Consider the following 115,343-nt stretch of genomic DNA (forward strand, 5'->3'; position numbering starts at 1 on the left):
GTCTTGGGCAGACCGGATTTTCTATATATCTCATCATTTTAAAGCAATTATCAAGGATGGCCTAGTTTAGTTTGTTTTTCAAAATCTCTGATGTATAAATTATATCCTTCAATTAATTGAAAATGAGAAACTAAAGACTGCTTTAAGAAAATACGTTTAATATTATCTGCTGTAAAAGACTCTCTATTAATTAAGAAACTATTATATATAGCCCAAATAGGTCCAACAAACTCTTCTTGTAATCTAAGGTTTTTTTGTTCAAAAAGAGGGTCTTCATCAGATACTTTTCCATAAGATGCAATCCAATGATTGTAGTTCACCTCAATATGAGTTGAGCCTAAATTAGCTCTTTTCCCATTAACTGTTACTCGACAATAAAGAGAACACATTCCTGCTTGTTTTTGTACTGGAGTTTGTCTCCTCCAAAAAAGGATTTCCATACGTTTTTTTTCATTGAATTATTAATTTGGTTAAACAGAAACCAAATCAACAATTATTTCTAAATAAAAAAATTCAATTTTATTGATTAAGCGGTACCATCTATTTGAGTTATATCAAATAAATGAGACCTTAAGTGAAAGTTACGTGCGACCGAATATGAAATGGAAAACTTAAAAGATTGATAAGTAGATACCTAGAAAATGGAAAACCCCACCTGATTGGGTGGGGTTTTAGTTCAAAACAAGCATATTTTAGCTTTCGTGACCGCGTTAGGATTCAAACCTAAAACCTTCTGATCCGTAGTCAGATGCTCTATTCAGTTGAGCTACGCAGCCATATTCCCGATTTGGGACTGCAAAGGTAGCAACTCGTTTTATATTTGTCAAATACTTTTTTACTTTTTTAATTCATTAACCGATTCAAGGTCAATATTCTTGAAATAATCATATACTTTCAAGATTATAGCCAATGCTATTGTTATTTCTGCGGCGGCTACAACCATTACAAATAACGCAAACATTTGCCCTTGTAAACGGTCAGGGTCATATTGGCTAAAAGCTATAAGGTTCAGATTAACCGCATTCAACATCAATTCTACCCCCATAAGGGTCATAATTGCATTTCGTTTAGTTACTGCTACTGCCAGACCAATCGAAAACAATATGGCAGCAATAATAAGGTAATTCTGAATGTATATCATTTTAGCTTAAATTATATCTTTTCTTTCTTTGCAATGTATGCTGCACCAATTAACGCCGCTAGCAGTAACAAGCCTATTATTTCAAAAGCAAAAACATAGTTGGTCATCAGTTCAACGCCTATTTTTTTTACTGTTGTGCCTTCATGCATATTTTTACCAATAATATGGAAATTGGCTTCAAAAATGACTTTTAAAAATCCAAGAAATAACGCTCCAGCCACCAAAACTACCCAAAACCTGTTATGGTGGCTCACAAGAATTTTATTTAACTGGTCGCTCTTTTGTTGTTCTTTCTTCTTGTTAGTCAGCATTATGCCAAAAATCATTAAGATGAGAATCCCCCCAACGTAAATCATTATCTGACTTACTGCTAGGAAATCGGCCCCAGCAAAAACATATAAGCCTGCTACTCCTAATAATGTTACCAATAAACTATACGCCGCATAAAGTACGTTTCTTGTAAATAATAGGTATAAAGCTCCACCAACGGTAATAAACGCAAATACAAAAAAGGCAATTTGCGTAACAAGTTGGCGGTCAATATTTTTTAATAAATCTTCGATAGACACTATTCTGGTTTTTTAGGTTGAACTTTCATTGTTGGCTTAAATACAGGCTTGGCTTTTGGAGCATCTCCTAAAGGCTTTTCTTCTTCTCCTACTTGTTTCGTTTTTTCTTCAACAGGCTTACTAACAGGCTTAAATACTGGTTTGAATGGGGTCTTAGGCTTTTCCGCCGCTTCTACCTCTGGCTCTTTGGGTTCTTCTGACGCTATATTTTCAACAGGCTTGCTGGCAGGCTTAAATACTGGCTTGAATGAGGTCTTAGGCTTTTCCGCCGCTTCTACCTCTGGCTCTTTGGCTTCTTCTGATGCTGTATTTTCAACAGGTTTGCTGGCAGGCTTAAATACTGGCTTGAATGAGGTCTTAGGCTTTTCCGCCGCTTCTGCCTCTGGCTCTTTGGCTTCTTCTGACGCTATATTTTCAACAGGCTTGCTAACAGACTTAAATACTGGCTTGAATGAGGTCTTAGGTTTTTCCGCCGCTTCTGCCTCTGGCTCTTTGGCTTCTTCTGACGCTGTATTTTCAACAGGCTTGCTGGAAGGCTTCATTACAGGTTTAAAAACCGGCTTCACTCTCTGTGCTTCTTCTGCTGCTTTTTCCTGCTTTGTGTCTTCTTCAATTACAGATGGTTTTACTACTGGCTTGAAGTTAGGTTTAAAGGCAGGTTTAGGCGTTTCAGCTTCTGCTGGCAGCTTGGTTGTAACAGGTTTAGGGGCTGCTTTCAAGGCCTCTTTTTCTGCTACAAATTGTTCGTATAGTTTTCTTTTTTCTTCGGCTTGTGCTGGTGACAAGTTTGAAAAATGGAAATTCATATCTGTAATATCTACCACACTAAAATCATATTCATTGGTCATGGTAAGGCATTCGGTGGGGCAAACGGTCGTACAAAGTCCACAGAAACAGCACTTAGCCATGTCGATGTCAAAGGTAGCAGCATATAAACGAATAGGCGAGCCGTCGGAGGCATAACTTATTATCTCTGATGACTTGATTGGCTCTATATCAATACAATCAACCGGACAAATTTTAGCACATTTATCACATACAATGCAATCATCTATTTCGCAATCCAGTTGATACCGCCCATTATCAGGCACCAGCATCGATTCGTGTGGAAATTGTAAGGTAACAATACCGGTATCTTGCAAAAAATAGTCTGGGTCTTGTACGGAAATAGGTGTTCTACTCTGACGGGCATTCCATAAATGCCGTAATGTCAGACTCATACCTTTCACAGTAGTTTTTATACCTTTTCCGATGTCTTTAAAATATCCCATTTCAATCTTCACTATTAGTGTAAATCCGTATGCAAATATAAACCCAAATTTGCCATTTAATCTTTAAAACCCTAAATTTGAAAAAAAGATTTACTTGGCAAGGCATTATTAAGTAACAAATAAAATCAGTTTGTTTATGTAGCTTGCCATTCAAAGTACTAATATTGTTTAATTAAAGGATAAACACCTTTCTGACATGCGCCGATTATTTACGCTTACACTAGACCCTGAACTTGCTCTTGATGACACCTCCTTACGCCAGTATTTATTACAACAAGTCTCTCTGCCAGCTACTACCGAAAATGTTTTTATCCAGAAACTTCGACAATCTATCGATGCACGTAACAGACAGGTAAAGGTAAATCTTGAAGTAGAATTGTATGTCGGAGAAAAACCGACCCAAGTAATGGAGTTTCAGAAAAACTATCAGGATGTAAGTAAAAAACCACAAGCCATTGTTATTGGGGCTGGTCCGGCAGGCTTATTTGCTGCTTTACGCCTGATAGAACTAGGCATTAAACCCATCGTATTGGAAAGAGGTAAAGATGTTAAAACCCGAAGAAGAGATTTAGCAGCTATCAATAAAGACCATATTGTAAATCCAGACTCAAACTATTGCTTTGGAGAAGGTGGCGCAGGCACCTATTCAGATGGTAAGTTGTATACGCGCTCTAAAAAAAGGGGCGATGTGAGACGAATATTAGAAATACTGGTGGCGCATGGAGCTACGTCTCAGATACTTGTTGATGCACACCCTCATATTGGCACAAACAAATTGCCGAATGTAGTAGCCGACCTCCGCGAGAGCATTTTAAAAGCAGGTGGTGAAGTGCATTTTGAAACAAAAGTAGTTGACTTGACGCTCGTTAAGGAGTCAATAAAAGAAGTAATAACTGCCGATGGACGTTCTTTTTCTGGTATAGGCGTTATTTTAGCAACAGGACATTCGGCCAGAGATATTTTTGAATTGTTACATAAAAAACAGATTTTACTTGAAGCCAAACCTTTTGCAATGGGTGTTAGAGTTGAGCATCCTCAGGCGTTAATTGACCAGCATCAATACCATAGGCAGGAAAGGGGCTTACTTCCGGCTGCTTCATATAGCTTAGTAGCGCAAACTTATTATAAAAATGTACAAAGAGGCGTATTTAGCTTTTGTATGTGCCCAGGAGGTTTTATTGTTCCGGCCGCCACAGATGAAGGCGAATTAGTTGTAAACGGGATGTCGCCTAGCAGACGCGACTCTAAATATGCCAATTCAGGAATTGTTGTAGCTATTAACGAAACAGACTGGCAGAAATACAAGCATCTGGGGCCGCTGGCAGGCTTACAGTTACAAAAAGAAGTAGAACAAAAAGCATTTCAGTATGCTGCCAGAAGCCAGCAATTTGCTAAATTGAAGCAACAAAGACATGAACCAACCAAAGAACCCGACAACGCCTTACCTGATTGCCAGCTAGCGCCATCACAAAAATTACTCGATTTTCTGAATAACAAAATATCTACCTCTCTCAATTCTACGTCCTATCAGCCCGGGCTGGTTTCGTCAGACATGACCGAGGTGCTGCCTGCTATTATTGCACGCCCTTTACAAGATGGCTTTAAGCAGTTCGGAAAAATGATAAAAGGTTACGTAAGCAATGAGGCACAACTGATTGGTATCGAAAGCCGTACGTCTTCGCCTGTGCGTATTCCGAGAGACAAGCAAACACTCGAACATCCGCAGATACACGGGCTTTTTCCTTGCGGCGAAGGAGCTGGTTTTGCTGGTGGAATTGTTTCTGCAGCGATGGACGGAGAAAGATGTGCCGAACAACTTGCCAGCCTTTACGGTGCTTAAATAAAGTTTTTTGCTTATATTGCCAAAAACTATCAATTAACCTACCTTGATTTTCTCAACACCGTGAATTTCGCTGAATTTATCAGTAAGCTAAATCTTCGATTGAATAACGAGCCTTTACCGGGTCACGAAGAAATCGTAAGAAGTATGTCGCCCAATCGAATGCGGCTAAAGGGAGCACCCAATGAAAGTACTCGCCGCAGTGGAGTATTGATTTTATTTTATGCGAAAGGTGAAGAAATTTATCTGCCACTTATTCTACGTCCGCAATATGACGGTGTACATGGCGGACAAATGGCTTTTCCGGGGGGAAGGGCAGAGTTAAAAGACAAAAACATTCAGGCAACTGCGCTCAGAGAAGCACAAGAAGAAATAGGGATAAAGGCATCGGATGCAAAAGTTATAGGAAATCTCACAGAATTATACATTGCTCCGTCTAATTTACTTTGCCAGCCAGTGGTAGGGTATATTAATTATCCGCCTGATTTTTACCCCGACGAACGTGAAGTAGCAGCTATTCTGGAAGTTCCGTTGTCGGATTTTCTGAACCCCGACACCATACAAACCCGCTTGGTAGAAGCGCGAGGCTATAAATTTGAAACTCCCGGCTTTATTATTCAGGAACAGATTGTGTGGGGTGCAACTGCCATTATGATTGCAGAATTGATCGAAATTATCAAGAAAATATCGTAGCTATATAAAAAACGAGAGGTATTAATCCTCCCGTTTTTCTTTTCTGTTTGCATCGGCCATTCGTACGATTTTTGGCGTAAATCTGGCTAAAACATCAATTAAATCGGTTTGTGCGGCAATAACAGTTCCAATGTTTTTGTAAACCATTGGTGCTTCGTCGAGGTCACCCCCTATCAGATGCACATCTTTTTCCTGAAGTACTTTTTTTAAGGAACTCTGGGTAATCGAATTCAAGGCTTTTGTTCGAGACATTACCCGCCCTGCTCCATGTGAAGCTGAATTCAGCGCAGCAGTAGCTCCTCTTCCACGAACAATAAAACCAGGGTCAGCCATTGAACCCGGAATAATACCCAAGTCATTAGGCCCAGCGGGTGTGGCTCCTTTTCGATGAACAATTACTTCAGTTCCATCAGTAAGGGTATCTTTCCATGCAAAATTATGATGGTTTTCTACTCGTTTTATTGGTTGTTCTCCCAGAGCTTTGGCTATCTTATTATGAATTTCATGGTGGTTTGCCGACGCATAATCTCCGGCCAGATTCATGGCAATCCAATACTCCTGCCCTTCTTGCGTATTCATATCTAACCATGCCAGATGCGCCGCTTCTTTGGGCAAACGGGTTATTTGCATGGCCAACTTAGAATAATACTCGGCAACACCCCCACCAAACCCACGTGAACCTGAATGCGATAATAAAGCCAGATATTCACCTTTTGGAATAGCCAGTAAATCGTCGTCGGCCAGCACTTCAATAATACCCCACTCTACAAAATGGTTTCCTGTGCCAGAGCTTCCTAGTTGTCGATAGGCTTTGTCTTTCAAATTACGGATTACTTTTGTGGCTGTCCATTCAACCTTATCCATCACGCTTTCATCAAACTTATGAGCAATTTCACCTCCCATTCCAAACTTTGTATTATCAGTTAACGTTCGTTGCAACAGGTGTGGCTGGCGTTTGAAGAAATCACTTCGGATATCGAAAACAGACAAGCACATCCGGCAGGCAATATCTACCCCCACGGCATAAGGAATAACCGTATTGCTGGTAGTAGCCAATACCCCACCAATAGGCAAACCATAGCCCTGATGGGCGTCAGGCATTAAAGCTCCCGCTACGGAAATAGGCAAACTCAAAGCGGTTTTCATTTGCTTTAAGGCTCCTTCTTCAATGTGTTCCAAGCCATAAATCTGATAAGGTAAATCATTATCTGTAAGTTCAAATACTGCTTTAGTCTGGCTAGCCTTTTGGTCTAATACATAGGCTGGTGGTTCGGGTGGTAAAAAGACCTTACCTGCCTCTGTCAGCATTACTTTTTTGTTTTGTTTTTCTAGCTCAAAAAGGTCTTTGGCCAGATTGTTTACTTTGTTTTTTGAATAGGCATACTTCTTAGGGTTAAGTAGCATCTGAGCAAATAAGCCTAATGCTTTCTCTTGAGAGTACCCGGCTTTTTGAATTAAACCGTTAGCTATTCGGAGGAAATTCCCTTGAAGGTTCTCAGGAATATCGCCTAATATCAATATTTCTTCTAATGAAATTGTAGTTTCCATCTGATTATACTTTGTGGCAGGGGTAATTAGTTTCTCCCCTGCCCTATTTTAGTTTTTTATAAAAATTTGCTTCAACTGGTCGAGAATCTGACCATTACCCGAAACCGTAATGTTATTGATTTTATCTGCGATTTTTTCCACATACTCCATTTCTTTCAATTTCCATAAGGTTTCGTTTTCTTCCATCAGTCTGGCAGTGTTTAGTAAGCTACGCATTGAGGCAGTTTCTTCTCTACGCATAATTATATTGGCTTGTGCTTTTTTCTCGGCTATCAGCACCTGATTCATGATGTCTTTCATGTCACCAGGTAAGATTACATCCCGAATACCACACGTTTTAATTTCGATACCTAAATTTGCCAGCTTGTCGGCAATATTTTTCAGTATCAAGTTGGCAATACTATCTTTTTTATCTAATAGCTCGTCTAGCGTTAAGCCACCAATATATTCTCTTAAAGCCAATTGCAACAAAACATAGAGTTGTTTTTCATAATCTTTGTTTTCAAAGATGGCTTTTACAATGTCTATAATATTGTATTGAACAAAAGCATTGAGACGCAAAGTTGCTTTATCTTTAGTCAGAATTTCTTGTCCTGATATCTCCATTTGTAATTGTCTCATATCGGCTTTAAGCACATCAATACGAATACTATTTTTCCACCAGTAGTAAGTACCCCCTTCAAGTACACCTACCATTTTTCCGTCTACAACCAATACTCCTTTTTCATACGCTTCAACGGTATAGCTTCTGACATAAGGCAATAATATTGAGGCAATTAACTGAGTACTAAGATTCTCTGTGATTTCAATTTTATTTAAATCAACACGTGTGTAGGTATAATTTCTCATTCCTTTCCAGAATGCGTGTTTACCAGCACTCAGTATAGTGTTGAAACGATTGTCGTCAAACTGAATCATCAATTCATTGTCTTTTACCTCTATTACATCCAGTGCCTCGGCTATTTCGGCGTGTTGCAAAAGAATGTTGAGGTCAATCGGAGGATAAAAAGCTACTCCTTTATCATAGCCAAATACTTTTTCATTTCCCCAAAACCAGTAAGACCCTTCTCCTAATAATTGCTCGAAAGCATCATTTTTTATGACCAATGCTATTCTATTAGCATTTACTTTTATATGTTGCATAGTTTTAAAAATTACATTTTAAAAATCAGTCTTACGTTATCCGATTCTTTGAAACGGAAATCAGATTAAGATAAACTTTAATTATTGGTTCAATAACAGTTGGTTATTGAGTTAAAGTATGATAACCCGTAGGTACAGACTTTATACTTTATAACTATATGCTGAGAAGCAATTATTTTTGTTTATCGGTATCCTCTTCTTTACAAGTCTGGACAGAACTGTGTTCTCGTTTTTACGAAACACCCGCATAGTTTCAGACTGATTTGATTTAAAAATTCAGAATAATTGGATTGAAAGTCCATTTTCCAACTTAGAGCTGTCAGCGAAGTGTTAGCCAAGCTACAGCGGTGTATAAAAATATGATTGTCAGCATATTGGCAGCTACTGCTCCAATACTATGGGGCTATACCGAAACCCTCATCAGGTACAATTGATATTTTTATAGTAGAATATACAGGAATCGAACCTGTAACTACTGCCAATCGGGCAGCATGATACCATTTCACTAATATTCCTCTGAAAATTCCGAGGTCTGAAAACCAGACCCGGAAAGTAATTCTAACCCTAAATCTCAATTTTAAAAATCCAGTCGCTATCTGATTTAACAATAGCCACCCTACACCCACCTTAACAGGTATATATGCATGCAAATTGTGTATAAATAGTATATCGGATAAGGGTTTGAACCTTAATCGCCAGATTCTGGCATCTTACCAATTAGAACACCCGACTACGTAATCACAGCATTGACGAAATAAAACATTTAACCTGCTCAAATGAATACTGAGGCCAACAATTGCCAAGTAACTTTTTTAAGTATCCCCACTTTCCGATACAGGTGTTAGTCACAGCCTTACTACCTGTACGGACAATTACTTAAAGCAATGAACAAACCTCTACAAGCCTACCAGTCAATTCTGGTTAATCTTCAGCAGGATTATCGCTTGTATGTTTACATTTTACTGGTATTTGCTCCTGACAATGCCAATTTCGGTTGCGATATGAGATTCGAACTCATCTTAATGACTCCACAAATCATGGTGTAAACCACTACACTAATCGCAACATATTGAAAATAAGCCAAATACAAGCATTTTCAAAAGGGCTGCACCAACTGCTTTCGGGTTAACAGCCCACGTCTCATAAACTCAGGTTCGTTACCTTCATGCTATGCTTGTCTATTTTAATTTATATGCCAGTATGCTTGGCAGGTATCTTGTTTTTTCTGGTATTCACTAGTCATTTATTGTAATCAGATAACGTATTATTAATTTGATAGTGCAAAGTTTTTCATTCAGTACGCAGTCTTTTTGCGTAGTGAATAATATTTCTGTCAGATATTTGCAAAAATCTGATAATCAATCATTTGCAAACAAAAATAATTTTAAACCCCTTAAGACTTTGTTAATACCAATTCATTTTTGCTGAAGCTATCCCGTTTTTTCAAACAGGAATCTTGGCAGGCAATGCTTCATACTGTTTTTTTATTTGCATGGGGCAGGAATATCAAGCAAATCCTGCCAGTTCCATGCGCATTTGTGTCGATTCAATATGATTGTTATATAAAAAATGGAGTAAAACCTCCTTGTGTACAACCCGGCACAGGTATCAGGTTATCGCCTTTCACATCGCAGCCCTCAAGCTGACTAAGCGACTGATGCCATGTTTTGTTATATTGCTTGTCGATTTTTGCCAGTTCAACCAATAAATGAAAACCTCCTCGTGTTTTTAACATGGTCAGGCAATCTTCATTAATATGTTGCTTAATTCTGGCTAAAGTGCCAGTCAGGTCTACTTTATCAAAATCGAGGTCAAAGTATATTTTCCGGCTACACGCTTTCTGTATCTCAGACAGTACCTCCTGATGTGGGTTGTATCCGTTATATTCTCTGGTAATAAGCTCGGCAAATCGTATGAGCGCATTTTTACTAGCCCGCTCCATATCACGCGGATTCAGGCTGATATACAAAGCCAGTGCTTCTTGCGGAATACCTACACCTTTGTATTTATACGTACCCAACTCACATTCCAGTTGTTTAACTTTATCATAAATAAACTCTTTACTCGAAGTAAAACGTTTTACCTGTGCTTTGTCGCTCCCGACAGCCTCATGATATTTACTTCGTGCCAGTAATGAAACATAGTAGGTTTCGTTTGGTTTAAGGGCTGGCAGCCACTCAATAAAATTACGAAAAAGAGTTTCGTCTCTGATAATCTGATAATTCATTACAGTATAATTTTACTCATTATATTTTAACAAAAACTCAGGGTTAATAACCTTGAATGAGACACGACCATGCCCGCCCAAATCCTTAAGAAGATACTTATCCAACTTATCTTCTAATAGCCTGATAACGATACCCTCAGCCCAGATTTCAGGCCGGATGCTTGATTTAATTTTTGACATCTCTACCAGTTCAGTAATGCTTTCGGTCAAAATAAAATTATCGTTCAAAATAGGTACTATTGGTAAATCTAATTGCTTCATTAGCTTTACAAAGTCGGCGTAAGGAACATATTCACGGGTATCTATCTTAAATATATTAAAAAAGAATACAGTATTGCCTTTCAACCTCATTTTATTGTATTGCACTCCCTCTCCTACTAATTCCCCCTGAAAAGCATAATTACCATTTAGTGACCTTAGTTTTTCTTCAATATTTAATTTTTTTGCTACCTGCCAGAAAGTATTTTCTTCACTCTCATCAAGTTCAAAATTACGTGAACATACTCCAAAAATCCCATCTTTTATGTAATAAGTGGCCGAACTTCCATCGAGTTTTTCGGCAATGTAACAAGGCTGCCCTTTATATTTCGACAAAACGTTTTGCAGAATCTGCACCCTTGTTTCGTCAGTTTTTGGTATAAATGAAGGACCCCCCCCTTTCAAATCACCACCTAGTCTGGCCGAACCAGGGCCAAAAGGCGGTTCATATTTGGTAATACCTAGTGCTTCTGTACAGTCGGCTCCTTCTTCAATTTCAAAGTTTGCGGGAAGAAAACTGAGTGGAAAACAAATTCCTTGTGAAATCTGCCCACGAAGCCGGATAGTTTTAATACGAAAACCTTTTGATTTCAAAAATTCAAATTCTGGTTTATCTGGCAGCAAACTATCTACTTCACAATAGATACAGTAATCGCCTACTTCAAATTCGCCTTTTTTAATTACTAGTTCCCAGCCTAGTACTTTAGCTTTCAAGATATTATCGGCACCCTCAATGGCTTCTAATCCGGTAATTTTCTGAATGCTTGCTAATTTTCTCATTGTTTTATTTTGTTTAGCAGTTTATAAATAGTCACAAATAGTAAATTCATGTATTTTGGCCCATTGGGTCAAGAGTTCTGTGGCTTTTGAATTTATAGGCCCGTTAAAACGTGCCTTCGCCTGCACAATACTTTTGCTGCTAAGCTCAATATCTATTGTTGCCATGCGTTCTACCTCAGAACCAAATTGATATTTTCTTAAAGAAACAATGCTTGACTTACCTTTTACACAATGGCGCGTATAGGTAGCCACACAATTATTCATTTTCATACCTTCTGCTACCAGTTCTTTGTCTGATAGCAACTCAATCATTTTATAGTGTACTTCGTTTTCTTCGGCAATTTCGAAAGGTTGAAAAAAAGCTGGCTTCCAAACAGATTCTTCTTTTGAAAGCTGTGATTTTTTAATGGCCTCATGCCAACGCATACTTTCACGGTTCAATGAAGTAAACGTACGCCCCTTCAAAGAATAGGCAGGGTTTTGCGTTAGTTCAAAGCGTACATAGTCTATCAATTCATGAATAACTTTAGACGCTGTTATTTTTCCGGCAATCAGAATCCTGATAAACTTTTCCCAGAAAATCTCATCACGTGTAGCTTTTTTACCTAACCACGAGTAAGCTAAATGATAAGCCAGAGGTTCATCACCGCCTAAACTTATGACCTGTGCGTATCTGAAAGCCTCAAAAACCCTGAAACCCACAAGGCTTTGCATAAATTCAACTTTCATTTTATGGCTCAGTGGTATTTCTGAACGAATAGCCCTGATACTGCCTCCTTGTGCTAAAGCGATAAAATCACCGACAAAGAAATAATCTTCCTTATTAAAAAATATGTAATTCAGAAATGGAGGAAAACTGTATTTGGCAAATAAGTAGGTCACCAGTTCATTAAATTTCTGATGCTCACTTTTTAGTTTAGGTTTCCATTCTTCAATTGGCCTGAGCCAGTAACGTTTATACCTGATTATTTCGAGCAACGCCCTTACGAAATATTTTTCTCTGAACCACTTCGGGCATTTTTTCTCAAGTATTTTTACTGTTATTACTAATTCGACCATCCAGCTATTAAAACCTTTTTCAGATGGTCGGCTTATGTCATTTTGAACAAAATCGCTAAAAAAAATAAATCTGGCGTTTTTATGATACCCACTTACTATTTTTTTTTCGAGTACATGGCCAATTACTTTTAAAAAACTTTTGTTTAGTTTGTTATGTTGCAATAAAACCTCTTGTAACAGTTTGTCGGTTTCTTGTTTTTGTTGTAATAGTTTCTGGCGTATAAATTTTGATAGATGCTTGCCCATAATTGTTTCTGTTAAAAATCCTGAAATCAATCGGGCAAAAACAAAAGCCCGACCTCGTTTGTGGCTGAGGTCGGGCTTTATGCTAATTATTCTGATACGAATAAGTTATGTGCATAAATACTTGTACCTCAGCCTTTCTCCACCTTTTTCCCCCGTAGTCCGGTTTATAAATGCTCTACCGACTGCGTTATCAATCGTGCATAATGAAGCCACATCGAATCTTTCTGGATTCAGGTGTATGTTTTGATGGCGATATGTGATTTTGATAAGCATTGAAAATTTATATTCTAAAAATTTTGTTCTAAATATGACAACTAGTTCTGGTATGGCATAAAAAAGCCCGACTTTCGATGAATGCCGGGCTTTGTATATTTCTGTGTATTGCTTCTACCTGAAAATACTAAAAACCCAACAAGAACCAACATAAGCCCCAATCGCTGTTATGTGTGTTGGCAGTAATATGTCTCTTCTAAATGCTTGCATATTTGTTCTTGTTTTTTGCGATGCAAAGATAGCGCATTTTGTTTTCTTATTTCCAAATATTTTTTAATATTTTTTTAAAAAAATTTTCAACCCATTGATTATAAGCACTTTGCATACATAAAAAACTTAAAATATTCTTAAAAAATGGTTTAAGTATATTTTGCAGTCAAAAAATAGCATCCGGCTTATACATACCAGATAGCCTTTAAATTGCCTCTTTATAAAAATTATCTTGTCTTTAAATTAGTGACTTTTATAATATTTTTTCACCATTATTTTAGCGTTTTTAAATCACAAGACCACTATCCATAAATTGTACTTTTCAAAGAAACTCTTTTTCCTGAAAATCAATTTGTATAAACATAAAAAAGGGCTTCTATATACTTTTTACAGTATACAGAAGCCCCTTGTTTTATGGCACTTTAATCAATTATTTTTCACGTTGCAAAACTTCGTCAATCAAGCCATATTGCTTTGCTTCCTCGGCTTTCATCCAATAGTCACGGTCCGAATCTGCCTCAATTTGCTCTAAAGTTTTACCGGTATGGTTAGCAAGAATTTCATATAACTCTTTACGAAGTTTGATGATTTCTTTCACTGTGATTTCCATATCGCGTGACTGCCCCTGCGCACCGCCACTTGGCTGGTGAATCATGATACGGGCATGAGGTAAAGCAGAACGTTTACCCGCTGCACCACCCGCCAACAATACTGCTCCCATAGAAGCCGCCAGCGAAGTACAGATAGTGGCTACGTCGGGGCGTACGTGCTGCATGGTATCGTACATACCTAAACCAGCATATACCGACCCACCCGGGCTATTAATATACATTAATACATCTTTTTTGGCATCAACCGACTCCAAGAAAAGTAACTGTGCCACTACAACGTTTGCCACGTAGTCGTCAACACCAGTACCTAAAAAGATAATTCTGTCCATAATCAGACGTGAGAACACATCAATAGCTGCAAAACGCATAGGGCGTTCTTCAATGATGTTCGGGGTCATGTTCTGGACATTGTATTTCATATAATCATCGAGTGCTAAACCACTCATACCGTGATGATGCACGGCATACTTACGGAATTCTTCTCCAAAATGCATAGTTACAATCTGCTATTAATTATCTAACATATTTAATACTTCAACAAGAAAAAACTCTTTGAAGTTCGATATACAAAACCTGTATCAGAACTTTCTATAATTTCGTTTTGTTCGATACAAAGATGTCATTTCTTTCAGTAAATTGTAGTCGGAATTTCAGATTTTTTCTCAGAAAAACTGATTTTATCCTTTAAACGCTTTACTAAACACTGGTGACACCGATTGGCTCGTTAATGAATGAGTACCTGATTTTAAACAGATTAGCCCTGAAAAGTTTATATAAAGGCTAAGATACTATTATATTTTTCCAAGATACACCTATTTAAATAATTTAAATTTTGCCGGAGGTTTAAGCTATGAATACTGGAGAAAAAATTCGTCAATTGCGTCTGCAAAAAGGCTATTCGCAAGAAAACATGGCCGATATGCTTGGTATCTCAACCACTGCCTATGGTGATATTGAGCGGAACAAAACCGAACTTACGCTTACACGTGCTACCGAAATAGCCAATGTATTGGAAGCAAATATGCTTGATTTGCTCGGAATAGCATTGCCTCCGCAGGATTTTACGCTTGAAAAACTTCAGCTTGAAAATGAAAAACTTAAAGCCGACGTTGAAAAATGGCAACTGGCAGCCCATTACTGGCGTGAAAAATTTGACCAGCAACGTTTGTTGGGCGAAATACTCCGGCTTAATCCACAAACACAGCCTCAACCGCAGGAAGACAGAAAAAAAATAGGCTTCTGAATTCGTCACATTTTCGGGCAGTTTCGTAACATTCTCCAATCAGGCATCGGATACAACCATAGCTTTGTCGAAAAATCACGCAAAAGCTATGTATTCATTTCAAAAGTTCAGACGCTACGAATTCTGGTTTATTACGCTGTCGGTAGCCATTTATATCACAAGAAGATTATTTCAGATAGCTACTGAGTTCGATACGGATGTCGAACTAGCCGAAAATGCCATAAAATATGCTCCGGCCGATGTTACACGTGTAAGCATTCATACACTCTGGAAAGGGCTAGCTTCTTACAATCATGAATTAAACACCATATTTCCTATTATTGGCGGGGGTATACTTCTATTAATGGCTTGGTATACTTTCCATTATATGGCCATACCCAGATGGAAAGCCAAAGGCAAAGAACAGCAACTTTTTATTTTGTATCTGTTTCTGACTGTGCTGTTTGCCTTTAGCGGCGTTTTTATTTACGAGTATTTTAAACTCTACTGGCGTTTTAAACATGATAGCCATGACCAGATTATTGGCTTTAAGGTTTATTCGCTCTTTCGTAAATCACATCTGCTAAGTAATACCATGTCTGTCCTCACCTTTTTAGGGCTGTACGAAGTAGTTACACAGGGTTATTACTACATTAAAGGTAAATTATACGAAGAAACCGAAAAAAACTATCAGTATCTTGATTACGTTCTGGTAACTTTTATAGCTATATCAATACTTATTTTTGCTTTACTTGGAGAGTTACCTGTCAGTTTATGGAATGGCTCGTTAAGAGATATTGTATTGATTGTTCTTTCTGTTGGTACTGTTTATATCGGTCAGAAGGTTTTTACAGAACGTGTAATGCCTTATATGTCCGACTTCCGTTCTAAGGATTTCTCGGTAGGTATTACTATTTTTCTGGCTGTTTGTGGTATTGGAGGTTTTGGTTTTTATGTTGTAAGAATGATTTTCTGGGCTTCGTATGCCCGCCTCCGTCTCGACTTCCGTATAGAAGAATTCCTTTTAATTTTTATGCTTCTGGCTTTTGCTTCGGCTATTGTAGGTTTTTTAAAGAACACCTTCTTCAAGGAAAAAACACAGCTACGCAAACTCTTTAACCAGAAAACCGCCGAGTTATCGATGCTCAGGTCACAGATAAACCCCCATTTTCTGTTCAATGCACTTAATACACTTTATGCGGTGTCGCTGAAAGAAAATGCAGAAAAAACGGCCGATGGTATTCAGAAACTAGGCGACATGATGCGCTTTATGCTTAACGAAAACAATCAGGACCGTATTCCTTTAAGTAAAGAGATTGAATACTTACAGAATTATATTGAAATACAACAGATGCGCATTGCGGAGTCGGACAACATAGAAATAAAAGTAAACATACAACCCACCGACCGACAAATATTTATTGCCCCTATGCTACTGAATCCATTCATCGAAAATGCTTTTAAGCATGGTATTAGTTTCAGGCATCCTTCATGGATATATATTACCCTGACTTCCGACGATACCCGCTTGTATTTCAAAGTTCATAACTCTTTTTACAGCAAGTCAGAAACAGACCCCGAAAAAGATAACAATGGTATCGGTCTTGAAAACGTCAAAAAAAGGCTAGACCTGATTTATAAAAATCGATATACGCTCGATATTCAACAAAGTGAACAAGATTTCTTTGTCTCGCTTACGGTTACTTATTGGTAAAACATCTCTTAATATACAATTATGAAAAAGCTATTTATTATAACAATTATCATTGCTGGTGCTATTAGCCAATTAATAGCACAGAATACACCTTCCCAAAAACTTGACTCAATGTATACAGCAATCAGTAAAAACGGTGATTTTAATGGAGGAATATTGGTTGCCGAAAAAGGAAAAATTATTTATCAGAACGGCTTAGGTTATGCCAATTTTGCTACGCAAATACCGAACACCAATCATTCAAGGTTTAATTTGGCTTCAATTTCAAAAACATTTACCTCAGTAGCGGTGCTACAACTGAAAGAGAAGAGAAAACTCAAACTAGACGACACGTTCATAAAATATTTTCCTGAGTTTCCGTTTCCGGCCATTACTATCAGGCATTTGCTCTCGCATACGTCTGGCTTACCTGATTTGGAACTATACGAGGCCATTGTAAAGGCTAGCCCTGACAGCGTTATCGGTAATGCGGCCATTATTTCTATCCTTAAAAACTGGAATCAGCCTTTATATTTCCAACCCGGCGAAAAATGGAAATACACCAATACTAATTATGCCCTGCTGGCATTATTGGTTGAAAAACTGAGCAAAATGCCATTTGCTACATACCTGAAAAAATACATTTTCGAGCCAGCCAATATGCCTGATACGTATCTGCGTATGTCAAGGCCAGAGAAAGACCCTGATGCAGTAGTGAATCATAGAATGGTTACGTGGTATGATTCTCAGTTTAAAAGCGTCGATTCTATTCGGGTTGGAGGTATCAGGTATTGCAACTACAACTGTGGTGGCACATACGGAGACAGTAACATCATGACTACCACCGCAGATATGTTTAACTATGACCAAGCACTTTATAATGGCAAATTATTATCTCAGAACAGTCTGGACGAAGCCTTTACCCCTACCCGCCTTAACAATGGCAGTATTTATTATGACCCATTTGGCCCTGAGATGTCTCAATTAGGCAGAAGTTCTTATGGCTTAGGGTGGGAAATTTACGAAGATGCCGAACTAGGCAAGGCCGTTAGTCATGGTGGGCATTTATTTGGTCTGGCAACCTGTTTTTATCGAAATCTAAGCAAAAACCAAACGGTAATTATCTACGAAAACATAGAGTTGGAAGGCCACGCCTTCTATTACAAAATACGTGCGGCTTTAGAAATTCTGAATGGCAAAACACCAAAAAAAATACATTATAAAAAATCATTAGCCCGTACGTACGGAGCTACCCTGATGCAAAAAGGCATTGACAAGGCCGTTACGACCTTTAATATCCTGAAAACAGACACTACTCACTATTATGTTTCTGAACACGAAATGAACTGGCTTGGATACGACCTGCTTTTCGGTGCCAATCAAAAACAATACTCGCTGGAAACCTTCAAAATAAACACACTTCTGTTTCCGAACAGTTTTAATGTATATGATAGCTATGCCGAAACATTATATGCGAATGGCAAACGTGAAGAAGCTATTCTGATGTACCAGAAATCGATTGCCATGAATCCCGACAACGAGGGTGGTAAAGCTATGCTCTCAAAAATTCTAGCAGAAAAACAATAAAGCCATACTATTATGAAAAAGCTATATAACAAATTTTTTACTTACATTCAGTAAAAAAACGAAAATGAGTTAAATCAGTGTTAAAACGAAGTCGTCAAAAGCCAAGTGTAACTACACTCAAACGAAAGAGTAGTTACACTTTTATCATGACCAACATGTATTAATTGATACTTTTGTATTTTTATTGATGAACTAAAAATTAATAGAATTTCAGACAAAAGCCTTTGCATCAACCATAAACCCATGAGTAACCTAAGTGCCATTGCCATAGATGATGAGCCACGTGCTTTAGAAGTAATACAAATGCACGCCGCGAAAGTACCCTTTCTGGAACTGAAAGCAACCTTTACAGATGCTTTTGAGGCAATACCTTATTTGCAGAAAAATAAGATAGACCTGCTTTTTCTGGACATAAAAATGCCCGATATCTCAGGCATTGAGTTCATCAATATTTTACAAAAAGTACCTATGGTGGTGTTTACAACGGCATATTCGGAGTACGCCGTAAAAGGTTTTGAACTCGATGCCGTTGATTACCTGCTTAAACCTTTTTCGCTGGCACGTTTCACTAAAGCCTGTAACAAGGTTTTGGAACTAAGCCAGATAAACAAAGAAAACACTCCTGATTTTATATTTCTGAAAACAGGTTATGAAGAAGAAAAAGTATTTTTTGATGATATTCTCTACATTGAAGCCGAAGGCAATTATATGTCGTTTGTATTAAAAAACAAGAAATTGTTAACCCGCCAGAATATCAGCGAAACGCTCAATATTTTGCCGCCTCAGCAGTTTGTTCGCATTCATAGGTCTTATATTGTGGCAGTAAGTAAAATACAGAAAATGACACGGCAATCGGTCTGGATAAATAATTATGAAATCTCTGTCGGAGCCTCTTATGAAGACAAACTACTTGAAATCCGTGAGAAACTCAGGGTTTAAAACCAATTGATTTCACAAGCAAAAAAATATTTTAATTTTGCAAGTAAGCAGTACTCACCACAAAAGCTAAAAAAATGCAGCAAATCAACAATACAGGTTTTGCCCTGATACGTATCATTACAGGTTTATTAATGGGTTATCATGGGTTAGAAATATTTGAAAGTGCCAAAATGCAGGAATATGCCTCATGGGATTCCATCAAAGATATGCCCTTCCCTTTGCTACTGGCTTATCTTGGCAAAGGTAGCGAACTCGTCGGAGGCCTCTTACTGGCATTTGGTTGGCAAACACGCATAGCAGGTGTCCTGATTGGTGTCACTATGTTTTTTATTTGTTTTAAAATAGGTAGCGGAAAATTCTGGTATGAAGACCAACACCCATTTTTGTTTGCCTTACTCGGAATGATTTATTTTTTTGCGGGGCCGGGCAAATGGAGCATTGATGGCATTAAACGCCAGAAAACTTTTTAAGGCAGTTTTTCATGCCTTTTTCAATAACGGCATAATCTTCTATTATTTTGCCTACATAAATAAAAGCAACCTCGTACGATTGTGTGAGTAAGTTTTTGTTTAACCGATAGGCTTCTTTCATGCGCCTGCGAATCAGGTTTCTATCTACCGCATGTTTAAATTGTTTTTTAGGAACCGAAAAAAGCACCTGTGCCACTGGCCCGTCTGAATTTTTAAAAACTGCCCTTACTGGATAAGCAAAAGCACCTCCGTTGGCAGAATTTTTTCTGTCAAAAAGGCTATTTATGGCCTTCAAACTACAAAGTCTTTCGTTTTTTCCGAAAGTTTTTTTCATAGCCTATGGGTGTTTCAGGTACTAAAGCTAATAAAAAAGCCACCTTGAGGTGGCTATAATATCTTGATTATGTCGCATTTACAAACCGTAAATTTTGAACTATCAAACTGTTAAAACGAGATTATTTGTGTTTTTTCTCGTCAGAAACAGTTAATTTCCATCTGCCACGTGCACGACGTGCAGCCAATACGCGTCTGCCATTAGCAGTTTCCATACGCTCACGGAATCCGTGTTTGTTACGACGCTTTCTGTTTGATGGTTGGAATGTACGTTTCATTATATTTATTTATTTTTGTTCTTTTAATACAAATAGCCCGTGCCTCTTGTAAGGGACTGCAAAAGTACAAATTAATTTTTACATAGCAAAAAGAGCAGCAAAAAATTGTTTCATGCACTACAAAATTTATTCTAAAAACCGAAGTTCACATTTTATTGACATAGAATGTACCGTTACAAACTTGCTAGCCGACAACGTTGAGCTACAATTACCCTCATGGCGCCCCGGACGATACGAATTACAACATTTCGCCAAGAATATTCAGTATTTCGAGGTATTTAATCAACACGGGCAAAAACTACCCGCTACCAAAATAACCAAAGACCGGTGGCTGGTGCAACTTAACGGAGCCACAAGCCTGACAGCCCGCTATAATTATTATGCTCAGGTTATTAATGCAGGCAGCAGCTATGTTGATGACCATATTTTATACGTAAACCCCGTTAACCTGTGTATTTATGCCGAAGGTAGGCTCAACGAAAAATGCAGTATTGATTTATACTTAAACCCTAATGAGCAGGTTGCCGGAGCAACAGCTAGTGTTTCCAGAAAAGACAAATCGTTACATCAATTGCATTTTGATGATTTTTACCATTTGGCCGATACTCCTTTTATAGTAAGTGCTTCGCTTAAACATGATTATTATAAAATCGGGAAAGTAAAGTTCCATTTGTGGTTTGAAGGGAATCTGGTGCCTGATTTTAAACGTATTAAAGCCGACTTTAAAAAATTTACGCAAGCACAGATTGAAGTTTTTGGAGATTTTCCAGAAAAAGAATATCATTTTATTACATGGATACTACCTATACCTTATTATCATGGCGTAGAACATCGAAGCTCAACCATGCAGGTATTAGGGCCTGACAGCCAGAATTTTGAAGAATTATACATTGATTTGCTTGGTCTGGCTTCGCACGAACTTTTTCATACTTGGAATATCTGTAAAATCCGACCTGTTGAACTACTACCTTATGACTACACGCGTGAAAATTATTTTCCGACCTGCTTTGTAGCCGAAGGCGTAACCACTTATTACGGTGACCTGATGCTGAGCCGCTCGAAAGTATTTAATAAAAACCAGTATTTCACAGAACTTGAAGCGCGCTTTAAACGCCATTTCGACCATGCCGACCACGCCTCTCAGTCGTTGGTTGAGTCTTCGTGGGATTTGTGGCTCGATGGCTACACCGCTAGCATACCTGACAGAAAAGTATCGGTTTATCACAAAGGAGCCATAGCGGCACAAATACTTGACCTCCATATTCAGCAGGTTTCGCGCAATGAGCGTTCGCTTGATAATGTCATGAAACTCATGTGGGAGCGTTTCGGAAAGCCATTCAAAGGCTATTCCATTCAGGATTATCAGTCAATTTGTGAGGAAGTAGCCGGAGAAAAGCTCGACTGGTACTTTGATTTGTGTATCTATGGCAATAGCTCTTTGCTAAACCTGCTCAACCAGTATTTACAAATACTAAAGTTGAAAGTAATACCAAACGAAGATGGCATTTTTAGTTTAGCTAACTTAACAAAATAGTCTTATTGTTTGATAAATAGAAAGGCATTTGTATAATTTGCACAACAAACTAAAACCTGTTGTATGAATTTTTCTTTCAGAACTTTTTCGATTAGCGCATTTATTTGTTTTTCTGCCGCTTCCTTACCCTTGCTGGCACAAAAGCAACAAGCCGACCTAATTGTGCATAATGCGCTTATATATACCGTAAATAACCAGTTTAGCACTGCAGAAGCATTTGCCGTAAAAAACGGAAAGTTTATTGGCATAGGTACTTCAAAAGATATATTGGCAAAGTATAATGCCAAACAAAAAATTGATGCAGGCAAAAAGCCGGTATACCCTGGCTTTTATGACCCTCATAGCCATTTTCTGGGGCTTGGGCAAATGCTGAGCCAATGCGATTTGGTCGAGACAAAATCTTATGAAGAAATTATTGAAAGATTAACAAAATTTGCCGCAGAGCATCCTGAAAATCCGTGGATTATTGGTCGAGGCTGGGACCAGAACGACTGGGATGTAAAAGTGTTTCCAACCAAAGAACTGCTTGACAAGGCTTTTCCGAATAAGCCTGTTTTCCTGACACGTATCGACGGACACGCTGCTTTAATCAATTCAAAAGCTATTCAGTTAGCTAAAATATCGCCCGCCAGCAAAGTAAACGGTGGCGAGGTAGAAGTAATAGACGGGCAACTGACAGGGATTCTGGTCGATAACGCCATGGGCCTGATAAAAAGAGTAATTCCGGTACCCTCTCTTAAAGAAAAACAGAATATGCTGCTGGCAGCCCAGAAAGAAGCCTTTAAATATGGCCTTACAACCGTTTCTGACGCCGGCTTGAATCAGGATGACATTGAACTGATAGATAAAATGCAGAAAGCCGGAACACTCAAAATCCGTGATTATGTAATGGTGTCGCTAGGTATCAGAAATCTGGAATATTTTATCAAGAAAGGAATTTATAAAACAGACCGGCTTAATGTTCGCTCATTTAAACTCTATGCCGATGGCGCATTAGGCTCAAGAGGTGCCTGTTTACTACAACCATATAGCGACGAACCTACCAAAACAGGTTTTTTATTATTAAGCCCTGCCGAATTGGAAAGAAGCCTGACAGCCATTTATCAGTCTGATTTTCAGGCAAATACTCATTGTATTGGCGACTCTGCCAATCGCCTGATTCTTAATCTTTATGGCAAGTTACTCAAGGGCAAAAACAACCGACGCTGGCGCATAGAGCATTGTCAGGTGGTAGCACATGAAGATGTGCCGAAATTCGGCAAATACTCAGTTATTCCCTCTATTCAGGCTACCCATGCTACTTCAGATATGTATTGGGCAGGCGACCGCCTCGGTAAAGAACGTGTAAAAACAGCCTACGCATTTCAGGATTTATTAAAACAGAATGGTATAATTGCTAACGGAAGCGACTTTCCGGTTGAGTACGTAAACCCATTGTTTGGGTTTCATTCGGCCGTAGCAAGGCAAGACGCACGCAATTTCCCTGAAGGTGGATTTCAGATGGAGAATGCCTTGAGCCGTGAACAAGCCCTGAAAGCCATGACTATCTGGAGCGCCTACGCTAATTTTGAAGAAAAAGAAAGAGGCAGCATTGAAACCGGAAAAATGGCTGATTTTGTAATACTTGAAGCTGATATTATGAAAGAAGCGAAAGAAAAACTCCGTAATGTGAAAGTCTCGCACACCTTTGTTGCCGGAGAAAAAGTATATTAAATATCAATTAAAATAGTGTTTTACGCAAAATCGCGTAAAAGTATCTTTTAAATTTACACAATTATATAAGATAGAACTATGGTTAAAGTGTTATTTGTTTGCTTAGGCAATATTTGCCGTTCACCTATTGCAGAAGGCGTATTTAAGGATTTGATACAAAAGAACGGCTTGGAAGATAAAATATCGTGTGATTCTGCCGGAACTGCCGGATGGCACGAAGGACAATTACCCGACCGCCGCGCCATTAAAATTGCTCTTGACCACGGCATTGCTCTGGCCCATAAAGGCCGCGAAATTACTGCCGCCGACCTCGATACATTTGACCACATTGTGGTAATGGACGAAAGCAATTTTAAAGACGTGTACGAATTGTATTACAAAACCAAACATAGCAATCCGGCTGCCGAAAAACTTTTTTTACTACGCGATTACGACCCCAACGTAAGAGGGATAAAAGAAGTACCAGACCCCTATTATGGTTCTGAACTGGATTTTGAAGAGGTATTTCATATTGTACAGCGAAGCAACGAGGCACTTCTGAACAGCCTTATTGAAAAACATGGCTGGCAACATCAAGCCCAGTAGGTTTTATGAAGTAAAGCAGCTATTTTAAGGTCTAGATAATACAGACAACGGCACATAAAGTGCAATAATAGCTTTTTTGCAGCATCATGGATATTTTAAACGAAATAAATAAAGAAATTTCGAAGGAGCGGGTTTCTCAGATAGCAGCCTACATTGAAGCTGACCAACAGCAATTTGCTACTTTAATGAATATTTTTTTAAAGGGCTTATATGTTACTACGCAACGGGCCGGATGGGTTTTGAGCGAGTGTGCCATTAAAAATCCGAATCTGGTAATACCCTATTTCAGGAATTTTATTCAGAAACTACAAGAGCCATTTGCACCTGATTCTGTTAAGAGAAACATCGTTCGGATTTGGCAGTTTATTGATATTCCAGAAGAATACGAAGGTGATATTTACAACATCTGTTTCGGATACCTGCATAGCAATGAAGCCATTGCCGTGCAGGTTTTTTCTATGACTGTTTGCCACCATATTACCAGAAACATACCAGATCTAAAGACCGAACTAAGGCTGGCTATTGAAGATATTGTCATGAAAAATCAGGATGGCTCGGCAGCGATTAAAAGCAGAGCCAAGAAGATTTTAGCAGACTTGAAGAAAAATAAGTAAATTTGTAGAGTCATACTAATAAAGCATTCCATGAAACTTTCATGTGTTAATCATACCCCAAAACATGAAAAGTTTCTAATAAAACTACCTTAATAAATAGGTGCAGGGGTAATTTACTATGAATAAGAAAGTAATTTTAATAATCCTAGATGGCTGGGGAATTCCCAAACAAGGTGAAGAATGGCGTTCAGCAATTGATGCCGCAAATGTACCCTATTTCAGAAAATTAATGAATGAGTACCCACACAGCACTTTAGAGGCTTGCGGCCGTGCCGTAGGCTTACCTAACGGCCAAATGGGAAACTCAGAAGTAGGACACATGAACTTGGGTGCAGGTCGTGTTGTGTATCAGGAATTAGAAAAAATAAGCATTGCCGTTGAAGAAGGCAAACTGGCACAGGAGCCAGCACTGGTAAAAGCATTCGAATATGCTAAAACCAACAAACGTAAAGTGCATTTCATTGGCTTAGCTTCTGACGGGGGTGTACACTCTCATATAGAACACCTGAAAGGACTTTGCAGTGCAGCAGCAGGTTATGGGCTATCAGATGTATTCGTACACGCGTTTACTGACGGGCGTGACTGTGACCCTAAAAGTGGTAAAGGTTTTCTGACCGACCTTCAGGCACATCTTGTGGCTTCGACAGGTAAAATTGCTACCGTAGTAGGCCGTTATTATGCCATGGACCGAGACAAACGCTGGGAGCGTGTAAAACTTGCTTACGATGCTATGGTAAAAGGCGTAGGCGACAGCACTATTACGATAGACCAGTTACCAGATACTATTCAGCACTCTTATGACGAAAACGTTACTGACGAGTTTCTGAAACCAATCATTATTACCGAAAACGGCTCTCCGGTTGGCTGCATTGAAGAAGGAGATGTAGTGATGTGTTTTAATTTCCGTACTGACCGTGGCAGAGAAATTACCGAAGTACTAACCCAACAGGATTTCCCTGAGTACGAAATGAAAGCCTTGAAGTTATATTATCTTACGATGACTAACTACGACGAATCTTTCCGTGATGTACACGTTATCTATGAAAAAGATAACCTTACTAATACATTGGGCGAAGTGCTGGAAAGAGCAGGCAAAAAACAAATTCGTATTGCTGAAACCGAAAAGTATCCGCACGTGACGTTTTTCTTTTCAGGAGGCCGCGAAGAACCATTCGCAGGCGAAAACCGTTTGTTATGCCCATCACCAAAAGATGTGCCTACCTATGACCTGAAACCGCAAATGGCTGCTTTTGATATTGACAACACCATTCTACCGGAATTACAAAAGCAGGAAGCTGATTTTATTTGCTTAAACTTTGCGAACCCCGACATGGTTGGGCATACAGGTGTATTCGAGGCAGTAGTAAAAGCCGTTGAAGCAGTCGATAAATGTTTGCAACAAGTAGTTGACACCGCCTTGGCAAATGGCTATACTTCAATCGTAATAGCCGACCACGGTAACGCCGATTATATGATAAACGACGATAAATCACCTAATACGCAGCACTCGCTTAACTTAGTGCCTTGTATTATTGTTGATAAAACAGACCATTTCAAGGTTCAGGATGGCAAACTGGGCGATATTGCCCCAACTATTCTGACACTAATGGGCATTACAATACCTGCCGAAATGACTGGCAACGTCTTAATCTCATAAGTATTGATACACCTAATAAAAAAACCACTTAGAGGCTCTAAGTGGTTTTTTTATGATAGTATTATTGCAAAACTTAGGCGTAAACCTCTTCTGCAATTTTATTAAATTCGTCTACCTGAACCGATTTTTTCTCAATTGTAAGAGCTGTTTTCAGGAATTCACGTACTTTTTTACCAAAAGCGCGGTCGGTATAACGGCGTACGGCGTTATCCTTATTTTCCTGTAACGTTTTACGGGCCATATTATCAATTACCTCGTCGAGTCCTTCATAAGAATAAGCACCGAAATAATTACGCATTTCTGCTTTTACTTCCTCAAGTATATCTTCATACTCAAGTTTAATACCATTGTTTGAAGCAATTTCATTACGGATTAAATCCATACGTAAACCACGGGCAAAGGCATCGTAATCCTTGTTTATGTCTTCTTCTGTAAACTTACCCTCATTAATGTTAAGTAACCATTTTTTCAGGAAAGTATCAGGCAATTCGATATGAATGTTATCAAGAAGTGCTTTTTCCATAGCAAAATCAAGCATATAGTTGCTTTCGCGGTCATAGTTTTCTTTCACAATCTTCTTGATTTCGGCTCTGAACTCCTCTTCATTGGTAGCTTTATCTGGCCCAAGAGCTTTATCAAATAATTCTTGGTCAATATCAGCCGGAGCTACTTTAGTAATTTTCTCAACGGTAAATTCAAACTCACCTGCCAACGCTGCGGCTTCTTCTTCACTTTTACCAGTAGCAAAACCTAAATCTTTAGGATTTTCAAAAATTGATTGAATATCAAATTTTACGCTGCTTCCTTTTTCAAGACCTTTAAAGATATGGAACGCATCTTCACGAACACGGCCTGTTGAAATAGTAGCATCTTTTACTTCTGTCTCAGTCGACTCTTGTTTCAATGTTCCGAAAACAAGGTCTTCTTTTTCTACTTCTTCTACTTCGATGCTTTTACCAAAACGACGACGAATATCTTCAATGGCTTCTGTTACTTTATCGTCAGAAGGTTCAATTTCGTAATCCGTTACGGCAGGAAGGCTCGTTAAATCAACACCGAAATCAGACGCCATTCCTAACTCATATTCAAATGCAAATTCTTTGCCGTTATCCCAATCAACTTTCGAAGCTAGTTCGTTGTCTGGCATAGGGTCACCTACAACACGAAGTTTATTATCGGCAATATATTGATTAACGTTTTTTGAAACCAGATTTATTACTTCATCAACAAGGATGCTTTTGCCATATAATCTTTGAATATATTCTCTTGGAACCATTCCGGGGCGGAAACCCTTTACCTGAGCGGTTTTAGTATATTGTTTAATTTTTTTATCTACTTCCGGCTTATAGTCGTTTTGCGTGACACTTACTTTAAGTCTGCCGGTAGTTGCAGAAGTTTTGTCGAATATAGTTTCCATTATTCAGGAATAAGAGGTTTATTAATTGAAAAGAGCATTCGGTACTGCCATAGCCTGAACGCTAAAATATAGTATTAACTGAACTAAAAAGCTTATTATTAAAAAAACCCCCTGACCAGGTTCAGAGGGTTTTTGTACGGGCGGAGGGACTCGAACCCCCACGCCTTGCGGCACCAGATCCTAAGTCTGGCACGTCTACCAATTTCGCCACGCCCGCATTTCTCATTTCAGTTGATAATTACTAACTGAATCGGGCTGCAAAGGTAAACACATATTTGATACTTGTCAATAGTTTGTCAAAAAAAAATTAAAAAAATTTTATCTTTTTTTTTTAGCCATCGAAAAATGAAAATTTATGAGTTGCTTTATGAAATTACTTGCGCTTCAGGTAACGATTAATTATCTTAGTATAGGAATACAATAAAACGATATAGAATGTTAGGAGAAATTGCTGAAAAAGTAGAAACTAGTCGTCAGTCAGAACTAATGATAGATCTTGAGAAAGAAAGAGCTGAGATATTATCGCGGTATCGGAGATTGCTTCGGGCGGCTAAGCCAACCCTGAAAGGAGACGATGCCAAACAAATAAAGAAAGCGTTTACTATTGCGAGCGATGCCCATAAAGATATGCGGCGGAAATCGGGCGAGCCTTATATATACCACCCGCTTGAAGTAGCCCAGATATGTGTCGATGAAATCGGCTTGGGAGCTACTTCAATTATTTGCGCCCTACTGCACGATGTTGTAGAGGATACAGACATGACCCTGAAAGAAATTGAAACAGAGTTTGGCAGTAAAGTAGCACGTATTATCGACGGCCTTACAAAAATATCTGGCAATTTTGAACAGGGAACTTCAGCGCAAGCCGAAAACTTCAGAAAGATGCTCATTACGCTTTCGGAAGATGTCCGCGTAATTTTAATCAAACTCGCCGACCGCCTGCATAATATGCGTACGCTGGGAAGTATGGCGCGTAACTCGCAACTAAAAATTGCCCACGAAACTATCTTTATTTATGCGCCTCTGGCTCATAGGCTGGGTTTATATAAAATTAAATCCGAACTGGAAGACCTCTACCTGAAATACACCGAACCTGAAATTTTTAAGGATATTGCCCAAAAACTTAAAAGTACTAAGGCCACGCGTGACAGGTTTATTGATAATTTCATAAAACCACTCAAGAAAAAACTGGCCGATACAGGTCTTGAATTTGTTATTAAGGGGCGCCCAAAACATATTTATTCTATCTGGAATAAAATCAAGAAACAGAATACCCCTTTTGAAGAGATATTCGATTTATTTGCCATCAGAATTATTCTGACGAACACCCCGCCTGAAAAAGAGAAATCGGCTTGCTGGCAGGTTTATTCAATTGTCACTGACGAATATAAACCCAACCCTGACCGATTGAAAGACTGGATTTCGATTCCGAAAGCCAATGGATATGAATCGTTACACACAACCGTAATGAGCCAGACAGGCCAATGGGTAGAAGTGCAGATTCGTACCGAACGTATGGACGAAATCTCTGAAAGAGGTTATGCCGCCCACTTTAAATATAAAGGCAACGACACCTCCATGAATGCGCCGCTCGACCGCTGGATTAATCAGGTACGCGAAACTTTACAATCGGGCGATAAATCGGCTATTGAATTTCTGGAAGATTTCAGAGGGAATTTCTATAATGAAGAGGTTTTCGTGTTTACTCCGAAAGGCGACTTAAAAGTTTTAAGAAAAGGAGCTACCGTGCTTGACTTTGCTTTTGAGATTCATACCGAAATAGGGCGCAAATGTACTGCCGGTAAGGTTAATAACCAATTAGTGCCTATCAGCTATGTATTACAGAACGGCGACCAACTCGAAATTCTGACTACCAAAAGCCAGAAACCCTCAGAAGACTGGTTGCGCTTTGTAACCACAACTAAGGCTAAAGCCCGTATCAAGGATTTATTAAAAGAAGAAAACAGGGTTTATTACAGCGACGGGAAAGAGATTATCACCAAGAAACTCAAAACATTAGGTATCGAGAATAATCTTGAAACGCTTAATCAGTTGCGGGCTTATTTCAATAAAAAAGATTATAACGACCTCTACTATGCTTTTGGTAAGGCATATATTCTTCCAGAGGAAATCAAGAAGTTCAAAGCTGAAAGAGATGCCAGACTTAACAAACAAGCCAAAATTGAAATAGATAATAAGGCTTTTCTGGATGCCAAAAGTTTTGAGAAAGAGATAAAGAAGGTAAAAGGAGACGATACTCTTTTTATTGGCGACGACTTGCAGGAAATTGATTTTACTCTTGCCCGTTGTTGTAATCCAATTCCGGGAGATGATGTATTTGGATTTCTGACAGTAAATGAAGGCATAAAAATACACCGTAATTCTTGCCCAAATGCACAGCAACTTTTGTCACAGTATGGCAATAGGGTAATTAAAGCAAGGTGGTCGTCACAGGTAGCAAAGGCATTCGTAGCTACTATTCATCTGGACGGCATTGACCGCATGGGAATGATTCAGGATATATCTAAGGTTATATCGAGCGAGTTACATATTAATATGCGTTCTTTGGCAGTTGATACAAATGATGGTATATTTACGGGTGATATAAAGCTATATGTACAAGACACCCGCCACCTTGAGACCCTGATGAATCAGTTGAATGAAATAGAAGGAGTGTATCAGGTAACGCGTGTTGAGGCCGAAAACTAATCTAACGACCCTCTTATCTTACATAACTCAATGAAATCACTTTTAATTCTACTGATTATTGTAGTCTCCAGCCTGAACACCTATGCCCAATCGCTCGATACCCTCACGACCAAACGCGTGGTTATTACTACAAAAATCTATAGAAATGGCTTTAAGCTTTCGAACAGTAAAATATTAGATTTATATAAAGATACTTGGCAACCAAAAGTCAAATATACATGGGGATATTTTATGAATCCCGTAGGGCCGGTCATGACAGTTGCAGGCGTTGGGCTGACGGCCGTCGGCTTAAAAGGAACAAATGCCACTGCCATTATTAAAGGAAAAGAAGTTAGCTATAAAGTGCGTAGCTTGCCTAAAGTACTAATAGGCTTAGGCTTAACAATAGGTGGTTTATGTATTATTGAAGCCTCAAACGAGTTTGTGCAACATTCAGTCGATATTTATAATGCCCGAATCAATAAACTGAAGGGCAAACTTGGTTATGTACAAAAAATAGATTTCGGCTTAACCGATAACGGCAATCTCGGCCTAAGTCTTCATTTTTAAAATTATTTACGGGTATCTTATTAAGCTGTATAACTGAAAGACGCTAAATTCTATATATTTGCACCTGAATTGAAACATTCATAAAATCTCCAGCAAAAGGTACATGACAATTTTAGAAATTTCTGCAAAAAAGACCCGCAAATACTTGGTAAAATATTATTGCACATTGTCAGCACATAAGCATTGACTCAAACCAATGCTTTTATATTTATTTTCTAAGAACACATAATAAATCGGCTGATTTCGGTCAAATAGTAATTTTTATCTATTTTCTTTGTAACTTCACACCGAAATAACAGTCAAACATAGCGAACAACATGGTTCCAAATCCATCAAATTTTGACTCTGCCAAGCGTATTTTTACTGCTTATCTGGAATCCAAACAGTTGCGTAAAACCCCCGAAAGGTATGCAATACTGGAAGAAATATACTCTCGCGATGACCACTTCGAGGTTGAAGACCTGTATATTTCAATGAAAAACAAAAAATATCAGGTTAGCCGCGCTACTGTTTATAATACGCTTGATTTGCTGGTAGAGTGTGATTTAGTAACAAAACATCAGTTTGGTAAAAATCTGGCCCAATACGAAAAGGCATACGGGTACAGGCAGCACGACCACCTGATTTGTGTTGATTGCCATAAAGTAATGGAATTCTGTGACCCCCGTGTGCAAAACATTCAAAGCATGGTAGGCGATATGCTCCAGTTTAAAGTAATGCACCACTCATTGATTTTCTATGGCAATTGCCAGCGCGAAAAATGCGAAAATAAGATTTAAGCACATTTAAAATTCATGAATTCCAAAGGCATAATAATGCCATCAGTAGTTTTCTCAAATTTAATATATAATGGTTGATATACTTTTAGGTTTACAATGGGGCGACGAAGGCAAAGGAAAAATTGTTGATGTACTTGCTCCAGATTATCAGGTTGTTGCTCGTTTTCAGGGAGGCCCCAATGCAGGCCATACACTCGAATTCGACGGCATTAAACACGTTCTTCACCAGATTCCGTCAGGTATTTTCCGTTCTGACTGCCTGAATATCATAGGTAATGGGGTTGTGTTAGACCCAATTGTTTTTAAAAGAGAAATTGAAGGTTTGGCAAAATACAACCTCGATTTACGTAAAAACCTGATTATCTCTAAAAAAACATCTATTATTATTCCTACTCACAGGTTATTAGATGCCGCTTATGAAAAAGCCAAAGGCGATTCAAAAATAGGGTCTACCCTACGTGGCATTGGGCCGGCATATTCTGATAAAGTAGGCCGCCAGGGGTTAAGGCTTGGTGATATTCTTTCTGCTGATTTTGATAAAAAATACAATAGTTTGGTCGATAAACATAAGCAGATTCTGGATTTTTATTCGTTTCCTTATGACCTGTCTGAATCAGAAAAAGAGTTTTTTGCAGCCATCGACTTCCTGAAAGAATTCACTATTCTTGATAGCGAATATATTGTTAACGATTCCCTGAAAAAAGGGCAGAAAATTCTGGCCGAAGGTGCGCAGGGTTCTTTATTAGATATTGACTTCGGCTCATATCCGTTTGTTACTAGCTCGAACACCACCGCTGCCGGCGTTTGTTCGGGTTTGGGTGTAGCTCCGCGCCAGGTTGGCGAAGTTTATGGTATTTTTAAAGCCTATTGCACCAGAGTTGGTAGTGGGCCTTTCCCTACCGAACTGAACGACGACTTAGGTGAGCAGATTCGTCAGGAAGGGCGCGAATTTGGCGCAACAACAGGCCGCCCACGCCGCACAGGCTGGCTCGATTTACCGGCACTGAAATACAGCATTATGCTCAACGGAGTTACCCAGTTGATTATGATGAAAGTTGATGTGCTTAATTTCCTTGACGAAATAAACATCTGCACGCACTATCGCCTGCCCGACGGTACAGTTACCGAGCAGATGCCTTTCGATTTAACTGATATTCAGGTGGAGCCAATTTATAAAACCTTTAAGGGCTGGAAATGCTCTTTAGAGAAATACCATACTTATAATGAGCTTCCGGCTGAACTTTCGGCGTATATCTCTTATCTGGAAAACGAACTTGAGATACCTATCAGTTTTATCTCAACTGGCCCTGACCGTGAGGCCATCATTCTGAAAGAAGCAGTAGCCTCATAAAACAATATTTAAGCCTTACAACTGGAAACAGTTTATGCCTATCGGGTTTAATAATATAAGTTCAATAATTGATTTACTTATATTATTAAACCTGATAATTTTTAAAGAACTACTCTTATTACTATACCTGAATGAATAATATTCTTGCTCAATATCTGTTTAATAAAGAAATTATTTACAAAAATCCGCCTGTGCAGGTCAGGCCAGAGAAAGAATACCCAACCGAGAAAAAAGAAGAAATACCACACAAAAAAGCCATTCCTGATATTGTTACCCCTCCTCCTGCCCCAATTCCGGTTCCGGCAGTTGAAATACCAAAACCTCAGGCTGTTGAACCTATTGCCCTTAAACTCAAGCACAGAGTACTGATAATTACCGATGTTATTTCAGAGGATGAAAAAACATTCCTGAGCAAAGTGCTGGCGGCTGTGGGGTTATCACTCGACCACATAGACCTTATCGAGATTCAGAAAACTCAGCAAATAGATTATCAGACATTTATTGCCCAAAAAACTACTGACAAATTTATCAGTTTTGGCATTGGCCTTAGCAGATTAAAATGGGACCTGATGCTTGTGCCCTATCAGATCAGACATGTTTCGGGGGTTGATTTTTTACTGGCCAATGATTTACGTAGTATTTCTGTCGATACCGACATGAAAAAAAGTTTGTGGGCAGCCCTGCAAAAAATGTTTGCCAAATAATTGTTATTGCCCAACTGGGCGATTTTCCTCTGGCTGTCACCCAATCTAACAATTTTGTCAGTAAATACTGAAAATTTGTCAGAAAACTGTACCTTTGCGGCTCGTTGGCAAAAATGTTGTTGCTTAGTCAGCAGCCCAACATCAGGCGCATTTTGTCTGATTTTAATTTGTACAATTATTAAAACCATAAAAACACAAAAATAACTATGTCAGTAAACGTTAAGCCACTAGCAGACAGAGTATTAGTTGAAGCTGCTCCGGCGGAGGAAAAAACGGCATTCGGTATCATTATTCCCGACACTGCTAAAGAAAAACCACAAAAAGGTATTGTAGTGGCAGTTGGTCCAGGTAAAAAAGATGAGCCTTTATCAGTAAAAGTAGGTGACAGCGTGCTTTATGGCAAATATGCAGGAACTGAAATTACCGTTGATGGTAAAGAGTACCTCATCATGCGTGAATCAGACATCTACGCAATTGTTTAATTCTGTCGAACCCTGAGTTCGCTCATATAGTGTGGATTGTAGAATTATCTCTTTCTACCTTTACCATTTCCATATCTATTCAATCATTCACTCATTTATTCACTAATTAGTAATTAGTAAAACAACATGGCAAAGCAAATTATTTTTGATACAGAAGCAAGAGAAAAACTGAAACGTGGCGTTGATACCCTTGCTAACGCTGTTAAAGTAACCTTAGGACCAAAAGGTCGTAACGTAATTATTGATAAAAAATTCGGTTCACCTGCTATCACAAAAGACGGTGTGACAGTAGCTAAAGAAATCGAACTAAAAGATTCGATTGAAAACATGGGAGCACAACTTGTGAAAGAAGTTGCTTCTAAAACTGCTGACCAAGCGGGTGACGGTACCACTACTGCAACTGTATTAGCGCAAGCTATTTACACAATTGGTGCTAAAAACGTAGCTGCTGGTGCAAATCCGATGGATTTGAAACGCGGTATCGACAAAGCGGTTACTACTATTGTTGACGCTTTGAAAAACCAGTCAAAAGCTATCTCTACTTCAAAAGAAATCGAACAAGTAGCTACTATCTCAGCTAATAACGACTACGAAATTGGCCAGATGATTGCTAACGCAATGGAGAAAGTAGGTAAAGAAGGTGTTATTACAGTAGAAGAAGCTCGTGGTACTGAAACAGAAGTTAAAACTGTTGAAGGTATGCAGTTTGACCGTGGTTACTTATCGGCTTACTTCGTAACTAACCCAGAGAAAATGGAAGTTGAGTTGGAAAAACCATTCATCTTAATCTCTGAGAAAAAAATCTCTTCAATGAAAGAGTTACTTCCAGTATTGGAAGGTGTAGCACAAACTGGCCGTCCGTTGTTAATTATTGCAGAAGATGTTGACGGAGAAGCACTTGCTACATTAGTAGTAAACAAAATCCGTGGTGCATTGAAAATCTGTGCAGTGAAAGCTCCTGGCTTCGGCGACCGTCGTAAAGCTATGTTGGAAGACATCGCTATCCTGACTGGTGGTACTGTAATTGCAGAAGAACGCGGATTCAAACTAGAAAACGCTGACCTTTCTTACTTAGGCCATTGTGATAAAATCATCGTTGACAAAGACAATACTACTATTGTTAACGGTGCTGGCGACCAAGACCAAATTTCTGCTCGCATAAACCAAATCAAAGCTCAAATCGAATCAACTACTTCTGACTACGACCGTGAGAAACTACAAGAACGTCTGGCTAAATTATCAGGTGGTGTAGCTATCATTTATATCGGTGCTGCTACTGAAGTAGAAATGAAAGAGAAAAAAGACCGCGTTGATGATGCCCTTCATGCCACACGCGCTGCCGTTGAAGAAGGTATCGTAGCAGGTGGTGGGGTAGCTTTAATTCGTGCGCAAGCAACTATCGATTCATTGAAAGGTGCTAACTCTGACGAAACAACTGGTATCGCTATCATTAAATCGGCTATCGAAGCTCCATTACGTACTATCGTTGCTAACGCAGGTGGCGAAGGTTCAGTAATTGTACAAGCTGTAAAAGCTGGTGAAGGTTCGTTCGGTTACAACGCTCGCGAAGATAAATATGAAGATATGCTTGCAGCGGGTATCATCGACCCAACTAAAGTAACTCGCTTAGCTCTTGAAAACGCAGCTTCAATTGCTGGTTTATTATTAACTACTGAAGCCGTAGTTTCTGATATTCCAGAAGAAAAAGCTCCAGATATGGGCCACGCACATGGCGGCGGAATGGGCGGCATGATGTAATAGTAAGAGGCAGAATTCCCGTATTATTATATATACAAAAGCCCTCGGAGCAATTCGGGGGCTTTTATTTTCAGTATCAGAAAAATATTTTCATACAGTAACGCTTTATGTTTGCCCGAGCTTACCAGATTGCCAGTAACTATACCCAACCTGTTTTAATTTCTACGCTACGCTTTGATGGCACAGTTGAATGTAGCGTGGGTACTTTTGTTATTATTAATCCTGAGGGATGGATTGTAACGGCCGCTCATATTTTTGATACCATGATTGCGCATCAGAACGATGCCGCCGAGATCGACAATTATAACAGCCTCAAGAATAATACACGCTCATTATTAGGCATCAAAGGAAAACCAGTTGACCTTAAATATAATCCGAAATGGGTTAAAACTTATTCTTACTGGTGGGGAGCCGATTACCACGGCATTGAAAATATTCAGATACTTAAAGAGAACGACCTAGCCATTGGGCGGCTCACAAACTATAAACCACAGTTCTGCCAGCAATATCCGGTATTTAAAAAGCCTGTTAACCTGTTTATGGGTACAAGCCTTTGCAAATTAGGTTACCCCTTTCATGAAGTAAATGTTTCGTTTAACGAAACCAACAACTCGTTTCAGATAGCACCTAATGCACTGCCTATTCCTCGGTTTCCGATGGATGGCATTCTTACCCGTGAGGTTATTTTGGCCTCAACAGTACCTAATAAATACGAATTGAAGTTTATTGAAACTTCAACTCCCGGATTAAGAGGGCAAAGTGGTGGCCCAATTTTCGATACAGCGGGTAATATATGGGGAATACAGAGCCGAACTGCCCATTTATCGCTTGGTTTTTCACCCAAAATAATGATTGATGATAAAGCCTTTACCGAACATCAGTTTATTAACGTTGGTATGGGCGTACATGTAGAAGTTATCCTGAAATTTCTGAATGATAATCGTGTAAAATATACCCTCAGTGCTTCATAAGGTTAAGTGTTTCTCCTACTTTCAGTGCCTTTAAAGTACCATTAATTGCCTGCTTGTGTTCCAAGCCTTGAAGTACACGCAGCGGGTCGCCGAGGGGTTCATCAGCAAGGTCGAACGTTCCGTAGTGCATGGGTATCAGCACTTTTGCCTGTGTATCATAAAAAGCCTTTACAGCATCTGCTGGAGATGTATGGCTTTGCGCCATAAAAAACTCAGGTTTATAAGCACCAATGCCTATCATGGCATAGTCAATTTCAGGAAAAACACGACTTATATCGGCAAAATGGCTTCCATACCCTGAATCTCCACCAAAATAAATAGTTTTACCTGCGCCCTGAATTACATAGCCTCCCCATAAATGCAAGTTAGTGTCTCTTAAAAAACGCCTACCCCAATGTCTTGAAGGCACATAATAAACACGAATACCCCTTGTTTCATATTGCTGATACCACCCCGCAGCCTGTATTTGCCTGCTATGTGTAATTGTGCCAATTACCTTATCAAGTCTCAAACCTGTCAGATAAGTGGTATCTGGATTATTTTTTGCCAGTATGTGTAAACTTTTTTCATCGCAGTGGTCTCGATGGTCATGAGAAACCAATATGTAATCGATGTTTTTCAGTGTATTGGCCGCTACTGGTAAAGCCGACTGCCGTTTTAATAAGGATACATTAAATAAAACGGGGTCAATTAACAGCGTTATTCCTGCCAGACGAATAAAAAAAGAAGCGTGACCTAACCACACAATACAATCCTGATTTGTTTCCAGAAATGCCTGATTATGTATTACTTCTAATCGCCAAGTATCGGCTTTTTTCTCGGCTTTTTGCGGATTCCGCATTGTTTGCCATTTAAGTACCTCACGGAAGGAATCTTTAAACGGAAATTCATGATTCATAAATCTTCCGTTTTCATCAATGGGGGTTCCTTTCCACTCAAAAGGTAAATCTAATGTATGTAGGTCAGAATTAGAGGTATAAGTCATATTTACTGTTTTTTGTAAAAGGCAAAGTACCCCTTAAAAGTTCACTTTTATAAAAGCCGCGTCTTGTATGGGCAATTTATTTGTGCCATACAAGCTAAGTACTGTAAACTTTTACACATATTTGCTAAAATAATCGCTAATGTTATGGCTACTTTTCAGGCTTTTTATGTGAGCGAAAATGAGGATAAAACGTTTTCGCAACAAATTATTGAACGCAACACGGATGATTTACCACAGGGAGAGGTTTTAATCAGGGTTCGGTACTCTTCTCTGAATTATAAAGATGCTTTATCAAGCATAGGTAATAGAGGTGTAACTCGCCAGTACCCGCATACGCCCGGCATTGATGCCGCCGGTATTGTAGAGGCTTCAACAGTTGATACATTTGCTGTGGGCGACAAAGTACTGGTAACAGGTTTTGACTTGGGCATGAATACTGCCGGAGGCTTCGGGCAGTATATCCGTGTACCTGCCAGATGGGTAGTGAAACTTCCGCGGGGGCTTCAACTAAAAGAAAGTATGGTTTTAGGTACGGCTGGCTTAACGGCAGCTTTATGTATTGATAAATTGTTAAAAAACGGGCTTACGCCCGACAAAGGCAAAGTAATTGTTACGGGAGCTACTGGCGGCGTGGGAACTATGGCCGTGATGATATTGGCTAGGCTAGGATTTCATGTTACAGGTGTTACAGGCAAACCAGAAGGGAAAGCGTTTTTGCTAGGCTTAGGAGCTAAAGAAGTAATTAACCGTGAAGAAGTAGACGATAAATCAGGGAAACCACTACTTAAAGGTATATATGCTGGTTGTGTCGACACCGTAGGGGGTAATATACTGGCTACAATTCTGAAATCAATGCAGTATAACGGTGTAGTAAGTATATGTGGGTTGGTGCATTCACCGGAATTACCTACAACAGTTTTTCCATTTATTCTGCGCGGAGTTTCGATGTTCGGAATTGACTCATCAGAATGTGATATTGAATGGAGAAAGCAGATGTGGAAAAACCTTGCCCGAAAATGGAAGCCTGAAAATCTAGCTTCTATTGCCAGAACTGTAACATTAAAGAGTTTATCTAAAGAAATAAAAAAGATATTGCAGGGCGGGCAAATGGGCCGGATAGTTGTAAAACTCTAAGCCAACTATTATTTTGACAAAGCCCACTTTCTTGCAAAAAAGTGGGCTTTATTAGTATCAAAGGCCGTATTTATCAATCAGATACACTAATGCTGCCATTGAGGCGGCCCCTAATTTCAGTTCACGTTCATTGACGGCTTCTAGTTTATCGTTAGCCGCATGATGAAAATCAAAATAACGCTGCGAATCAGGTTTAAAGCCAATTAATAAAGTTCCCTGATTACCCAAAGGACCAATATCGGCCCCACCACTACCCCGACCTATTTCGGCAAGGCCATAAGGAGCCAATAGGTTTTTATATACTTCAACTTTGGCTATCTGCCCGCTTGTGCCTACCATCCCAAAGCCTCTTGGGGTAAAACCTCCATTGTCTGATTCTATGGCGGCTATATGCTTCTCTCCGTTTTGTTTGGCTAGGTCAGCGTATTTTGTTCCACCTCTTAAACCGTTTTCTTCATTCATAAACATTACTACCCTGATTGTACGTTTAGGTTTGATGCCTAAGGCTTTTAAAGCACGCAAAACCTCAATTGCCTGCACACAGCCTGCACCGTCGTCTTGTGCGCCTTCGGCCAAATCCCATGAGTCCAGATGCCCGCCCACGACAATAATTTCGTCGGGTTTCTCAGTCCCTTTTATCTCACCAACTACATTGTGTGAAGGAGCATCGGCCAGACTTTCGCAATTTTGTTTAAAATAAAACTTTAACTTAGGGTTATCTTTCAGCATTTTGCTCAATAAATTAGCCCCGTTCGTGCTGATGGCTGCCGTCGGAATCATCGGAATACCCGGCGCGTACCTCATACCACCCGTATGCGGATAATCGTCTTGCAGGGTTGTCATAGAACGAATAATAGCCCCAATTGCCCCATATTTAGCAGCTTCCGAAGCTCCGTTTCCACGTTGGCCTACTGCGCCTGCATAGGCTTCAAAGGTATTTATTTTGGTTGGGTCCATCGGGCGGTTAAATAATACTATTTTCCCTTTTATTTTGGCTTCGCCCAATGCTTTAAGCTCTTCAAATGTTTTTACTTCTATGATTTCGGCTTTAACACCCATTGCAGGTGTAGCCACTGAACCACCCAAAGCTACAATAGGTACTTTAATTTTTGATTTTCCGTTCTCAATATAGGCTTCTTCTTTTGCGCCACGTACCCAATGTGGTACCATTACATCTTGTAAAAACACGCGCTGAAAGCCGTAGTCTTCCATTACTTTTTTGGTGTAATCAACGGCTTTGGCGGCTCCGGTCGAGCCACTTAAACGAGGACCAATGTTTTTACAGAGATACGTTAAGGTTTTGTAGCATTCGCCATTGGTCAGGATTTCGTCATATATTTTTCTGATTTGTAGAGAGTCGCTATCCTGAGCAAAACCAGAAGATGCCCCAAGTAACAGAGCGAAGAGTAATTTTTTCATAGTGCTTGTTTAGAAGTATTCAGATATTTCCAAAAATACATTTTTTGTATAAAATAAGCAACGATACTTCAATACAATCAATAAAAAACTGGCTAGTTGCTATTTTTTTAATAACAACCAACACACTACTTGATAGTAGTTATACGTAAGTGCCGGATTTAAAAAAAAATTAACTGTAAAGGGTAAGACTAAAACTCCCAGACTGTGGGATTTTTATGTCGGCGTAAATGCTTGCGGACCTCCTTCCAGAAAGCCAAAACCAGATAAATAATAATAGGAGAACCAAATGTAAAAAAAGAAGCATAAATAAAGTACAGCCGAACACTACTAGCCGAAAAATTGAGTTTTTCACCAAGGCTAGAACAAACCCCGAATAAATGGTTTTCTACAAGGTATCTTAGGCGTATCATTTTATTTTTTCTACAAAGTTATAACGAATCTACTAATAAACTTTTGTTTAACAAAAAAACAACATAAAAATAATCTTTTGCTCTGCTTTTTAGTACAAATTAATATAAGTTTTGTCCAAATATATTTCGTTTAAAACTTGTTTTATCATTAAAATTATGTACATTGCAATTCAATTCTTCATTTTTTTAATTTTTTTATTTCAATGCAAACAGGTGTAGTTAAATTTTTCAACGAGACAAAAGGCTTTGGTTTTATCGTTGACAATGCTTCAGGTCAAGAAATTTTCGTTCACGTAACAGGACTAGGCGGGAAAAAAATTCGTGAAAACGATAATGTCGAATATGACGTTATTGATGGTCGCAAAGGTTTGAATGCAGTCAACGTAAAAAAAATATAGTTTTTTCTGAATAAGATTGAACTCAGTCCATTACCTCACTATTCTGTCCTGATAGTGAGGTTTTTTTATGCCTCGTCTGGCGTATTTTTCCTTAAATCCTTAGGGGTTTTTACGCATTTTTGAAGCTTATTTATCGTAATATGCACAGTTCATTATATATTTCGATTATGATTTTGAAACGCGTTCAAAATATACAAAGTCAAAGTAGTTAATTTAACCTCAAACCTCTTACTATCATGACACTTTCATGGCCCTTTACTTTCGATGATTCAGTTGATAGCGGCGATGCCTTCACAATTGAAGAAATCAAACATTACTCCGATAATTTTAGAAATGAAATCAAAAAAGGTGCAGAAAAGCACTCTAACGAACTAGAATCAAGATTTATCGTAAACGGAGAAGTCAGAAAAGCTGAATTTTTTGGTATAAAAAGTATTAAAAAACTTATTGAGCGAGCCACTAAAGCATCGGGTGGAGAAATAGCGGGTATCAGAGTATATTACGGACTTGCTTATGAGCATTGCGACGAAAAAACAGGCAAGTCGGATATTTCCAGAGGCCCATTAAAAGAGTCTTTACTAAGACCCCGTCTATTTTTGGTAGCAGTTGATAAAAACGGAAAAGATATTGAAATTGATGTTAAAAATTTTAAAGATACTCCTGATGGAAACGGCCTTGGAAATGGTTCGCCACAACCGCCTTACGGACAATCTTGAAACCTATATAAAAAGGCTCTGGTGAACTGATGAATAAATTAATGCTCTTTTCGACGCTTGTTGAGGTAAGTATTCTTGTTCCTGTAATTATTATCTTTCTGAAACGGAAATATATTCATTCGGAATTAAGAATACTTATTTATTATGTTGCTATTACTTTAATAAGAAATTTTTTCGGAGTTACCTCTGACCTCTTGTTTTATACAGGTGGCAATAACTTCAATACACTTTTTTTTTATAACTGGCACTCAGTACTTGGCTTCTATATTATAGTTTTTTTGTATTTCAGGTTACTTTCAAACCAGTACTGGAAACTGTTTATTATTATTGCTACGCTTATTTTTACAGTACTTACTGTAATGGAGATTCCGAGCGGTTCTATTACTGATGTCAGAACAGCCCTTTTTAATAAATATACTTATACAACCTCAAGTCTGCTTATTTTAATTATTGTATTAGGGTATTTTTACCAACTTTTACAAGACCTGAAAGTCGAAAATATTACACAATTTCCTTACTTTTGGGTAAGTGTAGGATTATTGTTCTATTTTGGCGGGAGTTTATTTGTTTATTTATTTTTACTGAAAGTTCAAATCGGCACCGCCCAGATAACATGGACTATTAATTCTGCTCTTAGTTTTCTGTTACACATTACGATGTGTCTGGCGTTCTGGTATAGTAGTTCTTTGAGTAAAAGTTACAAGAATGGATGACTTACAATTAATATTCATAGGTTCTTTTGCTATTATTATACTAATTACCTTTAGTATCCTTTTCGTAGTGTACTATAAACAGAAACAGGCTGAACAAAAAATAGCCATGCAGGAACTGGAGGCAGCTATGCAACGCCAGTTGCTGGAATCATCGTTGGAAGTGCAAGAGGTTGAACGCCGCAGAATAGCCAAAGATTTACACGACGAAGTGGGTGCAATGCTATCGGTAACAAAAATGAGTTTCAACCAGTTGTTACGAAAAATCAACAATTCGGAGGAACTCACAACCCACGGCGAACAAACGAAAGAATTTCTGGAGGAGTCTATCAGTCAGGTCAGAAGAATTTCACGCGAGCTTGTGCCTAGTACGCTGGAAGATTTTGGGCTGATTTCGGCACTTGATGAATTTATTCAGAAAATCCATATAGCCTCAGGAGTTCTTTTTATTTTTAATCATGAAGGGATTGAAGATGCACAACGGTTCGACAAAAAAGTGGAACTTACTGTTTACAGAATAGCCCAAGAACTAGTTAACAATGCCTTAAAACACGCTGAAGCACAGGAAATTAACCTGAGACTATTGGCGGAGACTGAAAAATTAAGTTTTATTTTTACAGATAACGGAAAAGGTTTTAATCTGGAGGCTATTAAAAAAGACCATAAAGCGGGCTTAGGATTACGAAATATAGAAAGCCGCCTGAGTGTTGTTAATGGCACTTCAAATATAGAATCTGTTATAGGAGAAGGAACAAAAGTAAAAATAGAAATACCTTTATAAATTAATCGCCAAATTTTGTAGCTGATATGTCAAATATAAAGATTGCCGTAGTTGATGACCACAGTTTGTTCAGAAAAGGCATGATTTCAATTCTAGAACAGGTATCAGGCTTTGAAGTTGTGATAGAAGCCACTAATGGCTTGGAATTTTTAAACAAAAGGCAAACTACGCACGTAGATGTAGTATTGATGGACCTACAAATGCCCGAACTGGATGGCACCAAAACTACTGCAATAATTAAGGAAAAATATCCGAGTACAAAAGTGCTTATTTTGTCGATGCACGACGAAGATAAATATATTCTGCACCTGATGGAAATCGGTGCCAATGGGTATCTGCTCAAAGACAGTGACCCCGAAGAGGTTGAAAAAGCTATTAAAAAGGTGCACGAAACTGACAGTTACTTTAGTGATTTTGTCAGTAAAGTAATGCTACGCAAAATGACCCGCCGGAATCAGCAGGAAAAGAAAATATTTAACTATAAAACCGATTTATCGGAACGTGAAATTGAAGTACTCAAGCATATTTGTGAAGGGCTTACCACTGTCGAAATAGGTGATATTCTATCGTTAAGCCCCCGTACAGTTGAAGGGCACCGCTTACGAATGATTGAGAAACTAGGCGTAAAAAACACGGCCGGCCTTGTGGCTTTTGCCATTAAAAACCAGTTGGTCTGATTATTTTTCTTCAAGAACAGCCGTAAACTCAATTTCTACCAGATAGTCTTTATCTATTAAAGACTTAACTTCAACCATTGTGGTACATGGTTTTATGGTCTGAAAAAATTCTCCGTGGGCTTTCCCTATTTTCTCCCACTGCGAAATATCAGTTGTATAAATTCTTGTACGAATTACGTCTGCCAGCTTGGCTCCCAGTTGTTCCAGTACTTTCTCTACTTTCAGGATGATGAACTTGGTTTGAATATATGGGTCATTCTTGCCTACAAGTTCGCCACTGTTATCTGTTGCCACAGTGCCTGTTACTTCTATTAAATTACCTATTTTTACTGCTCTTGAATACCCAACAATATCTTCCCACTTAGCTCCGGTAGAAATATTAATACGACTCATATATTAGATTATTTAAAAGGCTTTTCGTTTTGGCAAAGTTAGAACAAAAAACCCCTTAAGCAAATTTCCAGTTGCTAATTGCATGGATTTGTTTTAATACTGGCCGAAAATGAAGCCCCTGACTTGACCTCAAAGCCCGGATTAAGAGTAATAAACCTGCCCGACTCATACCGTATTGCAGAATTGATTACTTTATTATTTGCTTCAATAAATATCTTCGCTGTTTTGGTTATATCGTTCTTTAAATCATCGTTTACACTACTCAATATTACGCCGTGGCTGCAAGGTTGCGTATGTTTATCATAAGCAAACTGGCGCATTTCTGTAATATGCCCAGCCATAAAACTAAAATTAAGCGTAGACGAATTGTCAGGTGTGGTGCAGGGTTCGCCGCACGGAAAACTATAAGTACTAAACGAAAGTAGGGCAAATGAATACCTGTCTTCGTCAGGGCAAGAAAACCCACCTTGTGCACACTCACTACCAAATTGTTTTTCGCCATATAAAAAAGTGAAACGTTTATCGTCTGTATAGATACCCATGCCATAATCCTGCTGGTTGGTCATTGCCGCCCAGTTTTCAGTAGAAGGTGTCCAGAAGTTGGCAAAGTTAGGTTCGTTAAGCGGGAAGTCCGTCCTGATAGCCACAGGCTGATGAGTATAAGGGCTTGAGTCATTATAGGTTTGCCATTTATCAACAAACGAATAGTTAAGGTTAATAAAGATATGTAAAGAAACTCCTACATTGGTATTACTAACAAAATAAGGAATATTACGCGTTTGTTTTACTGAAAAATGCGCCGATATACCTTCCAGACTTATCCAGTATTCGTTATAAGCACCTGCATCTATTTTTTTGTATACGCCTGCACTATCTTTCACAAAGCCCCACTCCCAAAGTTTCGATTTTATGTAAAGAACTTCTGTATTTTCGTCAAATTTTATTTCCACAGGCAAGCCACCTAAATTATCTTTATTATTAAAATATTGATTATAGAAACTTCCTTGCGGTAGGCCGTTCCACTCGCGCGAGGCTCCTCCGGCATAAGGATACACATCGGTCAGGTATTTTGCATTGGCATAAGGCCGCCAGTTAACGGGGTCGTCGGGATAAATACGGGTTTCGAAGCCTGCCTGCCGGCCTGCATCATGATTATTAATGAGGTTAATACCATTCGAACATCTGGCAAAATAACTTACAGCCCCACCCATGCGTTTATCGAAACCAATACGCACAACCGAATTATCCAGAAAATACCTGAGGCTATCTTCTGTAAAAACGGTTTTTGCCATAGCATGGCCACAGCCCGATAGCAGGCAAATAAATAGCAAACATATCCGTAACATTTTACTATGATTTAAGTAAAGTATTGAAGTTTGAGCAATAGAGTGGAGGTAATAAACCTATTTGTGCATAAGCATGAAGTTTCAGACATATTGGCTTAACTGCTTCCGCCGCCTACGTGATACCAGAAACTCCTGCCCGTTATCTAGCAAAATGCTTGTCTGGCTAGGGTTATAGTTCAATATTTTGACTGCCGAAAAATTAATTATCTGGCTTCTGTTTACCCGATAAAAATGAAAATCTTTTAATCTTTCTTCAAAAATCTGAAGGGTAAATGAACTTAGTGCCTTTTTATTATTCCTGAGGTAAAACATGGTATAATTCCCCCACGACTCCAGATATAGAATCTCTTGCGGCTTAATTTCTTTTCTGCTGACTTTTATCGTTCTCATAGCTTTATTTTATTTGCCATATAAAAAAATCACCCCACGTAAGGCCATGTCTGTACCTTGCCAGTTAGACCCCGCTTCCAGTTTCAGGTAGTAATAGTATTTACTATTATCTATGACAAAATCCTTATCTAAATCAACCGAGGTTTCCTGCATTCCTCCCGCCGGAATACTATTAATGGTAGTTACGATGGTACTTGCGGCATCTGTTAGCTTTTCGGCTCTGCAAAAATTTAACTTCATTAGTCCACCTGTATTCTGCAAATAATTCATGGTTATTTTGCGTACAGTTACACCGTCGGGCAATTCAACAGGCGCAAAAGCATAGGCATTTTCGCTTTTGGTATTATTAGCGAAGGAAATCAGGGCTTTATCTACATTTCTGAAAAAAGCCGAGCTAGGTGTAGAAGCCGACAAATAAGGATGAAATCCTAAAGCAGACACATTATAATAAGCTACCGAACTGGCAGCACACGCAATGAGTTTTCCGTTAGCATCAGTACAAACCTGACGTACACCATCGCCCGAAAGCTCAGAAGCCCGAAATGAATTGGCAAATATTGTTTCACTGGCCGATATACTCCCCCCTACTCTTAATCTGTAAGTTGTTGAGTTATTAGGAATCACACCTATGCTAACCACGCCGTTTTTCTGAATAACCATGGCATTACTCAAGTGGCTGGCATCTTGCCCATTGCCTATATAGAGTAGTGGGTCGGTACTTACCCAACTTGTAGCATTGGCCGTAAGCACAGGCGAATTATAATAACCCATAGCAATTGAGTAATACGCATTTGCTCTTACCCCTGCCCCGATAGCGGTGCTATTTGTGCCCGATGCTTGTGTACCCTCGCCAATAGCAATAGTATTTGAAGTACCGTCCGAAATAGCATTTACCCCGATAGCCACGTTGCCTGTGCCAGTGGCTCTTGAATTATACCCCGTTGCGAACGAGTGCAAACCTATATTGGAGGCATCCCATGCATCGGCATTAATGGTACCACACCTGAACGCACTTCTGGAGGGTATCCACATCAGGCGTGTGCCAGCACCAGTAGCAGGAGCCGTGGGTGGGTTAGAGGTGTTATCGGCTGTGATAGGAACAATATTTGTATTACTCGACCAGAAACCACCCGCATTGGTATTTCTTATTTCATTTCCCCCTGAACCACTTACAGACCATAAACTTGCAATTGATTGCCATGTGGCTACTCCTGAGGCATCGGAGGTTAGTACTTTTCCGGCTCCTTCGCCTATATTAATAAAACGGATAGGAACTTTAGTTTTGAAGGAGTCGCTGGTAGCTTCCAGAAATTGAGCTTTGACGGGTAATGAGATAATTACCGACAGAAGTAAAATGATTTTTTTCATGGGCTTGGCTGATTGCTTGAACAATACAAAACTAAGCCATAAAAAAGCGTTGCGCACCTACTAAAGTTAGTAGGTATAAAGAGAACTATTTTTTATAATAAAGTAGTTTTTTACCTGTTTTCAGGTCGGTTAGCAGTAAAGCACCGTTTTCAATGTAATATTTAGAGTTAGGCACATCTGTTTCTTTTCCGTTCACCCACAAACGCCAGTAGAAAATATTATCTTTGGTATACCAACGCGCTCCTGCGGCTTTTACCTGTGCAATGGCACTATTACCACCGCCTTGCGACTGACCAGAGCTATTAGGCCCGCTTACATACGAACTTGAACCACCGTCATCGATTGAGCCATCGGCATTTAAAATAATGGTGGTGCTGCTCCCACCATAAAACCCACCATTACTTGAGTAATTCTCTTGTGTTGTCCATCTACCAATTAATCTGGGGTCACGGTACAAACCATCTGTTGTTATAGGTTTTACATCATCATGACTAAGCTGAGTGTTTTTCGCAAAGGTTCCTTCCAGAATTACCTGCCCATTATAACTTATCTCCTGCCTGACTTGCTGTTGATACAACTCCATCTTAAAATTAAAAACAGTACCATCTTTATAAGTAAGTGTTCCTTTGATGAGGTTTTTAGTCAGATTACCTTTCAGAATATAAGCGTCTTTTGCGCCATTGACCGATACTTGTAACATACCTTCAACGGTGTTATTAGCCATCTCTTTCAGCGTCATTTCTGATGGAACTTTGCCATTGATATTTTGCAGCGTACCTACCCAGCTGCCGTTAAAAGATTGCCCCATAACCGATAGATTTATCAGAAAAAAGAAATAAATACTAGCCCTTTTCATAGGTTTTACTAAATTAAGGTAGAAAATTACAATCAAACTAGACAATTTGTCTTTTAACTGCTTTTGAAATAGCCTCGGTTGCTGAGTTGACGTGCAGTTTTCTGTAAATGTTTTTAAGATGAAAATTAACCGTAGAAATACTTATTTTACACTCATCGGCAATGAGCTTATAGCTCATTCCTTTCACGAGGCAGTCAAGTACTTTTTGCTCATTAACCGATAACTCTTTATATTCTTCCCTTGCAAAGTTCTGGTTTTGCTGTTGAAACATAGTCCAGACTTTTCGGGCAATGGCTGGTGGCATGGGCGACCCTCCCTGATATACCTCAATAATAGCCTGAATATATCTTTCGGGGCTGGAATCTTTCAGAATATAGCCACTTGCACCTGCACAAATAGACGAAAAAATGCGGGCATTGTCTTCAAAAACGGTTTGCATAAGTACCTGTACATCGGGAAATTCGGCTTTAATTTGTTGCACTGCCTCAATACCCGTGATACCGGGCATTTGTATATCCATTAATACAACATCGGGTTTATCGCGGCGGACTACCTTTATTACTTCATTTGCATTCGGATACGCCCCTGTGAGTAGTAATTCCTCGGCTACTTTGATGGTTTCGGCCAGTAATTCCCTGACTTCCTGTATGTCTTCAAAAATAGTAACACGTATCATATCAAAGGAGAGGAAATAATTTTTGTAAAATTCATTATAATATATCCATCCGGCAACTACTAAAATTAGTAGGGCTTATTAAAACACTACATCCAAGGTTATGGTTGTGCCTGCATTTATGACAGAAACTATTTCTACCCTCCCGCCAAGTGCTTCGGCTCTTTTCTGGAAATTGATTAGCCCGTTTCCTTGCTGAGTATTAGTGGTATCAAAGCCCTTACCGTTATCGGCAATAATAAACTTTCCTTGTTTGGCAAGTGCAGATGACTCTATCAGAAAATCAATTTTCACCTCAGTGGCTGCTGAGTGCTTGGCAATGTTATTAATGGCTTCTTTGAAAAAAAGATATAAATTACGCCTTTTTTGAGTGGATAGAACTATGTTTCTGATGGTTTCTTCGATATTTAGTTTAAGGTCAATCTGTTTAGCCGAAAGGGTTTCGGTTGCGAACTGAATCATGCGGTCGAGCCATTCGGGCGAATCATCATTCTGAGGATTCATGTCATAAACTGCTTCTCTTACCTGCCGCATCATTTCTCTGGAACGCGTACTTATTTTCTGGAATATTGCTGAGGTTTCAGGCATTGATTGCTGAAACTTCATTCGGTTCAGTTCCGAAAACATGGTAAGGCTGCTTAAAGAAGCGGCCAAATCATCATGCAGATTCGTAGATATTTCATTTCTTAACATCTGCTGTTTCTGTTGTTCTAACTGGCTTCTTCGTAATTTATCGCCAAAGGCTACCGAGAACAACACAATTTCAAGCATAGAGCCTACCATGAGGTAATATTCCTGATTCATGGCAGCTATTATATTCAGGTTTTTCATGGCTACTATTATGGCTGCTATCGAAATACTTACCATAGCCAGCGCATAAAGCCATATTATCCGAATGGCTCTTTTGCTGTATACATACACTACATACACCTGCATAACCAGTAACAGAAAAGTTAGACCAATACCAATAAAATTAGAATACCACGTATAATGAAACAAAAGTATTACGCTAAATATCAGAAAAAGTGCAGATAACAACTTTATCAGCTTGAGGGTTTGGGGCATATAAAACCTGAAATTCAGAAAGGCAATGGTAAAGTAAACCATGAAAAAGGATGACAGATTCAGAAATACCAGATGGAAGCGGTCGTTAAGCCATGAATTTGACCATACATACTGATAGAAAAACCCATACAATACGGCTTGCAGCCCTCCAATACACAGTGCATAACAGATATAATAAACCAAAGATGTATCCCGAATAACCAGCCAGAGAAAAAAGTTATACAGAACTATCAGAAAAATGAATCCGAAATAAATACCCCATATTACATTACGGCTTGAAATTTCCTGAAAAAGCTCAGACTCCTGCCAGAAATATATCGGAAACTTCAAATCTTCGCTTCCTTTGCATTTCAGAAAAATGACATATTCCTGATTTTCAATCATATCAATTTTAAAAATAGGATTAGCATTTTTGATACTATTAAGATGGTACGGAAAGTGGTCGCCTAACTTTTTAGAATTTATGATTCTGTTATTTTCTACCACAAACAGGTCTATTTCGTTAATACGGCTATTGGCTATCTCCATTAACCACTGCCTATCGACCGAGTTCATGATGCGCATCATGAGCCAGATAGTTTTATTGGTATAACCAAAGTTTGGTATATCGTTCTGCACAGGCTTAAACCTTTGCATAAATGCCTGATTCCCTGCCAAAGGCCTGTCAAATTCGTTTTTTGTATCGACAAAAGCCAGACATCTGTTTCCGACAAAAAATTGGCTTTCTTCCTTTTTAAGGTTAAAGTCAGGGGTTAGAATACTCTTGGTAATAGTATTAGGGTAGAAATGATTTAAACCATTGATACCTCCAAAAAACAATTCACCATCTGATGCCTGAAAAGAACAATACCCATTAAACTCGTAAGCCTGAAGGCCATCGTTCAGATTAAATGCCGTAAAACGTTGTTGTTTTGTATCGAAACGGGCAATGCCTCGGTTCGTGCTAAGCCATAGATTTTTGTTTTTATCTATTTCACAGGCATAAATAAAATTATTGGGCAAGCCATCTTCGGTCGTATACAATTCAGTTCTTTTTTGTACAGGAAAATAATGTACCAGACCTTTACTTGTGCCTATCCACCAGCTAGTATTATCTGTTGATGCTTGTACACAAATGGGGATTCCATCCTGAATAATTTTTGAGACTGTAAAATGTTGAAAGTTATCATTGGTAGTTAGTTGCCACAAGCCTTCGTTATATATACCGATAAAATATTGTTTTGAATTAATTTTTTTGATGAGCGAAATCCGTTTGTTGGGTAGCAAAACCTTTTTCTGAAATATGTGTTGCTGTTTGTCAACGAAAAAAATACCGGCCTCGGTGCCTATTATCATTTCATTGGTATTTTCCTCAATACATCTGATAAAATTCGACATGAATTTGTCTGTACCATAAGGGTTTTGCAAGGGTTTAATCTGAAATTGTTTCATAATTGCTAACCCTTGTGATGTACCAATCCAGATATTTTGGGCTGAATCTTTTTTTAAATACCTGACAGTATTTGAAGGAAGAGCCTTGCGATTACCAGCATTATAAAAACTGCTGACCACCTTAAAATCTTTTTTATTGATTATCCATAAGCCACTTTGCTGTGTTCCTATCAGAAGGTGTTTTTTAGCATCGTCTTCCAGTATAAATCTGATAGAATAATTAACCAGTTGTTTAGGGAAATTATCAGGAAAAGGAATTCTGAAACTGCTGAGATTATTGGGTAAAATCTGTATTTTATCGATGCCGTAAGGGTCGGTATTGGCCCATATAATACCGTCGGAGTCGATATAAACCTGACTGATTTCATTGATATAAAGGTTATTTTTATCAAGATAAGCTTCTTTTTTTATTTGGCTAAAGGTCTGTTCGGCTATTGAGTAGCTCAATATGCCGTGTTTCTCGGTACCCAGCCAGATATTACCTTTGTCGTCTGCGGCCAAGTCAAAAACCGCCTCAATAGATTTATTTTTTTCAAACTCACGAATAGTAGTAATTGAGTTGGTGGTGTAGTCAAAACTTACAATACCGTCGGCAGTGGCAATCCATAGATATTTACCCACAGGCAAAATTTTAATAATTTCGAGGGGCTTACCAGCTTTGTTTTGTGGATGATTTGAAAAAAAGTATGTTATTTTATCTGTTTTGTTTGTCGAAGTATCTAATCTGATAATGGCATCCGAGCCATGAATCCATAGTTTACCAGAATCGTCAAATTGTGTTGAATTAATGGTACGGAAATAATTCGTTTTGAACGATGGGTCAAGCAGTATCAACTGTTTTTTTGCAGTAGCCAGATTGAGTTTTACTATTCCTTCGGCAGCCGACCAGTACCAGACAATCCCGTTTGTAACTTTAATAGGGAAAACTTCGGTTTTAATTTCTTTGCCCACCGAGTCGGTAATACTGTATTTCTTGAAACTATTGGTAACATAACTATACTGATTTAAAGCCGTTTCGGTTCCAATCCACAAATTACCATTTTCGTCTTCAATTATCTTTTTTATTTCAATGCCATCAATACTATTATTTTTTTTCTTTGATGGCCTGAAAACAGTAAAAGTTTCGCCATCCCACTTATTGAGGCCATCTTGTGTGCCAAACCACATGGTTCCTCTGGAGTCTTTGAGCATAGCAAAGACCGACCCCTGCGAAAGCCCTTTTTCAGTGCCGTAGTGGTCTATCTTATAATTAAGTTTCTGAGCGGCAAGTGTACAACAATACAGTAGCAGTAATCCTGATAACACAAAGTGCTTAAAGATTAACGACTTTCTGCAAGGCATAGCGGATTGGCTTAGTTTCAAATTTCAGATTAATATTACATAAATTGAGTAATCTTACCAAATAACAAGCACAAAAAAGGCTGATACCAGCAGGTATCAGCCTTTAAATTTATGTTATCGATTCTTATTTTGCTTCGTTTGCCAGCTTCATATTTTGCTGCCGCTCATAGAAGTTTATAAAGTCTTCCAGTTTATCAACGGGTATTCTTCGGGCAATAATCCGTTTATTTTTGTCCAGAATATAATTGGTTGGCGTAGAATATACGTCGAAATTATTGCGGAAATAATACCTGCCTTTGGCATCCCACAGATTCAGCAGTTCACCTGTTTTATAGGTCTGTACAAAATTACTTATCTTCTTTCTATCATAGACAATACTTACATTGTAAATAGTAACTTTACCTTTATTGGCATGATAAAAATCCATTAATTTAGGTGCCGATTCTTTGCAATGCCCACATTCGGGGTCATAAAAATGCACAATTGTGTATTGTGTTTTGCTCTGCATAGGAGAATACTCTCTACCAAGCGAATCCGACACAATCAGTTCAGGGAATACGAATCCGGTTTGAAGTGGTTTCAGTATATCAACTCTTTCCTTAAACTTGGCGCGCTGAGTAGAATCGAGCCACGGTGCATTTTTAAGATAGTAGTTTTCTGCCAGATGCACAAACACGCCATCAAGCCCAACAATTTCGCTATTTTCGTACTTATTGGTAATCTGCCATAAAACAAAGCGGTATACTTCCTGATTAGGCATTGCCAGTTTTAATACCTTATCGGCATCTCTTTTGATTGAATCCGATACCTGATAAACCAAGTCTTTGAAATAACGCTCAACGCGGCTATGCAGAAAAGGTGAACGTAGCAATCGCTCATCTGTAAAATCGACATTATCGAAGAAATGTTTCTTATAGAAATTAAAAAGATAGGTCGAGTCGGGCCTTCCATTAGCTTTTTTAGGAAGCTCTTTGGGTAATTCAGGCTCCATATTACTTTTAATTACTTTAGCGGCAAAACTATTTCCGTTAGTGCTGATAAAATTCTTCATGTAGGTATCTACATCGGTCTGTATTTTATCCATCTGCTTACGGGTAGCTTCTTGCAAGGCAGGGTCGTTTTTACCTTTCGACAAAGCCGTAATTCCTTCGGCTTCACGGCTCTTATCTTGCAAGAATTTGCGATAGGCAAAAAGCAATTCGTTTTCTTTTGAACCTTTAAACTTTACATGCCCTACAAAGTCGGTTGTATCACTTTCTATCTCCATAAATTGCTCTTTGCCATCTACGGCGAAGTCGTAGTATTTTGATGGCGATAAAACAATTAAGTAAATTCCTCCTTTGAGGGGGTCTTTTCCTTGAAAATTCAGCACACCGTTTTCTACTTTAGCAGAGTCAACTTTAATATATTGGTTGTATCCGAAGAAATGTGCTAAATGGCAAACTCTCCCTTCTGTAACTCCTTTGAGGCGTACTTTAATTGCATGCCCTGGAGTTTGTGCAAATAATAAATTTGTAGTAAATAATAATGCTAATAGAAGTAAGGGTGTACGGTAGTATTTAAAAAACATATTTTTATTTTTTTAGTCCTATTACTGTATGAGTAGCAAATATAATTGCTTAATTTATCTATTATTGTTAAAAACTTGTTAATCTATAAAATATAACTCCCATTTTAACGAAAAGCCATGTATGATATTGTTTCAAAAGTATTTACTTTCTGTATTATGCCGGCTGGTATAATATGTATTTTACTTATTTATGCTATCACTACAAAAAATCGTACCAAATCGAGAAAATTATTAATTACAACGCTTATTTTTTTCTATATTTTTTCGAACCCCTTCATTTGTAATGAAATTTTACTTTTGTGGGAGCCTGCACCTACGGCTATTTCGGCAGTACAACCTCATGACGTAGGTATTTTGCTTACCGGCGGTTGTATTAATACCTTTCAGGAGCCTGCCGAAAATATTTTTCTCGGAATGAGTAGCGATCGAATTGGTCAGACTTTGCAGTTATACAAAAAGGGGAAAATAAAGAAAATTCTTATTAGCGGCGGAGATGTTATCATTGCCGGAAAACCAGTTACCAGCGAAATTGACCAGATTGCTAAATATCTGGTTATGAGCGGAGTACCTCAAGAAGACATTTATCTGGAATCCTTATCTAAAAATACAAGAGAGAATGCAACAAACTCAGCCCTGATTTTGAAAAAACAGTTTCCAAATCAAAAATATTTACTCATTACATCAGCATTTCATCTTAGGCGTGCCATTGGTTGTTTTGAAAAAGTAAATGTAAAAGTAACTCCTTTTGGTTCTCATTATCTATCTTCCCAGAGAAGAATAGGCTTGATACACTTCTTACCTTGGGCCGACCCTATGGCCAGATTACAGCTAGTTTTAAGAGAAATAGTTGGTTATATCAGCTATTGGATAGCCGGATGGGTATAAAAAATGAGGGCATCGGTTTATGATGCCCTCATTTCATTTTGAAACAAACATTAGCTTAGTTTAGCGTAGTATTTGTTATAAATAGCTTCGTAACGTTTGGCGGCCTCTGTTTGCCCATTACGGTTACATACATTGGCTAATATCTGAAGATTTCTAAGGTTCATTTCGATATATCCTTGCACATTATCGGGCATCCATTCTGCACTTATTCTCTGTGCTTTTTCAGTGAAATAAGCCAGATTCTGGTCAGCACGTTTTGTAATTACATCGGCTATTTCCATCGCTTTTTTAGAGTCTCCCACCTCAAAGTAATACATTACATAGTTGGTACACAGTTGGTCGTACGGAATTGTATTATCAGGTAAAACTTTATTAGCGTGGTCGAGTACTTCCTTCGCTTTATCTTTTTTACCATCTCTCACAAGTTGGTCAACCAATCGTAAGAAAGCCAGACGAGCAGTTACAATAGGTACTTTCAGGTAAGTTTCAGAATCATAGTATACCTTCGGATTGTTCATTTCACGCCATGCCATCTTCTTCATCATGTTTTCATACATAACATCGGTATTAATGAAACCATCTTCAGCCCCGGGGCCTACTTTGAAAGGCATCAGTCTGTATGCGTAACCTTCAAGCTGCATATATTCACGAAGGTTCAGGTAATTGTCAGGTGCAAGCGTTCCGGCAAAATAAATAGGGCGTTTCCAGTTATTCTGTGCAATCATCTCTAATTGCATCAAATCGTTTTTCAATAAATCGCGTTTACCGATATTCCACAACATTTGTCCGGTCAGGTATGGCTCATATTGTTTAGCAACAAAACCTAATTTTTTAACTTCATCAATATTATATGTCAGCGACAGGCTGTCTGACGGCAAAGTGTTAATTGTCTTGCCATTATTTAAAGGTAGCTGAATTGCAGGATTATTGTTTTTCACAAACTCCATGAATTCTTTCAGGTCAATTGGTTCTTTCAGACGTTCTACAAACGGTATTTGGTCGTTAACGCCACTCAACAATTGGTCTGTTGAGAATGTAATCGGAAGTGGGTCCGACTCATACGTTTTACGTTTCATTTGTTCACAGTACCAGTCTGTTCCTAATAAACTAAGGTTACAAACACGCACATCGGTACGGAAACCTTCAACTTCCTGCACATACCACAGCGGGAAAGTGTCGTTATCGCCGCCTGTAAACAGGATAGCATCTTTGGCACAAGAGTTAAGCAGGTTTTTAGCAAAATCAACTTGGTGGTAACGGTTCGAGCGGTCGTGGCCTCTCCAGCCTTGTGGCAACATAATCAACGGAATTGCCAAACCTATCACAGTAGCACCAATGGCTCTGGTTTTAGTATTATTAATAAACTTCAATACATACTCAAACAAGCCCATAACGCCAAGCCCTATCCAGATTGCCCATATATAGAATGAACCTACATAGATATAATCACGTTCACGTGGTTCGATTGGAGGGGCATTCAGGAATACCACAAGCGCCAGACCTGTAAAGATAAAGAGCAGGAATAGCACGAGGGCGTCGCGTTCGCGTTTGAAATAATGGTATAATAATCCTAATATACCTAAAATAACAGGTAAGCCCCAGTAGTTAGTACGAGCGCGGTTCTCTTTTACAGCCGGAGGCAAGCTACTTTTCGATTCAAGTATGTTGGTTGGCCCAGCCCCTTCAATGTCGCTTGAGCGACCCCAGAAATTCCATGCAAAATATCTCCAGTACATATAACCCATCTGACGCTTGAACATATATTTAATGTTCGTTACAACCGTTGGTTTTTCTTGTGGCGACAAGTTCATTTCCTGACGATATACCGCCTGATGATTTCCGTCAGTACTCCACATACGTGGCAATAGGCTCTCACTGTTTGGCTCCCACACATAAGTAGGCTTGTAGTCATAAATTTCGTATTTTTTATTTCCTACTTTATAAACTGGGTCACCGTTTTCAATTGCTTCTAATTTACTGGTAAAAACGGGGCCATATAATAACGGACGGCTACCGTACTGTTCGCGTTTCAGATAAGATACGTAATTCAGTACGTTGCTTGGGTTGTTTTCGTTGATTGGTGGGTTGTAGTTTGAACGAATCAGTGCAATAGTATAACTCGAATAACCAATTAATACAAAGGCAAAAGCTACAAGAGCCGTATTGGCTATAACCATTCCTTTTCTGTTTGTCCAGAAAATACTGTAAGCTAAACCACCTATTAAAGCCAAAACAAAAAACAAACTACCTGAGCTGAATGGCAAATGAAAAGTATTAACAAAAAGTTTTTCAAAAGTGAAAGCTAACGACGGAATACCCGTAATAACCCCTACATTGACAATACCCAGAACTACCATACCTATCAGAAAGGCTAAAATTCCACCTTTCCATGTAACTTTTTTGGTTTTTTTGTAATAATATATCAATGATAAGGCCGGAATGGTTACAAGGTTCAATAAGTGGACACCTATCGAAAGCCCTACCAGATAAGCAATGAATATCAACCAGCGATTAGCATCTGCTTCATCTTCTATTAATTCCCAACGGAAAGCGGCCCATACTACAATAGCTGTAAAGAACGATGACATACCGTATACCTCTGCCTCAACTGCCGAAAACCAAAAAGAATCTGAAAACGCGTATACTAATGAGCCAACAGCACTGGCAGCTAACACTAGTATGGTTTCGGTGCTGTTGAGTTCTTCACCTTTTTTACCAAATACCTTACGTGCCAGTAAAGAGATAGTCCAGAACATAAACAAAATTGTAAAGGCACTGGAAATAACCGATACCATGTTTATCATCAGGGCTACTTTGGTTACGTCGCTTCCGGCTAGTAAAGAAGCCATACGACCTATTAACAGGAAGAAAGGCGCACCTGCCGGGTGAGGAACCTGAAGTTTGTATGCACAGGCAATGAACTCACCACAGTCCCAGAAACTAGCAGTAGGTTCGACAGTTAGTGTGTAAGTGATGAGTGAGATGGCAAAAACTGCCCAGCCAATAATATTATTAAGCCTCTTAAAATTGTTCATTTTGTATAAGTAAATGTAGTAAATTAGCTATCTCTGGAAATATTGTTTATCTCCAAATCTCAATGATGGCTCAAAAATAGAGAATTTAAGGCAGAGTTTAGAAAAAAACGAACTTAAATTATGTTAAAAACAAGAAATAGACCGAAACAATAAAACTCACTTAAAATCGGCTTTTTTGAGCCATAAACATTGCCTTTAGTATGATTATTACACCCAAAAACAGCAAAGCCCCTCTTTTTATAACAAAAGAGAGGCTTCGCCATAGCCATTAATTTTACAATTTTATTTTTTCTTAATGGAAGAAATCCTTCATTCTATCGAAAAAGCTTTTGTCATTCTTGGTTGCTCTTGGCTGGAAATTAGGCGCATCACGTAGTTTCTCAAGAATGGATTTTTCTTCGCTGCTTATATTGGTTGGGGTATAAATATTTACCTGCACCAGTTGGTCGCCTATTCTGTAACTGTTGTTTACATCTTTCAAACCTTTGCCTTTCAAGCGCAGAATTTCTCCTGGCTGTGTACCCGGCTTGACCGATATTTTTACTTTTCCACCAATCGATGGAATTTCAACATCTTTACCTAATACTGCATCTGCAAAATTCAGTTTCAGGTCATAAATAATATTGTTGCCGTCACGCTTTAGTTCTGGGTGTTCTTCTTCTTCAATTACAATAAGCAAGTCGCCGGCTATTCCTCCACGTACAGGCACGTTTCCTTTGCCTGTCATTGATAACTGCATACCTTCACCCACACCTGCCGGAATCTTGATTGAAATTAAATCTTCGTTCAGGATACGGCCTTCGCCAAAGCAGGTTTCGCAACGTTCAACAATTACTTTACCTTCTCCCTGACAAGTATGGCAAGTAGTGGTTGAAACCATCTGGCCCAACATAGTGCTTACCACTTTCCGAATTTGTCCAGAACCGTTACAGGTCTGGCAGGTTTTCAGAGAATTACCATTCTTAGAGCCATTGCCTCCGCAAGTATTACACGCCACATAACGTTTTACCTTTATTTTTTTCTCAGCACCATTGGCTATTTCGTCCAAATCGAGTTTCAGCTTGATACGCAAGTCAGAGCCTTTACGTACGGGCTGGCCACCGGCGCTGCGTCTTCCGCCTCCACCAAAGAAACTACCAAATGGGCTGTCGTCGCCAAACACACTGCTAAAAATATCTTCCATATTTACGCCTCCGCCACCAAAACCACTGGCCCCGCCCATTCCCTGATGACCGAACTGGTCGTATCTCTGGCGTTTTTCGGCGTCAGAAAGCACACCGTAGGCTTCGGCAATTTCTTTAAATTTTTCTTCAGCAGCTTTATCTCCCGGGTTTTTATCAGGGTGATACTGAATAGCCAACTTACGATATGCTTTTTTAAGCTCATCTTCAGTAGCATTTTTACTTACCCCTAATACTTCGTAATAATCTCTCTTCTGTGACATAATGATTGTGAATAAATTCAATGAGTAAATGAGCAATCAGGCTCCACTAAATACCTTTTTTTATATCTGAAATATAACTATATAATGAGAAACCCGACCTCGCTTTGCAGTAGCTCAACAACAAACAAAACCTCTGTTGTTTCCAACACAAGCTATCTCATTTAAGCATTTTTATTTATATACCTTAACTACCAACTACCACTTTAGCATAACGAATTACCTTATCGTTCAGGTAGTAACCTTTCTCTACCTCATCAATTACTTTCCCTTTTTTGTCTTCACCTGCGGCAAACTGTGTAATACATTCGTGCAGGTCAACGTCAAAGTCCTTATCTTTGGCTTCCATTGGTTTTAAACCTTTCGAGGCCAGTGTTTTCTGCAATTTATTAAATATCAGGGCAATGCCTTCTTTCAGCGGCTCTACCTCCGTCACATTTTCAAAAGATTTATTAGCACGCTCGAAATCGTCTATGACAGGAATCAACTCTTTGATTAAACCTTCTGACGCATTCTGAATTGTTTCAATTCTTTCTTTAGCTGTGCGGCGGCGGAAGTTCTCAAATTCGGCATACAAACGCAGATATTTATCTTTTGCTTCGGCAAGCTGGCTTTCCAGTTGTGCTTGTTTGTCTTCTGTTTCTACACTTTCTGTGCCTGTTTCTTCTGCCAGATTTTCATTATTTTCTGCTGTTTGCTCTTCTGTTATTTCTTGTCCTTCTTTATTTTCTGCCATTTTTCTACCAATTTTATTTTTGCAAATTTCGGCAATTATTTTGCCAATACGAAATTTACTGACAAGATGGCAGAATTATATTCTTTACAGCCTCCATCTATACGACAGTTTTTTCATAACTTGCCATAAAATTCTAGCGCTATTCTTCCTATGTATACCATCATTACCAATGCCATTATTCATACAGGCACACAAGTTCTTGACAATCATGTTATTATTATCGACAACGGTACTATCAGTGCTGTAAAACCATTAGCCGATTTTACAACTGATACAACAGCTCACCACATAGACCTACAAGGGAAGCATATTTCAGCCGGTTTCATTGATACACATATTAATGGCGGAGAAAAATATTATTTTACCGAACACCCTACCGAAGAAACTATTCAGGATATTTATGAGTCAAGCCTAGCACTAGGCACAACCCACGTTTTGCCCTGCCTCATTACTTCGCCCCTTGACAACATTCTTAAGGGAATTGAGGCAACCAAAAACTTTATGGCAAGGAATCCTAATTCGGGCGTGTTGGGTATGCACCTCGAAGGCCCGTTTCTGAATGTAGCTAAACGTGGAGCGCACCTGAAAGAATATGTAAGAAACCCCACTAATGTCGAACTGGAAGAAATTATTAAATATGGCAAAGATGTGATTAAAATTATGACAATTGCTGCCGAAAACTTTACTGATGAGCAACTAGACCTGCTACTAGCCAGCGGAATACGTTTATCGCTAGGGCATTCAAATGCTACTTACCAACAGGCAAAGCGTGCGTATCAGAAAGGCATCGGGCTATGTACGCACCTCTACAATGCCATGACCCAAATGGGTCACCGCGAACCAGGCGTAGTGGGAGCTACCTTCGATACCCCAGAGGTTTATGCCCCTATTATTATCGATGGCTTCCATTGTGACTTTGCCGCTGCACGTATTGCTTACAAAATCAAGAAAGACAAATTATTTATTATCTCTGATGCCCTTTTCGTTGGAAATAAAGTTACTCATTTCAAGTGGGGAGAATTTGATGCCTACCTGAAAGATAATCAATACCGTAATTCGGAGGGGAATCTGGCTGGTGCGGCCATTTCAATGGCTGATGCCGTCAAAGCGGCCGTCGAAAAAGTAGGCATTCCGTTAGACGAAGCCATTAAAATGGCTACTGTACGTGCTGCTAAGGCCATAGGCCAAGACCAGCAAATCGGGCAGATTGCCTCGGGTTTTCCTGCCAGTTTTGTTACTTTCGATAAAGACCTTCAACATTTTGCCCCACTATTGCTAGCATAAGACTGTTTTCGTTTGAAAAAATATATTTAAAAAGTCTTGCAAATATATACCGATTGGTATATATTTGCAGCATAAATAAAAGCTACATGAGTAAAGCGGCAAGAACACGGGAATTTATCATTGAAAAAACAGCACCTATCTTTAACATAAAGGGATATGCCGGAACTTCTCTGAATGATATGACCAACGCCACCGGCTTAACTAAAGGTAGTATTTATGGCAACTTTACTAATAAAGATGAAGTTGCACTGGCAGCTTTTGAATATAACCTGAATTGTGTTGATGAAATCATCAGGCAAGAAATGGCTAAACATAGCAGTATTCAGGAAAAACTACTGGTATATGCCAATGTTTATGAAAATTTTCTGAAATTTCCGTTTCCGAACGGAGGTTGCCCCATTTTGAATACAGCCATTGAAGCAGACGACACTCATCCGGCCCTTAAAGAAAAAGCCTCTAATGCCATTCATGACTGGAAAAACAAAATTACCAGTCTTATTCAGAAGGGCATCGACAACAAAGAATTTAAATCTGACATTGACCCTGAACAAACAGCTTTAACCATGATAGCCATGATAGAGGGTGGAATCATGATTACAAAACTGACTGGTAAACTCAATTACAGAAAAGCTGTTATGCAATCTGTTGAAAAAATCATCAGAGATTTAAGCTAATTTTTTTTCACAAATAAAATACCGAACGGTATAAAATGAAAACAAATAACAGAGAAAGAACTTTTCAGTGGGACAACCCAATGGAAGGAGCCAAGCAAGCCTTACAGATGTCGGGGCTAGCTTATTTACAAGCTATGAGCGACGGGCAAATTCCTTTCCCTCCCCTACTACATACGTTAGATTTTAAACCAACACTTCTGGAAAAAGGCAAGGTTATTTTTTCGTTCCAACCACAGGAATTTCACTATAATCCTATTGGAAGTGTACACGGAGGAGTTATTTCTGCCATACTTGATTCGGCTATGGGTTGCACGCTTCATTCAATACTAGACGCCGGAACAGGTTATACAACCCTTGAACTAAAAGTAAATTTTTTAAAGGCAGTAACCACAAAAAATGAAGAGCTACACGCTGTGGGTAAAATTATTCACGCCGGTGGCCGGACAGCCCTTGTGGAAGCTCAATTAATAGATAATAACAATACTGTTTACGCGCATGGCGTCAGTACTTGTATGATTTTTAAATCTTAAACCAAAGAAAAATGAAAACAACACAAAATACCATCCTGATTACAGGAGGAAGTGCAGGAATTGGCCTTGAAATAGCTAAACTTTTCGACCAACACGATAACCATCTCATTATTTTAGGCAGAGATGCTCAGCGGCTTGCCCAAGCAGCCACACAACTCAAAAATGCCACAACGATTCAGTGTGACGTAAGCAATGCTGCCGATATTGATAAACTTGCCGAAAGAATCCGTGCAGAGTTCCCGGCCCTGAATGTATTAATCAATAATGCCGGACGTGCGTTTGTACACAACCTTTCAGAAACCAATCAGGCTTTTGAAAAGGCTCAGGAAGAAATGCTTACCAATTATTTGTCTGTTATTCGGCTCACAGAAAAACTCCTGCCTGTTCTTTCTCAGCAAGAAACCTCAGCCATTGTGAATGTATCTTCAATTGTTGCGTTTGCACCCAATCATTTACTATCAACTTATGGCGCAAGTAAAGCTGCTTTACACTCCTATACACAATCGTTAAGACTAACGCTCGAAAACACCCCTGTGAAGGTCTTTGAACTAATGCCACCATTAGTAAATACAGATTTCTCACAGGAAATAGGTGGTGCAAACGGAATTTCGCCTGCACAAGTGGCCGAAGACCTATTAAAAGCCTTTGAAACCGAAACCTACGAAATACATGTAGGGCGTACCGCTCAGTTTTATGAATTGTTCCTTAGCTCACCGCAGGAGGCACTCTATGCTATGAACTCGGGCAGATAATAATTTACCATAACATTGTTAATACAAACCGAAAAATGAAACAAAGAATAGCTTTCGCCATGATTATGGGCATTATTACTACGGGTATTATTTCGTTTTCGCTCATTGCTATTAATGTAGGGTTTGGGGTTAATTTTGTAGCAATCTGGCTAAAATCATGGGTGATGTCTTACTGCATTGTTATTCCTTGCATTTTACTTATAGGCCCTAAAGTGCAAAGTATCGTAGAAGCCATATTCAGAGAAAAGGTATCAGCCGAAGAAAAAGCCTGATTTCAGGCAACAAGTAGTATCTGGCGGGTTTACTATATGCGTAAGCCCGCCAGATTTGTATGTATATACCTCTGCCCTTCATAACAGATTCCGTGTTTTACTAATTATGCGCTGTTGCTATTTTCTTGTTACAAACAGGGGCAAAGTTCCATATTATGTCTCAATTTACTTGAAAACTAAATCTTATACCTTATCTTTACCCCACTATCTTTTCATACAAAATTCAATTTTAACCATATTAAACTATCGATGGAAACAAATAATATCTCTCGCAGAGGTCTATTAAAAAACTCATTGGCTATTGGGGCTGGTCTGAGTCTTGGTATGCCCGAAGCAATGGCAGGTTCAAATAAAAAAGCTACTCATAACTTTAAATTCTGCCTTAATACAAGTACTATCAGAGAGCAAAATCTGGGGTTGATGGGTGAAATAGAAACAGCCGCAAAAGCCGGATACGATGCCATTGAGATATGGGTAAGTACCGTAGAAAAGTATGTTGAGCAGGGAGGAAACTTAAAAGATGTAAAAAAGAAAGCTGCCGATTTGGGTATTACCATTGAAGATGCCATAGGTTTTTCGAAGTGGATAGTTGATGATGCCGGAGAAAGAACAAAGGCACTTGAACAAAACAAAAAAGAAATGGCCATGCTGGCCGAAATAGGGTGTAAGCGTATTGCTGCCCCACCATTTGGGGCTACTACCGGCAGTTTGATTAACTTACAGGCAGCCGCAGAAAGATATGGAAAACTACTCGAAGTTAGTGACCAATTTGGTGTGATACCTCAATTAGAACTATGGGGGTTCTCGACTAATTTACATTTATTCGGAGAGGTTTTGTTTGTAGCCTCAGAAAGCGGCCACCCCAAAGCCTGCGTTTTACCTGACGTTTATCACTTACACAAAGGTGGGTCTAACTTCAATAGCCTGAAAATGGTTAATGGGGCTTCTATTCACATGTTCCATGTAAACGACTACCCTTCCGAACCACCGCGCGAAACCATCAATGATAGTTATCGTGTACTACCCGGCGACGGCGTCGCACCTATGACACAGATACTACGCGATTTAAATAACAAAAAAACACCTATTGTGTTATCGCTCGAACTGTTCAATAAAGAATACTGGAAGATGGATGCACTTGTAGCTGCGAAACTGGGTTTATCAAAAATGAAGGCTTCTGTCGAAAAAGCCATTGCCTGATTATGAAAAGTGCACAATCTCTGTTAGTGTTTAGCCAAAATGTGTTATGCAAGGCTGGCCTTGACACCGAAAAGGCTTTTCATACGGCCGATATATTGCTAGAGGGTGAATTACTGGGGCATCGGACTCACGGTCTTCAACTTCTACCCTCTTATGTTGCTGAGCTGGAAAACAACACCATGGCCAAAACTGGTGAAGCTAAATTACTCAACGACATGGGTGCAGTATTGGCACTTGACGGCAACTATTTGCCCGGCCCGTGGCTTGTCAACAAAGCCATTGAAGAGGCTTGCAAACGTGCAAATCAGTTTGGAACAGCCATTGTAACTATCCAGAAATCACATCATATTGCCTGCTTGGCTGCTTATCTTGAAAAAGTAGCCAGACAAGGCTTCATGATTTTACTGGCCTGCTCTGACCCGCGTAACAAAACCGTTGCTCCTTTTGGGGGCTTAAATGGTACATATAGCCCTAATCCGTTAGCCGTAGGAATTCCGACAGAATCAGCCCCACTCATGATTGATGTAAGTATGTCGGTTACCTCCAATGCACTGGTAGCACGCGCCCACCGTAATCAGGAACGCTTGCCTCATAACTGGTTGCTAGATGCTCAGGGACAGGTTACTGACGACCCTGCTGCGTTTTTCGATACCCCTGCCGGCTCAATTCTGCCTTTAGGTGGACTCGATTCAGGTTACAAAGGTTTTGCATTAGGTTTATTGATAGAAGCCCTTACCAGTGCCTTAGGTGGCCACGGAAGGTCTGATAAACCTAGTCTTTGGGGGGCCTCTGTATATATACAGATTATCAGTCCACAAGGCTTTGCCGGAGAGCAGGCCTTTAAAAAAGAAACAGAGTATTTCAAAAATCAATGTCTTTCTTCAAATCCTATCGACAGCAGTAGACCCGTACGTATGCCCGGTGAAAGAGGATTGGCCCTGAAGGAGCAACAACTAACCGAGGGCGTAAGCCTACTGGCCGAAACCGAAAATGCACTAATAGCTTTAGGAGAAAAATATGGACTCACCCTAGCCCGATAAAGTATAGAAACAGGGATTTTTTTCTACACAAAAACTGGCTTTGGTATCCGCTAATAATCTTTCTGGGCAAATTGAGGAAATATTTTCCCACAAACATTATATCAAACCGCGGATTATTTTTTTATCAATCGTATATAGATACAAGCATTATACAAAATCTACAAATATCAGATAAGACATGAATAATTTACTCAGAGGATTACTAGCAGGTTATGGCGCCAAAAAATTAGGTGGTGGTTGCTTCGGCACTATTATAGTTTTTATTATTCTATGGGTCATTTTAGGGCAATGCAGCTAATCTGAATCAATAAGAACTTTATACAAGGTTATACTTCATAAACGTTTATGAAGTATAACCTTGTAGTGTTTATATATCTAGTACTATTGACGATTTAATCAATAATGTTAAAGCATAGTTTTTATATACAAAACGGGTTATCGTGCTGTGCATTTCATAAAGAGTTGTACTCAATCTGGGCAATTCCGTGGTAACAAACCTATTATTTCTTTCTTTTAAGCGGAACTGCCTTCACTCTGCCTATGATTTAACGCTATAAGTACCTTTACATAAAAAAAACATGAATTACTTTGTGAGCAAACAGAAAAGTTCTATTTTGCAAGACTAATCAAGTCAAACAACTACACTTTATTATTATTAAAATTTAAAATGGCTATAACTCTAACCAAAGGACAAAAAATTGACATAGGCTTATCTAAAATTAGTGTCGGACTAGGCTGGAACCCAAATGAAGGTACAGGGCACGACTTTGACTTAGATGCTTCAGCTTTTATGATTGATGCCAACCGACTTATTCCCAAAGAAGAATTCTTCGTTTTTTATGGCAATATTGATTCGCCCGATGGAGCGTTACATCACACAGGAGATGACCCTACCGGAGGAAACAGTGATACTGGAGATGACGAAACCATTATGGTAGATTTAACTAAAGTCGACCCATCTGTGACTGAAATTTTATTTGTTGTTACTATCCATGAAGGTGTAGCAAGAAGACAAAACTTCGGACAAGTGAGAAACTCATATATCCGTATCGTTGACGACGCAAATGGAGCAGAAATAGCTAAATATGAATTAGGTGAAGATTTCTCTATCGAAACCGGAGTCGAATTCGGCAGGCTATATAAACGTGACTCAAAATGGAGATTCGAAGCCTCAGGAATTGGATATAAAGAAGATCTGGCCTTTTTCCTTTCAAAGTATTTCAAAGGGCAAATTATATCATAAATACCAGTCGGATTTTACAAAGTTGTGCTAAAAGAGTAGTTACCTACTAGCAAAAAAATTTATATTAATTCGTAATATCATGTTTTTCTAACGCATTTTAGTCTTTGATATACAAAATTATGTATTCGGACGTTATTGCTGTTGATGATTTAGGTTAGTGAACCTGATATTATGCTTATGATACTAAAAAAGTAAAATACCCCTTCTGTATAGCCATTAACGCATTAACAATTCAGCAAACGAATAGCTTGCCGGCACCGTGCATTGCATTAAAATAACTTACTAATATCCGCATTCTTTATTATAAAACTATTGAAGACACCACTCATAACTAATATTAATTGAGTTAATCTCTTTTATGAAATGTATTTTTATAAACATTACTCTTTTGACCTTTGGCTAACGCTCATCAAATCGAATCCTGAGTTTAAAAAGCAAAGAGCAGTTTTTTTTCATAAGCATTTGAATGCCAAGAAAAAAACCATCGAAGAAGTACAGCAAGTAATCAGGCAGGTTGATGTCATGTGTAATTTCATTAATGAAAAAACAGGCAGAAACATTGCTTCTGACGAAATGTACCTGATGGTTATTCATCAGTTAAATAACTATGAACCCACTTTTTCTGACTTAGATATGCTTTGGCTTCAAAAAGAAATGGAAAACCTTTTTTTGCATTTCCTGCCTTTCGTATATAGCAACGAAACTTACAGTACTCTTGACCACATAAAACAGCATCAGGAAAGTACCATAGGTATATTAAGCAATACTGCATTTATTGAAGGCAAAACCCTGCGTAAAGTTTTACCTGAACTTAAACTGGCGCAGTACTTTGATTTTCAGTTATATTCTGACGAAACTGGTTTATCAAAACCCAATAAAAGTTTTTTTGAATTGATGATAAAAACAGCATCGGCAGAGCGCGCTGAAAAAGCTATTCAGCTTAATGAAATTTTACACATAGGCGATAATCCGATTGCAGACATCGACGGAGGGGCTTCTGTTGGAATAAACGTATTTCAGATTAACTCAAATAGTTTTACCATTAAGCACATACTCAATTAAATGATTCACACATTTTCTTTACATAAAATTTCAGACGAAGCAAATTTCGGTTTTTCACCAACTGAATATAGCAAATTCAAATTCGGAGATGAATACATTGCCAAGAAATTTGGTAATCATCTGGCCGAAGGACTGATTCATAATTTGCCTCACTTAAAAGAATTTGACAAACCCATAGTTGTTATTTCGAGCCCTTATGCTTTTATACCTACGGCAACATTCGCGCTAAAAAACCAATTTACATTCACCTTAAACCGTTGGCTGGTCGAAAACAAGATGAAAGTAATACAGGAGGCTAAAGTACAACGTACTGTAACTTATAAAGAAGACTACGGAGAGCTTAATGCCCAACAAAGGTTTGATTTGATAAAAAATGACACATTTCATATCGACAAAGATTTTCTGAAAGGGAAAATTCTTTTTTTCCTTGATGACATACGTATTACAGGAAGCCATGAAATGATGATAAAAAAAATGTTGGAGGCATTTCAGTTAAGCAACGAAACCTACTTGTTATACTTTGCCGAACTGGTTAATAAGGATATACACCCTAACATTGAAAACTACTTAAATTATTATGCCGTCAAATCAATATTTGACCTGAACACAATAATCAAGAGTAATCATTTTGCTATTAATACCCGAATTGTCAAATATATTCTCAATTCAGAGCCAGTATTATTTAACCTTTTTATTCAGGAGCAAACCGAAAACTTTATTAGCCTGCTTTATGACATGGCTATTGGCAATGAATACCATACCATTGAGGCTTATCAGCAAAACTTGCATTATCTGAAAACATTATTACAGGAGTATCATAAAATATCTTAATTATGGCTATCAACTTACAAAAAGGACAAAGACAAAACATTAATGCGCCAAAGTTTACTGTGGGGCTTGGCTGGGACACAAACAACTCTACTACGGGTTCAAGTTTTGACCTTGACGCATCGGTATTTATATTGGGCGAAAACAAAAAACTAATCAGCGACGAATACTTTGTATTCTTCAATAACCTTGTTTCACCACAAGGCGAGGTAACGCATTCTGGGGATAACCTTACGGGCAATGGCGACGGTGACGATGAGCAAATACATATCGACTTATCAAAAATACATCCACAAGCTACTGAGATTTGTATTGTAATTACCATTTATGATGCCGAAGCCAGACGACAAAATTTCGGGCAAGTAAGAAATTCCTACATCAGAATCTTTGACAATAACAATAATGAAATTCTGAAATATGAACTTGAAGAAGATTTTTCGGTAGAAACAGCCGTGGAATTCGGACGCGTTTACAAAAGAAATGATGAGTGGAAATTTGAAGCCGTAGGCATGGGTATGAAAGGCGGGCTGGAAGACTTCTTAAAGAAATATAACTAATATTTGAAAACAACATAACTAATAACTTAATCATTACAGTTTATGGCAATTAATTTAACAAAAGGACAACGTATTGACCTCAGAAAAGAAAATGGCACTACACTCACTAACTTTTGTGTAGGGGTAAACTGGGGAGCAATAGAAACAAAAGCATTTTTTGGGCTATCTAAAAATGTACAGACCATTGACCTTGACTTGAGCTGCATATTGGTTGATGCACAGAATAACCTTTGTGACCACCTTTATTCTCCTTTATACAGAGTAGATGTACTTCAACAGTTTGGCTTACCAAAAGGCAAATTGGCCTCAGTTGATGGCGCTTTAAGACATACAGGCGATGACCTCAAAGGTGATACCGGTGGTGATGACGGCCTAGATAACGAAATTATAACTGTTGATTTATCAAAGATTTCACCTAATGTAGCCCAAATTTTCTTTTTCCTTAACAATGCCGGAAAAGAAGACTTTTCGCAAATTCCATATTCAAAAATACGTATGTATGAGGGTACTCCTACTCATGTAAAAGAAGTATTTGCCTCTTACAATGTAAGTGCAGAAGGGCAATATACAGGCAAAAGGTCAATTATTATGGGTAAACTATATAAAAAAGGTGCAGAATGGAAATTTAATGCCATTGGCGACCCAACAGATGATATCTTTTTAGGGCAGACAATTCATAGAATTGTGAAAAACTATTTATAAAATCCTCCTTTTATTATTTATAATCTTAAATTTTATGTCTGTTCAAATTAATAACATCGAAAACCTTACCGTTGCCCAAATAAAATCATTGGTTAATCAGGGCGGAAAATTTGTATATTTCCCCTATACAGTTTCCATTATAGTCATGACCTTCCAACGAAATTCAGACATTTATTTTATCAGACCTGGTGAAAGTTCTTTGAAACATTCGGGAGGGTATATTGCAGCCAATCTTTTATTAGGTTGGTGGGGAATTCCGTGGGGGCCTATCCATACTTTAGGTGCTGCATTTTCTCATATAAGAGGAGGCAAAGACATTACTGGAGAAGTCATGACACACCTGATTCAGAATGACCCCGACGCAGCTACTAATACTTACAACATTCCAGATAATAATAGTACTGCTCCACAAAATGGGCCTTCCAACTATAATATTCCGGGAAGCAACAACTCATCAAATTCTCCATATAATATTCAATAAGTTATGAGAAGATTACCAGTCTATCTATTATTAGATGTTTCGGGTTCAATGAACGGCGAGCCTATCGAAGCCGTAAAAAATGGCGTTCAGATAATGATAAGCTCTTTACGCCAAAACCCGCAAGCTATCGAAACTGCCTTTATCAGTATTATAACATTTGATAGTTCGGCCAGACAAATTGTACCACTTACTGACCTTGCTTCATTTCAGATGGCTGAGATAAGAGCCAGCGGAACCACCGCACTCGGAGAAGCACTCAAGCTCGTAAGTATGTGTATTGAAAACGAAGTTGCCAAAACAACTACTGAAAGCAAAGGTGACTGGAAACCGCTGGTATTTATCATGACCGACGGGATTCCGACAGATAACTGGCAAGCTGGGCTTGCCGAATTTCGTAAACAGAAAATAGGTTTTACTGTTGCCTGTGCCGCCGGCAGTGGAGCCGACACAACCATTTTAAAACAAATTACTGATAACGTTGTAAGCCTTGATACAGCTGACGGCCAGAGTATAAGCAAGTTTTTCCAATGGGTAACTGCTTCAATTGGGGTTTCGTCTACAAAAGTCGAAGATGCAGGCAAAGAAGTTAGTGGCATGAAAGAGTTACCCCCTCCGCCTGCCGAATTAAATATTGTAGTTTAATAGCGTATCCCTTTAAATATTAATGAGAAGACTCCCAGTTTATTTTTTATTAGATACATCGGGTTCAATGTATGGTGAACCCATTCAGGCATTGAACAATGCGTTAGCGGGAATGCTTAACACACTGAGGTCGGACCCTCAGGCGTTAGATTCTCTCTGGATATGTATGATTACCTTCGATAGAGAGGTGCAGGAGATAGTGCCACTAACCGAACTGGTTTCTTTTAAACTTCCTGAAATTGTATGCCCTCAAAGTGGCCCTACACACACAGGTAAAGCATTAGAACTACTTTATGACAAAGTAAAAAGAGATGTGATTAAAAGCACGCCTACACAAAAGGGAGACTGGAAGCCATTATTGTTTTTATTTACTGATGGCAAACCTAACGACCTTATGCTGTATCGGGAGATGACCCCGAAAATAAAATCGTTAAACTTTGGTGCTATTGTTTGCTGTGCAGCCGGACCATTGGCCGACGACAGCCTGTTAAAAGAATTAACGCCCGACGTGGTTCATCTCGATAACGCCGACAGCACAACTCTGAAACAGTTTTTCAAATGGGTTTCTGAAACCATTGAGCAAGGAAACCGAACGCAAGGTACCGGCGAAAGTGTTTCGCTGCCTCCGCCACCTAGCGAAATAAACCTTGTTATTTAAGTTCGCCTGTATTTGGTAGCAATGCTATATCTATTAATAAAAGACAATTGAATAATACAGTTATGGACAAGGCTAAGTCTGACGTAAAAAAGACGAAATCGCACATATATTTTCTGGTTGATACCTCAAGATACATGATAGGTCAACCCATCAGAAAAGTAGAAGAGCTAATCAGAACCAGCATGATGGCTTCTGACGAAAACCTGTATTATTCAATTATCACCTTCGGAAACTCACTGGTTAAAGTTTATTTACCTACAACACCAGTAGCTGAAACAGGCTTGTTACAGATTCAGTTTGGTTGTTCGCAAGAAAGACGCTTGGTTGCTTGTATAGATTTGATAATGACCGAGGTCGAAAACGAAACTTCCACAACGCATAACCAAACCCAGCAAAGTGTTTTTATTTTTACTGGCGGCTTTCCTGAAGCCGAGTTTACAGAAAAGCAACTTGCTTTTTTACGAAATGATTTTCAGGAAGATGCAAACAAATTGGTTAATGTATTTCTGGTTTTATTCGATAACGACTATCTGAGGAAAAGATATTCGCTTTTTTTCAGAGAAGAACAAATACTGAACATCGAAAATATAAGCCAGATAAAAGAAGTTCATGATTCTATTTCCAAGATTTTTTAATAATTAGTTAAATAAAGACCTAATTAAAAAAAATGATTTTAATGTAACCCGAGCAAGATATTTTATGAGACGACTACCTATATACTTCCTGATTGATATTTCAGAATCAATGGTTGGAGAGCAGATTCAACAAGTAGAAGAAGGAATGGCAACTATTATTCAAACCCTAAAATCAGACCCCTACGCCATAGAAACGGTCTGGATTTCTATTATTGTTTTTGCTGGCCAAGCAAAAACCATTGTTCCGTTACAGGAAATTGTCAGTTTTTATCCGCCTAAATTTCCGATTAGTAGCGGTACATCATTAGGCAATGGGCTGGGCCATTTAATGTTCGAACTCCGCCGTAATGTGGTTACCACTACTTATGAACGCAAAGGCGACTGGAAACCTATCGTGTTTTTGTTTACTGATGGTGTACCAACCGATGATGCAAAGCCTGCCATTGCCGAATGGAAAAAAAATTGGGGTAAAACAGCCAACATGATTGCCATTTCATTCGGAGATGAAGCCAATACCCAGATTCTTGGCGAATTAACCGAAAACGTTCTGCTGTTTAAAAATACCAATGCGGGCTCGTACAAACAGTTTTTTAAATGGATAACAGACTCTATCAAAACCAGTAGTGAAAGTGTCGAGAAAAACACTACTGGTTTTGAATTAGCAGAACTAGACGACACCATAGTAACTAAAGTTGACCTCACAAAGACAGCCCCTCCAAGCCAGTATCTGGATAACAATTTTGTTGTACTTGCAGGCAAATGCCAGAATACTAAACGCCCTTACCTGATAAAATATAAGAAGTTCATTAACTCTTCTGCTTATGCAGGTCTGAATTACCAGACGATGGCTTATCGCCTTGTAGGCGGGTATCAGGTAGATAATAACTATTATGAGTTATCTGACGGCAACGACCACAATTTCAGGATAAACTCCAGCGAACTGGTGGGTGCTCCGACATGCCCATCCTGTGGCAATCAGCATGGTATTGCAGTATGTGTTTGCGGCCAGATTCACTGCGTTGGTAGCGAGCCTGTGAGCACTTGCCCAACGTGTCATACACAGGGCACTTATGGATACGGCTCAGAGGGTTTTGATATTAACCGTGCTCAAGGATAAAAGCGTTATGTCAGATTTTAAAACGTATATTCAGGCATTATTTCATAAAAGTGGGATTCAGGTACCTTCTAACAAATCTATTTTTTTTGATAAATTTTTAGAGGACGACGAAAACATTTCTCTTTTCACCCAAATAAAAGAAACACAGCAAATGTTGGTAGATAAATGGAAAATAAAAGCCAGGGTTGACGACATCAAGATGCAACCTATTAATATACCGAACGCCACTGCCGGCAAAGCATATTCTGTTAAACTGGAAACTGAAAAATGGAACTGGCAAGACCTCACACATATCGAGTTTGAAGGACTTACCGATGTTGGTTTAGAATATGACCGCGAAAACAAGTATATTACGGGCACTCCTTTTTATAGCGGTGATACAAAGGTAAGAATGAGGTTCAGAATAGAAGGCGAGCCAGAGGATTCGGTTCTCCATGAAAAAATCATTTCATTTGTTGTGAATCCTGACCCTAAGTTTCTCTGGAAAAATATTGAAAGTAATCAGCAAGACCCTTACGCTAAACCAGATAATGTGGCTTTAATGGCTAGTTTGGGAGATAGAAATCTGGTTGTGGCGTCCAAAAGAGGACGCTCTCATGCCAATAATGGTTCTTTCCGAGATGATGATTTTGCTTTTAAACATATTACAGGAAATGGTTGGAGTATAGTAGCTGTGGCAGACGGTGCGGGGTCATCGAAACTGTCCAGACAAGGCTCTCGATTAGCCTGCGAAACAACCGTTAATTTCTTTGAAAACCAGTTTTCAAAAACACTCATAGAAGAAATCGACCAGTTTTTTGTGCTGGAAGAAGCCACCGACATCGTCATAATACCTCAGGAACTGAAAGTGAAAATTATTCAGGAGTTATACAAAATAACGGTGGCTGTTCATACCAACATAACAGACTTTGCAAAAAAAACCGAAACTATCGTAAAAGACTTTCATACTACACTCATTTTCTGTCTGTTCAAGAAAATGCCTAATGGGTATCTTATACTAAGCTTTGGTGTTGGCGACTGCCCAATTGTTTTACTAAACAAAGAGGTATCCGAAGTTACACTTTTGAACTGGCTTGATGTAGGCGAATATGGTGGTGGAACAAGGTTTATAACCATGCCCGAAATTTTCAGTTCAAACAAAATGTCTTCCAGATTTAACGTAAAGTTTGTAAACGATTTCTCTTTTCTTTTTTTAATGACTGACGGCATATATGACCCGAAATTTGTTGTGGAAGCAAACCTTGAAAAAATAGAAAAATGGCAGGAATTTCTATCAGACTTAAGCGGAAACAATGAAGAAGAGGCAAAAGTAGAATTTAAACCTGATAACAAAGGAATTGCCTATCAGTTGGATACCTGGCTGGATTTCTGGAGTCCGGGGAATCATGACGACAGAACTTTGGCCATAATATACTAAAGAAAAATATGAGCAACATTATAACAGTAAAGTCAATTATTAATGGTAATACCTATCAGTATGTTGACGGCGAGCCCAAACGAGGTGGCGTAAAAGATGTTTACTTTAGTCCAGACCGAAAATATGTAGTTGCCATTTTTCGAGACAAACAGGATTTTAATCAAAGAGAAAGGCTTATAAAAATCACAGACAAGTATTATAAGCAAATCAAGGAAAAAGAAGCTGGTGATTACTATCTGGAAGAAATTTACAGATGGCCTACTGATGTCATTGAAACCAATGGCAAAATTGGTCTTATTGTGCCTATATATAATTCCAAATTCTTTTTTAAAAAAGGTTATCAGTCAAGCGACCTGATTAAAGGAGAAGAAAAAAACGGAAAATGGTTTGCAGGTGCCAAGTTCAGAAATACCAAGTTCCCGCTGAGTCTGGATTCCTCTGAACTGGGTAACTGGATGAGTTACTATCAGGTTGGCGTTAATCTGGCAAGAGGTGTCAAGAAAATGCACTCAATGGGTTTATCTCATTCAGACCTGTCATATAACAACGTTCTGGTTGACCCCATCTCAAAATCGGCTTGTATGATTGACCTCGACGGCCTTGTTGTGCCGGGGCTTTTTCCAGCTGAAGTAATCGGTACGGCAGATTTCATTGCACCTGAGGTACTTGCCACCAAGCATCTGGATAAGAATGACCCTAAGCGAAAACTTCCGCGAAGAGAAACTGATTTGCACGCACTGGCGTGTTTAATCTATATGTATTTATTACATAGACACCCGCTAAAAGGTGGTAAGGTGCATGACCTAGATACCGAAAAGGACGACCTGCTATCTATGGGTGAAAAAGCCCTCTTCATAGAGCATCCGACTGATACCTCAAACAGACCTAAACTCGACCAGATATCGAAATGGGATTTATACTGGGCTGATATTAATAAACTACCTTATACTATTACAGGCCCCTACCTGAAAAACCTTTTTGAACGGGCATTTATTGATGGCTTACATAACCCTACACAAAGACCTACTGCCGACGAATGGGAACAGGCTCTTTTAAAAACAACTGATTTGATGCAACCTTGCAGCAATACCAGTTGTGAGCAAAAATGGTATGTTTTTGACAACACTAATAAACCTAAATGTCCATTCTGTGGCACTCCGCATCAAGGAACCCTTCCGGTACTAGACCTTTACTACCAGTTTAAACCTACCGTCTGGAGACCAGAAAACCACCGCTTGATGGTTTATCATAATCAGTATCTGTTTCAATGGCACGTAAATAGAAATATTATCCGCAACGAGAAAATAACCAACGAACAAAAAGTACCTGTCGGTTATTTTACTTTTTACAATGGCAAATGGGTTTTAGTAAACCAGAAGTTAACATCACTCAAAGATTTAACTGAAGACAAAGCAATACCTGTCAATCAGATGGTTGAACTAACTAACGGGAAAAAACTGCTACTATCAAATGAAGAAGGAGGCCGTGTAGTAGTTATAACACTTGCAAATCAGTAAATCATTAACTTATAATGTATTATATCGTAAGAAATAGCCAACAGTTTGGCCCCTACTCACTTGATGCTTTAAAAAACTACGTCGAAGACGGCAAAATTCTACTTGCTGATGAAGCCATCTCGTCAGGTCTGAACAGAAAAGAAACTGTTAGAGAAATACTCAGTCAGAATAGGGTAATAGTAAATATTAAAGATGCAGGAGATATTTTAACCCAGATAAAACAAATAGGGAAAGATTTAATAATACCTAGTTTCGGTTTTATAAAAAAGGATTTAATCAAAGACCAGAAAGTGCTTTATCTGGCTTTTATTGGTCTCGCTCCGGCCTTTCTGATAAGTTTCACACCCGGTTCATCTATTACTTTTTATGCTATTGCGCTCTATTTTTCTATTATATGGGGAGCTTTTTTCTTTGTAATGTTCAAAACGAGGCAAGTTGAAAACAAAAAAACAATTATACTGTTTTTTGCTACCCAGATAGCCGCCTTCGTACTCACTAACGTTCAGGTATTTCCGCCCATGAGTTATTTATATGACCTCACAAAATCAGACTCTTTGGTTTTGCAATTAATAGGCTTTATTTTTGGCGTTGGTTTCACAGAAGAATTTATTAAAGCACTGGCACTATTCTATTTTGTTCGTACGGCTAAAGAGCCCCTAATACCACAGACCTTAGTATATTATGGCCTTATTTCGGGCATAGGATTCGGTGTGCTGGAGGGTGTTATTTATCAGACAGGTGTTAATACCAAGCTTGATTATAACTACGCTTTTTTTATGAATATTGCAAGGCTTACCTCGCTTCCTTTCTTACATGCCATCTGGGCAGGTATAGCCGGTTATTTCATAGCATTTGCCAACCTGTTTCCTAAGTTCAGAAAGGCACTGTATATATTTGCTATCGGAGTTCCTGCAATACTTCATGGTTTATATGATACCCTCGGTTGGGGTTTATTGGGCTTAACAAGTACTTTATTCTCTGTTTTCTTGCTTATTTTCTATTTAAAAAAATCGAATGATTACCAAAATAAACTAATAACAATCAAATAAAAATGACTGATTTTCTAGAAACCACAAGTCAATTATGGCAACAAATTATTGACAACCCCCTACCCTCTTTAGCTATTATTGGTAACCTAATTATTATAGAAAGTTTACTTTCTGTTGATAATGCCGCAGTTTTAGCCACTATGGTAATGGACTTACCCGAAAAACAAAGAGATAAAGCACTTAAATATGGTATCATAGGAGCTTATGTGTTCAGAGGGCTGGCTTTATTATTTGCCTCATTTCTGATAAAATTCTGGTTCTTGAAACCGCTGGGGGGGCTTTACCTATTATACCTCGTTTATTCATGGTGGAAAGGCAAACAAACAGAGTCAGAAGAAGACGACTACGTCGATAAAAACGAGAACTGGCTTTATAAAATTACCGTTGGTACTTTCGGAAATTTCTGGGCTACCGTAGCTTTGGTAGAGCTGATGGACATGGCCTTCTCTATCGATAACGTATTTGCAGCAGTAGCTTTTTCAAAAAATATCATTATTATCTGGATAGGTGTATTCATAGGTATTCTGGCTATGCGCTTTGTAGCACAAGGCTTTGTTAAACTCATGGAAAAATACCCTTTTCTGGAAACCTGCGCCTTTATAGTAATTGCTATTCTTGGTCTTAAACTGATGCTATCTGTTTATACGCATTATTATCCTTGCAGTAGCTTCTCGGTATTTATGGAAGGCGAGAACGGATGCCTTGAATCGCAGAGTTTACCAATACCAGAAGGTCATTCAATGGTTTGGGGCGACATCATCACTTCTGTTTTAACCATTGGTATTTTCTTTATCCCGATTATTGTATCACGCTTCTTTTCAAGCAACAAAAAAGCCTGATAATCCCTTTCGAGGATAGTTATTATTGCAATAACTATCCTCGAAAACAAAATCCTGTTCTGCCCTCTTCTTAAAATTAGCTTTCTCCATTAAAAAGCATTAAATAAAAAATATATACAAACCATTTCTTCATTAAATCCGTTATGATTATATCAAGCAAAACAGCCGTATAAGCATTATGGGATTTGACAAAAGTTTATTAAAAATTAAAACCTTGGGCGAACTGAAAGCGACTGGTTATCGCCCGAAATCTATAAAACAAGAACTTCGCGACAATCTAATCGAGAAACTTAAAAATAAGGAAGAGGTTTTTCCGGGTATATGGGGGTATGAAGATACCGTTATTCCTGACGTGGAAAAAGCTATTCTTTCTATGCACCACATTAACCTGCTAGGTTTGCGCGGGCAAGCCAAAACGCGTATTGCCCGATTAATGGTTAATTTGCTGGACGAATTTATACCCGTTGTTGAAGGTGCCGAATTAAACGACGACCCACTAGACCCACTCTCGCGTTTTGCTAAAGACCTTATTGCCGAAAAAGGTGATGCCACACCTGTTAGCTGGCTGCCGCGCTCGGAGCGTTATAATGAGAAACTAGCTACGCCTGATGTATCTATTGCCGACCTGATTGGTGACGTTGACCCCATTAAGGCAGCAACCTTAAAACTGCCGTATTCTGACGAACGCGTAATTCACTTCGGTATGATTCCGCGCTCTCACCGTTGTATTTTTGTTATCAACGAATTACCCGATTTACAGGCACGTATACAGGTATCGCTCTTTAATATTTTGCAGGAAGGTGATATTCAGATTCGTGGTTTTAAGCTAAGGATTCCGCTGGATATCCAGTTTGTGTTCACAGCAAACCCTGAGGATTATACCAACCGCGGAAGCATTGTTACCCCACTGAAAGACCGTATTGATAGCCAGATTGTAACCCATTATCCGAAATCGATTGATATTGGGCGGAAAATCACGGCGCAAGAGGCTATCATTAAACCAGAACAAAAGAAAATTGAAGTTAATGATATACTGAAAGACCTCGTTGAACAAATAGCCGTAGAGGCACGCCAAAGTGAATATGTTGATGCTAAAAGTGGGGTATCAGCCCGTATGACTATCTCGGCTTATGAGAACCTTTTGAGTTCAGCCGAAAGACGCTCACTTATTAATGGAGAGAAAAATGTTCATGCGCGCGTTTCGGATATTTATGGAGCCATAGCTGCCATTAATGGAAAAATCGAGCTGGTGTATGAAGGTGAAGTGGAAGGCCCTGTTTATGTGGCTCAAAGCCTGATTGGGAAAGCCATGCGAACCGAGTTTCTGAAATACTTCCCGAATCCTGAAACTTTAAAGAAAAAGAAATCAGGAAAGAATCCTTTTCAACAGGTCTCTGCGTGGTTTGGCGAAGGCAACGTTATTGACTTCCTGAACGACCTCACCGACCGTGAATATAAGGCAAGACTTAAAACAATTGAAGGATTGGAAGAACTGGTTGAAAACTTTCATCCAAGATTAAACGAGAACGAAAAATTATTCCTGATGGAATTTGCCTTACACGGATTAGCTGAATACTCGCTTATCAGCAAACAGACACTTGATACTGGTCTTCAGTTTAAAGACTTGCTTGATAGTATGTTTGACCCCAATAAAATGAAATTTGATGATGACGACGATAACGATGATTTCAAAAGATTTTGATTTTTCGTTATTAATACAACAGGGCTTACCAAATTGGCAAGCCCTGTTTTTATTTTATCCTAATTTTGCTAATGCTTCTTCTAACGCCTTTATTTTAGCTTCGGCATCGGCTAGTTTCTGACGCTCTTTCTCTATAATATCAGGCTTGGCATTTTGTACAAAACGCTCATTAGCCAGTTTACTTTCTACCGATTTCTTGAAACCTAAAGTATAATCCAAATCCTTTTGCAGATTAGCTTTTTCGGTTTCTATATCAATATTACCACCTAAATCCAACGTAAATTCATCACCCTTAATAACAAAACTAACACCTTCGGTTTTATCTTGTACATACTGTATACCCGAAATATTAGCCAGTTTGCTGATTAATCCGGCAAGGCCCTCATAACGTGCTTTATTACTGGTTTTAATAGCTAAAGGTAAAGCTTCTTTTGGTGAAATCTGTTTGGCATTACGTGTATTCCGAACGGTTGAGATAATTTCAGACAGGATTTCAAAATCTGAGAGAATTTCTTCATTAACGTGGCCTACCTTCGGAAACTCAGCAATACAAATTGATTCATTTGCTCCTCTGGTTTTGATATTCTGCCAGATTTCTTCTGTCAGAAACGGCATCCACGGGTGAGCCAGACGCATAAGCGTATCAAATATTTCCAGTGTAGCATCAAAAGTATACTTATCAATAGGTAAGCTGTTACCATCTACATAAGCAGGCTTAATCATTTCCAGATACTGCGAACAGAAATCATCCCAGATAAGGTTGTAAGTACTCATTAGAGCGTCCGACATCCTGAATTTGCTGTAATGCTCAAGCGTTTCTGCTACAACTTTATTTAGTTTCGATTTAAACCACTCAATAGCTTTTGCAGAAGACTGACTCTGATTTTCTGTGGCTGAGACTTCCCAACCTTCTATTAATCTGAAAGCATTCCATATCTTATTATTGAAGTTTCTGCCTTGCTCAATAAGTTTTTCATCATATAACAAATCATTACCTGCCGGAGAACTGAAAAGCATACCAGTGCGTACGCTATCAGCACCATATTTTTCTATAAGTTCGAGCGGGTCCGGCGAGTTTCCTAATGATTTTGACATCTTACGCCCCTGCTTGTCTCTTACAATTCCGGTAAGGTAAACATTCTTGAACGGATACTTGCCCTGATACTCATAGCCAGCAATAATCATACGGGCTACCCAGAAAAACAAGATTTCTGGTGCAGTAACCAAGTCGTTGGTCGGATAATAATATTTAATATCTTCGTTATCAGGATTTTTAAACGCATCAAAAACTGACATTGGCCAAAGCCATGAGCTAAACCAAGTATCAAGTACGTCCTCATCTTGTGTTAAGTCCTGCTCACTCAAAGCAAAAAGCTGATATTTGTTACGTGCTATTTTTAATGCTTCCTGCTTGTTGATGGCAACAATACAAGTACCGTCAGGCAGGTAATATGCCGGAATACGATGCCCCCACCAAAGTTGGCGGCTTATACACCAGTCTCTTACGTTCTCCATCCAATAATTGTAAGTATTCTTGAATTTTGGAGGAATCAGCTGAATGGTGTCATTCATTACATTTTGTAAAGCAGGCTCAGATATTTCTTTCATTTTCAGGAACCACTGCAACGACAACTTGGGCTCAATTACTGCGCCTGTTCGTTCGGAGGTTCCTACGGTCGATTTGTAGTCTTCGGCTTTTACCAGATTACCCGATTCTTCAAGCATTTTAATGATTTTCTTACGGGCTACAAAGCGGTCTTCGCCTACCAGAATCTGCGCTTTTTCGTTCAAGGTTCCATCATCGGCCAATATATCAATAATAGTCAGGCCATGTTTTTCGCCTAAGGCGTAGTCATTCTGGTCGTGTGCAGGGGTTACTTTCAAACAACCCGTACCGAAATCCATTGTTACGTATTCGTCAGCTATAATGCTAATTTCTCTATTAATTAGCGGAATTCTTACTTTTTTACCTATCAGGTGCTGATAACGTTCGTCGGCCGGATTTACACAAATGGCGGCATCGGCCATAATTGTTTCGGGGCGTACAGTTGCTATGGTTACGCTTCCTTCATCGCCATCGTAGCGGATATACACCAGTTTTTGCTGAATATCCTTCATGATTACTTCTTCGTCCGAAACAGTAGTTTTGGCCTGAGGGTCCCAATTGACCATTCTGTAACCACGATAAATCTTTTCTTTATTATATAAATCAACAAATACCTCAATTACGGCATCGTACAGGTTGGGTTCCATCGTAAAACGTGTACGGTCCCAATCGCAGGAGGCTCCTAATTTACGTAACTGATTAAGAATAATTCCACCATATTTTTCGGTCCATTCCCAGCAATACTTAATAAACTCCTCGCGTGAAAGCTCTTTTTTATTAATTCCTTTTTCTTTGAGCATAGCTACTACCTTTGCTTCCGTAGCAATAGAGGCGTGGTCGGTACCCGGCACCCAGCAAGCCTCTTTTCCTTCCATTCTGGCTTTTCTTGTCAATACATCTTGTATAGTATTATTAAGCATGTGGCCCATGTGCAAGACCCCCGTTACGTTAGGTGGCGGAATTACGATGCAATAAGGCTCTTTGTCAGGATTTGGCTTTGAGCTAAAGTACTTGTTATCAGTCCAGTACTGATACCACTTGTCTTCGATTTCTTTCGGATTGTAGGTTTTGCTTATCATATATATCTGGTAATCCTTGCTGAATAAATCAGAGCAACACCCTAAAAATATCTATAATTTTATAGGCCGTAGGTCTGTATTTTAGCCGTTGATAATTATTCAAGTTTAAAAATGAGTGCAAAAATACGGATTTTTTAGCGAAGTTGCGCAGCCTGTATATATAAAAAACCTGTAAGCCCACGTATAAGGCTTACAGGTTTTTTTAGGGTTAATTTCTGTACTAGAATTTAGTTGGCATCAACGATTTTACCCGAACCAGAAATTCGGTGGCTTATTCGTGGTGAGCCCTTAAACCATACACTCCCACTTCCCGAAATATATACATCAAGATTATTATAAGTGGTGGTTTCGCAACGGCCAGAACCATTGATATCGACATCGGTATTATCGACACGTAAACCAAACGATTCTATCTTGCCACTGCCCGACATCGTGTAAATGGCATTATGGGTGTCACCCTCTATGAAAATTAAACCCGAACCGCTTAAATCGGCAGCTACATCATTTTTCATGTCAATGGCTACATCAATCAGACCGCTACCTGAGAGTCTTAAATCGATACTTTTACCATAAATTTTATTATCGCTTATTACTTTGCCGCTGCTCGATACATCAATGCTGTAAATATCAGGTGTCTGAATCCAGATTTTAATTTTCTTGTTGGTGTACCAACCGCCATTGTTGTCAAGAATAAGGGTGTTGCCACTGATACGTGTAATAATCCGCGGAATGATGTTACTCTCTGCTTCTATCTCAATATCTTTGGCAGGGCCTTGTCTGAGAATAACTTCGGCAGGAAGATTCACTTCTATGCGATTAAAATAAGATGCCCGACGGTACTCGGTTTCAATAATGCCACTACCTTCTACTTCATAGAAAATATTGCAAGAAGACAACCCTATTACTCCCAACAGGATAATGCCAATAAACATGAACGAACGTTTCATTAGTAATACGATTTTAGCTTTTTCTAAGTTTTTTTTGTCTTTAACTATTAGATGCTATAAGTTTGCATATAGTTGTCTGTCGTTTTGTTAATGACATGTTAAAGGCATTTTTCCCTCATACCATATAGATAAAAAAATGAAAACACTCTGGGGTATAGACTTAGGCGGTACCAAAATCGAAGGCGTTGTCATGAATGCCGAAACCAATGAAATATTAGTAAGAAAACGTATCCCGACTGAGGCTGACAAGGGTTACGAACACATTATTAGCCAAATAGCCAAGCTGATTGATTTATTAAAAGAAGAAACGCAGCTTAAGCCCGTAGCCGTAGGTTTCAGCACTCCCGGTGCTTTAGACCCAAGCACACAAACCATGAAAAACTGTAATACTACCTGCATGAATGGCCAGTATATGAAAAAAGATATTGAAAATGCCATTGGTGTACCTATCGAAATTGCCAACGATGCCAATTGCTTTGCATTAGCTGAAGCCACTATGGGAATTGTGAAAGATGTAGTACCAGACGCTAAAGTAGTGTTCGGAATTATTATGGGAACAGGCGTTGGTGGTGGTGTAGTTATTAACGGGCAAGTGCTGAATGGCCGACACGGAATTGGTGGCGAATGGGGGCATAATGTTCTGGAAGAAGATGGCTACGACTGCTACTGTGGTAAAAAAGGGTGTAATGAAACTGTTTTTTCGGGGCCGTCATTACAACGCTATTATGCAAAAATCAGTGGGAAGTCATTAACTATGAAAGAAATTTATCAATTATATAAAGAAGGTAACGACCCTTATTCAAAAGACACGATGCAATACCTGATTAAATCGTTCGGAAAGGCGTTGTCTTACATAGTAAATGTGATTGACCCCGATGCCATTGTGATTGGAGGTGGTGTTGGTAATATTGATTTGCTTTATACCGAAGGGCCAGAAGAACTCAAGAATTATATTTTCAATAGCAGAGTAGTTGAAACACCTTTTCTGAAACCTAAACTTGGCGATAGTGCCGGAGTTTTCGGGGCGGCTGAACTTGTAAGAGCTTACTAAGCCTTTGTTTGAACAGTAAAAACTCCCTCATTAGCAGATTTTCTACTGATGAGGGAGTTTTTATTTAGCTTGTTTTAAGGCAATGGTTTTACCATAATATCTTTGAAATACACCTTACTTTTAGGGTCATGGCCTTGAAGTGCAAATGTACCACTACTAATTTTTCGGCCTCCTCTCTCTTTAGGTAGTTCGGCAGGTTCGTCATATTCTACTACTGTTTTATCGTTTATCTTGATAGTCACGTGCTTGTCTTTTACAATGATGTGTTCGGTATACCACACGTTGTCTTTTACCAACGTATCTTTCACATCCTGAATACCATAAAGGCTTCCGGTACGACGCCAGTCGGTATGTGAGTTATTTACCTGTACTTCATAGCCTTTTGCCGGCCAACCACCCTGCTGAAATTCAGTATGGAAATAAATACCTGAGTTTGAGCCCGGGGTTGTCATTACTTGCGCTTTAAACTCAAAATTTTTGAAGTCATGGTTTTTTACAGGGCCTTCGTAAAATATATGTGCCACTGGGCCATTCACGGCTATACTACCATTTTCAATGGTAAATGTACTGGCGTTGTCGCCTACTTTCCAGCCATCGAACGATTTCCCATCAAATAAAGAATACCAGCCTTTATTGGCTTTCTGAGCAAAACTCACAGTACTTAGCAGGAGAAGTAACGACAACAAATAAAGATTTTTTTTCATAGTGTTTTTTGTTTAAATGAGGTTGGTTGAATACCCCCACAATTTACGAAACTAATTTTAATTCTCTATTTGTAAGTCCAATTTAAGAATTGTTGTAAAAAAAAATCGGGTAAATTCCTTTCCAGAATTACCCGAACTTCCCTAAAAGTTTTTTAGCATTCAGTAGCACTTAAAGCCAAACCTGCTTGTGAGGTTTCTTTATATTTCTTCGACATATCTTTTCCGGTAGCCCGCATTACTTTAATGACGCTATCGAGCGAAATTTTCTGATAACCCGTATTACCCGACGAAGCCAGCAGATAAGCGTTATAGGCCTTTATAGCTCCCATTGCATTGCGCTCAATACACGGAATTTGGACATATCCGCCGATGGGGTCACAGGTCATGCCCAGATGATGCTCAATAGCAATCTCGGCAGCGGCTTCTACGGTTTCAATCGAACGTCCGGCGCAATAGGCCAACATAGCAGCAGCCATTGCTGAGGCCGAACCGATTTCGCCCATACACCCCATTTCGGCTCCTGAAATACTGGCATTGTGTTTTATCAGAAAGCCAACCGCGGCAGCGGCAAACATCCCCTCGCGTAGTTTTTGTTTGTCGTAATGATAATGGTTACGTAACAGATAAGTAACACCCGGAATAACCCCCGATGCTCCTGAAGTAGGTGCGGTTACTACTATATTTCCTGCGGCGTTTTCTTCTGAGGCCGCCATGCAATAAGCATTCAGAAATACCATAAAGGTATCGATACCTAAAGCATGGGTTTTGGCTTGCTCGAACAGAACCGGTGCTTTCCGGCGAAGTTTTATACTACCGGGTAACACACCCTTATGCCGCAAGCCACGCTTAACAGCTTTGTGCATAGTTTCAAGAATATCGTCTATTTTCTGATAAATTTCTTTTCTCGACAAACCTGTTAACGCCATTTCGTTTGCCATCATTAAATCAGTTAAAGAAATTTTCTGGTTAAGCAGATGTTCCTTTAACTCTTTCATGGTCGAGAACGCATACACTGGTGTTTTAGTTGGTGCAGTTGTAGAGTCTTCTCCTTTACGCTGAATAAACCCACCCCCTACCGAATAATATTCTTCTTCTAATAGTATGGTGCTATTGCGTATTAATTTAAAAACTACGGTATTAGGATGCGGAGAATCGTAACGGCCTTTTTCAAAAACAATGCTCTTAGCACTGACTTGTATGGCTTTCTCCTGTATATTTACCTCATAACTATCCTCAGGGTTTTTCAATAAGGCTGTAAAGGATGCTGGTTCGCAGGTATCAGGCAGCCACCCTAAAAGACCTGCAATAACTGCCCTGTCGGTACCATGCCCTTTGCCAGTGGCACTTAGTGAGCCATAGAGGTGTATTTTTATCTGGAGGGTATCGGTCAAAGCTGAGGCAGGCAAAGCGTTGGCTCTTTGCAGAAAGTCATAAGCTGCTTTCATAGGCCCAATAGTATGAGAACTTGACGGCCCCGGCCCAATTTTGAACAAATCAAAAACGGAAGTCGTAATTACTTCTTTAAACATGTTATTTCTGATGAAGTGTAAGTATGGTTTTGTCAGATAATCGGCCAAATCATTTCCCTTAATTATACATATCGGGCTGGTCTTTAAAGCCATTTTACAGATATTTTTTCTCTGAAAAAGTTTATCTGAGCAATTTTAAATAATCTTCTAAGGATTTTTGCATTTCTGCTGAAATAAATTGCATAAAACCCGACTTGGCTTCAACTAAAAGCCTGAAACAAAGCATTTCGTTATAGTATTGGAATTATTTACCAATCTTTTCGGCGGGTCTGCCGCGTAGAGCACTCCAAGTATCATCAATAGCCACTTGTGTCACTGCCTGTAATCCGGCCATTTCGAGTGCTACCCAAACGGTTTCACGTTTGATATTGCTTTTTATCTTGCCTGTACCTTTGGGGTAGCAAGCCCAGAACAGGCAATCATATTTGCCTGCATTTTTCACTTCGGCACAAAGTTTTTCGAGTTCTTGCTGTTCGGAGGCAAACACTTGCACAAAGTCATATTCTTTTTCTGGCTCCGGGGCGTTGTCAAACATAATGTTATTGAACAACGACAAATAATCAGCCGGAGCATTTACAATCAGAAGTGCCGCTGCTGGGTTTAATCTCAATTTTTTAAATAAAGTACCCGCTTCCATATTATTAAACTAAAAAATTTGAATTATCATTAAAAGGCTTCAATACTATAAAATTCTTTGGCAGGTATTTCTTCTAAGCATTACAACTTTGCTTACAAAAAACAATGACAAACCTATTACATACATCTACAAAACCATGCAAGCCCATAGCACCTGCATGGTTTTGTTTAATTAATATCAATGACCTGCTTTCTGATAACTCCAGCCATCTTCCTGTTTAAGAACGGTTTCAGCAATAGCCGCTGGTACAAATGAAGCCGTTGGTAACATATCGGCATCTGTTAATTTATTGCGTTTCATGGTATTACGGCAAACAGCAAACACTACTCCCTCCTTTTGTAGTTTTTCTATCTGCATAGCATAGGGCGAAGCATCTTTTTTCATGAAACTAATAGCCGAGCCATGAACAAGTACTTCTACTTTTGTATCGGGGAGTTCTTTCCATAAATTACGTACCTGACGCAAAACCGAAGCCTGAACGGTAGTATCAGCACTATTTAAATCAATCAGGAGTTTATGGGTTTTGGTTTGTGCATAACTAGCTGAATAATTTAGTAAAGTAAGCCCACACACAAGTGCAAGCATCGAAATGATTGTTTTCATAAGGTATTTTTGGTTTGGTTTGTTTTTATACTATTTACGCTATTATTTATCTATAAATCTGGCTTAGTGGCTTATGTAACTGATAAACCCGCCTTCTGTTTATTAAAAATTTACTCTTTCATAGATAAACTTGAATCACGTTCGTGGGGGATGTATCAGAGCAATTATTTTTCAGAGGCTAATAGGTTAAAATTATTAATTTTTCGGTAGCCTTTTGCACAGAACACAAATTACTAATAACTTGACTTTCTTTATGCAAGGTACATATTTCCTCCAATCCTATATCAACCTCAAATGATGAAATTTATTAAAATACTGTTATTGGTCTTAGCATTTCCTTTATTAACAGTTGCTCAGCAATATATAAGGGTAAATCAGTTAGGGTATTTACCCAAGTCTATGAAAGTGGGAGTTTTGTTGTCAAAAAACAAGGCAACTATAAAATCTTTCGAAATAAAAGACGCTTTAACTGACAAAGTTGTCTTTAAGTCTGAAAAAGTTCGTTCAACAGGGGCCTTTGGTAATTTTGATGCTACGTATCGTCTGGATTTTTCAGCATTCCAGAAACCGGGGGCTTACTACATAGACTTACCAGAAGCTGAATCAGTACGATTCCGTATAGCCAATGATGTTTATACTGGCACAGCCGATTTTCTATTGAAATATATGCGCCAGCAAAGATGCGGATACAACCCTTTCCTGAAAGATTCCTGCCACACGCATGACGGTTTTATTGTGTATCACCCTGACCCTGAAAAAGACTCTACCTATATAAATGTAAAAGGTGGTTGGCACGATGCCTCTGATTACCTGCAATATACTACTACCACAGCCAATGCCATTTATCAGATGTTACTGGCGTATCAGCATAACCCTACGGCTTTTAAGGATAAATACAATGCCAACGGGCAAACAGGTAGTAACGGGATTCCTGATATTCTGGATGAGGTAAAATGGGGAATAGACTGGCTGCTACGCATGAATCCGGCATACGGAGAAATGTATAACCAGATTGCCGACGACCGTGACCATTCTGGATTACGCCTACCTAACAACGACCAGGCTACATACGGCAAAGGAAAAATGCGCCCTGTTTATTTTTGTACGGGCAAGCCTCAGGGAGCTTTTCAACATAAGAGCAGAGCAACCGGTATTGCTTCAACTGCTGGCAAATATGCTTCAACATTTGCACTCGGTTCAAAAATTCTACAAAAGTATTATCCTGAATATGCTAGCAACCTGCAAAAAAAGGCATTGGAAGCTTATGATTGGGGTAAGAAAAATCCGGGAGCCTGCCAGACAGCCCCATGCAAAGCTCCGTATTTCTATGAAGAAGATAACTGGACTGACGACATGGAACTGGCAGCCGCAGAGCTAGCCAAACTTACTACTGACAAAAGTTTTTTGAAAGAAGCCATTCATTTCAGTAAGCAAGAAACAGTTACTCCGTGGATGATTAACGACACAGCACGCCATTATCAGTGGTATCCATTCATGAACGCCGGTCATTACCAGACTGCCAGCCAGCTACCAGATAAACAAACTTTTGTAAATCATTATGAAAAAGGATTAAACGCTATCTGGGCAAGAGCTAAGAATAATCCGTTTCTGAATGGCATTCCGTTTATCTGGTGTTCAAACAACCTTGTTACAGCTACCCTGACACAACTGGCTCTTTACAGAAAACTAGGTGGAAAAGGATTTGAAGAAATGGAAGCCTCGCTCCGCGACTGGCTTTTCGGCTGCAATCCGTGGGGAACAACCATGATTGTAGGCTTACCCCACATAGGTGATTATCCGCAAGACCCACACTCATCGCTGAGTTTCAAATATAATTATGCTATTGATGGCGGCTTAGTTGATGGCCCTGTAAGAAATTCCATCTTTTCGGGCTTAAAGTATGTATCGCTGGTACATCCTGACGAGTACGCTGAATTTCAGTCAAATATGGCAGTCTATCATGATGATTTCGGTGATTATTCTACCAACGAACCAACAATGGATGGAACAGCCTCTTTGACCTACTATTTATCTATGCTCGAAGCATCTGCCCAACCACAAACAAATAAATTTACTTATGTACAAGGAGCAATAACTCGCTTTGATATTCAGCAAAAAATAATACGACTTACCTTTACAGGGCACGATTTTTATGAAGGTGGGGCAAAAGTAAAGCAGGTATTGACAAAGCATCATATAAAAGCCTCTTTCTTTTTTACGGGAGATTTTTACCGCAACCCCGCGTGTAAACCGCTGATTGCTTCGTTAGTGGCTGAAGGGCATTATCTGGGAGGACATTCAGACAAACATCTTTTGTATAATGACTGGACTAAACGGGACTCTCTACTGGTGAGCCGCGAAATATTTGAAAACGATTTAAAAGCCAATTACAAGGCTATGGAGCCTTTTGGTATTACTAAAGAAAAAGCCCAATATTTTATGCCTCCTTACGAATGGTATAACCAAACTATTGCCGACTGGACAAACGCCTCGGGCTTAAAATTAATCAATTTTACTGCTGGTACAGGTTCAAACCGAGATTATACTTATCCCGAAATGGGAGCGCGTTATGCTGATAATCAAACCATTATGAATGATATTCTGAAATATGAAGCCAATGCACAAGACCACCTGAATGGCTTTATACTGTTATTGCATTTAGGCACAGACCAACGTAGAAAAGAAAAGTTTTATGACAGGTTAGACGACTTAATTAAAATATTAAAAAAGAAAGGCTATAAATTTGAGCATTTATAATTGGGGAAGCTAAAACTTTCCGGTCTGTTTTTCTGTTTTCAAATCATTATTGTTATTTAAACCTCTATTTATTATGTCTCTAAAAGTAGGCGACAAAGCCCCTGATTTCAAGCTATATAGCAGCGATAAACAAGAAGTAAATCTTTCAGATTATCAAGGCAAAAATGTTGTAGTATTGTTTTTTCCACTTGCATTTACAAGCGTTTGTACTGCTGAATTGTGCCAGATGAGAGATGATATAGCCACATATTCAAGATTAAATTCTGATGTAGTGGGTATTTCGGTCGATTCGGTTTTTACTTTGGGTAAGTTTAAGGAAGAACAAAAATTGCCGTTTCCGCTATTATCGGATTTTAATAAGGCAGCATCACAGGCTTTTGGCTCATATTATGAAGACTTTGTTTTTGGTATGCACGGGGTGTCAAAACGTTCAGCCTTTGTAATTGACAAAGAAGGTATTATCAGATACGCCGAAGTACTAGAAAAAGCAAGCGACGTACCAGATTTCACAGCCATTAAAAGCACGCTGGAAAGTTTATAACAAGAAGCCCTTTTATCTGAAATTGATAAAAGGGCTTTTCATTTTTAGTCCTGAAACCCACCTACTATTCCGTTCACAATTGACAGAATAAAGCCAAAGATTAAAGGTTGCAAGAAACCTTTCACTTCAAAACCAGGAACAAGGTACGAACAAAGATATACGATAAATACATTCACGACCAGATAGAAAATTCCTAGTGTCAGAATAGTAATTGGCAATGAGAGCAATTGCAGCACAGGCTTAACAAAGGTGTTAAGAATACTCATAACAAAAGCCACAATTACCGCTGTTGTAAAATCAGGAACGGAAATATTACCTAGAATTTTTGGCATATAATACACTGCAGCCCCACAGCATATTAATCGGACAATATAATTGAGCATAAGTAAGAAGTCCTCCTTTCCCAAGGGAGATAGTTTTATAAGTTAGTACTAACATTCCCCATTTGGGACACCAGTTACGGACGCGGGGTATGCCTTTTTATTAATACATCGAGTACTTCGTCGAACTCGTAATTTTTTTGTTCTAAAAGTACTAAATAATGATAAAATAAATCTGCTGCTTCACCCAGAAATAATTCTTTATTATCGTCTTTTGCTTCAATCACTAGTTCTACGGCCTCCTCACCTACCTTTTGAGCTACTTTATTTACGCCTTTTCTGAATAAATGACTTGTATACGATTCGTCTGTCGGATTCAGTTTTCTATTTTTAATCACTTCGCGCAAATGATTAATAAACAGTACTTTTTTATCCGAAGCGCTATTGCTCTCGTTAAAACAAGTATCGGCCCCTGTATGGCAAGTTGGCCCATCAGGTGAGGCATGAATCAGAATAGTATCGCCATCACAGTCGACACGTATTTCGTTCACATGCAAAAAATTATTTGAGGTTTCTCCTTTTGTCCAGAGCCTTTGTTTGCTTCTGCTAAAGAACGTTACAATATTTTCTTTTTGGGTTTTTTCGTAGGCTTCGGCATTCATATAGCCAAGCATCAATACCTTTTGGGTCTGATAATCTTGAATAATTACAGGCACAAGCCCATCAGGAGACTTTTCAAAATCAATTTTTTTATCCATTCCATCAATAATTTTCCACAAAAGTACAGATGTTCAAAAACTATTACTTATAAAAAGCAGAAATTTTATAGGATTGTTTATTCTGTTTTCAGAAAAAGTTTTGTGTTAGAAAAAAAATAAAAAAAATTTCATTTTCAAAAATACTTATTATCAGACACTTATACGAAAAGAGAAAAAAAATCTTAATTTTTTTTTGAAAGACACTTGACAAATATAGAATATACCCCTACCTTTGCATCCACATTCAACGACAAGATGAATGAAACGCGGAAGTAGCTCAGTTGGTAGAGCGTAACCTTGCCAAGGTTAAGGTCGCGAGTTCGAGACTCGTCTTCCGCTCGAAAAAGTTCAGCACCCTTTAAAAGGTGCTTTTTTTTTCAAGAAACACACCATCCGCCGGGGTGGTGGAACTGGTAGACACGCAGGACTTAAAATCCTGTGAGCCGAAACGCTCGTACGGGTTCGATTCCCGTCCCCGGTACTTCTAATTAGTTGATAATCAGCGAGTTATGCAGGAAATGTGTAACTCGTTTTTTGTTTTTAAAATATAGGTACAACATAGGTACAACAATTTCAAGTACAACTCTAGCTATATTCTCCGGATCAAACTAAAAAGTTGGGGAGTAGCTAAAAAAGGGGTTACTTTGTAGAAAAATGATTAACTTGGATACGACGCTACTCTCGTTACTACTACCAGAAGGCATTTTAGAGTATTTTGAATTGACTAATGTGATAAAGAAAGAAGATTCTTACTATCTATTTTTATCCGAAAAGAACCTACCTCCACAAGAATTTCAATCAGACCAACTGCAATCGAAGGGATTCTATGAAGAAGAAACAGTCCGGGATTTTCCACTTCGTGGTAAAGCCTGTTATCTAAAAATCAAGCGCAGGAAATGGCTGAATTTAAGCTGTGGAAAAACAGTCTATAGAGATTGGGAAATGGTAGCAGATGGCACGCGAATGACAAAGGAATTCGCAACTTTTTTAAAAGGACTTAGTGGATAATACGCCCATCAGTTGTAGGACACTGGGTGAGCTGTATGGATTAGATGGCAAGCGATTCCAAGAACAATATGTAAGTCATTTAAGCGATTATAAGAATTGGCCACAAGCCACACATGCAGAAGATTGGTTGTTATTTACAGAGAATATCAGCCTTTTACAACGAAATACGCAATAAAGACATTAGCATTGAGATAAATCAAAGCTTCTTTGTTTTAGTAAAGAAGTTAAAAGAAACTATAACAAACATGCCAATGCGTTACATAGGCGGAAGTATTTCATTGAACCACTATTCTATTTATAAATATTATCCTTCTGGAAAAATTCAAAACTCCTTAAAACAAAACTTATCTTGGCTAATAAAAGGCTTTGGATACTTTTCAATTCCACGAGAATATTTTGAAGCCTTTAAAGTATTAGGAAGTTTCATAAATGGGACGGACAGCATTATTTTCAAATGGGCAGAGTTTTCAGTTACGGCCAGTGGAAAAAAACTTTCCCCTGAAAAAGTGATAAACGAAATTCTAAAAAATCCCGTGACTGAAAGAGAGATAAAAAATTCAAAAGAACTATACAAAAACCTTCTTAAAGAAAACGGCCAGGTTTTCTGTGTTTGGACAGGGAATCATATTAATACCTACGATATACATCATCTAATTCCTTTTTCTATTTTCAAAAATAACGATATGTGGAATCTCCTTCCATCACAATCATCTATTAATAATAGAAAACGAGATAAAATACCAACCATTCAAACATTGAAAAATGCAGAAGAACTTATTATTTATTATTGGGAATTAATCTACAATAAACAGAAAGATTACTTTTTAGATCAGGTACAAGTCTCCTTACTAGGCAACTTGCCTAAAGATAAATGGCAAAAATCTGCTTTTAGCCAATTGATAAATACTTCGAAATACTTGATTGAAATTCGTGGTTACGAACCTTGGAAACTTTGATTAGTCATTCTAGTATTTATGCTATAAATAGCATTACTCTTAAGATTCTCCATGACATTCATAGCATAAGCCGATATAAATTCGCTTCTACATATTTACCACTTTTTTTACGATTGCTACAAAGTTTTAGAGATATTTCCTCAAAAGTTTGTACATGAGTAAACGATCGTTTACTCATGTACAAAAAAACTACTTTAACCCCATTATTCTCTTTTTATAAGCCTCTGTAATTCAGTCTTTTACTTCCTTAGAAATATTGACTTTCTGCTACAAAGTTGTTCAAATATAAACGATGGTTTACCCTTGTACAAAAAGGATTCATAAATGCCTATGAAACAAGCAATTGCGTACTATCGTGTATCAACACGAAAACAAGGGAAAGGGGGTCTGGGATTAAAAGCGCAGGAGTTTGTAGTCAGAAACTATTGCAAATACAATGATTTCGACATTGTAAATGAAATCATTGAGGTCAAATCAACCCGAAAATTCAGAAATGGATTGCAGGATGCCTTAGAACAATGCAAAATACACAAGTGTACTTTTATAGCAGCTAGGCTTGATAGAATGGGCCGCGATGTAGAGGAGATTGCCGCTATTATTAAGTCGGAAGTAGAAGTCCTAATTGTCGATACTCCGAATGCGAGTGACTTTCTACTTCATATACAAGCAGCGGTAGCGCAGGATACAAGAGATAGAATTAGTATAAATACAAGAAATGCTTTAGCATTAGCTAAACGGAAAGGAGTTGTTCTTGGTAAAAACGGCAAAGCGCTTGCAGAAAAAAATAAACGGGCAGCAGAAAACTTTGCAATAAAATTATCCCCTTTGCTGATGCGCTTTAAAGAAAAAGGAATAACAACAGTCAGGGCAATAGCCAAGGAGTTGAATAAAAAGCGTATCAAAACATTTCGGGGTGAAGGACGTTGGCACCCGACAACAGTGCATACTTTATTGAATCGTTTAAATAATATATCAATTACTATAACCGCTTAATTAATGAATAATTCCAAAGAAAACGACATATTATTTGATGATGTATTAGTACTTACAAAACTAACAGGAAGGCATGACCTGAATATTGTATCGTCCAATAATGATTGCGATTGCGGATCGTATACATCCACTACAACCTTAGAAGAAAGTGATACCAATCAAATCACCCAATCTATTGGTCAGACCAATAGATAATAACTATTCTTATGCCGTCAATTGTTCCTATCCACATTCCTTACGGATTTTGAATAGGGCACAGTTCGATATATTGTCAGCGATTGACAATAAGCGCAGTATCTCCGACCTCTCAGAAAGGCTTTCTATACAATCAGATATTCTGGAAGGGTTTTTAAAACTCCTGTCCAAAACCGAGATTATCAGGTTTGACGACGGCTTTACAAAGCCTCAAAAACCTAAAACCCCACAATCATTGAACTTTTGGGTTCACACTACTAACCGATGTAATCTTACCTGTGGATACTGTTATATTTCAACATTGAATACAACTAATGGAATGTTGGCAACGACTCAAAGACAACTCCTAACCAAATTGGTTGAAACAGTAAAACGAAAAAATATAACAAGCATAAAGTTACGGTTAGCAGGAGGCGAACCACTTAGTCAGTTTAAGGTTTGGAAAAGCTTTATCCCAGAGGCAAAGACCACATTAAAGGCTTTAGGCTGTGATCTGGTTTTCTCATTTATCACCAACCTTACAATTTTAAGTGACGAGATTCTGGCTTTCGCAAAAGCCAACGATATTCGCTTTGGCGTTTCCCTGGACGGATTAGAGCAATACAACGATGCCTCTCGGACATTCCGAAATGGAGCTGGGTCTTTCAAAGTGATAAACGAAAATATTCAGAAGTTACAGGCGTATGATATTCCTGTATCAATCAATACAGTTGTTAATAACCAAAATCTGGAAGGCTTACCTAACCTGACCCGTTATCTGATTGGGTTGGATATTCCATTCCGTTATTCCATTGTCAAAGGTGAAGCAGTGAGTGCGGAGCTATTAGAAACATATCTGACAGAATCCTATGCGATCATGGCTGATGCCATTCAATCCGGATGGTCTTTCTCTAACCGACACCAGTTCTGCGACCTGAAACCGAATGAATTAGGGTTTCAAACTTGTAATTCCGGCTTCTCAGGTGGTGCTATCTACATTGATGGGTCACTCAATTATTGCCATGTTCATTTCGGGGATAAATCTCAGCAGTCCTTTTCCATTTTCGACGAAGATTTAGACTTGGTTGATATGATAGAACAGGGCAGCCATTATGAAGATATGAAATCAGAAGATTGTTGTTTATGCAAATACAAAGCCATTTGTACAAGTGGATGCTCGGTCTATCGGGTGAATGGCAAAGACCCACAATGCGCTATTTATCATAAGTTTATCCCGTTAATTTATGAATTACAGGCATTGGAACGGTTGAAATTACTACAGAATTATTCAATGATAGGGGCATAAATATCGTCTCTGATATTTATCATTTTTATTCCTCAATTGTCAGAAAAGCGGCAGGTGAATCTTGGAAATCTTTATTTCAGTTTTGGCTCTGTTCGCAACATTTTGGAATTTACACTTGCAACGTGTGCATAATGCAAAATCACTGAAACCTTTGGGCCAGATTGATTTGGTTGACAGCAAAAAGAAAATCTACATCTTTATTCAAAATAGTGGAGTTGGCCCATTGATTATTGACAAGCTGATTTTTACAAAGAATGGCAAGCAGTATTCTTCCATTAGTGAATGCCTGAATTTAGATCCGAAATCTTATTACCACATGCTAATCAATGATGCTGTAAAAAAGGTAGTATCTCCGAACTCGCATTTCATTGTTTTTGAGAAAAATATCGAACACGATACGGATATAGTAATAGAAGAAATCAGAAAACAACTTTCCTCAATTTCAGTAATGGTAAACTGCCTAGATATCTATGACAACAAATCCAGTTTTGAAAGAAACTTGGATTGGTTTTCTAGACATATGATAGATAAGGTGAATTAAACAACTTAAATTATTTCATTAATTAATCTTCATACAACCTGTGTATTGTTTATCAAAATACACGGTAATTAATCAACCCTCTCTTATCTACGAATCATCTTGATGTTACCTTATTCTATCTCCTAATAACTGATCCAGGAGATAATATGCAACTTTTGACTGAAGAACAGCTTCAACAGCTAAAGAAGAACGGCTTGCCAAACAACCGTAGCAAAGACCATTTTCCAGTCGCCAAGCTATTTACACCAGATGCAGGGGCAACCTGGCTTTTAACCGAACTGGATTATGAAGACCCAAGCATTGCATTTGGCCTTTGCGATTTAGGTCTTGGATTTCCCGAAATTGGATATGTTTCTCTGGAAGAGCTGAAAGAGGTTCGGGGACGATTAGGCTTGCCTATTGAACAGGATAAATATTTTGAATCAAAGTTTCCATTAAGTGTTTATGCTGAAGCAGCAAGAATGATGCGAGAAGTCACGGAGAGAAACGATCTGTTGGAAAAAGTAGCAATTGCTCTCAAAACTAAAAGAAAGCCTAAACCTTTATAGAATGAGGTGCTTACTTTTTCAGCCTTATCTTAGTAATCAGCAATAGCAAACGCTATTGCTTTCACTATTAAGATAGTCAAGTGCTCGTAGACAATAAATTTTTGAAATTATTATACACGATGGATTTAATTTCTTCAGACGATTTATTTTTTCTAATCGCAATTCCTTCAATTGTGGAAGAAAGGCTTTTTAATCTGGTATTTATGGTTGGGGAAAAAGTAAAAGGAGCATCTGTCTCCGTCAGAATTAGGTTCTCAGGTATATAACTGATTATTTCTTTGCCTTTCTCAGATATAACCATGTTGTGGTTTATAGAAAAATAGAAACCTCTGAGAACCGCTTTTTTAAGGTCGTCAATTGTTCCTGAATACCAATGTAATATGACCTTATTATCTGTGTTATAAAGATATTTCGAGAGAAACTCTATTGTTTCATTTGCAGCATTTCTACTATGTATTGTCAGAACTTTATTTCCATTGTCTCTAACAGATAATAACACTTTTTCAAATGTTTCTTTTTGAAGCTTATACGTCTTTTTTAAATCCGAAGAGCCATCTAATCCAATTTCACCAATATAACGAGTTTTTTTTATCAATTGCTGAAATAATACGAGTTCGCCTTTAAATTGGTCTATTAATTGTGGATGAAGACCTAAAGCCACCCTTATATTCAATGAATCGCCAAATAACTTGGAATTTGGTCCAAAGAAGGAGGGTGCATTTGTCACTGTAATTGTTTTTATTCCAAGATCATCTTCTTGTTTTGAGTTATTTTGAATTCCTTTAAATAAATCTAAGTGGCAGTGGGTATCAATAAATGTACTCATCTTAAAACTATGGATTTGATAAGGTTTTCAACCTCATTCAATGATCTTCGATAAACCTCAACATAAGGAGTAACGTCTTCTCCTAATGGACCTGTATTTCTTATAGCTGCTGTCAAGTAGTCCGGCTTAGCATTTACTTTCTCAATCATGTATTTGAATGCGAGAACATCTGCTCCTTCTTTCTGTGTAATATCCAAGCCTCCTGCTGAAAATATATCCTTTCGGTATGGGAAAGGGTCCTGAACACCAGCTGCTTTAAATGATGCCTGTCGAATTAAACATGGAACACAATATCCGCAATGACCATTTCCCTGGCCGTCCCATCGTCCGGATGGGTGACTACATGACATCGTTTCTGTCTGAATAACCAGCTTTTGATTCAAACAGTTTTTTAACATCTCACCTTTTGTTACAAATTGATACGGATTTTTTATAGTTACCCCAATTTGCATACTATTAAATAACATTTGCATCATTTGTAAATAGTAAGGATGTGTAGTCCTTGTACTATGTGAGCCAGTTCTAAGTGGCGTTAGTGGTATATTTAAACTAATCATTCCATTTTCAGGGACAATCAGATTAGAAGTCTGGTTCAGAGTAGACGCACAAATTGCGCCTAATGAAAGAAACAAGAAAGACCGCCCCCTTTCAGTGTGGTCTTCTGCCTCAAACAAATCTTCTTTGGGAATTCGCAAAAAAGCATAAATCCTTTCTGGAGAGTTGTCTGTGTAATATTGTTTTAAGGCATCAAAGCATTTATTTTGGTAAAGTGTCACATCACTACTTTTCGAATGTCCTACAAGTAATGGTCTTGTTCCTGATTCTAACAAGTCTACAGCACCTATAAAGCTGTCCATACCACCGGAAAACAGACAAACAGTATCAGTCTCATATGGCATCCCATATCGTGCCAGTTTTCCTACGGGAGCTAGTTTTAAATCAGGGTCTGAACGTTTCCTAAAAGTAACATCCCAGATATCTCCAGTCAGAAATCTAAATATTTTTTCTAATAATTTTTTCTGGCTATCCCAAAAATCAGGATCACTTACCGGGATATATAAATCAATTTGTCTCGTCCATGAATCTTCTGCAAATATTTCTCTTTTAATTCTTGTATCTGCTCCATACATCGTACTGGCAATGACGAGTAAATCCATTACAAGTTCTGTTGGCTCTAACTTAAATCTCTTTAATGCATCGATGAATTCATGGACACTCACATCTGTAGCATTATGGTTTTTGAACATTGGAAGATTTGCGATCTTCACATATGAGCTTTTGTCGAGGTTAAGCCCCTTGTCAGTTTCTCCTACAAGAGCTATTAGTGCTAATTTTCCCATAGTTATTCATTTAATCTAATCCAGCCATTGTATCAAAAGCGATTCGATAAATATTTTCAATTTTTCTCTCAATATCATTTTTGTCTCCTCTTTGCGTAGCAATAATTTCAGGCATTATTTGGTTCCTCACCAACCCGTTTATAATTTGGTATATGTTCTCTTCAATTTGTACCAGTTCTTTAATATCGGTAGTGATTTGAGTAAGTCCGTTGCCAATGTCATTGATTACGCGCTGAGCTATTGATTCTTCAATAAAGATTGCAAGCATTACTTCAATTTGTTCGTTGGTAAGGCTGTCTAAATCGATTGAGCCAAGCTCGCAAATTCTGACTATCGTATTTGAGTATGCCTGTTTTGTGATACTATCATCCTGTGTATCTTCATAAATCTTGTCAGTGTCTTTGAAAATCTCATCAGTCAATGAAGATAAAACTTCGAGTAATGTTTTTCCTTGATATGATGAAAGATTGAATTGAATTAGAGCTTCGTTTTTTCCAATACTCTGAACTGTATTTAAAACAGTGTAGAAACTGGATACACGAGATGCTGCTGGTTCCATCCTTCGAGCTAACTGTTGAGGACCTCCAGCAGCATTTCTACTATAGCCTTTTAAAGCACTCTTCAGCTTTGCTGAATTCTGCCCACCACCACGTACATACGCATTAAATTGTCGGCGACTTTGTGTATATCTGTTGGAGGTTGCTGAAGAGCTACCCGTTCCGCTATCTTGGGATGAGTTGCTATTGCTCGAATCCTGTTGAGTTGTTTCACCACTATTGTTATTATCGTTACCAGTATCATTTTCACTTTCACTTCCTCCTGAATCCCCGTTGCTATCAAAAGGTTCTGGATTCTGCATATCAAAATCTGGAAAAATTTCTGGGGTCGGAAATCCACCACCACCAATCCAGCTTGGAATTAATGGGTTTGAACCTCCAGCCCCTCCTGATGATGCTGATGTTCCCATATTATTTATTGGTTAAAGCTAAAGTCTGTTTAGCAAGTTTTTTAAGGATTTGATTTTCATTCTGCTGTTCCCAGTTATGAAGCAATCCAGCAAACTTCTGATTAGCTTCTGAAGTTCTGAGACCGCTCAATTGACTTATTGACCAAACACCTAGATTTGTAGATGGGAAAGATTCTAAAATCTTTATAAGTCGAGTTTCAAGAGTTGAATCAACTCTAACAATTCTCAATAGCCCGTTGAAAGGAGCAGGCATTCTTGAAAGGTCGCTTATTGAATGACATTCAACTTCCAATTTTTCAAATAATAATATTTTTTCTTTAGCATTTATATTCACAAGGTCTTTTTCTGCCTTATTTAAGATGATTTCGTTACCACTATTTAATTGCTTGAAAAAGGCAACTAAATGTTCAGGGAATGACCCATCTGAATCAAACCCTATGGCCTTTTCCTTCGAAATAAAAATATAAGGACGTAAGTCAGTACTACCAATTTTAGGCTCTAATAAAGACCATTCTTTAAATGCTATCTGTCCACTATTATCCTCACCTTCTTTTTCCTTTTCATTTTCCGTATCTTTTACAGATTTTGAAGTGCCTTCAGGTGTTGATGAAACTTCCTCAACAATTTTATCGAAAGTTGCTGTTTGAAATCTTTCCAAAAGCATTAGTTTGGCCAATATTTTTAGTTCAACAATATCATCAAGTCCATAAATCTTGGATATTTTCATTCTTAGAAAAAGAGTGTTCAGAAACCTTTTAATGTTACGAGGGTTACCCTTCAAACCTAAAGATAATGTCGGTGTAAGTTGACCAGCAACAAGGAGTGTTTCTTGTAATTCAGTGGAAGACGTGGCAGATGCTCCGATTGCTTCTTTAATAATCTCATAAGTCAGTTCTAATGCTTCATATGGTCTCTTTTTACTGTCTTCGTAAGCTTGATATACAGTTTTCAATTGTTGAGAATCATTTTTCAAGTAGTTTTGCAGCATTAGTAGTTTAATATAGTTGCCTGTTTGCTGTTTAGTTAGTGTTGGAATACGAATGGGAATTTGTATCAACTTTTCTAAGTAGTTTTTCGTATATTCAGTATAGCTTGCAGGTAAATTAGGAAAATGCTCTTTTACAGCATACTCAATCATTCTTTCATCAGCAGAAATGACAAAAGTAGTTCCTTCTACAAAAAGGAACAGTCTAATTGCTTCAAGGATTTCTATGACAGATTTGGGTAAGCATCTATCTAAATCATCTACTAGGACTATTATGTGGTCGACTTTAGAACTAGAAATGAGCTTTTTGAATTCTTTACGAAAAGCATGAATTTGACTTGTGACAGTTTCTTCTTTTTCCTCTTCTTTTATCATAGAATCATCATCCGAATACTCCGTCATTTTCTTTACTCTGGAGATTCCCTCCCCAATTATTCCAGCAACAGGAAGACCTGTTATTCCAGTTAGTAAGGCACCAGCAGAAAATTTAGCAACTTTTAGCCAGTTTATACGGCCTAGAAGTGATTTTGCAAATTTTTGAACTTTCTTATTAGCAGGTTGTAACTCTGCAAGCTCTGTAACAACAGTTTCCATCAAGGCTGTCTTAGCATCCTCGTATCCTTGAAATAACCAGCCATTAAATAGTATGCAATGGTTATTTGAAACCTTAGCAACTTTTTCCGCTTTGACTTTTGATTGCAAAATAGAAAGAATAGAGGATTTACCAACACCCCAATCACCATATACTCCAATTGTAAGAGGCCGAAGATTACTATCTCCAATTATTTCAATTACAGTTTGTGCTATTTTATCATTACCTAATAAGTCAACATCGGTTTCTTTATCGTTCCACATCAGTAAAATGTTTTAATGCAGTTAAACAATTTCATGCGACTAAACTGATGTACAGTCGTCGGTTTTAGAATATTCGGAATTCAGAAATAATTTAAATGGGCACTAATAATAATCCAAAAAAAAATAATTTAGTAACAAATTTAATAATTTTTATTATCTGGTATTTTTTTGCGTATAGATTTTTGCGTTACTAATTCTTGAGATTAGAAAACTTACGTAAGAGTTCTTGTAAATTTTTCAAATATTGCCAAGAATAAAATTACAGCTCATATATTTTAAATATTCATGGGTGCTACTCTAAGAGAATGAAAAATTTTTTCGTTTAAGTGGATTCTTTAGTATTTATCACTTACATAATTGTGATTGATATTTTATTGGTTCACTACAAAACTATTCTGAAATATGCCAAATTAACATATTGATTAAGTTATTGAAAAATTGAGTATTGTAACAAGGATTGAACTTGTGACTTCTTCCATGTCAGAAAACAATAGATTATCTAGTAGAATTTAGGTATATTTGTAATATAATAGTATTATAAAATAGAACTTTACTGGCATAACTAATATCATGATATCACTTATAACGCCTTCTAAAGCGCAAAGAAAACTTACCGATAATGTCCGTAAGAGACGTTTGCTTATGGAGTTGACTCAGGAAGAGTTGGCAGAACGCTCAGGCGTTGCGCTACCTACTTTAAGGAAGTTTGAGCAGAAAGGGCTTATTTCTCTGGAATCCTTTCTCAAGCTTCTTTTAGTAGTTGGCGGACTTGAAGAGATAATTGAGTCTACTAAACCAAGTAAACCTTTATTCAATTCGATTGATGATGTGCTTAAGGATAACAATCGTTCAACTCGTAAACGAGGGCATCGGAAATGAAAAGACCAATATCAGATATTAAGGTGGGTTTGGACTTCGGGGGAGAAATCTTGCCAGTCGGGCGTTTAGCTGCTCGTGATGGAGTTATCTATTTTGAGTATCACAATTCTTTTCTTCAATCGAACCTTGAAATTTCGCCATTACGTTTGCCACTAAAACCGGGGGTTTCTTCATTTGCCCCACGACCTTTTGAAGGTCTGGCAGGTGTATTCAGTGACAGCTTGCCTGATGGTTGGGGGCGTTTATTGTTTGATCGCTACATGCAGTCACAGGGAGTGCTATCATCAGAGATAACACCTCTTGAACGTTTAGCCTATGTCGGATTAAAAGGCATGGGGGCATTAGTCTATGAACCGGACTTCAGTCAACCTGATATACAAGGTTTAATTCAACTGGATTATTTTGCCGAAAAAGCTGAAGAAGTACTTACTGGAAGTTCTGGAGAAGTTATAGAAGAACTCTTGAGTTTAAATGGCTCATCTGCTGGAGCAAGGCCTAAAGCTCTTATCGGACTTGATACAAATCGTCAAAATATATCGCACGGAGCACAACATCTTGTAGAAGGGTTCGAACCTTGGCTCGTTAAGTTTCCCAATATACTTGACGGAACAGATGCTGGTGCTATTGAGTATGTTTACGCCATTATGGCGAAAAATGCAGGTGTGAATATACCGGATGTACATTTATTCCCGTCGCAAAAGGGAGCTGGTTATTTTGCTGTCAAGCGTTTCGATAGGGATGGTTCAAAGCGGTATCATATGCACACAGCAGCAGGCTTGTTGCACAGTGATTACCGAATGCCCTCATTAGATTATGAAGATATGCTGACTCTCACCGGAGCACTTACCAAAGATATTCGTGAAGTAGAAAAGATGTATCGCTTGGCTGTTTTCAATGTTTTATCTCATAACCGTGATGATCATGCCAAAAACTTTAGTTTTCTGATGGATAAAACCGGACAGTGGAAACTATCGCCTGCCTATGACCTTACCTTTTCTAGCGGGCCACGTGGAGAGCAAAGTACGATGGTGATGGGTGAGGGGAAAAACCCAAAAGAGCAGCACTTAATAAAATTAGGATTGGAAGCCAGTCTTTCAAAACAAGTAATTGGCCATATCATAGAGCAAATCAGATACGCTTTAGCACAATGGAGACAAATAGCTAAAGAATATGGGGTAAGTCCTGCAAAAGTAAATTTAATTGAGAGTAATATTAGAAAAACTTAAGTTAGAAGGTATTATAATACTCTTTTAGTATCAATATAACCGAAAATGTATAGGATACTTAGTCAGTTAAATTGAGATGGTGACCGTCAAGTTGATGAAAAATATTAAATTTGTTATAAGACAATAAAACCTTTTGAATTAAATCAGAAGGTTTTTACTTTTTCAAATACTTTTTATAAGTAAAAAATCGACTTGATGATAGAACATGTTTAAAAATTAGTTCATAACATTATTTTCAAAATGGCAATTGTAACAAAAATACTAAACTATTTTCACCCTGATAGAGTGGTTGTTGATTATTACACATTTGGTAATTTCTTAAACGCTCACAGGAATGAAATAGATGCAATTAATTTAAATATTCTGATAAGAAAACTACTTCTAGAAGGGTATTTAATGGTTATGAGAGAGGGTGAAGCATTGAATCCTTTAAATACCGCTTATCAATCTATAAATTTTGATGCTGCTGAAGCAAGATATGGAGCTTATGACTTCAAAATCCTTGGATTTCCTTATATCAGAAGTATTTTTAGTAAATCAGTTTTTTCTTTTCTTGTAAAGTTTGACGATAATCAAAAAATTGGAACGGGCTTTCTTCTGGAATTTAATAATCAAAAATATATTTTAACAGCAAAGCACAATGTTCTAAATAACAAGGGATTTAAAATTTGTATTTCAGAAGGGGAAGAAGCAGAACCTAGAGAATTATGGATAACTTATAAAGGTGATGATTTTGATTCCTCATTAGATGAAAATATTGACTTGGCATTACTCAAAGTTGATCCAGCTAGCATTCAAGATTTAAAAGCATTTATTCTTGAAAAATGGAAAGTTTTGGATGAAGTTTTGACTGCTGGATATCCCCCAATTCCTGGATTTGATGCTATTCAATTTTGTGAGACTGCTACGGTAGCAGGTTTAATCTCCACTTCAGGTGAAATTACTGGTGAAGGTAACTCATACATTGGAAAGCAAGATTATTTCTTAATCAGCGCACGAGTCAAAGGTGGAAATAGTGGTGGTCCTGTCATTAATAGATCGGGGAAAGTAATAGGGATTGTTGCTGATATACCTGAAAATAATAATCAAATGGACTCAATGGGCTATGGGATTGTAACTCCAATGGAAACAATCTTGAAGTTTCTTCGTAGTGTTATTGAAGAAACAGAAGAAGTAAAAGTAAAAAAAATAAATATTGTTCAAGAAAATGGATGGACAATTATAAATAAGAAGATTTGAAACGCCTTTTTGAAATGTTTTAAATTAAAAAAGCAAAAGCTCTACCTGTAACCTATTAGGATGAGATAGAATAATAATTTTCTTACTATTGTTTTCTAATCTTATGCCTCACATATTTTATTGATATGTGTTTTAAGATATCCGCTTTTTATTTCCGATTAGGACTATTAGCACAATAAAGAAAAGTTCAATTAAGAAAGGGATGAGGGTGTATAAAATATTCTTATAGGCACCAAGCATAAACAAAACGGCATAAATAACTGCTGTAATAACTAATGAGAACGCTATAACTGAGTCTAGTCTTTTGTTTATTCTAACTTTAAACAAAGATAATAATAGAAGTAATGGGACAATTATTGTCTCCAATGTGACTGCTCCAAATAAAAACTCAATAATATCTTTAATTGTAAATGCAATCAAACATATTACTACAAAGAGTATAAAAATATATATTCTCAAAATATTTGGAATAATGTCTAAATTGAATATGAAGCAAATAGGGAAATCAGCAGTTAAATAATGAGGCTTACCTGGCTTATTTTTTCGGTATGATGGTTTACCATAAAAAAATAAAGTAATAATTCATTGAAAACTTCGCAGTTAAAAGCTTTTAGCTCTTTCTCCATCAAAATTTCTCTAAAAGCTCTTGCTGAACAAGAGTGAAATACGGGTAAGCATCCAAGACTAGTTGTAGTTTTACTTATATGTTCAGCAAAATAAGTTTTAGCCATATTAATGCCTTTTTTATTTATTCGGTCCTAAATATATTCATTTTTCAAATATTTTTATAAATAATCTGGTTATTTTTCAAATTAAGACGATTTTCTATTATTTCTTTAACAAAATATGTAGTCCCAATGCCAACAACTATTAATAACAGTAGAACCAATTAAGTTAGCAACGTGTCAACTAAGAGCAGTCTAAGTACAATCGAGATAGTGACTTTTATTGGTACCCAAGATGGTACCCAATAAAAAGTATTTCTATTTATGATAAATCATACATTGATTTAAGTATTTGAAAAATATGGTGAAGCTAACCTGTCTCGAACTGGTGACCGCTTATATGTCAAGAATAGCTACTTCAAACGTTTTCTTATACCTGCTTCAGTATCCTCTCTCAAAGCATCATCTTCATAATACTGTACTAATTTATTCAAAATTGAGGCCGCCACAAATGGATGCGAAAACTCTAAAGCCTGCGTCCACAAACTATACATTTTTGCTAATTGGCGTTCTTGATCGCCACCTTCACCTCGCCAGTGAAGGCCACGTGAGTTATAACGACCAGTTACCATTCCTCGCGAAATATCATCCGATTTTATTTGCTCCAAAACGTCCCTAATTGGTTCGCAAGGCCAAATTTCATCTTTACCTTTAGGACTTTTTGCCAATAATCCTCCAAGCGTAAGATCGCCAATGTCTTTGCGACCTAATTCTTTACAAGTGTTTCGGTAAATTTTTATCCAGTTCAAAAGGTGATTGGTATCAACTTCACCTATCTCATTATGCCCAGGTATATGTTGCAGTGCATCTATTAATTTATATCCACGCTGAGCTCTGTATTGCACCTGACCCGGGTCATCGAGTTTTATTTCATCAGGGTCTGTTTCACCGTCTTTACGTCTATAAACCCATGCTACTACCTGTGCAAAGAATTCTGGATGAAGCTCAATATATTTTTCAAGATTCGGAATACCACGAGTTCCACTATTTCCTCTACGCAATGCAATAATATCTATATAAGCAAATTCTAGTACAGCCATTTGCTCAAAAGAAAATGAGTCACTGTTTTCAAGAAATTCAAAAGCTTTTTCAATCTCATAATGTTGAAATTGGTAAGTGCCATCTATTTCATTACTTTTATTCACCAAAGCATTCATTAATCTATAAAGTAAAGCTGGCCTAATTTTCTCAAAAATATAATGAACATAGCTGAATGCTGCACGAGGTCGATTAACTACTAAAAGTTTTTCTACAACTTCGTTTGGATCTTGCTCATCATAGTGCCACCAATCCGGTGAAACAGAACTCCAATAAATTTGCTGTAGAGATTCATTAAGTTTATTGACGAGATACCATGTCGCCTCACAAAATGGAGCAAATCGAAGAAGCCTAATAAAATTTTCTTCTGAAAGAAATTCTTTTGCTTTAATAAGTATTTCTGTCCTTTTATTATTATCAATTATCGATCTAAGGGTTCCTTTTACTAATGATTCATATGCCCATGTAGTTGCCTTTTCTTCTGACCCTACAACTTTCAAAATAAAATCTAGTGTTCCTTGAGACGAAAGAATATTTTTTGTCATCAACGTACCAATTTCAAAGGGTGCTTTTCCCAATTCAGATAATTCTAAAATTCCATCTGTGCCACGTTCGTTATATATATCTTGAAGAGCCTTGCTTCTAATCTGGTCAATTCTTTCAGCACGTTTGCGATAATCATTATCTCCGTTGTTTATTTCGTCATATGACTCTTCGACCCATGATTGTCGAAATAACCATTCAAACTTATTGATTATATTCTTTGGTTCTAGTGCTTCATAAGCTGCATTTGCGGCAACAATTGATTGATTAATTTGTCCATGCTCATTTCGAGAAATCATTTTTCGTGACATAAAATTAACCCGGATTTTTTCACGTATCCATGCCTTATCTAGGTCGCTGGCAGTAATTGCCCAATCTTTTACAATAGTCCATATAACTTCTTGCTCTTCTTCTCTTAAATCATGAAGGCGCTCTACTAAATCACCAATTGTAGTTTTATCATGGTTTTTCCAGTGGAGGACTATCTCAACCACCTTATCCGTAAATTCATACATTTCCTTATTTGTCTTTATAGGTGCACCGTAACCTTGTGCGTCATTCCTCCATCTAGGTTTATTACTATAGGAACCTGACTGTTGTAATCTTCCAAATTGTTCCATACAAATCTCCCATCCAATTTTTGGATAATCCTTTATGATAGAATTTAATACGGATATTCGTTTGCTGGCATTTGCAGCAGTTTGAGGCATCCAACATAGAAAAATTGCTTTGAGCGAAGCTATCGGTTTATTTGCCCAGTTATCATCAATTTTAACTTCTGCAAGTCTAGCTAATATTAACGCTGCTCTAGTAAGTGTAATTGGTGACCAAGCTAAGTTTTCTAAAGCCCAAAGCAAACCTGTGCGAGAACAACCACCTCCAAAAAAGTCAGATTCAGCAGGCTTCATCAGGCCAATAGTAGCAGGGGCAAAAGTTTTTAAATCTTTTTCAAGTATTTTTAGAAATGTGTCAGGAGCTACTTCCGCATATGTTGGTAAGTCACGGTCATGAGCTTCGAGTTTTCGAGTTGTCAACGGCTCGTAAAGTAGGTCTTCGACTAATTTACTAGCCAAAACTTCAACATTTATACCCAATCTGTTTAGAAAAAGAGAATTTCCATGAACTGCTAACAAAACAAGTGTTTCACAAATACCGTTGCGTAATGGACCTGAGATTTCTCTCGTTTTACCAAAGATTTTCGCAAATATTCTTTGTTTTTCGGGGAGATCTAAAGAGGGATTATCTTCAGAAAGAACAAGCTCAGCAACATCAAAATATGTTTTTAATTCAGTTTGGGTGATTGTTCCACTAATCGCAAATAATAAATCAATTTTTGAAACGACTCCTCTATAACTTCCTGTAGACCATACTGGTGAATCGTTTAATTGATTTATTTCTTGAACTTGTTTTTCTAAATCATCATATGGAGTTTCTTTAGCCAGTGATGATAAGATAATTTGATCACATTGATTAGTAGAATTCCAAGCTCCCGCAAACAGAAAAGGAACTAATTTTGCAGATGTACTTTTATCAGTTACCCAGTCTGGATTACGAATAGCAGGGATATTTGAAAGTCTTCTGCGTAGAACTGTAAGCGATCGTCCAGACTCATTTTCTAATCTGGTTCTTTCGTCATCTGTATATCCCATTTCTTCAAGAGACGAGTGAAATGATTCATAATTCAATGGCTCCAATTTAACGTGTGCGTCAGTATTAATTGAATTACGGGGATATACAATAATACAATGTATTTGGCGGCTGTAAATGGCCAGTTCACGTTCAACCTCTCTATTTGTAACAACAGCAATGAAGTTTGAAGAACCTGCTGCAAGTTGAGGTAACACGCCTGGTTGGTCAAAAACAACTACTTTATCACGAAATTTTGTTAAATCTTCTGTACTATCATTAAAAAGTTCAGCCAAAAAAGCAACCGCTTCTTCTGTTGAGTCAGCAGTAATTATTATTGGCTCTTTTGGTGTTTTGGTAAGTTTAGAGATTATAAGTGTTCTTGAATTATCTATTGGAGTTTTAAATAATGAACCTATTAAAGAAGGTTCACTTACTCTAGCCCAATCATCCCAACATTTGTCTAAAGACCTAGTTCCTAAAGATAAGGTGCGCTTTATTTCATTAGCAAACCAAGTTTGACCTGCAATTGATTGGGATACCCATTGTTCTAAATCGCTTGCATCATAAGCTCGAACATCTTTCCATTGACCTTTGGCATTATTTTCCTTTATCCAATTATCTTTTCCTGACCATTTATGAGGTGTAACAAAAACAAACGTAATACTTTCTCGTTCTGATTTATTATTCGCTTTTATACTTTTGATATAATCCCCATCTGCCTTAGTTTTAATATCTTGATTGCAGCCAAACTCCCAACCAGAAACTCCTTCTGGAATCCAAGGAGTGCCTTCAGAGGCTATTATAAACCCATCCCAACCGGGACGCTCTCCATTATCATTACCATTAAAATTGACTTTGCTTGGGACAATGCCACTAGAATGTATGAGAGTTCGTAGAAAAACAGCAAGGCGTGTTCGTGCCTTAATACTAGAAGCCCATTGCTCTATTTCACTAGCTAAAATATCAAGGAATGGTGGTACGTATATATTTGTATTTGAAGGTGTTCCTTTAACTTTTGCTTGTGATAAATCAAACGTTACTTGCATATCGTGCAATATTTGTGCAGATATTGCAAAGGCACGTTCAATACGTGAAGCCATATCCACCGACAAAGTAGAGTTTCCATTTAGGAAGTTTGAAAGGGCAGGTCGCCCTATGCCAAGTATCTTTGCGGCCTCGGTAACCGATATTTTTCGAGGTTGAAGAATATTTTCTCTAATGTATTGTCCCGGAGTCTGTAAATTTATTGAAGTTTTCACTAATATGATTAATATTTAATTTGTATTGTGTAGCGTTATACAATACAAATATATCAGTTAATATTTCAAGAGTCAATAAAAAGTAACAGATTTAATCCTCATTGATTATAATTAGATGGATTTGAGAAACAAGATTTGTTCCTTAAAATAAATACACTATAGAGAAAAATGAATAATTCTTCTATTCAACATATCTACAAGACTCAGATGAGTTATTACAAAAGTGATGTAAATAATCAAAATTAAGGTATTCATAAGTTTGCGCCATAAAATAAAAATAACTGAAATTGTTTTTACATTAATTGATATTTGTAATAGCTTTATCATCACACGACAAAGCTGCATATCTAAAGGATATAAACATAGAAATATATGTACACTGAAAAATTTCCAGACGAATTCGTAGAAAATTACAGATTTGCTGTTCAAAAAGCAAGAGAAGATCGTCCAAGATATTTTGCATGGATTAAGAAAGAGATAGAAATTGCTATCTCTCTCATTAATAATTTTGATAAAATCTACGTTTTAGGAGGCCTCGGGAGTAAATTAATTAAATCGACGCCAAATGCATACAATCAATTCTTAGAAACATATACTGATTCAAACAGAGAAGAAGTTGAAAAAGAATTTGTACAAAGTGACGATCAAATAGAGATACTTTTAGAATACTTAATGAGTATTTCAACAGCTTCACCTAATTCAAAAAAAGGCATTATTCCAACACAAGAAGACATTGAAGAAATTTATGAGCAACTTTCTAAAATCAAATCTAACATCAATTTTTGGGAATTATCAGCAGAAAATCCAGCAAATGGAGATGAGTTTGATCATTGGCTTAGAACAACAATGATGCTTGATACTATTAATGTTAGAGGTGAAGGCTATTTTACTCATATCCAAGAAGTGTATCAAGAAATGTTTCATCCTTTTGATGGATTTCTTCAGCAATATTATGGTTTCAATTCTAAGGATATATTTAGCACTATATTAAAACTTGATAGCTTAGTTTATTCTAAAGTAGGTAATCCGCTGGGAACAAAAGAAGCTCAAAAACGACTAACTGAATGGATGCAAGAAGTTGGGAAGGAAAAAATTGATGAAGTGATGCGAGAACAAGGGAAACACTTCATTATACAGTTCACAGAAGCTAATCCAGACTTATATGATCCGGAAACCCCCGAACATATTTTAATCCATAGTCTTGAAAATGTTAAGAGTTATAATAAGATATTTTGGGTTATTCCACAAACACAAAAGGAAGAATTAATTTTTGAAAGATTGTCAATTGAGTTTGGTGCAAATGATATCTTTTTTTTGCCTCCAACCTACAAGGGGTTTCCATTGAATGATACCCTAATAAATTTAAAACCGCTAATAAAAGAAGATTATAAGTATTATGATTTTTCCTTAAATCTTGCTTATAGAAATATTTTTAAAATCACAGAAGAATTAATAAAATCTGCTGATGCTGTTTATTACGATAATTCTTTTAAGGGTAATAGTAATTCAAACTCTAGAGATAATTATATTGAATTAAAAACCAAGCAACTATTTGAAAAGTTAGTCCCGACGGCCAAATTCTATCATTCTTTAGAATACAGTATTATAGAGGATGGAGTGCAAAAACGCACAGAACTTGATATTTTAGGGGTTTCAGAAGACAGTGTTTATATTATTGAGGTAAAAGCAGGTCTATTAAATACTAAGCATAGAAGAGGAGCTCTAAAAGGCTTAAAAGATAGATTAAAAGAGACAATCAATGAAGGTTCTTATCAATGTCATAGAGCTTTAAAGTATATTCAAGAAAATGATTCTTCATCATTTGAATATATAGAAGCAGGAACAAGAAAAACACTTTCAATTGATAATTCACAAATCCGATCCTACTTCAAAATTTCAGTAACATTTGAACATTTTTCATCTATTGCGGCAAACTTAAAATACCTCGTCAATTCAGGAGTTTTAAGCTCTGATTTTCAATGGACTTGGATTGTTTCGCTTTACGATTTAATGGTATTTTCGGATTTAATACAAAATGAGAATGAATTTAAAGAGTATTTGACTAATAGAATGGAATTATATGATAGAAATGACATAGAATTTTCAGATGAGATAGATATTCTTGGTTATTACCTTGAAAATAATTTCCCTTTAAGACAAGAAAAGGAAAACGAAATCTATCGAATTGTAAATTTCAAAGAAGAAATAGATTCCTATTATACAGGAACAGAGCTTGGAATTCCCGCAGTAAATAAACCGAAGAAAAAATAATAAGAAAGGAGCGTAAAAACTCTTTATTCACTTGTAATACAATTAACTTTTAGAATATATAAATAAAGAGCAAGATTATGCGATTTATTGAAGCTTTCGATTTAGCAAATTGGTCACAACGCATACAAACAAGAAGTGCATTTTCAAGGTTATTGTGGGATTTAATTTGGCAAACATGTGACGGGCAATTTATTGATGCACATTTCCCTATAGACGATTATGCGCAAGTTCGTGGCCATGATGGTTTTATTGTTACAAACAATAGCAGATATCCTAGTTTTGTTCCTATAGGAACATCTATTTGGGAGATTGGAGTGGGGTTAAATTA

At 38.1% G+C, this 115,343-nt stretch carries 105 protein-coding genes and 5 tRNA genes (1 of these 110 running past the window's edge); 66 read left to right on the top strand and 44 right to left on the bottom strand.

What is annotated here, in order from left to right:
• Window positions 1–50: 50 nt before the first annotated feature.
• From WAA15_RS21260 to WAA15_RS21280, 5 genes are all read right to left on the bottom strand, one after another.
• Window positions 51–440, bottom strand: coding sequence for an Arm DNA-binding domain-containing protein (locus WAA15_RS21260; RefSeq protein WP_337044860.1), 390 nt, complete (start codon window positions 438–440; stop codon window positions 51–53).
• Between the two features lie 262 nt (window positions 441–702).
• Window positions 703–776 (bottom strand) — tRNA-Arg (locus WAA15_RS21265).
• 59 nt (window positions 777–835) lie between these two features.
• Window positions 836–1,141: an NADH-quinone oxidoreductase subunit NuoK gene (nuoK, locus tag WAA15_RS21270; RefSeq protein ID WP_337044861.1), complete on the bottom strand. Its 306-nt coding sequence runs from the start codon at window positions 1,139–1,141 to the stop codon at window positions 836–838.
• Window positions 1,142–1,152: 11 nt separating this feature from the next.
• Window positions 1,153–1,710: an NADH-quinone oxidoreductase subunit J family protein gene (locus WAA15_RS21275; RefSeq protein ID WP_337044862.1), complete on the bottom strand. Its 558-nt coding sequence runs from the start codon at window positions 1,708–1,710 to the stop codon at window positions 1,153–1,155.
• Window positions 1,710–2,981, bottom strand: a complete 1,272-nt coding sequence (locus tag WAA15_RS21280) for a 4Fe-4S dicluster domain-containing protein (RefSeq protein WP_337044863.1) — start codon at window positions 2,979–2,981, stop codon at window positions 1,710–1,712. Before WAA15_RS21280 ends, WAA15_RS21275 begins: the two co-directional genes overlap by 1 nt.
• Before the next feature lie 196 nt (window positions 2,982–3,177).
• Between WAA15_RS21280 and WAA15_RS21285 the strand changes: the two genes are divergently transcribed.
• Entirely contained in the window at window positions 3,178–4,821 is a 1,644-nt protein-coding gene (locus WAA15_RS21285) for an NAD(P)/FAD-dependent oxidoreductase (RefSeq protein ID WP_337044864.1), read from the top strand.
• Window positions 4,822–4,884: 63 nt separating this feature from the next.
• Window positions 4,885–5,514 carry an NUDIX hydrolase gene (locus tag WAA15_RS21290; RefSeq protein ID WP_337044865.1) on the top strand — a complete coding sequence of 210 codons (630 nt, stop codon included), beginning with the start codon at window positions 4,885–4,887 and terminating at the stop codon, window positions 5,512–5,514.
• A 21-nt stretch (window positions 5,515–5,535) separates the two neighbouring features.
• Here WAA15_RS21290 and WAA15_RS21295 read toward each other — a convergent pair whose 3' ends face one another.
• The 3 genes from WAA15_RS21295 to WAA15_RS21305 all read right to left on the bottom strand — a co-directional run bounded on the left by WAA15_RS21295 (window position 5,536) and on the right by WAA15_RS21305 (window position 8,720).
• Window positions 5,536–7,062, bottom strand: a complete 1,527-nt coding sequence (locus WAA15_RS21295) for an RtcB family protein (protein ID WP_337044866.1) — start codon at window positions 7,060–7,062, stop codon at window positions 5,536–5,538.
• 48 nt (window positions 7,063–7,110) lie between these two features.
• Window positions 7,111–8,205, bottom strand: coding sequence for a slipin family protein (locus WAA15_RS21300; protein ID WP_337044867.1), 1,095 nt, complete (start codon window positions 8,203–8,205; stop codon window positions 7,111–7,113).
• Between the two features lie 445 nt (window positions 8,206–8,650).
• Window positions 8,651–8,720: transfer RNA gene (locus WAA15_RS21305), tRNA-Ile, on the bottom strand.
• Between the two features lie 369 nt (window positions 8,721–9,089).
• On the opposite strand from WAA15_RS21305, the gene WAA15_RS21310 reads away from it, so the two are divergent.
• Entirely contained in the window at window positions 9,090–9,251 is a 162-nt protein-coding gene (locus WAA15_RS21310) for a hypothetical protein (RefSeq protein ID WP_337044868.1), read from the top strand.
• 512 nt (window positions 9,252–9,763) lie between these two features.
• Here WAA15_RS21310 and WAA15_RS21315 read toward each other — a convergent pair.
• From WAA15_RS21315 to WAA15_RS21330, 4 genes are all read right to left on the bottom strand, one after another.
• Window positions 9,764–10,432, bottom strand: coding sequence for a hypothetical protein (locus WAA15_RS21315; protein ID WP_337044869.1), 669 nt, complete (start codon window positions 10,430–10,432; stop codon window positions 9,764–9,766).
• A 12-nt stretch (window positions 10,433–10,444) separates the two neighbouring features.
• On the bottom strand, window positions 10,445–11,470 hold the full coding sequence (locus tag WAA15_RS21320; protein WP_337044870.1) for an RNA ligase (ATP): 1,026 nt from the start codon (window positions 11,468–11,470) through the stop codon (window positions 10,445–10,447).
• A gap of 21 nt (window positions 11,471–11,491) precedes the next feature.
• Entirely contained in the window at window positions 11,492–12,775 is a 1,284-nt protein-coding gene (locus tag WAA15_RS21325) for a PcfJ domain-containing protein (protein WP_337044871.1), read from the bottom strand.
• 913 nt (window positions 12,776–13,688) lie between these two features.
• On the bottom strand, window positions 13,689–14,363 hold the full coding sequence (locus tag WAA15_RS21330; RefSeq protein WP_337044872.1) for a ClpP family protease: 675 nt from the start codon (window positions 14,361–14,363) through the stop codon (window positions 13,689–13,691).
• Window positions 14,364–14,719: 356 nt separating this feature from the next.
• Here WAA15_RS21330 and WAA15_RS21335 point away from each other — a divergent pair, with 356 nt between their 5' ends.
• The 5 genes from WAA15_RS21335 (at window position 14,720) to WAA15_RS21355 (ending at window position 19,780) form a co-directional block, all read left to right on the top strand.
• Entirely contained in the window at window positions 14,720–15,112 is a 393-nt protein-coding gene (locus WAA15_RS21335; protein WP_337044873.1) for a helix-turn-helix domain-containing protein, read from the top strand.
• 88 nt (window positions 15,113–15,200) lie between these two features.
• Window positions 15,201–16,805 carry a sensor histidine kinase gene (locus tag WAA15_RS21340; RefSeq protein ID WP_337044874.1) on the top strand — a complete coding sequence of 535 codons (1,605 nt, stop codon included), beginning with the start codon at window positions 15,201–15,203 and terminating at the stop codon, window positions 16,803–16,805.
• A gap of 21 nt (window positions 16,806–16,826) precedes the next feature.
• On the top strand, window positions 16,827–18,371 hold the full coding sequence (locus tag WAA15_RS21345; RefSeq protein WP_337044875.1) for a serine hydrolase: 1,545 nt from the start codon (window positions 16,827–16,829) through the stop codon (window positions 18,369–18,371).
• Between the two features lie 243 nt (window positions 18,372–18,614).
• A complete protein-coding gene (locus WAA15_RS21350; protein WP_337044876.1) occupies window positions 18,615–19,310 on the top strand; it encodes a LytR/AlgR family response regulator transcription factor in 696 nt (231 codons plus the stop codon).
• Between the two features lie 74 nt (window positions 19,311–19,384).
• Window positions 19,385–19,780: a DoxX family protein gene (locus WAA15_RS21355; protein ID WP_337044877.1), complete on the top strand. Its 396-nt coding sequence runs from the start codon at window positions 19,385–19,387 to the stop codon at window positions 19,778–19,780.
• Here WAA15_RS21355 and WAA15_RS21360 read toward each other — a convergent pair.
• Window positions 19,758–20,114 carry a ribonuclease P protein component gene (locus WAA15_RS21360; protein ID WP_337044878.1) on the bottom strand — a complete coding sequence of 119 codons (357 nt, stop codon included), beginning with the start codon at window positions 20,112–20,114 and terminating at the stop codon, window positions 19,758–19,760. The two genes, WAA15_RS21355 and WAA15_RS21360, sit on opposite strands and share 23 nt — an antisense overlap.
• A gap of 121 nt (window positions 20,115–20,235) precedes the next feature.
• Window positions 20,236–20,391 (bottom strand): 50S ribosomal protein L34, encoded by a 156-nt coding sequence (gene rpmH / locus WAA15_RS21365; protein WP_116985206.1) that lies wholly within the window; start codon window positions 20,389–20,391, stop codon window positions 20,236–20,238.
• A 112-nt stretch (window positions 20,392–20,503) separates the two neighbouring features.
• Between rpmH and WAA15_RS21370 the strand changes: the two genes are divergently transcribed.
• The 5 genes from WAA15_RS21370 (at window position 20,504) to gpmI (ending at window position 26,494) form a co-directional block, all read left to right on the top strand.
• Complete coding sequence (locus tag WAA15_RS21370; protein WP_337044879.1) at window positions 20,504–21,925, top strand: M61 family metallopeptidase; 1,422 nt, start codon at window positions 20,504–20,506, stop codon at window positions 21,923–21,925.
• Between the two features lie 63 nt (window positions 21,926–21,988).
• Window positions 21,989–23,638, top strand: a complete 1,650-nt coding sequence (locus WAA15_RS21375; protein WP_337044880.1) for an amidohydrolase — start codon at window positions 21,989–21,991, stop codon at window positions 23,636–23,638.
• A gap of 78 nt (window positions 23,639–23,716) precedes the next feature.
• A complete protein-coding gene (locus tag WAA15_RS21380; protein ID WP_337044881.1) occupies window positions 23,717–24,223 on the top strand; it encodes a low molecular weight protein-tyrosine-phosphatase in 507 nt (168 codons plus the stop codon).
• 86 nt (window positions 24,224–24,309) lie between these two features.
• Window positions 24,310–24,837, top strand: a complete 528-nt coding sequence (locus tag WAA15_RS21385) for a hypothetical protein (protein ID WP_337044882.1) — start codon at window positions 24,310–24,312, stop codon at window positions 24,835–24,837.
• Between the two features lie 118 nt (window positions 24,838–24,955).
• The gene (gene gpmI / locus WAA15_RS21390; RefSeq protein WP_337044883.1) at window positions 24,956–26,494 is read left to right on the top strand and encodes a 2,3-bisphosphoglycerate-independent phosphoglycerate mutase; all 1,539 of its coding nucleotides are present in this window, start codon (window positions 24,956–24,958) and stop codon (window positions 26,492–26,494) included.
• 73 nt (window positions 26,495–26,567) lie between these two features.
• Here the strand turns inward: gpmI and tig are convergent, their stop codons facing one another.
• On the bottom strand, window positions 26,568–27,911 hold the full coding sequence (tig, locus tag WAA15_RS21395) for a trigger factor (protein ID WP_337044884.1): 1,344 nt from the start codon (window positions 27,909–27,911) through the stop codon (window positions 26,568–26,570).
• A 135-nt stretch (window positions 27,912–28,046) separates the two neighbouring features.
• Window positions 28,047–28,128: transfer RNA gene (locus tag WAA15_RS21400), tRNA-Leu, on the bottom strand.
• A 218-nt stretch (window positions 28,129–28,346) separates the two neighbouring features.
• Here WAA15_RS21400 and WAA15_RS21405 point away from each other — a divergent pair.
• From WAA15_RS21405 to WAA15_RS21440, 8 genes are all read left to right on the top strand, one after another.
• Window positions 28,347–30,620, top strand: a complete 2,274-nt coding sequence (locus tag WAA15_RS21405) for a RelA/SpoT family protein (RefSeq protein WP_337044885.1) — start codon at window positions 28,347–28,349, stop codon at window positions 30,618–30,620.
• A gap of 30 nt (window positions 30,621–30,650) precedes the next feature.
• A complete protein-coding gene (locus WAA15_RS21410; protein ID WP_337044886.1) occupies window positions 30,651–31,169 on the top strand; it encodes a hypothetical protein in 519 nt (172 codons plus the stop codon).
• 317 nt (window positions 31,170–31,486) lie between these two features.
• Window positions 31,487–31,948: a Fur family transcriptional regulator gene (locus tag WAA15_RS21415; protein WP_337044887.1), complete on the top strand. Its 462-nt coding sequence runs from the start codon at window positions 31,487–31,489 to the stop codon at window positions 31,946–31,948.
• Window positions 31,949–32,018: 70 nt separating this feature from the next.
• The gene (locus tag WAA15_RS21420) at window positions 32,019–33,299 is read left to right on the top strand and encodes an adenylosuccinate synthase (protein WP_337044888.1); all 1,281 of its coding nucleotides are present in this window, start codon (window positions 32,019–32,021) and stop codon (window positions 33,297–33,299) included.
• 131 nt (window positions 33,300–33,430) lie between these two features.
• Window positions 33,431–34,003 (top strand): hypothetical protein, encoded by a 573-nt coding sequence (locus WAA15_RS21425; RefSeq protein ID WP_337044889.1) that lies wholly within the window; start codon window positions 33,431–33,433, stop codon window positions 34,001–34,003.
• 206 nt (window positions 34,004–34,209) lie between these two features.
• Window positions 34,210–34,485, top strand: coding sequence for a co-chaperone GroES (locus WAA15_RS21430; RefSeq protein WP_337044890.1), 276 nt, complete (start codon window positions 34,210–34,212; stop codon window positions 34,483–34,485).
• 126 nt (window positions 34,486–34,611) lie between these two features.
• The gene (groL, locus tag WAA15_RS21435) at window positions 34,612–36,243 is read left to right on the top strand and encodes a chaperonin GroEL (RefSeq protein WP_337044891.1); all 1,632 of its coding nucleotides are present in this window, start codon (window positions 34,612–34,614) and stop codon (window positions 36,241–36,243) included.
• 107 nt (window positions 36,244–36,350) lie between these two features.
• Entirely contained in the window at window positions 36,351–37,214 is an 864-nt protein-coding gene (locus WAA15_RS21440; RefSeq protein WP_337044892.1) for a S1 family peptidase, read from the top strand.
• Here the strand turns inward: WAA15_RS21440 and WAA15_RS21445 are convergent.
• On the bottom strand, window positions 37,201–38,199 hold the full coding sequence (locus tag WAA15_RS21445; RefSeq protein WP_337044893.1) for an MBL fold metallo-hydrolase: 999 nt from the start codon (window positions 38,197–38,199) through the stop codon (window positions 37,201–37,203). The two genes, WAA15_RS21440 and WAA15_RS21445, sit on opposite strands and share 14 nt — an antisense overlap.
• Before the next feature lie 144 nt (window positions 38,200–38,343).
• Here WAA15_RS21445 and WAA15_RS21450 point away from each other — a divergent pair, with 144 nt between their 5' ends.
• Window positions 38,344–39,333 carry a YhdH/YhfP family quinone oxidoreductase gene (locus tag WAA15_RS21450; RefSeq protein WP_337044894.1) on the top strand — a complete coding sequence of 330 codons (990 nt, stop codon included), beginning with the start codon at window positions 38,344–38,346 and terminating at the stop codon, window positions 39,331–39,333.
• A gap of 57 nt (window positions 39,334–39,390) precedes the next feature.
• Here the strand turns inward: WAA15_RS21450 and WAA15_RS21455 are convergent, their stop codons facing one another.
• Both WAA15_RS21455 and WAA15_RS21460 read right to left on the bottom strand, forming a co-directional pair.
• A complete protein-coding gene (locus WAA15_RS21455) occupies window positions 39,391–40,752 on the bottom strand; it encodes a M20/M25/M40 family metallo-hydrolase (protein WP_337044895.1) in 1,362 nt (453 codons plus the stop codon).
• Between the two features lie 188 nt (window positions 40,753–40,940).
• A complete protein-coding gene (locus WAA15_RS21460; RefSeq protein WP_337044896.1) occupies window positions 40,941–41,162 on the bottom strand; it encodes a PspC domain-containing protein in 222 nt (73 codons plus the stop codon).
• 203 nt (window positions 41,163–41,365) lie between these two features.
• Here WAA15_RS21460 and WAA15_RS21465 point away from each other — a divergent pair, with 203 nt between their 5' ends.
• The 5 genes from WAA15_RS21465 to WAA15_RS21485 all read left to right on the top strand — a co-directional run bounded on the left by WAA15_RS21465 (window position 41,366) and on the right by WAA15_RS21485 (window position 44,444).
• Window positions 41,366–41,560 (top strand): cold-shock protein, encoded by a 195-nt coding sequence (locus WAA15_RS21465; RefSeq protein WP_337044897.1) that lies wholly within the window; start codon window positions 41,366–41,368, stop codon window positions 41,558–41,560.
• Window positions 41,561–41,796: 236 nt separating this feature from the next.
• The gene (locus tag WAA15_RS21470; RefSeq protein WP_337044898.1) at window positions 41,797–42,276 is read left to right on the top strand and encodes a hypothetical protein; all 480 of its coding nucleotides are present in this window, start codon (window positions 41,797–41,799) and stop codon (window positions 42,274–42,276) included.
• A gap of 29 nt (window positions 42,277–42,305) precedes the next feature.
• On the top strand, window positions 42,306–42,989 hold the full coding sequence (locus WAA15_RS21475) for a hypothetical protein (RefSeq protein WP_337044899.1): 684 nt from the start codon (window positions 42,306–42,308) through the stop codon (window positions 42,987–42,989).
• The gene (locus WAA15_RS21480; protein WP_337044900.1) at window positions 42,982–43,767 is read left to right on the top strand and encodes a sensor histidine kinase; all 786 of its coding nucleotides are present in this window, start codon (window positions 42,982–42,984) and stop codon (window positions 43,765–43,767) included. The genes WAA15_RS21475 and WAA15_RS21480 overlap by 8 nt, the downstream gene beginning before the upstream one ends.
• Before the next feature lie 26 nt (window positions 43,768–43,793).
• Window positions 43,794–44,444: a response regulator transcription factor gene (locus tag WAA15_RS21485; protein ID WP_337044901.1), complete on the top strand. Its 651-nt coding sequence runs from the start codon at window positions 43,794–43,796 to the stop codon at window positions 44,442–44,444.
• On the opposite strand, the gene WAA15_RS21490 is transcribed toward WAA15_RS21485, so the two are convergent.
• From WAA15_RS21490 to WAA15_RS21525, 8 genes are all read right to left on the bottom strand, one after another.
• Window positions 44,445–44,837 (bottom strand): RidA family protein, encoded by a 393-nt coding sequence (locus tag WAA15_RS21490; RefSeq protein ID WP_337044902.1) that lies wholly within the window; start codon window positions 44,835–44,837, stop codon window positions 44,445–44,447.
• A 74-nt stretch (window positions 44,838–44,911) separates the two neighbouring features.
• Entirely contained in the window at window positions 44,912–46,183 is a 1,272-nt protein-coding gene (locus WAA15_RS21495; RefSeq protein WP_337044903.1) for a 3-coathanger stack domain-containing protein, read from the bottom strand.
• 81 nt (window positions 46,184–46,264) lie between these two features.
• Window positions 46,265–46,573 carry a LytR/AlgR family response regulator transcription factor gene (locus WAA15_RS21500; RefSeq protein ID WP_337044904.1) on the bottom strand — a complete coding sequence of 103 codons (309 nt, stop codon included), beginning with the start codon at window positions 46,571–46,573 and terminating at the stop codon, window positions 46,265–46,267.
• A 9-nt stretch (window positions 46,574–46,582) separates the two neighbouring features.
• Window positions 46,583–47,941 carry a hypothetical protein gene (locus WAA15_RS21505; RefSeq protein WP_337044905.1) on the bottom strand — a complete coding sequence of 453 codons (1,359 nt, stop codon included), beginning with the start codon at window positions 47,939–47,941 and terminating at the stop codon, window positions 46,583–46,585.
• A gap of 85 nt (window positions 47,942–48,026) precedes the next feature.
• Window positions 48,027–48,797, bottom strand: coding sequence for a hypothetical protein (locus tag WAA15_RS21510; protein WP_337044906.1), 771 nt, complete (start codon window positions 48,795–48,797; stop codon window positions 48,027–48,029).
• A gap of 37 nt (window positions 48,798–48,834) precedes the next feature.
• A complete protein-coding gene (locus WAA15_RS21515; RefSeq protein ID WP_337044907.1) occupies window positions 48,835–49,473 on the bottom strand; it encodes a response regulator transcription factor in 639 nt (212 codons plus the stop codon).
• 78 nt (window positions 49,474–49,551) lie between these two features.
• Window positions 49,552–53,307 (bottom strand): sensor histidine kinase, encoded by a 3,756-nt coding sequence (locus WAA15_RS21520; RefSeq protein ID WP_337044908.1) that lies wholly within the window; start codon window positions 53,305–53,307, stop codon window positions 49,552–49,554.
• Between the two features lie 124 nt (window positions 53,308–53,431).
• Window positions 53,432–54,877, bottom strand: a complete 1,446-nt coding sequence (locus WAA15_RS21525) for a thioredoxin-like domain-containing protein (RefSeq protein WP_337044910.1) — start codon at window positions 54,875–54,877, stop codon at window positions 53,432–53,434.
• Between the two features lie 117 nt (window positions 54,878–54,994).
• On the opposite strand from WAA15_RS21525, the gene WAA15_RS21530 reads away from it, so the two are divergent.
• The gene (locus WAA15_RS21530) at window positions 54,995–55,762 is read left to right on the top strand and encodes a YdcF family protein (protein ID WP_337044911.1); all 768 of its coding nucleotides are present in this window, start codon (window positions 54,995–54,997) and stop codon (window positions 55,760–55,762) included.
• Window positions 55,763–55,812: 50 nt separating this feature from the next.
• Here WAA15_RS21530 and WAA15_RS21535 read toward each other — a convergent pair whose 3' ends face one another.
• The 3 genes from WAA15_RS21535 to WAA15_RS21545 form a co-directional block, all read right to left on the bottom strand.
• Window positions 55,813–58,797: a DUF2723 domain-containing protein gene (locus WAA15_RS21535; protein WP_337044912.1), complete on the bottom strand. Its 2,985-nt coding sequence runs from the start codon at window positions 58,795–58,797 to the stop codon at window positions 55,813–55,815.
• A gap of 292 nt (window positions 58,798–59,089) precedes the next feature.
• Window positions 59,090–60,241: a molecular chaperone DnaJ gene (dnaJ, locus tag WAA15_RS21540; protein WP_337044913.1), complete on the bottom strand. Its 1,152-nt coding sequence runs from the start codon at window positions 60,239–60,241 to the stop codon at window positions 59,090–59,092.
• A 184-nt stretch (window positions 60,242–60,425) separates the two neighbouring features.
• Window positions 60,426–60,974 carry a nucleotide exchange factor GrpE gene (locus WAA15_RS21545; RefSeq protein ID WP_337044914.1) on the bottom strand — a complete coding sequence of 183 codons (549 nt, stop codon included), beginning with the start codon at window positions 60,972–60,974 and terminating at the stop codon, window positions 60,426–60,428.
• 150 nt (window positions 60,975–61,124) lie between these two features.
• Between WAA15_RS21545 and nagA the strand changes: the two genes are divergently transcribed.
• The 22 genes from nagA to WAA15_RS21655 all read left to right on the top strand — a co-directional run bounded on the left by nagA (window position 61,125) and on the right by WAA15_RS21655 (window position 81,175).
• Complete coding sequence (gene nagA, locus WAA15_RS21550; protein ID WP_337044915.1) at window positions 61,125–62,258, top strand: N-acetylglucosamine-6-phosphate deacetylase; 1,134 nt, start codon at window positions 61,125–61,127, stop codon at window positions 62,256–62,258.
• An 86-nt stretch (window positions 62,259–62,344) separates the two neighbouring features.
• Window positions 62,345–62,932 carry a TetR/AcrR family transcriptional regulator gene (locus WAA15_RS21555; RefSeq protein ID WP_337044916.1) on the top strand — a complete coding sequence of 196 codons (588 nt, stop codon included), beginning with the start codon at window positions 62,345–62,347 and terminating at the stop codon, window positions 62,930–62,932.
• A gap of 35 nt (window positions 62,933–62,967) precedes the next feature.
• Window positions 62,968–63,462: a PaaI family thioesterase gene (locus WAA15_RS21560; RefSeq protein ID WP_337044917.1), complete on the top strand. Its 495-nt coding sequence runs from the start codon at window positions 62,968–62,970 to the stop codon at window positions 63,460–63,462.
• 11 nt (window positions 63,463–63,473) lie between these two features.
• Window positions 63,474–64,214 carry an SDR family oxidoreductase gene (locus WAA15_RS21565; RefSeq protein ID WP_337044918.1) on the top strand — a complete coding sequence of 247 codons (741 nt, stop codon included), beginning with the start codon at window positions 63,474–63,476 and terminating at the stop codon, window positions 64,212–64,214.
• Between the two features lie 35 nt (window positions 64,215–64,249).
• Window positions 64,250–64,486, top strand: coding sequence for a DUF2798 domain-containing protein (locus WAA15_RS21570; protein WP_337044919.1), 237 nt, complete (start codon window positions 64,250–64,252; stop codon window positions 64,484–64,486).
• A gap of 249 nt (window positions 64,487–64,735) precedes the next feature.
• A complete protein-coding gene (locus WAA15_RS21575; RefSeq protein WP_337044920.1) occupies window positions 64,736–65,686 on the top strand; it encodes a sugar phosphate isomerase/epimerase family protein in 951 nt (316 codons plus the stop codon).
• Between the two features lie 2 nt (window positions 65,687–65,688).
• Complete coding sequence (locus WAA15_RS21580; protein ID WP_337044921.1) at window positions 65,689–66,726, top strand: Ldh family oxidoreductase; 1,038 nt, start codon at window positions 65,689–65,691, stop codon at window positions 66,724–66,726.
• A 667-nt stretch (window positions 66,727–67,393) separates the two neighbouring features.
• Window positions 67,394–67,969 carry a TerD family protein gene (locus WAA15_RS21585; RefSeq protein ID WP_337044922.1) on the top strand — a complete coding sequence of 192 codons (576 nt, stop codon included), beginning with the start codon at window positions 67,394–67,396 and terminating at the stop codon, window positions 67,967–67,969.
• A 363-nt stretch (window positions 67,970–68,332) separates the two neighbouring features.
• Window positions 68,333–69,031: an HAD family hydrolase gene (locus WAA15_RS21590; RefSeq protein ID WP_337044923.1), complete on the top strand. Its 699-nt coding sequence runs from the start codon at window positions 68,333–68,335 to the stop codon at window positions 69,029–69,031.
• Window positions 69,032–69,862 carry a phosphoribosyltransferase family protein gene (locus WAA15_RS21595; RefSeq protein WP_337044924.1) on the top strand — a complete coding sequence of 277 codons (831 nt, stop codon included), beginning with the start codon at window positions 69,032–69,034 and terminating at the stop codon, window positions 69,860–69,862.
• Window positions 69,863–69,864: 2 nt separating this feature from the next.
• Window positions 69,865–70,416 (top strand): TerD family protein, encoded by a 552-nt coding sequence (locus tag WAA15_RS21600; RefSeq protein ID WP_337044925.1) that lies wholly within the window; start codon window positions 69,865–69,867, stop codon window positions 70,414–70,416.
• A 42-nt stretch (window positions 70,417–70,458) separates the two neighbouring features.
• Window positions 70,459–71,118: a TerD family protein gene (locus WAA15_RS21605; protein WP_337044926.1), complete on the top strand. Its 660-nt coding sequence runs from the start codon at window positions 70,459–70,461 to the stop codon at window positions 71,116–71,118.
• Window positions 71,119–71,152: 34 nt separating this feature from the next.
• The gene (locus WAA15_RS21610) at window positions 71,153–71,599 is read left to right on the top strand and encodes a hypothetical protein (protein ID WP_337044927.1); all 447 of its coding nucleotides are present in this window, start codon (window positions 71,153–71,155) and stop codon (window positions 71,597–71,599) included.
• Window positions 71,600–71,602: 3 nt separating this feature from the next.
• Window positions 71,603–72,241: a vWA domain-containing protein gene (locus WAA15_RS21615; RefSeq protein ID WP_337044928.1), complete on the top strand. Its 639-nt coding sequence runs from the start codon at window positions 71,603–71,605 to the stop codon at window positions 72,239–72,241.
• A gap of 22 nt (window positions 72,242–72,263) precedes the next feature.
• A complete protein-coding gene (locus tag WAA15_RS21620) occupies window positions 72,264–72,899 on the top strand; it encodes a vWA domain-containing protein (protein WP_337044929.1) in 636 nt (211 codons plus the stop codon).
• Between the two features lie 62 nt (window positions 72,900–72,961).
• Window positions 72,962–73,534 (top strand): hypothetical protein, encoded by a 573-nt coding sequence (locus tag WAA15_RS21625; protein ID WP_337044930.1) that lies wholly within the window; start codon window positions 72,962–72,964, stop codon window positions 73,532–73,534.
• Between the two features lie 64 nt (window positions 73,535–73,598).
• Complete coding sequence (locus WAA15_RS21630) at window positions 73,599–74,651, top strand: TerY-C metal binding domain-containing protein (RefSeq protein ID WP_337044931.1); 1,053 nt, start codon at window positions 73,599–73,601, stop codon at window positions 74,649–74,651.
• A 7-nt stretch (window positions 74,652–74,658) separates the two neighbouring features.
• Window positions 74,659–76,068 (top strand): PP2C family serine/threonine-protein phosphatase, encoded by a 1,410-nt coding sequence (locus WAA15_RS21635; RefSeq protein WP_337044932.1) that lies wholly within the window; start codon window positions 74,659–74,661, stop codon window positions 76,066–76,068.
• A gap of 8 nt (window positions 76,069–76,076) precedes the next feature.
• Window positions 76,077–77,585, top strand: a complete 1,509-nt coding sequence (locus tag WAA15_RS21640; RefSeq protein WP_337044933.1) for a helix-hairpin-helix domain-containing protein — start codon at window positions 76,077–76,079, stop codon at window positions 77,583–77,585.
• 14 nt (window positions 77,586–77,599) lie between these two features.
• Window positions 77,600–78,634 (top strand): PrsW family glutamic-type intramembrane protease, encoded by a 1,035-nt coding sequence (locus tag WAA15_RS21645; RefSeq protein WP_337044934.1) that lies wholly within the window; start codon window positions 77,600–77,602, stop codon window positions 78,632–78,634.
• 2 nt (window positions 78,635–78,636) lie between these two features.
• Window positions 78,637–79,473, top strand: coding sequence for a DUF475 domain-containing protein (locus tag WAA15_RS21650; protein ID WP_337044935.1), 837 nt, complete (start codon window positions 78,637–78,639; stop codon window positions 79,471–79,473).
• Between the two features lie 178 nt (window positions 79,474–79,651).
• The gene (locus tag WAA15_RS21655) at window positions 79,652–81,175 is read left to right on the top strand and encodes a magnesium chelatase (RefSeq protein ID WP_337044936.1); all 1,524 of its coding nucleotides are present in this window, start codon (window positions 79,652–79,654) and stop codon (window positions 81,173–81,175) included.
• Window positions 81,176–81,229: 54 nt separating this feature from the next.
• Here WAA15_RS21655 and WAA15_RS21660 read toward each other — a convergent pair whose 3' ends face one another.
• Entirely contained in the window at window positions 81,230–83,860 is a 2,631-nt protein-coding gene (locus WAA15_RS21660; RefSeq protein ID WP_337044937.1) for a valine--tRNA ligase, read from the bottom strand.
• Window positions 83,861–84,087: 227 nt separating this feature from the next.
• On the bottom strand, window positions 84,088–84,807 hold the full coding sequence (locus WAA15_RS21665; RefSeq protein WP_337044938.1) for a head GIN domain-containing protein: 720 nt from the start codon (window positions 84,805–84,807) through the stop codon (window positions 84,088–84,090).
• A gap of 136 nt (window positions 84,808–84,943) precedes the next feature.
• Between WAA15_RS21665 and WAA15_RS21670 the strand changes: the two genes are divergently transcribed.
• The gene (locus tag WAA15_RS21670) at window positions 84,944–85,858 is read left to right on the top strand and encodes an ROK family protein (RefSeq protein WP_337044939.1); all 915 of its coding nucleotides are present in this window, start codon (window positions 84,944–84,946) and stop codon (window positions 85,856–85,858) included.
• Between the two features lie 74 nt (window positions 85,859–85,932).
• Here the strand turns inward: WAA15_RS21670 and WAA15_RS21675 are convergent, their stop codons facing one another.
• From WAA15_RS21675 to WAA15_RS21690, 4 genes are all read right to left on the bottom strand, one after another.
• The gene (locus WAA15_RS21675; protein ID WP_337044940.1) at window positions 85,933–86,562 is read right to left on the bottom strand and encodes a 3-keto-disaccharide hydrolase; all 630 of its coding nucleotides are present in this window, start codon (window positions 86,560–86,562) and stop codon (window positions 85,933–85,935) included.
• A gap of 152 nt (window positions 86,563–86,714) precedes the next feature.
• Entirely contained in the window at window positions 86,715–88,091 is a 1,377-nt protein-coding gene (locus WAA15_RS21680) for an L-serine ammonia-lyase (protein ID WP_337044941.1), read from the bottom strand.
• Between the two features lie 244 nt (window positions 88,092–88,335).
• Window positions 88,336–88,701, bottom strand: coding sequence for a hypothetical protein (locus WAA15_RS21685; RefSeq protein ID WP_337044942.1), 366 nt, complete (start codon window positions 88,699–88,701; stop codon window positions 88,336–88,338).
• A 204-nt stretch (window positions 88,702–88,905) separates the two neighbouring features.
• Entirely contained in the window at window positions 88,906–89,331 is a 426-nt protein-coding gene (locus tag WAA15_RS21690) for a DsrE family protein (protein ID WP_337044943.1), read from the bottom strand.
• Between the two features lie 294 nt (window positions 89,332–89,625).
• On the opposite strand from WAA15_RS21690, the gene WAA15_RS21695 reads away from it, so the two are divergent.
• Entirely contained in the window at window positions 89,626–92,088 is a 2,463-nt protein-coding gene (locus tag WAA15_RS21695; protein WP_337044944.1) for a glycoside hydrolase family 9 protein, read from the top strand.
• 73 nt (window positions 92,089–92,161) lie between these two features.
• Window positions 92,162–92,629, top strand: coding sequence for a redoxin domain-containing protein (locus WAA15_RS21700; RefSeq protein WP_337044945.1), 468 nt, complete (start codon window positions 92,162–92,164; stop codon window positions 92,627–92,629).
• A 44-nt stretch (window positions 92,630–92,673) separates the two neighbouring features.
• Here WAA15_RS21700 and WAA15_RS21705 read toward each other — a convergent pair whose 3' ends face one another.
• Window positions 92,674–93,012, bottom strand: coding sequence for a phage holin family protein (locus WAA15_RS21705; RefSeq protein ID WP_337044946.1), 339 nt, complete (start codon window positions 93,010–93,012; stop codon window positions 92,674–92,676).
• 74 nt (window positions 93,013–93,086) lie between these two features.
• Window positions 93,087–93,707 carry a bifunctional phosphoribosyl-AMP cyclohydrolase/phosphoribosyl-ATP diphosphatase HisIE gene (gene hisIE, locus WAA15_RS21710; RefSeq protein WP_337044947.1) on the bottom strand — a complete coding sequence of 207 codons (621 nt, stop codon included), beginning with the start codon at window positions 93,705–93,707 and terminating at the stop codon, window positions 93,087–93,089.
• Window positions 93,708–93,973: 266 nt separating this feature from the next.
• Here hisIE and WAA15_RS21715 point away from each other — a divergent pair.
• From WAA15_RS21715 to WAA15_RS21750, 8 genes are all read left to right on the top strand, one after another.
• Window positions 93,974–94,046: transfer RNA gene (locus WAA15_RS21715), tRNA-Gly, on the top strand.
• A 56-nt stretch (window positions 94,047–94,102) separates the two neighbouring features.
• Window positions 94,103–94,188: transfer RNA gene (locus WAA15_RS21720), tRNA-Leu, on the top strand.
• A 182-nt stretch (window positions 94,189–94,370) separates the two neighbouring features.
• The gene (locus WAA15_RS21725; RefSeq protein ID WP_337044948.1) at window positions 94,371–94,715 is read left to right on the top strand and encodes an ISAon1 family transposase N-terminal region protein; all 345 of its coding nucleotides are present in this window, start codon (window positions 94,371–94,373) and stop codon (window positions 94,713–94,715) included.
• Window positions 94,716–94,828: 113 nt separating this feature from the next.
• Entirely contained in the window at window positions 94,829–95,671 is an 843-nt protein-coding gene (locus WAA15_RS21730; protein ID WP_337044949.1) for an HNH endonuclease domain-containing protein, read from the top strand.
• 330 nt (window positions 95,672–96,001) lie between these two features.
• On the top strand, window positions 96,002–96,664 hold the full coding sequence (locus WAA15_RS21735; protein ID WP_337044950.1) for a recombinase family protein: 663 nt from the start codon (window positions 96,002–96,004) through the stop codon (window positions 96,662–96,664).
• Between the two features lie 148 nt (window positions 96,665–96,812).
• Entirely contained in the window at window positions 96,813–98,144 is a 1,332-nt protein-coding gene (locus WAA15_RS21740; protein WP_337044951.1) for a radical SAM protein, read from the top strand.
• Window positions 98,145–98,205: 61 nt separating this feature from the next.
• The gene (locus WAA15_RS21745; RefSeq protein WP_337044952.1) at window positions 98,206–98,685 is read left to right on the top strand and encodes a hypothetical protein; all 480 of its coding nucleotides are present in this window, start codon (window positions 98,206–98,208) and stop codon (window positions 98,683–98,685) included.
• Between the two features lie 146 nt (window positions 98,686–98,831).
• Window positions 98,832–99,233 (top strand): DUF2958 domain-containing protein, encoded by a 402-nt coding sequence (locus WAA15_RS21750; RefSeq protein ID WP_337044953.1) that lies wholly within the window; start codon window positions 98,832–98,834, stop codon window positions 99,231–99,233.
• Between the two features lie 76 nt (window positions 99,234–99,309).
• Here WAA15_RS21750 and qatD read toward each other — a convergent pair whose 3' ends face one another.
• The 4 genes from qatD to qatA are packed head-to-tail and all read right to left on the bottom strand — an operon-like array spanning window position 99,310 to window position 104,206.
• The gene (gene qatD, locus WAA15_RS21755; RefSeq protein ID WP_337044954.1) at window positions 99,310–100,059 is read right to left on the bottom strand and encodes a Qat anti-phage system TatD family nuclease QatD; all 750 of its coding nucleotides are present in this window, start codon (window positions 100,057–100,059) and stop codon (window positions 99,310–99,312) included.
• The gene (qatC, locus tag WAA15_RS21760; protein WP_337044955.1) at window positions 100,056–101,399 is read right to left on the bottom strand and encodes a Qat anti-phage system QueC-like protein QatC; all 1,344 of its coding nucleotides are present in this window, start codon (window positions 101,397–101,399) and stop codon (window positions 100,056–100,058) included. The genes qatD and qatC overlap by 4 nt, the downstream gene beginning before the upstream one ends.
• Before the next feature lie 10 nt (window positions 101,400–101,409).
• Window positions 101,410–102,366, bottom strand: coding sequence for a Qat anti-phage system associated protein QatB (qatB, locus tag WAA15_RS21765; RefSeq protein WP_337044956.1), 957 nt, complete (start codon window positions 102,364–102,366; stop codon window positions 101,410–101,412).
• A gap of 1 nt (window position 102,367) precedes the next feature.
• Window positions 102,368–104,206, bottom strand: a complete 1,839-nt coding sequence (gene qatA / locus WAA15_RS21770; RefSeq protein ID WP_337044957.1) for a Qat anti-phage system ATPase QatA — start codon at window positions 104,204–104,206, stop codon at window positions 102,368–102,370.
• A gap of 570 nt (window positions 104,207–104,776) precedes the next feature.
• Between qatA and WAA15_RS21775 the strand changes: the two genes are divergently transcribed.
• The 3 genes from WAA15_RS21775 to WAA15_RS21785 all read left to right on the top strand — a co-directional run bounded on the left by WAA15_RS21775 (window position 104,777) and on the right by WAA15_RS21785 (window position 107,550).
• Window positions 104,777–105,085: a helix-turn-helix domain-containing protein gene (locus WAA15_RS21775; protein ID WP_337044958.1), complete on the top strand. Its 309-nt coding sequence runs from the start codon at window positions 104,777–104,779 to the stop codon at window positions 105,083–105,085.
• Window positions 105,082–106,311: a type II toxin-antitoxin system HipA family toxin gene (locus tag WAA15_RS21780; protein ID WP_337044959.1), complete on the top strand. Its 1,230-nt coding sequence runs from the start codon at window positions 105,082–105,084 to the stop codon at window positions 106,309–106,311. The genes WAA15_RS21775 and WAA15_RS21780 overlap by 4 nt, the downstream gene beginning before the upstream one ends.
• A gap of 240 nt (window positions 106,312–106,551) precedes the next feature.
• Window positions 106,552–107,550 (top strand): S1 family peptidase, encoded by a 999-nt coding sequence (locus tag WAA15_RS21785; protein WP_337044960.1) that lies wholly within the window; start codon window positions 106,552–106,554, stop codon window positions 107,548–107,550.
• A gap of 512 nt (window positions 107,551–108,062) precedes the next feature.
• Here the strand turns inward: WAA15_RS21785 and WAA15_RS21790 are convergent.
• Together WAA15_RS21790 and WAA15_RS21795 are read right to left on the bottom strand one after the other, a co-directional pair.
• Window positions 108,063–108,281, bottom strand: coding sequence for a hypothetical protein (locus WAA15_RS21790; RefSeq protein WP_337044961.1), 219 nt, complete (start codon window positions 108,279–108,281; stop codon window positions 108,063–108,065).
• 347 nt (window positions 108,282–108,628) lie between these two features.
• Window positions 108,629–112,744 carry a HigA family addiction module antitoxin gene (locus WAA15_RS21795; RefSeq protein ID WP_337044962.1) on the bottom strand — a complete coding sequence of 1,372 codons (4,116 nt, stop codon included), beginning with the start codon at window positions 112,742–112,744 and terminating at the stop codon, window positions 108,629–108,631.
• A gap of 372 nt (window positions 112,745–113,116) precedes the next feature.
• On the opposite strand from WAA15_RS21795, the gene WAA15_RS21800 reads away from it, so the two are divergent.
• Both WAA15_RS21800 and WAA15_RS21805 read left to right on the top strand, forming a co-directional pair.
• A complete protein-coding gene (locus WAA15_RS21800) occupies window positions 113,117–115,015 on the top strand; it encodes a hypothetical protein (RefSeq protein WP_337044963.1) in 1,899 nt (632 codons plus the stop codon).
• A 77-nt stretch (window positions 115,016–115,092) separates the two neighbouring features.
• Window positions 115,093–115,343, top strand: the start of a protein-coding gene (locus WAA15_RS21805; protein ID WP_337044964.1) for a hypothetical protein. The gene runs 3,508 nt beyond the window's last position; the window shows 251 of its 3,759 coding nt (coding positions 1–251); its start codon is at window positions 115,093–115,095; its stop codon lies beyond the right edge, outside the window.

The sequence above is a fragment of the Emticicia sp. 17c genome, from assembly GCF_037153985.1.
GTDB lineage: Bacteria > Bacteroidota > Bacteroidia > Cytophagales > Spirosomataceae > Emticicia.

Excerpts from the sequence above, each read along its gene's own strand:
- WAA15_RS21580 (WP_337044921.1), top strand. The coding sequence starts at position 65,689 with ATGAAAAGTGCACAATCTCTGTTAGTGTTTAGCCAAAATGTGTTATGC.
- WAA15_RS21675 (WP_337044940.1), bottom strand. The coding sequence starts at position 86,562 with ATGAAAAAAAATCTTTATTTGTTGTCGTTACTTCTCCTGCTAAGTACT.
- gpmI (WP_337044883.1), top strand. The coding sequence starts at position 24,956 with ATGAATAAGAAAGTAATTTTAATAATCCTAGATGGCTGGGGAATTCCC.
- WAA15_RS21595 (WP_337044924.1), top strand. The coding sequence starts at position 69,032 with ATGATTCACACATTTTCTTTACATAAAATTTCAGACGAAGCAAATTTC.
- WAA15_RS21430 (WP_337044890.1), top strand. The coding sequence starts at position 34,210 with ATGTCAGTAAACGTTAAGCCACTAGCAGACAGAGTATTAGTTGAAGCT.
- WAA15_RS21470 (WP_337044898.1), top strand. The coding sequence starts at position 41,797 with ATGACACTTTCATGGCCCTTTACTTTCGATGATTCAGTTGATAGCGGC.
- qatA (WP_337044957.1), bottom strand. The coding sequence starts at position 104,206 with ATGTGGAACGATAAAGAAACCGATGTTGACTTATTAGGTAATGATAAA.
- WAA15_RS21600 (WP_337044925.1), top strand. The coding sequence starts at position 69,865 with ATGGCTATCAACTTACAAAAAGGACAAAGACAAAACATTAATGCGCCA.
- WAA15_RS21610 (WP_337044927.1), top strand. The coding sequence starts at position 71,153 with ATGTCTGTTCAAATTAATAACATCGAAAACCTTACCGTTGCCCAAATA.
- WAA15_RS21690 (WP_337044943.1), bottom strand. The coding sequence starts at position 89,331 with ATGAAAACAATCATTTCGATGCTTGCACTTGTGTGTGGGCTTACTTTA.
- WAA15_RS21480 (WP_337044900.1), top strand. The coding sequence starts at position 42,982 with ATGGATGACTTACAATTAATATTCATAGGTTCTTTTGCTATTATTATA.
- WAA15_RS21670 (WP_337044939.1), top strand. The coding sequence starts at position 84,944 with ATGAAAACACTCTGGGGTATAGACTTAGGCGGTACCAAAATCGAAGGC.
- WAA15_RS21420 (WP_337044888.1), top strand. The coding sequence starts at position 32,019 with ATGGTTGATATACTTTTAGGTTTACAATGGGGCGACGAAGGCAAAGGA.
- WAA15_RS21490 (WP_337044902.1), bottom strand. The coding sequence starts at position 44,837 with ATGAGTCGTATTAATATTTCTACCGGAGCTAAGTGGGAAGATATTGTT.
- WAA15_RS21410 (WP_337044886.1), top strand. The coding sequence starts at position 30,651 with ATGAAATCACTTTTAATTCTACTGATTATTGTAGTCTCCAGCCTGAAC.
- WAA15_RS21800 (WP_337044963.1), top strand. The coding sequence starts at position 113,117 with ATGTACACTGAAAAATTTCCAGACGAATTCGTAGAAAATTACAGATTT.
- WAA15_RS21585 (WP_337044922.1), top strand. The coding sequence starts at position 67,394 with ATGGCTATAACTCTAACCAAAGGACAAAAAATTGACATAGGCTTATCT.
- tig (WP_337044884.1), bottom strand. The coding sequence starts at position 27,911 with ATGGAAACTATATTCGACAAAACTTCTGCAACTACCGGCAGACTTAAA.
- qatC (WP_337044955.1), bottom strand. The coding sequence starts at position 101,399 with ATGGGAAAATTAGCACTAATAGCTCTTGTAGGAGAAACTGACAAGGGG.
- WAA15_RS21485 (WP_337044901.1), top strand. The coding sequence starts at position 43,794 with ATGTCAAATATAAAGATTGCCGTAGTTGATGACCACAGTTTGTTCAGA.
- WAA15_RS21375 (WP_337044880.1), top strand. The coding sequence starts at position 21,989 with ATGAATTTTTCTTTCAGAACTTTTTCGATTAGCGCATTTATTTGTTTT.
- qatB (WP_337044956.1), bottom strand. The coding sequence starts at position 102,366 with ATGGGAACATCAGCATCATCAGGAGGGGCTGGAGGTTCAAACCCATTA.
- nuoK (WP_337044861.1), bottom strand. The coding sequence starts at position 1,141 with ATGATATACATTCAGAATTACCTTATTATTGCTGCCATATTGTTTTCG.
- WAA15_RS21660 (WP_337044937.1), bottom strand. The coding sequence starts at position 83,860 with ATGATAAGCAAAACCTACAATCCGAAAGAAATCGAAGACAAGTGGTAT.
- WAA15_RS21445 (WP_337044893.1), bottom strand. The coding sequence starts at position 38,199 with ATGACTTATACCTCTAATTCTGACCTACATACATTAGATTTACCTTTT.
- WAA15_RS21665 (WP_337044938.1), bottom strand. The coding sequence starts at position 84,807 with ATGAAACGTTCGTTCATGTTTATTGGCATTATCCTGTTGGGAGTAATA.
- WAA15_RS21560 (WP_337044917.1), top strand. The coding sequence starts at position 62,968 with ATGAAAACAAATAACAGAGAAAGAACTTTTCAGTGGGACAACCCAATG.
- WAA15_RS21735 (WP_337044950.1), top strand. The coding sequence starts at position 96,002 with ATGAAACAAGCAATTGCGTACTATCGTGTATCAACACGAAAACAAGGG.
- WAA15_RS21450 (WP_337044894.1), top strand. The coding sequence starts at position 38,344 with ATGGCTACTTTTCAGGCTTTTTATGTGAGCGAAAATGAGGATAAAACG.
- WAA15_RS21380 (WP_337044881.1), top strand. The coding sequence starts at position 23,717 with ATGGTTAAAGTGTTATTTGTTTGCTTAGGCAATATTTGCCGTTCACCT.
- WAA15_RS21405 (WP_337044885.1), top strand. The coding sequence starts at position 28,347 with ATGTTAGGAGAAATTGCTGAAAAAGTAGAAACTAGTCGTCAGTCAGAA.
- WAA15_RS21565 (WP_337044918.1), top strand. The coding sequence starts at position 63,474 with ATGAAAACAACACAAAATACCATCCTGATTACAGGAGGAAGTGCAGGA.
- WAA15_RS21525 (WP_337044910.1), bottom strand. The coding sequence starts at position 54,877 with ATGTTTTTTAAATACTACCGTACACCCTTACTTCTATTAGCATTATTA.
- WAA15_RS21555 (WP_337044916.1), top strand. The coding sequence starts at position 62,345 with ATGAGTAAAGCGGCAAGAACACGGGAATTTATCATTGAAAAAACAGCA.
- WAA15_RS21495 (WP_337044903.1), bottom strand. The coding sequence starts at position 46,183 with ATGTTACGGATATGTTTGCTATTTATTTGCCTGCTATCGGGCTGTGGC.
- WAA15_RS21570 (WP_337044919.1), top strand. The coding sequence starts at position 64,250 with ATGAAACAAAGAATAGCTTTCGCCATGATTATGGGCATTATTACTACG.
- WAA15_RS21310 (WP_337044868.1), top strand. The coding sequence starts at position 9,090 with ATGAACAAACCTCTACAAGCCTACCAGTCAATTCTGGTTAATCTTCAG.
- WAA15_RS21440 (WP_337044892.1), top strand. The coding sequence starts at position 36,351 with ATGTTTGCCCGAGCTTACCAGATTGCCAGTAACTATACCCAACCTGTT.
- WAA15_RS21625 (WP_337044930.1), top strand. The coding sequence starts at position 72,962 with ATGGACAAGGCTAAGTCTGACGTAAAAAAGACGAAATCGCACATATAT.
- WAA15_RS21695 (WP_337044944.1), top strand. The coding sequence starts at position 89,626 with ATGATGAAATTTATTAAAATACTGTTATTGGTCTTAGCATTTCCTTTA.
- WAA15_RS21630 (WP_337044931.1), top strand. The coding sequence starts at position 73,599 with ATGAGACGACTACCTATATACTTCCTGATTGATATTTCAGAATCAATG.
- WAA15_RS21530 (WP_337044911.1), top strand. The coding sequence starts at position 54,995 with ATGTATGATATTGTTTCAAAAGTATTTACTTTCTGTATTATGCCGGCT.
- WAA15_RS21300 (WP_337044867.1), bottom strand. The coding sequence starts at position 8,205 with ATGCAACATATAAAAGTAAATGCTAATAGAATAGCATTGGTCATAAAA.
- WAA15_RS21605 (WP_337044926.1), top strand. The coding sequence starts at position 70,459 with ATGGCAATTAATTTAACAAAAGGACAACGTATTGACCTCAGAAAAGAA.
- WAA15_RS21615 (WP_337044928.1), top strand. The coding sequence starts at position 71,603 with ATGAGAAGATTACCAGTCTATCTATTATTAGATGTTTCGGGTTCAATG.
- groL (WP_337044891.1), top strand. The coding sequence starts at position 34,612 with ATGGCAAAGCAAATTATTTTTGATACAGAAGCAAGAGAAAAACTGAAA.
- WAA15_RS21645 (WP_337044934.1), top strand. The coding sequence starts at position 77,600 with ATGTATTATATCGTAAGAAATAGCCAACAGTTTGGCCCCTACTCACTT.
- WAA15_RS21505 (WP_337044905.1), bottom strand. The coding sequence starts at position 47,941 with ATGAAAAAAATCATTTTACTTCTGTCGGTAATTATCTCATTACCCGTC.
- WAA15_RS21705 (WP_337044946.1), bottom strand. The coding sequence starts at position 93,012 with ATGCTCAATTATATTGTCCGATTAATATGCTGTGGGGCTGCAGTGTAT.
- WAA15_RS21345 (WP_337044875.1), top strand. The coding sequence starts at position 16,827 with ATGAAAAAGCTATTTATTATAACAATTATCATTGCTGGTGCTATTAGC.
- WAA15_RS21320 (WP_337044870.1), bottom strand. The coding sequence starts at position 11,470 with ATGAGAAAATTAGCAAGCATTCAGAAAATTACCGGATTAGAAGCCATT.
- WAA15_RS21295 (WP_337044866.1), bottom strand. The coding sequence starts at position 7,062 with ATGGAAACTACAATTTCATTAGAAGAAATATTGATATTAGGCGATATT.
- WAA15_RS21510 (WP_337044906.1), bottom strand. The coding sequence starts at position 48,797 with ATGAAAAGGGCTAGTATTTATTTCTTTTTTCTGATAAATCTATCGGTT.
- qatD (WP_337044954.1), bottom strand. The coding sequence starts at position 100,059 with ATGAGTACATTTATTGATACCCACTGCCACTTAGATTTATTTAAAGGA.
- WAA15_RS21775 (WP_337044958.1), top strand. The coding sequence starts at position 104,777 with ATGATATCACTTATAACGCCTTCTAAAGCGCAAAGAAAACTTACCGAT.
- WAA15_RS21455 (WP_337044895.1), bottom strand. The coding sequence starts at position 40,752 with ATGAAAAAATTACTCTTCGCTCTGTTACTTGGGGCATCTTCTGGTTTT.
- WAA15_RS21520 (WP_337044908.1), bottom strand. The coding sequence starts at position 53,307 with ATGCCTTGCAGAAAGTCGTTAATCTTTAAGCACTTTGTGTTATCAGGA.
- WAA15_RS21650 (WP_337044935.1), top strand. The coding sequence starts at position 78,637 with ATGACTGATTTTCTAGAAACCACAAGTCAATTATGGCAACAAATTATT.
- nagA (WP_337044915.1), top strand. The coding sequence starts at position 61,125 with ATGTATACCATCATTACCAATGCCATTATTCATACAGGCACACAAGTT.
- WAA15_RS21465 (WP_337044897.1), top strand. The coding sequence starts at position 41,366 with ATGCAAACAGGTGTAGTTAAATTTTTCAACGAGACAAAAGGCTTTGGT.
- WAA15_RS21330 (WP_337044872.1), bottom strand. The coding sequence starts at position 14,363 with ATGCATTTTGGAGAAGAATTCCGTAAGTATGCCGTGCATCATCACGGT.
- rpmH (WP_116985206.1), bottom strand. The coding sequence starts at position 20,391 with ATGAAACGTACATTCCAACCATCAAACAGAAAGCGTCGTAACAAACAC.
- WAA15_RS21355 (WP_337044877.1), top strand. The coding sequence starts at position 19,385 with ATGCAGCAAATCAACAATACAGGTTTTGCCCTGATACGTATCATTACA.
- WAA15_RS21780 (WP_337044959.1), top strand. The coding sequence starts at position 105,082 with ATGAAAAGACCAATATCAGATATTAAGGTGGGTTTGGACTTCGGGGGA.
- WAA15_RS21575 (WP_337044920.1), top strand. The coding sequence starts at position 64,736 with ATGGAAACAAATAATATCTCTCGCAGAGGTCTATTAAAAAACTCATTG.
- WAA15_RS21500 (WP_337044904.1), bottom strand. The coding sequence starts at position 46,573 with ATGAGAACGATAAAAGTCAGCAGAAAAGAAATTAAGCCGCAAGAGATT.
- dnaJ (WP_337044913.1), bottom strand. The coding sequence starts at position 60,241 with ATGTCACAGAAGAGAGATTATTACGAAGTATTAGGGGTAAGTAAAAAT.
- WAA15_RS21635 (WP_337044932.1), top strand. The coding sequence starts at position 74,659 with ATGTCAGATTTTAAAACGTATATTCAGGCATTATTTCATAAAAGTGGG.
- WAA15_RS21620 (WP_337044929.1), top strand. The coding sequence starts at position 72,264 with ATGAGAAGACTCCCAGTTTATTTTTTATTAGATACATCGGGTTCAATG.
- WAA15_RS21515 (WP_337044907.1), bottom strand. The coding sequence starts at position 49,473 with ATGATACGTGTTACTATTTTTGAAGACATACAGGAAGTCAGGGAATTA.
- WAA15_RS21425 (WP_337044889.1), top strand. The coding sequence starts at position 33,431 with ATGAATAATATTCTTGCTCAATATCTGTTTAATAAAGAAATTATTTAC.
- WAA15_RS21730 (WP_337044949.1), top strand. The coding sequence starts at position 94,829 with ATGCAGAAGATTGGTTGTTATTTACAGAGAATATCAGCCTTTTACAAC.
- WAA15_RS21335 (WP_337044873.1), top strand. The coding sequence starts at position 14,720 with ATGAATACTGGAGAAAAAATTCGTCAATTGCGTCTGCAAAAAGGCTAT.
- WAA15_RS21415 (WP_337044887.1), top strand. The coding sequence starts at position 31,487 with ATGGTTCCAAATCCATCAAATTTTGACTCTGCCAAGCGTATTTTTACT.
- WAA15_RS21535 (WP_337044912.1), bottom strand. The coding sequence starts at position 58,797 with ATGAACAATTTTAAGAGGCTTAATAATATTATTGGCTGGGCAGTTTTT.
- WAA15_RS21750 (WP_337044953.1), top strand. The coding sequence starts at position 98,832 with ATGCAACTTTTGACTGAAGAACAGCTTCAACAGCTAAAGAAGAACGGC.
- WAA15_RS21785 (WP_337044960.1), top strand. The coding sequence starts at position 106,552 with ATGGCAATTGTAACAAAAATACTAAACTATTTTCACCCTGATAGAGTG.
- WAA15_RS21460 (WP_337044896.1), bottom strand. The coding sequence starts at position 41,162 with ATGATACGCCTAAGATACCTTGTAGAAAACCATTTATTCGGGGTTTGT.
- WAA15_RS21680 (WP_337044941.1), bottom strand. The coding sequence starts at position 88,091 with ATGTTTAAAGAAGTAATTACGACTTCCGTTTTTGATTTGTTCAAAATT.
- WAA15_RS21790 (WP_337044961.1), bottom strand. The coding sequence starts at position 108,281 with ATGGCTAAAACTTATTTTGCTGAACATATAAGTAAAACTACAACTAGT.
- WAA15_RS21360 (WP_337044878.1), bottom strand. The coding sequence starts at position 20,114 with ATGAAAAAAACTTTCGGAAAAAACGAAAGACTTTGTAGTTTGAAGGCC.
- WAA15_RS21545 (WP_337044914.1), bottom strand. The coding sequence starts at position 60,974 with ATGGCAGAAAATAAAGAAGGACAAGAAATAACAGAAGAGCAAACAGCA.
- WAA15_RS21325 (WP_337044871.1), bottom strand. The coding sequence starts at position 12,775 with ATGGGCAAGCATCTATCAAAATTTATACGCCAGAAACTATTACAACAA.
- WAA15_RS21280 (WP_337044863.1), bottom strand. The coding sequence starts at position 2,981 with ATGGGATATTTTAAAGACATCGGAAAAGGTATAAAAACTACTGTGAAA.
- WAA15_RS21475 (WP_337044899.1), top strand. The coding sequence starts at position 42,306 with ATGAATAAATTAATGCTCTTTTCGACGCTTGTTGAGGTAAGTATTCTT.
- WAA15_RS21640 (WP_337044933.1), top strand. The coding sequence starts at position 76,077 with ATGAGCAACATTATAACAGTAAAGTCAATTATTAATGGTAATACCTAT.
- hisIE (WP_337044947.1), bottom strand. The coding sequence starts at position 93,707 with ATGGATAAAAAAATTGATTTTGAAAAGTCTCCTGATGGGCTTGTGCCT.
- WAA15_RS21655 (WP_337044936.1), top strand. The coding sequence starts at position 79,652 with ATGGGATTTGACAAAAGTTTATTAAAAATTAAAACCTTGGGCGAACTG.
- WAA15_RS21315 (WP_337044869.1), bottom strand. The coding sequence starts at position 10,432 with ATGAATTATCAGATTATCAGAGACGAAACTCTTTTTCGTAATTTTATT.
- WAA15_RS21350 (WP_337044876.1), top strand. The coding sequence starts at position 18,615 with ATGAGTAACCTAAGTGCCATTGCCATAGATGATGAGCCACGTGCTTTA.
- WAA15_RS21340 (WP_337044874.1), top strand. The coding sequence starts at position 15,201 with ATGTATTCATTTCAAAAGTTCAGACGCTACGAATTCTGGTTTATTACG.
- WAA15_RS21385 (WP_337044882.1), top strand. The coding sequence starts at position 24,310 with ATGGATATTTTAAACGAAATAAATAAAGAAATTTCGAAGGAGCGGGTT.
- WAA15_RS21590 (WP_337044923.1), top strand. The coding sequence starts at position 68,333 with ATGTATTTTTATAAACATTACTCTTTTGACCTTTGGCTAACGCTCATC.
- WAA15_RS21285 (WP_337044864.1), top strand. The coding sequence starts at position 3,178 with ATGCGCCGATTATTTACGCTTACACTAGACCCTGAACTTGCTCTTGAT.
- WAA15_RS21370 (WP_337044879.1), top strand. The coding sequence starts at position 20,504 with ATGCACTACAAAATTTATTCTAAAAACCGAAGTTCACATTTTATTGAC.
- WAA15_RS21700 (WP_337044945.1), top strand. The coding sequence starts at position 92,162 with ATGTCTCTAAAAGTAGGCGACAAAGCCCCTGATTTCAAGCTATATAGC.
- WAA15_RS21260 (WP_337044860.1), bottom strand. The coding sequence starts at position 440 with ATGGAAATCCTTTTTTGGAGGAGACAAACTCCAGTACAAAAACAAGCA.